Consider the following 115,343-nt stretch of genomic DNA (forward strand, 5'->3'; position numbering starts at 1 on the left):
AACCACACTTTCTGCCATTGATCCTTAATGTCCTTTTGTCTTCTGATGCACTCTGCAATCTTGTAATACTTCTTGATCCCTGGATTGACGGTGTAAAGGCCATCTAGAAAAACCTCATGCAATTTATAATTACCTTGAGCTATGCCCTTTACAGTATTATAACCACGACTCAATATGACATACCCTTTGTACATATTTTCCAGTATTTTCTTAAACTGCTGAAGCTTTTTGATATTTAGTACCAGCTGAGCAGCTTCTTGTTCCTGTGCTTGGATATGCATGTTACAACTAAGGCATACAATTGCTATTAATATTACTTTTCTCATCAGCTAATCTTTAAAAATGTTTATTTTTTCATGCTCACGTGCGCGTTGTTTCATTATCCATAGCACAGTGTCATATATTTTCATGATATCCAGTTGAATCTGGTAGGCTTGAATATGAAGTCTCTCAAGGTTATTTAGCCTTTCATCAGGCTTCATCTTCCAATAATAATTCTGCAATAAGGTGTTCAAATCATTCTTACAGTTTGTTAGTTTGGAGCCAAGCACTTCCGCCGTAGTTTTTAGAGTTACTCTTTCGGTTTCTGTTAAGAATGTATTTGACAGTATTATTTCAATTTGAAGCAATTGTCGTTTGGCACCTTTAATTCTTGTATTTATAAGGCTTATTCTAGGGTCATTTTTCAAAATTACAGGTACAATATCGTATGTATCCAAATAGTCTTGATCTAGGCTAAAAGTCCCATTTTTTATATTGCTAACTGTATTCCAACCCGTCTTTACGATGTCATAACCTTTCTTCACATACCCTATGTAAAGCTGTAATAGCCCAACCTGCTTGATCAGGTATTTGATTTGCGTTTTCTTTTGATTAGTCCACTCCTCCTTATTAGGTACTTGTCCATTAACCTGTGTAACACATATTATTATAAGAGAGATAAATGCTATTTTTTTCATGGATATAATTTCTTTATACCTAATATTTCATGCTTCGATATAGTGCGTGCGCGAATCACCTGATAGACACTAAAATTCAATTTTCTTAAAGCCTCAGCGTGTGATTCCAATGATGTGGCCACCTCGCTAATGATTTCCAAACGTCGACTATCAGTAAATTGACCTTCCATTGCAAGGACTACCTGGCCTAGGCGTTCCAGGTCATTTGCACTTTGGGCGATAAGGTTAGCATATGCATGTTCTAAATAATTTATCTCAGCTATTGATAATGCAGGATGGTCATTGATAATAGCCCAAGCTTGTTGATACTCATTTACGAGGTCCTTTTGATGCCTAATTATTTTTTCAATCTGCTTAAAAGACGCAATAGCTTTTTTCACTTCCCATAGTTCGTGGTAGTACTTTTCAAACAATTTCCTATGTTTCTCAGTCCACTCAGCAATTTGATCTAGCTTAAGTTTTGATAACTTGTTCTCAAGAATTTTCTGAGCATTTTGCAACTCAACTTTCTTATTTTGTAAACGCTGAACCATCAGATCAATAGCTTTGATAATTTTTTTAATTATCTTCTTAATGATAACTACGATGGGATTACCAGCATGCACTTGACTTATAGGCGCACACGTGATGGTGACCACCTGAAAAATCAGGAGCCATATTATTTTATTTACCTTCATAGATCTTTTGTTTTAGATGTCTAAATCTGAGATTGCTTTTCTTTCACTAATTGTGAAATACCCTCTTTAAGCCCTCCGAAACGTCGGGCATAATCGGCGACTTCCATTTTTTCAGACTCTTCGGTGGTATAGGTAAAGTATTCTTCGAGAGATACTTCAGTAGCATATACTTTTGATCTGACACCACCCAGGCTTATAAATACCTCCTTATATTTCCGTGTTGGATCATTGGACTTATTAATTGAGAATACCTGATATTTTTCCTGATCAGTTAGACCTAGTAACTCTTGAATCTGGTGGAACTTATTCTGATACTTGCTTTGATCTAATAATATTTTACAGTCCGCATTATTAATAATGGCCTGCTTTACTACAGGTGAACTAATAATATCTTCTACTTCCTGAGTGACTACCACAGCTTCACCATAAAATTTTCTGACGGTTTTAAAGAGATATTTGATGTACTCCGCCATCCCTTCTTTTGCGATCGCTTTCCAAGCTTCCTCAATCAGGATCATTTTCCGTATTCCCTTCAACTTTCTCATTTTTTGAATGAAGACCTCCATTATGATCAAAGTGACTATAGGAAATAAGATGGGATGATCTTTAATATTATCCAGTTCAAACACTATTAAAGGTTGATCCAAAAGATCAAGGTTCTCCCTGCCATTAAGAAGATAATCGAATTCACCACCCCGATAGTAAGGACGCAGTACATACAGAAATGCCTCTATATCGAATCCTTTAGCTCTTATCGAATCATCAATAAGTCGCTTCTGGTAAACATTTATTAGAAATTCATAGTAAGAATTGAAACAGGGAAAAACTTCTTCATGCCTTTGGAGATATTCATAGTATTGTTGTAAGGATGTGGATAAGGCCACATATTCAGAGCGACTAAAAGGTTCATCATCCCTTTTCCATAATGCTAATAATAGTGTTTTTAGACTTTCCTTCTTCTCAGTATCTAACTTACCATTAACCACAAATGGATTGAATTCAAGAGGGTGATCTTCATCATAGGTGAAATAATAACCGTTTACAAGTTCACATAGGCCTTGATAACTATGTCCTACATCTACCAATACAACATGTGTACCCTGTTCATAATAAGCACGAACCATGTGATTGGTAAAAAAAGATTTCCCTGACCCACTAGGTCCTAAAATGAACTTGTTTCGATTGGTGATCCACCCCCTTTTCATAGGCTCATCACTCAAGTCTACATCCAAGGGCTCTCCACTTAAACGATCTCCAAGTCTTACTCCGACAGGTGAGTTTGATGTCTTATAACTACTTTCCATATTCAGAAAGCATACTGCCTGTTCTGCGAACGTATCAAACCATTCATAATGCGGCAGGGAACTCATGTTTCCTGGTATTCCCGACCAAAACATAGCAGCAGCCCCATCAGTCTCTGCCTTTGCAGTTGCGTCCATTTGAGCAAATGCAGAGGATAAGGCTGTCATTTGCCGCTCAAACTCATGCTCTTGTTTAGACCAGGTAATAACATGGAAATGAGCTTTGACTGGCTGTCTTTGCTGACCAATTATCTCATTTAAGTAGTCATTAGTAGCTTCCTGACTCATAGCATTGTCTCTGGAATAAGCAGAAAGAGATTGTAATCTTAAACGCTTGCTTTCCAGACGTTTGATAGTTTGAGCGGTATCTTCTAATTCAATCACTTGATTGTAAATGTGATTATAAGGAATTAGCATGCCCAAGGGTGATGCAAAACCTATACTGTAAGGGGCTTTATCTGTAGTATACTTATCATAATTGATTCTGGGACCACACCAGGAAGGAAGACTATCTCTATGTGACATGGCACAGATACCAAGCCGATCGTGCCCCACTTTTAACTGCTCCTTAAGATGTATATCTTTAATAAGTGGTTGATCATGCTCAGAAAGAAGAAATAGGTATTGTTCAATAATACCTGGCTTGTTTTTGGTCCCCAACATATGAGTTGCTTTAAGTTGGGTTACTTTAACACGTCCACTGTCATTCAAAAGTCCACTCCACTGAGTACAACTCTCTGAAAGTTTACGATAAAGGTCTCCACTTCTCCACTCTTCCCCTACTAAATGTGCTTTTGTCAAGGCCTTCAGTGGATAGGCTGGTCGAAGATTCCTTTTAGGTTTAACACTGATGTACACAAAACATCGGTGATGTAAATATGGCCGTTCATTAAAGAATCGATCACTAGCCCCAGACAACCAGGAAGTTGAATCCATATGTTGGGGGTCAAAAGCGTGACGCAGAAACCAATCCTGTTTATGAAAGACACAGCCAGCTCCTAAACCACGTAACGATTTCACCCATAATAAGTGTAACTCCTCAAAATCCTTTTCAGATAAAGTAAATATCTCTGGTAGCTCTACTTGATAAGCAAAAGATAAGGCCCCTTGATGGGACAAGATACATTCATTCTCGATTTGGTAAATAGGCCATACAGTGTCGATATTGATAGAATTAGTCTTCATTTTTTCTCAGCTTAACTAAAAAAAATCTTGATCTACAACGCAAAATTAGAGGGTGCTGCCTGGCTCTCCTTCTTCTTATTAAACCATACTGTCCATACCGCTTACTGACATGATAAAGTATGGAAATAAAGGTTACTCCTAGCACTATAATTATAATGAGACATATATACATATGTATTCCAGCCCAATAAATAAGGGCAAATAGGAATAAGAGGAAAATCACACCCAGAGCTAAATAGGTGATATACTGCGACTCAAGCCCTTTAAACATTATAGGCTTGTTAATCCCTTTGTTAATGACGTATATAGTAGCCATAACTATAACCCGAAAAAGGATTTTAATACAGTTGCTACTACCACCAAGAAGATACAACTTCCAAACCAGGCAGCTGCTACTCGTCCTGTGTCTTGATCTCCTCCATTCCACTTTTGATACACTTTTACTGCTCCTATTAATCCAACGACAGCCCCTATGGCATACATCAAATTGGTGCCTGTATCAAAATAACTGCGTACCTGTTGATTAGCTTCATTGATTCCTGCATTACCGTCTTGAGCAAAAACATATGCATAGCTAAGGCAGTATGTTACTAGAGCAAGCATACACGCTCTAGCACGGTAAAGAATGTTTCTGTTTTTCATAGTAATTTTATTTTAGTGAGAAGATTTCCACCAACTGTCAAGTGAGTTCTGCTGCCATTCAGGTTGAAGACGTTCTTGCAACTTATACCAGATAAATGCATTGACCTGGGACTGATATGGGGTACCGATGAGAGAGGATGATTGGCTTAATACCGACTGTATGCAAGCAACCAATTCTTTCAATGGACTGTCATAATCTTGTTCTAATTCTATAAGTCCATTTAAATCACTTACCAGGGAGGCCATTGTTGGAAGAAGTTCAAAATAAGTATGATCCTCAGAAGAAACTTCTGGAGCAAATGCAATGGCATCTGATTCAACAACCTCAGTATCTAAATGGGCATCCCCCATAATTTTTCTCGGTGACTTAGTTTGCTTTAAAATCGATGAACAGATTTTGTCACGATAAAACAGGAGGCCAATAATCAAATAATAGACTATTATTAGAATTAAAATGATTTGTAAGAATTGAGGCCACGTGAAGGGTAACATAACTCTATAGTTTGGTGATTACTAAGAGCAAGTTGAGAAGATTGACAACCTCTTATTCACAACATGGTATTATATGGGGTATTTTTATTTAAAATCCAGTTCGTCCATTTTCCGAATTAATTGAGATTTCATACTATCAATGTACTGCGTTTGTCCCTTTTTTCTGAGTCTTATATCTTGATAAACTCTATAGTAATTGCCCAAATTCACATTAAACAATTGCTCTAACCCCTTGGCCAATTGCATAATATCTGCCCTACCTCCTTCTACTACTGAGGTGGCATGTAGGCCATAGAGCAACTCAATCAAAGCAACTTTTGAACCGGTCCATTTCAATTGCACCTGCTCTGGTCCTCCGGAATATTTTAATTTTAACCATTTTTTAAAATGCTGTAAAAATTGCTCTTGACCCAACCAATAAGAAGCATGATGACGAGCATGATCTCCAGTAAAATACATTTTATCTTTATACTTCAGACCAGCATAACAATATTGATAAAAATCTTTGTGAAGGGTGATGAGACTACAGTATTCTGACCACTTCTTCATATAAAAGCTTTTAATATCCTCTTTATCTGGTGGACATAAGATTAATATTGCTAAGCGCTCCTTATAATAGTAGCGCCAACCTAAAAGTTGAGGGTAAAAGTGTTTGTAAAAAGCTATTTCTTGCGATACACCATTAAATCTGTAACTCTCTAAAACAGATTCGATAGCATTGTAACGTACTTCAATAAAGCCAAGTATTCGACCGGTGGTTAAGATTTCATCATTAGATATTTCTTCTTGCTTGATATAATTATGGATTTCACATAAAACGGTGCGGAGGTGAGAGATGATGTTCATAAAATTATCATTTAGGGTATAACTTGTCTTGAATTAAGGCTTGAATATCCTGCCTTATCATAAGGTAATTATGCTCCAGTTCATCCCAGGTAGGTTGTGGTAAAGTGGGAATACTGCGAAAACGTCGCTCTTGACGCTGAATGGATATATGATCATTAATGATTTTTGCGTGAAATAACTTAAGTTCAATTTCTTGATCTGGCTGATCGGCTACCATACCAACAAATTCACCGGACGATAAACTGGAAATACGCGCTGCAGGAATGGCTGAATTTAATTGCTCACTGATGGATATATCGCCAGACCCGGAATTATAGCTGTATCGCTCTTGAACCACTTTTCCGAATCTTTCAGAAAGTACCTTGGCTGTATCTCCCAGCACCTGTCCGCTTATTACATTTCCTGCTAAGTTCATAATCACCTCTGCCTGGTCTCTTCCATATTCCTTTTTTAGCTGACTGTAATCCTGAACAGCTAATGTTGTAGCCACACGATTACTTCGTGCTGTCGCCATTAAATTGTCTATATGGTTAAAGTAGATAGTAGGAAACTCATCAAAAATAAGACTACAGGGTAGTTGATTCTTCTTATTAATCAACTTGATAGCTCTTGAAATATACAGTGATAAGACTGGCCCATACACTTCCTGCTTTTGAGGGTTATTGGCTAAACATAGGACTTTAGGCGATGAGGGATTATTCAAGTCTAAATGGAAATCATTTCCCGATAACACATAATACATTTTGGGAGATACCAGCCTGGCCATGGCCATCTTGGCGCTAGCCATCTGTCCTTCCAACTGTTCCCAGGCTTCGTGCACATAGGCTGATTCAAATGGATTAATCAGGGCGCTTACTTCTGGTTCCGTATGTAACAAGGGAAATAATGTTTTATACTCCACTTGCATCAATTCTATTACATGAGGTAATGTACAATAGGATCCATTTTGATATTTACGAAGAAACCAAATTAAAGCGGTAACGAAATTGATGGGAGACTCGACAAAGAAATCGCCCTGTTTCTTTATCCAATCTTTATTTAAACCAAGCATTATAGTGCGGCTCGACTCCGCCGCATCCGCAATGTCATCTAATAATGCCAACGGATTACAGCGGTATTGCAATTCATCAAAATCAATCACATAGAACCGCGATTGATTTCGTGATCTCCTTAAAACGTTATAAGCCAGTCTGGATAAGTCATCATACTTGAAATCATAGAGTAACATCGTAAATCCTTTCTGCAATTGTTGAATTATAATATTTCTTACTACAAAGTATGATTTTCCTGCACCAGGGGTTCCTACTACAAGCAACCCTCTAAAAGGATTGATAATATTGATCCAGCTATTTCTAAACCTTCCCTTGTAATAATAACTAGCCTTAAAATGTATTGCATACTGATTATTCAAGTACCTTTCCTCTTGTGGAAAGGTCTCATTCTCTATATTAAAAACATCCACTCTTAGGGAGCGCTTCAAATATCTGGACCACCATGTCCCACCTGTTAATATCATGAGCATAGCGCCCCACATGGCTAAAGCATAATACCACGCAGGGCCAAATGTATCCGGTGAAACCAAACACCAAATCGCAATACCGATAACGAATAATAATGTTGCCAAAGCCTTTCGAGTTTTTACTTGCTTCTTTGATTTTAATCCTATTAAAAAGACCATCAGTAATGTAAATGAGCCAATTTTATAGTGTAATGTGTGATTGATAATTAAAATCAGAATTGGGTTAAACCATTCAATCTTTGGAAACATCTGTCGTAAAGTTTGATGAATGGCACACCCTAGATGAAGCAATAAAAGTAATATGCTCAGAGATAGTGTCCAGTCCATTAACTTCGATAAAGATGATGAAGACTGATTCATGATTTTTTCTTTTTTTTCTTCTGTCTATGTCGAAAATATTGTAGCTGATCCTCGCCTGCATACTGCCCTCCTTCTGATCTCAATAAGGGTCCGAGGATTTGATGTAGATCAATTACTTTTAGTGGCTTTACAAAATCAATCTGTATGGTCTCTTTATCATCTTTAATAACCTTATTAAGCAGGGATGAGGCACTATACATTTTGCCAAGATCACTACCCTTAAAAACTACTCTTTGTTCGTGATCTATAAATGACACACCGTAAATTTGCCCTTCACTACTTTTATGCCATACTACTAAAACTTTGCTGTCTTCAAGTGATTTGGCCCAACCTTGCTTGAAATGTAAACGAGCAGCTTCAATCTTATTTATTAGATTACTTTTGTAAACATCTTGCTTGCTAATATTTCGATTGCACAATTGTCTTATCTTTTTAAAAGTTGCATGACACTTTAAGGCGCTAGCCTTAATTGGAACTCCTCTTGGCTTCCCATCTGAATCACATAGGCTATAGAGTAGCCCTAGATTTTGATGTACGGGCATAGCCACTACTCCATATATTTTTAATAATATTTGAAAAGAATTAAAAGAATTATAGAGATAGGTATTCATAATTATGCCTACCGTTTCATCAATCATATGCTTCGTTGGAGACGCACCATAGCCGGGCATCAAAATGCCTTTAAGCTGTCTTTTTCCATGACTAGCTGCCACCAGATGAAATTTTCTCTCAATATCTTTTCGAACAGGCTCGGATATTTTTTTAGCCAACTGATGGGTTGCAATACGCGTACCATCAGCTTTAATTATAGTGCTCACAAGATGGACATGTGGATGAGCCGCATCAATATGTTTATAAAGCAAATAGGGCTGCTCTTCAAATCCGATTCCTTTCATATATTCCTTAGAAATACTTACTAGCTGGTGATCTGTAAAGCTTTCAGAAGGATCAAAATTCAATGAAATATGCATGGTATTAGTTTTAGCTCTACGATTTAATAAATTTCTATTCTCCAATCTCTTGATCTTATCTTCTGTAGTAAGCAGAGCCACATCACGCAAAAAGCCAGAAGCTTCTATGCAGACCGCACTACCCGAGGAGATCTTACTTTCATGATAATGAATAACGCCTTTCACATTTTTACCTGTAACTATCCTCACGACCACCTAATAGATAGTTTGGAAATTATCATCATGCATTTCTGAACTATATCAGTAATACTTTTGATATCCTGGACTACCCTGGATGCATGCTGTAACTTTTCAGAAGGAAAACGAACTTGATGAAAATATCTGGTTAATTGATTGAGATTAACCCCAATGGACTTAAGCTCCATTCGTATAGCGATAAGCTCTTCTAAAATATCCTGCATTTCACCATTTCGGTAATAAAAATCAATCTTTTCCTTAATCAATATCGCTCGTGCAAATTCGCTCAAGGTGGTACAATTTGTTCGACTCATTAATGATTTCAATCGCTCAATCGACTTGTAACTTAATCTGATGGTGAGAACATGTTTTAATCTTTTATCTTTCTGGCTCATATCAAAATAGGTTTAAATTTTCGTAGGGTAAATGGGATGAATTATTACACCCTTTTCCATTTTTTGAGTGATGGAATAGCAATTAAATAGATTAAAGTATAAGCCACCAGTGGCTACCGGTGGCTACCACCCCTGTGAGAAATTGATGATAACAAGATAATTTTATAAGCGATCTAAATGCTCTAGCAAGTTAAGTAAGATGGATTTCACAGCTTGTCTAGTGCCTTCTTCATTGAGATAGTATTTATTATAAAAACTTCTAAATGAAAGAACATCGGCCTCTCTCGTAGCACATACTTGAGTGACCAACTTTATTATACTTCTAACACTCTGTCCGTTAATAATTTGCGCTTCCATGAATAGACGAAGTAAAAGTGCTAATTGAGCCACAGATAGGGAAAATCGAATAAATTGAGAGGTTGAGTTGGGTGGTGTGTGAACGTAATTTCCTTTAAGAGATTTCAATTTATATTTTAACCAGGCTGTAAATTGATCGCGAAGATTGAAATAACCTGGATATAAAACCCATTTGTTTTGTACGGGTATGGCTGTCAATTTAAGCTTCCATAACTGCACTAATTTTTGTCCTGTGGTGTTAGACGGGGGATCCTCCACCAGTAATTCCACCTTATTAACGAGGTAAACATAGAATGCTTCATCGTTGAAATTTAAATAGAAAAGTATTTTTTCTATTAAATCATCAGAATTTTCAACTTCTATTTGACTCAATTCCTGAGTTAATTTTCTGAGGTATCGCCACTGATGAAAAGTAATAAATCCTTCCTCAGATGTTTGAAAAGATTTTAAAATAACCTCATTTAAGATTGATATAAGCTGCGGAGAAAGTTTAGACTTTCTCAATGTATTATCAATCTGTAGCCACCTATTGTGCATATCAGATAACACTAGTATGTATACTCTTGAAGGTAAAGCCATTAAAGCATCTAAATGATTAAAACAATAATGTTCCAAATATTTAAGTAATCCTTCAATATGCTTATAAACAATGTGACACAAATGATTGCTGCCATTACTCGGGGTGAGTATGACTTCAGGAGGTTTAACCATTAAAAGAGAATCTATTAAGAATATTAATTTTCTCTGATAAAATCCTACATATTTCCTTTTAGCTTTATTGCTTTTTTGACTAAAGGTATAATGGAAATGGGCTAAAAACACATCTGCCTCATCCTTTAATAAATCTTTTAGCCCTGAGTTCCAAACAGGAGAATGTGGATAATCATTAATATAAAAATCTGGTAAATCTTCACACACGACTCTCTCCAGGCGGGGTAAATGATGGTATTGATAAGCCATCTCTTCCTCATTTACAGTTACATCTTACAACCTCTCCATCATGAGTTAAACAGTAGTAGTATAGTAATATCCAATATCACTCACCGACTTCAGAAAAAATATAACAATTTTAACAGAAAAAATCAATCTGTTATTTAATGTACAACGAGTCATTGCCGAGTATCCATGTATCTGTTTGTGATAATGTAGTGAGGAGGTATGATTATAGCTTGATGAGATTATCGATTATATCCCACATTTTTATATTGAATTAGCTCACTTAATTTTATCTAAAAGTTATAATTGCTGAAATTTTGATATCAATGTATAAAGGGCTCCTTACTATAATCTTGCTAGTAATATCTAATAGCTTTATGATTTTGGCATGGTATGGTCATCTGAAATTTAAAGAAATGCCAGCCTTTTCCAAATTAGGATTAATTGCAATCATTTTTATCAGCTGGGGCATTGCGCTATTCGAATATGTTTTTCAGGTTCCTGCCAATAAAATAGGATTTAGCGAAAATGGTGGCCCATTCAATCTATGGCAATTAAAAGTAATCCAGGAGGTTATTACTCTATTAATCTTTACCATTTTTACTTTGATATTTTTTAAAAATGAAAGTTTTAGAATCAACCATGTGATTGGATTTATCTTCATGACTTTGGCTGTATACTTTATTTTTAAAAAGTAACTAAGGAGTAATATTAGCTCTTCTTCTCATGAAATGCACCAATCTACTTATGATCATAACAGCGCTTTCTATCTCTATCAGCAGGCCTGGGAGGATATAAAAGAATGTTTTCTAAATATTTAAAAAGATAAAGAAATGAACAACTATGAATAAATGCTTAGTGTTGAATTGATTTTTGAAATAATTATTCTTTTATATTAATAGCAAACCTTTTAAAAATAAAAAGGTTTGAACTAATTAATTACCACTATTTGCAATTATGACGTTCGGGATATTATCTAAGGATTCTACTACATGAGCAGCAGAGAGTTTAATAGCCTCTTTAGGCATTCCAAATACTACAGAAGTAGCTTGATCTTGAGCTATTGTGAATGCTCCCACATCCTTTAAAGATAATAAGCCGATAGCACCATCTTTTCCCATTCCTGTAAGTAATACCCCTACACAGTTCTTACCCACAAATTTCACTGCAGAATTAAACAATACATCTACGCTTGGGCGATGCCTATTTACCCTTTCTCCCATTTTTACTTGTACAAAGTATTTAGCTCCACTGCGACAGATAGAGGTGTGATAATTTCCAGGTGCTATTAAAGCTTGACCTCTTGTTAATGAATCTCCATCTCTCGCTTCCCTTACATTAATCTCGCATAGTTGATTAAGCCTTTCCGCAAACGCCTTAGTATAAGCTTCTGGCATATGCTGAACTATAACAATAGCTGGAGAGTCATAAGGTAGTCGTGTTAATATTTCTTTAATGGCCTCAGTGCCACCAGTAGAGGCCCCTATTACAACCACCTTTTCAGTGGTTTTAATCATGCTTCCAGTTTGTTTTAAAATCCCTGCAAATTTCTTTGGGTGCTCCTTTTGAAAAGAATATTCTCTTTTATTGAAGGCAGCAGTATTTACGTTGGTCTTAATCAAATCGATAAGATAATTTCTGAGGTGATCATCAACGTTACGGAGAGCGGTCATTGTAGGTTTTTGGACCACATCTAAAGCTCCAAGTTCCAATGCTTTCAAAGCCGTCAAACTTCCTTTTTCCGTTAGACTGGATAAAATTATGACCGGAATTGGCTTCTGAGCCATTATCGCTTTCAAAAATGTAAGTCCATCCATTCTAGGCATTTCTACATCCAAAGTAATGACATCCGGAATTTGAGTCTTTATCTTTTGTGCAGCAAGATAAGGGTCGCTTGCGGTTCCAATTACTTCTATTTCTGGATCAGAGCTAAATATATCTGTAAGAAGCTTCCTGACTAATGCAGAATCATCCACGATAAGTACACTAATTTTCTTAACCAAAACAGTTCATTTTAAATCTATCAACAAGTATACTTTGATTAAATGTGTCGAAATTCAGCTTTCGGCCAAATTCTCCCCCCGTATTTTGACTCACTATCTTTATATTAGAAGCCTTCAAAATTTCCAGTGCAACTAAAGCATTTTGATGACCTATCTTAAAAACAGACGTGTGAGTCTCGAAACCACCGAAAATTGCTGCCACAATACTTTCCTTCCGGGCTCCTTTACTAATCATCTTATCAATAAGCACTTGGATAGCAGAATTTCCATAGTTTAATTTATTAAAAGATTTGCCATTCCATCTTGGCAACATGTAGTGATTCATCCCTCCTATTTTCATAACAGGGTCCATCAAACAAACTGCAACACATGTGCCTAAGATCGTAATAATTTTAGTATTACATGTAGAAATGTGTAATTGTCCTGGTTGTAAAAAAACACTTTTAATCATATAGAATACACTAATACATGGAAATCTTCTGATACGCAGTATGAATTCTTTGCTTTAAGGGCAGATCAATACCCATGAGGGACTCCGAATGTCCTAGGAATAAATAACCTCCTAATTTTAGGCATTTTGTAAGATTTCTAATGACATTCACCTGAGTTTCCCTATCAAAATAAATTAATACATTCCTGCAAAAAATTATATCAAAACTCTCAGCTGCAGGATATCTATCTTGTATAAGATTAAAACGTTTAAATGAAACCCTATCTCTAAGTTTTTTATTGATTCTCACCTTTTTTACATTCGAATCTTTACTTTTTAAGAAAAATTTTCTTCTTTCTTCAATCGGTAAATCCTTAATTGAGACTTCATTGTAAATTGCAGTTCTTGCCACGTTCAGGACATCGGTTGATATATCTGATCCCACAAGCGTATAGGCAAGATTTACTTCGTTCTTTTCAATAAATTGCTCAATGGCCATAGCTGCACTATACACCTCTTCACCCGTTGAAGATGCTGAACTCCAAATTTTAATATTTTTAGTTTTGTCCTTAGAAAGCTGTGGCAGAACAATGTTTTGAATAAATGAAAAATGTTCCGCCTCTCTAAAGAAATGTGTCTTGTTGGTAGACACAAGATTTACCATTTTTATTACATCAGGGCTTTCCTCTTCGATACAGATATGTTGAATATATTGCTTGAAGGAAGTCATACCTAAACTTAGAAGATGTTTCTGAAGTCTACTCTCTAATAAAGTTTTTTTTGATAATGGTAAGTTTATACCATAGCGCTCATATATATAATTACTAAGCTTTTGAAAGTCTAAATCTCTGAGCGCTATTGTATTTCCTAGTTTCATAATTCCATCTCATCCTGCAAAAAACTAATATCAAAGCTTCAATATTTTTCGAAATCTTTATCCAGATCATCATTAGAATCTTCAAGTACTAAGTCATAACCTCGAGATGTTTCGGTTTTTGTTTTAATATCATCAGAACTTTTTTTGACATGAACAATTCGGCCGTTGTTCGGCTGAATTTTATTGATAGTATTTTTCGGAAGCACGTTCCTGTTTTCATCGTTCTCCAATTTGAAAAACGAAATAGCACTTCTTAGTGTATACGACTGATTATTTAATTCTTCTGAATTTGAAGCTAATTGCTCTGCACTGGCCGCATTCTGCTGTACCACAGAATTTAGCTGTTGAATCGCTTCATTGATTTGGTTTGCACCATCATTCTGTTCCAGGCTAGCAGCACTAATTTCAGCTACTAGATTACTCGTTTTTTCAATCTCTGGCACCAACTTACTCAACATGTCCCCAGCAGTTCGAGCTACTTTTTCACTACTATTAGAAATGTCGTCGATTTCCTTGGCTGCATTCTGACAACCTTCCGCCAGTTTTCTAATTTCAGCGGCCACTACTGCAAAACCTTTTCCATGATCACCGGCCCGCGCGGCTTCGACTGCTGCATTGAGAGCTAATAAATTTGTTTGTCTTGCAATCTCACCTATAATAGAATTCTTCCTAACAATGGTATTCATAGACTCTACTGTCGCTAGAACAGCTTCATTGGATTGACCCACCTGTTTATTAGAACTTAAAGCAATTTGTTCAGTCTCTTTAGCATTGTCAGTGTTTTGCATAATATTAGATGCCATTTGCTCCATGGAAGCTGAAACTTCCTCCACCGAACTAGCTTGCAAAGATGCACCTTGAGAAAGCTGACCAGCCGACTCTCTTAATTCCACACTGGCTTTGTTTATATATTCTGCACCTTCAATCACCACCTGAATTACATTACGCTGACTCATGATCATATCATCCATTTTCAGTAATAAAAATCCTATTGGGTCCTTTTTATTGTATTTTTCCCTGTCAATTTTCATTCTTAAGTCACCTTCCGCTATTTTATCAACTATTGCCATGGCTTCATTTAAAGGCTTCGATATGCTATTTTTAAGATAAAATCCTCCCGCTATTATGAAAACGATGATCAACACTACCACTATCATAGAGTTTCTAAATATCCCCTCACTTAAATGTATACTGGCTTGATAAGCTTCTTCTGCTGAAGCTAAACTCAATTCGGTATATTTATCCATAGCAGATCGCATCGGCTCAAACGTTTTCATATATTCATCATAATAAATTGACTTAGCTTCTTCTATATTTCCAGTTTTAAGTAGGCTAAGAATTTTATCTGTAATAACCCCTAATTTGCTATGATTTTCTCTAAAAGATTTATCATAACTATCATATTTATTGAATTTTTCAAGTTTGGTAAATGCAGAAACTTCAAAGAAATTCGTATACCTCTCATGTACCTGATCAAGATTTTCCTTAATCTCAATTTGAGTTGAATTATATTGTTCAGATTCTCCATCTATAGCTAGAGATAGAGCATGTGCCATAGCTATACTCGATTGGTATGCATCTCTATCCGCCTCAATTAAATAATCAATACTAAGCAGGTTGTCATTATAAATTTTGTCTATTTCCAATTTCAATTTTTGTGTTTGCAGAGAATTATACACAGCCCCTGCAACGGATATTATTAATACAAAGGCAAATATTCCTACTATTCGCTGATTTGTCGTAAGTTTTGTAATTTTCATATACGAAGTATTTTAATCTTTTTTAACTGATGAGAATAATTTTGGCTTAGCAATAAGCATTACTGCTATCCATTGCTGATATCTATTATGATCACCACCTTTTATCAATTCCATAGATGAGGTTGCAAACATGGTGGCATAGGAAAATCTGGCACTTAGATATTCATTAATTGTATGTTTTAATTGAAAGTCTATTTCATTTCCTAGCTGGGCATCAGCTTCCTGCAGAGTTTCCGGATCTAGAAAGCTGCCTCCGAAGGCAAAATTATGATATGAAAATTCCGCCTCTGTTTTTGTAGATAACTTGTAGAAGATACTACCGAATGTATTTCTTACTCCACCTCCTTGGGTATTGCTTTCGATATTGAGAAAATAGTCCATATACCCATAGTATCTATGTCCATCTCCAAAGAGCTTATTAAAAGAACGGTTGACTTGCTCGCCACTGAGTTGATCATTGCCGCTAAAAAAATTCACTCCGGCAGCTAGCTTAACTTTTTTAGACACTTGATAGGTAGGAATAATGGAGAACATATATGCTCGGGTATCCAAGCCGGACGGAGCTTTACCATATTGATAATAGAAGGAGGCCTGTGTCTTCAGATCAGATTCTTTATTCCCTTGATTAATGTATACCCCAGAGGTATACCTTGGATACAAGCTTTCAAAGTTGTCTGGATCTTCATTACCATCTACAGCATTCAATACAGATAATGAAATCTGCTTATTTAACGTCTTATTAACCCATAATATAGCTAGGTATTTATAATAGTTAACATTATAAGCGCTCTCCTGATACTTGTTAGCATCATTATTATAACCAGCAGCTAGTTGAATGTCCCACCCCTTTTTATTCCACTGTAGAAGCGCCAAATCATGCGAAACTGCTATATCGTTCCAATTTCTCATTCCGAAGATCCTTCCATCATCTAAAACGAGGTGTTGCCTACCAATTTTCATAGCAAAACCTTCTTGATTTTCGCTGAAATAGTATTTTACCCAACCTTCAGAGAGATTTATATTTGGAACGTTAGCTCGTTCATCATCAGCCCCCCAAATTCTGGCATTCTGAAATGAAACCTGAATTTCAAATTGAGCATCTTTATAACTTGTGATAAGACGTGTTCTTTGAGAAGAAACTAAGGCAGGGTTGGTATTATCATCCAATAAAATACGAGCCCCATCCCTATATTCCGACCTAGCCCTAAAGTTTGCATTAACAGTAAATTGCGAATACCCTATCGAGACAAAACCTAAAAGGATAAAACATGACAATAAAAATAGCTTCATAAGCATTGGGTTATAGTTAAAAAATATCAAGATTAATCTCCCATGTTTTTCAATAAGCGCACTTCATCAGTAGAAAAGGTTTTATGTATGTCAAGGACAACAATAAAATCCTCATCACTTTTGATGATACCCTTTACAAATTCAAGGTTATAATTTGCTTCCAGGGAAGGTGATTCATGAATATCTTCCTCACTCTTCTCCAAGACATCAAGAACTTGGTTCACCATGGCCCCAAATTTGATAGTTTTATCTAATGATGGGATTTCCATAACTACAATGCAGGTATTGATATCCGTTTTGATAGCTGGTAATCCAAATTTGATAGACGTATCGATAAGTGGTAGGACCTGCCCTCTAAGATTGACTACACCTCTCATGTGCTCCGGGGCCTTGGGAATAATAGTAATCTGAGGTACTTCTATAATTTCAATAACATTTTCAATTTCCAGAGCAAATGTCTTATCCGAAAGTTTAAAGGTTAAATACGATTTTTTCATTCTTTCAATTTCAGAGTTCATACTATTTGTTTTTCGCCTTTTGTGCTACGAGCTTGTTGACATCTAAAACCAGAGCTACGGCTCCATCTCCCAATATCGTAGCGCCAGAAACAAATTCTTGCTCTTTATAATAGCTACTTATGGGCTTGATAACTGCTTGGACCTTGTCTAATATTTCATCAGCAATTATTGCTACCTTTTTATTTCTACATTTGACTGTGATAATATTGCTACAATATGGAATTTGCATGGTGTATAGCGAAAGCTCTGATCGCAAGTCTACAAATGGAATGGCCTCTCCATCCAGCATTAATAAATTGTCAAAATTATCCAGCAATGATTCTGATTTAACTTCATAGCACTTATCAATATCCGCGATTGGGATTACAAAGGATAAATGATCCGCCTTAATTAAAAGGCCATCTATAATTGACAGCGTCAGAGGTACCTTTATAGTAAACTTAGTACCTTTACCAGCTTCCGATTGAACGATAACTTCACCATGGATGGACTCAATATTCTTTTTTACTACATCCATACCAACACCTCTTCCAGAGACATGCGTTACCACTTGAGCCGTCGAAAATCCAGGTTCAAAAATCAGAGATAAAAGCATTTCTCTGGATAAAATGCTATCATCATTTACCAGTCCAGAATGAATTGCTTTTTGCCTTACCTGCTCTTCATCTATACCTCTTCCGTCGTCGCTAATTTCTATATGTACATTGGCCCCAGAGTAAAATGTATCTAATAAAATTCGTCCCTTTTCGTCTTTCCCTTTAGCACGTCGCTCATCTGCTGATTCTATACCATGATCTACACAATTGCGTAAAATATGAACTATTGGATCGGAAAGCTTATCTATAAATATTTTATCCAATTCGGTATTTTCACCACTGACGTGGAAATCTATATCTTTGCCCACAGACAATGAACAATCTCTAACGAGCCTTCTAAATTTTCCAGTTAGTCTATCAATGGGTACTAAAGTCATATCGAAAGCAACATCCCTCAACTGACGTATGTGACGTTCAATATTTTCCACCACCCCTTCAAAATATGGGTCTTCAAATTGTTTTGAAAGCCTTTTAAGACTGCCTTGATCTGTCACTAATTCACTGACCAAGTTCATCAAAGCATCTATTTTGTCTGTAGACACTCGAATGGTACTATTTGACTGACCGTTATTCCCTGAATTAGTATTATCCTCAGTGGTCACTAAAGATTCTTTTAGGGACAGCACGTAAGCTGACAATTCGTTAAGTTTTTCTTCGGCAGGAATTTTATTAAGTGCATTTAACAATTCGTCAAATCCCAATTCTTTAAAAAGATTGAAATTGGCAACTTTATGGATATTAAGAGCAAGCTCATCTTCAATAAACATGAACTGGGCCTCTAAATCTTCTTTTGTGGACTGGCAGGCTAGATAAAGGTCCCAATGCTGAATTACATGATTATCACCATCTGCATAATCAACCTGTAATTTTTCTTGTCCCAATTCCTGCATATCTTCTATGATGTTTATTACAGGATGTCCTGAAGACAAGTCAATTTCCGACACAGGAGTAATTGACAAATAATAGGTACTTACGTTCTCTTGATTCTCCTCTTCAATAAAAGCCTCCAACATGGCTCTCTCTTTGCTTTGATCAGTATTTTTAATAGAATCAGATACCTTCGCTGATATACTTTCAATTTCTCTTAATAACACCTGATTTTTTGCCAGCAGATCTTTTTTGTTAAGTTCCGGATCATCCATCATTTTCTTTAAATGATCAATGTAGGTAAGCAATTTATCTGCGATCTTTAACTCTCTATCGAAAAGGTTTTGCCTCATACCATCCAGTACTGATTCAATCATATGAGCAAAATCTCCAAGATGGGTTAAGTTAAATATATGTGCTCCACCCTTGAAGGTATGTAAAGCCCTAAATGCCTCTTCGATAAAATTGACATCAGGGTTGGCTTCGTAGGATAATAAGGCTTGTTCAGCGATTTCTAGCTGTTCATGACCTTCCTCCTTAAACATCTGATCATATTCCAACATCCTTATTGTTTTTCTCAATAGTGTATTTAATAATATTGATAAAGCTGTCGATTTTGTAAGGCTTTTCAATCCAGGCATTTAACCCTGCCTCTTTTGCCAACAACTTTTTATCGTTCGCCTTTTCGGAGGTGAGTAGTACCACCGGATACTTTTGTAGGTTCTCATCACCCTTAATAGCCTTTAAAAGACCAAAACCGTCCATATATGGCATATTATAGTCAGTTAAGACCAAGTCAATTTTGGTATGAGTTTCTCTTAGTATTTCAAGTGCTTCCTCTCCATCACCAGCCTCAAGTGTTTCAAAACCATATTTCTTTAAAGTATCGGCTATTACCTTCCTGATACTTGCAAAATCATCGACTACTAAAATGGTGTGCATACTTGTATTGATTTGAATATATTGATAACTTAAACAATACAAGTGATAGACCTAAATTATAAAATACTGAATATCAATGTCTTACGATTCAACTAAGCATTAACCTATTCCCATATAGGGAAAATTTTACTTATTTAAGAATAACCGTAAATATGATACTTAATTCTTAAAATGAGACAATTTGAATATTGAATTGTAATTGATTAAATAATTTATGCTACATCTAATTTTTTTAAAATAAGTCTTTTTAGTTCTAGCTAAAATGAAAATTTGTAAGTCAAAGCAGAATACTGAGCATTCAATAATTAAGAGTATCTCTATCACGTTACTATCTACCAAATTCCCATAGAGACAGAAATATATTGTAAACAATAAAATCAATTATGGAATTACCCATGCTGTAGAGGGTAATTGCTATACCTGTAGACTTCCTTAGGTTATCACCGCCATAGAGCGTGATTAAAGGAATGGTTATAAATTACTAATGAGGGCCACAAAAACAGATTAATGAGCTGGTAAATATTAATGATTTGAGGTAAGAATGTTTGGTGAGTTATATGAATAGCTTAACGAGACTTAAATAACTATATGAGAACCAATAAAATGGAATAAAGCTAAAATTACACATTTTCATCAACTGTTAATAGATTATTTTGTTTAGACTTTGTAGAAATATATTAAACAGTCTCATGGAATGTATATTTATAAGTGATCGACTGGAGGAGCTAGAGCTTTTCCATTATTGTTATTATAGATTCTACAGAAACGAGTCTAATCTCAGCCTCTTCAATAATAGTGAGGACCTTTTTTATCATTTAAGTACTAAGAATAGCGACAAACTATTTGTTATTTTTATTAAGTCAGATATGGATATTGGTCCGAATGGTTTTCAAATAATAGCTCGATTAAGGACCTTAGGAATTAATTATAAATGCATTTTATTAGGCTACTTGTTTAGTTATGAAATGCATGAATCCAACTATGATGATAATAGCATATTCTATATACAACCGCAGTCTTGGGAAGGGTTTAAAATAATGTTTAATAAATACCTTAGTTTAACCAAAAACTCAAACCAATAAAAAAATATACATATAAAAAAATTATTATTTTCTCTTTTAATTTGATTCTGAGACTACATAATTGCGTTTTATCTCACTTTGTAAAATAAGAGCCTACTAGCGTGAGCTTTTTGTTATGTATACTTTTCTTGATGTTTCTAGTCATGAAAAACTCTTTAAAACATTCGCATACAATCATTAGAATCGAAACCAATAATACAGCAATCATATTGAAAATCACATCCCATTAGACCCAGCCTTACCCATTCGGGAAAGATGTTATCTGGAGGAATAGGAATGCATGAGACGATTCCAAGATTAGGGATATATTCACAAAGTTCATCCGCGGTTATGATAGCCCTATTGAAAAGGTTTTGATAGCACCTGTTACGTTGATCAGAACAATATTCTTCTCGGTCCGGACTTAAAATCTTACCAGAGTTGTTAATTTTAATTTCTAAAATCAGCTCCGAAAAGATTTGGCTTGCAAGTTCCCTTTCCTGGGTTATCAGTCCAAATCTCTGAACAATGTTAATCCAGCTATCCCATAATTTTTGCTCAGCTTCATTCATTGTTTCTATAGAACCATAGCCTAAAGCAAGTGCCAATTCAAGTTTCTCATCTTCCGAAAGAGATGATTCTCTTTCAGAAAGCTCGTAGGCTACAATATAATCATTGATATTTTCAGCATTAGTGACCAATTGATTAACAAATTTCAGGAACAATGTATCTGTTTCTAAATTATTCAAGCTTTCAAATGAGATGTCAATATCGTTGGAATCTTCATGATTGCGCTCCGAACAATGATTAAAAAGTAAGAACAGCATGCAGCAATAAATGAGCAATAAGGAGATCTTGGTTGAATTTAGGTGACTCATCATAATCATCTTTGTTTGAGGACTAACTTAAGTACATGAAGGATGTAAAGGGTGTCAAATTATAAAGTGATACTCCAAAAAATAAAAGACTTGAATGTCAAGATGATGTCAGTCGTCGCCATATTGTAATCTACCCAGATGTATCGAACTTCTAATACTATACAAAGGTTGCAAATTTGCACTCTAATTATAATTCAATAAAACGATCCGTTAACTGTTAAGAAGGCCTACATTCTGTGAGGCCTTCTTTCGTAATTAGGTAATAGATGTATCTAACAGATGCAAATGGAAGATGAAGCTGTGTGTTAAATCCTTTATTAAGAATAAAGTACTGCCGTTTACTCACAATCCAAACACTGCCATTCTACTATACCACTACCTGAACCAAACCTCTCCATGGTGTATTTTTCTATATCTATTAAAAACCCTGTTTCACTGGAGTTTTGCGTACAGCAGCCATCGCAATCTGAATCTGCACACATATCATATACCATAGCGTCTATCTGATGATTTCCCTGCCTTAGTCTAAAAGTCTTTAACTTATACTGGTCAGCATCTTTGGAATGAATAGCTATAATGTTATGATTCATTACCCATGCTTCAGTCATTTTACCATCAATAAAGGCAAAATACCCAGCCCATTGACATCCATTATAATAAATACATTCATCACTTCCTGGATCAGGATAAGAAGTGTAATTAGTTAGGTTAGCCAGATTCCAACCATCATTATCATCTGGATTGCCGTTGTGATTAACAACAGTAAATTTTTCCCAAGCCTGTATAATGTCTCGATCACACATCATTGGGTTTTCTCCATTGCCAGACGATACATATTTGCCATTACTACCTTGAATAGAAATAGTACCATCTGCATTTTCAATGATAGTAAACAGTTCCCACCCTTGAATACTATTGCGATCGCACTTCATGGATTGCTGGCCATTTTCAGAAGATAGATATTTGCCCATGCTTTTCAGTGCTACCCGACCATTCCCCTGATCAATTACGGTAAATTTCTCCCAGTTATTGGCAGCCTCGCGGTCACAATACATGGCCCCAGTCCCATTTTCGCTACTTACAAATAACCCATTGCTACCTTTCAAGCTAATGATATCGTTAGCTGCTACTCTAAAATGACTTGGGCTTATCTTTGAGGCCTGTATACCGCCTTCCCCCGGATATTCGGGTTGTAGATCTGAATGGTTAGTATTACAACTGCATAATAATGCTAACCAACACACACAGATTGTGTGATTTAAAAAGTTTTTAATCATACTAAATAGGTTTATGTTGAACAGGGTCACTCTTTAGTCACCCAATTGCAAAACGCTTTTAGCTAATGATTATTTCAATAATTAACGTAGATTACCATTTTATTAGGACGTAAAATCCAACTCAGGATAAATTTTAGCTTCTAAAATTTCAGGTTTATTCCCCAAATAAACTTTCCCTCTCAACTTGCTCACATTATACCATGTAAGTTGCTCTTGATCAAAGGGCATAATTAATTCCAGCAATTGTTTTTTATCTAAATCGTCTTCAATAGGCTTTAACCATTCTTTGTGAAACTCTTTAGGTATTATGGCTGGCATACGGTGTGTCTCTGAAGCCTTTGGATTATTGTGAATTTTAGCCATTATGGGATTGGCTTCAGTAGTAATGATGGAACAGGTGTTTTTGCCGTTCCAATTTTCCCAAAGCCCTGCTAATGCTATTGGCTCATCATTTTTCATTCTAATATGAAAAGGATAGGTATTCTCTTGATAATGATGGTGTTCAAAAAATCCGTCGACAATAACCAAACATCTCTTGGATTTAGCTGAATTTCTGAAACTGGGTTTATCAAAAATTGTTTCCCCTCGAGCATTTAGGGTCGTATTACTTATCTTAACAGAAGTAGCAGCATCCTTCACCCAAGGAGGTATTAAACCCCATTCAAATAATTGAAAGACATCCGGGTCTTTATCGGTAACTACTGGTAAATCTGGGTGACTAAAGCCGCTAGAGTGATATATAGGAGGAGTCTTTTTTAGAATTTCATCAATTGACTCTGTAGGCAAACCCAAATGATTTGCATATTTCTTACTTTTAAATGTTAAGGCAGTAACATCGTAACACATACCATTATGTTCATTTATAATTTATTTGAATGTGATCCTGATGGAATAGGAAACCTTTTAGGTACATATTCCAAACCAGAATACGCAGTTGAAGCTGCAAAATTATTTTTAGATTCCCCAATCCTTTATCATAATACTTTACTTGCTACATACGACGATGTAATAAATGAATTAGATGATTGGCAAAGTACTGCATTTCTAACCTCTGAATCAGGGGAATTTGGAGGATGTCTTATCATTAAAACTTATATAGACTTAAACTATTTTGAGTTATGATCGGAGAGAACTTTAGGCTTTCGTCTATTCGCTCCACAAGTCTCCCCTAGTTCAGGAAATAACTCAAATAATGATCTAAACATCTGGATATCTCTAAAATTGATATGAAATTCATCTCCAGCGCTATCGGTCCACTCAATATGAAGCATTACCTTGGCGATATTCAAGGGTCTTTTTAATCTTGTGATATGCTCAATATCATCAAATGGCAATGACCCTCTATCACACTTCATCTCTGGTAAATTGTCAATTCTGAAAAATTTTTCTTTACCTCTATAAAAGATTGTCAGATAATGAAATTTCCCTCCAAAACCTTTTTTCTTAACCTTATAAAACCCTACCTCCAATTTCATGATTTATTATATTAAGTATTTTGCTAATTTAATTAGCAATTGCTAATTATAAAATCACTTGATGAAAAATAAGATCATATTGCGTTAAATATCTACCAATTTGCGTCAACAATTTTTAGAGTTATGGGTTAGGTGTATTTGAACATTGACTATTCAAACCTTGGAGAAAGATGAGTAAAATTGATGATCTAAAGCAAATTACTGAGTACACAAAAAAATTGCAGCAAGCCTCTTTGGAATTAAGATCCAAACTGACAGCTATCATTCTTTATAATGAACAAAGTACAGCTCTCAACTCCGATGAGAAAGAATGTATTGATAACATTACCAAGGTCATTAAAATGAAAGGTGATGAACTGGTATACTGTGAAAATAAGCTACTGGAAGTAATTGAACATTTAGTTCTTGAGAAGGAGATGACCGCTGAACTTAAGGAATTTGGATGATAAATAAAGGTAGATGATAAAATAATCTACCTTTATTTTTTAAGGAGTCATTACCACCTTAATGCATTTATCCTTCTTATCTCTGAATGTTTTATATGCCTCAGGAGCATCATCCAGTTTCAATCTATGTGTGATAATAGCCGATGGATCAATTTCTTCACTCTTGATTTTGTTTAATAATGGCTCAAGAAATGCTTGCACATGGGTCTGTCCCATTTTAAAAGTGAGCCCTTTATTCATAGCCGCTCCAAAAGGTATTTCCACTTTATCGATGTACACGCCTGGAATTGAAACATTACCACCCTTCTTACAACATTTGATGATTTGCTCTAAAACATATGGGTGATCACCATCAATTCTTGCCAAATCTTTAATATCATCCTTAATCACTTCTAATCTACCTGTCCCGTGAGCTTCCGCTCCTACCGAGTCAATACAACAGTCAGGACCTTTACCAGATGTCATTTCCATAAGCAAATCATATACTTCCGTTGCATCGGTAGTATTAATAGTTTCAGCCTTTCCGAAAGACCTAGCTAACTCTAGTCGCTCAGGTACGGAATCAATAGCTATTACCCTAGAGGCTCCCATCATCCAAGCGCTTTTAATGGTGAATTGCCCCACTGGACCACAGCCCCAAACGGCAACTACATCACCATTTTTAATACCTGCATTAAGTGCAGCCATATAACCTGTAGGAAATATATCTGAAAGGAATAGTACTTTCTCGTCGCCTAACTCCTCAGGTACTTTAATAGGACCTACACTGCTATAAGGAACTCTTACATATTCGGCCTGACCTCCAGAAAAACCACCCGTCATATGTGAATAGCCAAATATACCGGCAATAGCGTGTCCCATGTTCTCTTTTCCAAGCTCTGGTTTAGGATTACTGTTATCACATAACGAGTATTCATCCTGCTCACAGTAAGTACAATGACCACAGGAGATGGTAAAGGGCACCACTACGCGATCACCTTTCTTAAATTTGGTCACATTTTTCCCTAACTCAACAATCTCACCCATAAACTCATGGCCTAGAATGTCTCCCTCCTGCATGGTAGGAACCAAACCTCCCAATAAGTGAAGATCTGAGCCGCAAATGGCGGTGGAAGTAACCTTAATTATTACATCATCCGGATCTTCAATAATTGGATCAGGAACTGTATCAATACGCACGTCATTTTTACCGTGCCAACATAGTGCTTTCATACTTCGAATATTTTAAGTTTAGATTCAACGTATGAATACTAATATCATACCACTACGTTGGACTATTTATTGTCTGCTTTTTGATTTTAACAAGAGTAAAAAAGCCCCATTACAGGGGCAATATTGACTCATTAATATCTCTAATAATTAAACTCATTGCCTTAAGGAGGTTAATTGAGTTGGTTTAGCACTTCAAAGTGAATAGGCTTAAAACTTCCGTTATTACTATCCTCGGCTGAGCAAGCTGTTAAACCTACGATCAAATTCATTTCCGCCTTAAATATCACATAGTCTCCCGATTTACTAGTTGGTGGACATACTTCAATTTTTCCATCTGATGCAAATTTTACGTTCATAAAAATATTAAACGCAGTGGGTATATCATCTGGACTTATGTCATACTTCGCTAGGTTAGTATAAAGGTTTTCGAAGCAACTGGGGTGATAGCCTTCATGCTTATACATGATCTCAAAAGTTTCAGGACTACAGGGTGCAAGTAGGAAGTCATTTCTCCCGTTAGTATCTTCAATGATACTAGCCATTACGTTCGATCTGTTACTCCACAGCTTATGTCCTTTAGTTAATAAAAGTGTCTCCTCAAAATCCAGAGATTTGCCTGATGATATTTTCTCCCTTATATCATCAGCGTTGAAAAGTACCATATCACTCACCTGTTCCCCATTTGGATCAATTACCTTAAGGTATTGACCCTTTTTAATAGTGAATGCTTCTCCACTCTGCTTTTTAATAATATGTAACATTAAACTCTATTTTGATTTAGAAATGGGCACTTCCATCGATTATCTACGGCTCTACCACTATACTGCCTGGCCTCACTACTCTGGCCAAAATCCTCCAACATGGGATTTAAGTTTCCTTGAACTGTGGCATCATTGTCACGGATTTTTTTCTTCATTACTTGGTATTTCCCCGATGCTTTTAGGTTTTCAAATTGATAATGCAGATTAAAAACCATAGCTGGAATAGGGCATTGTCTGGAAAGTCTGGAACTTTTAGGATGCATACCTACAATATAAAATGCTTTCCCTCCTACGCTGAAACTAAAACTGTTATCTTCAGGATTATCACTCACCGTACCATCCCAAGAGTAATTATCAACACTATTTAAGAGTTGAAGCTGCTGCCACATTACAGTTTCGAACTGCTTTTCTGATCTTATTTTTTCTAAAGAAAAAGAGGCAATAAAACTGTAAAACTTTTTGGAATTACCCTCTACACTTTTGGTGAAGGTAAGAAGGTCTTGATATAGTTTCCTGGTGGATTCTACATTGTTGAAATATTGATAATCTACGATTTTAAGCGTATCCGATTTTAGTGTCGATTTTCCCATTAAACAAGGAAAGTTATCATCTGCTATATGTTTTTCTATTATTGCTTGAGCGTTCATTGTTTTAGGTTTTAAATTTGAAACGCTAATACAAAATTCACTCCGGTACATAAAACCATAGAAAACAGCCTTTTATCTCGATAGCTAAGGAATTAGAGCAACATAATTGACCAAGCGTTTCTACAATTCTTTAAATATCGTCAGGTGGCGATTTTGAAATGTGACGAGCGATGGTAACCTACGCTAGTGGACCATCGTGTCTCATTAGATGATACTGCCCAATTAACTTCCGATTTAATTCATACTGTTCATATAGCACTTATATTGGGAGCCAGCTTCATTCCTTTCCATTTATAATTATCTATCAGGCTTTAAGTAGGATTATCCCTCAACCTAGAACCAACGCTAACCAGCCATTTTTAATACTACTTTTTTTATTATTCTCTACAGGACTATAGCACTGTCCACATAGAAATTTGACGTTTAAATCTAGTTGATTTTAATCGATACTGCAGTATCTTTATATTCGCGTTATAGTCCAATACAACGCAATCTATCCATTGAAGGCCCGAAATTTTGTGTGGCCTTCTCATATTGTACGCCTTTTTCAAATAAGTAAAAATTAAATTTACATAAGTTAAAGTATATGCCACTACGCACACACCCTATATACATTGAAACTGAAAACAAGGAATTTTTAAAAATTGATAAATTCTATGAGGGAAGGTTTTTCATTAGTTCTCCAGCAGTTATTTATGATATTCAAACAGCAACATTCTACGATATATCTACAAATGAGTTGAAACCTATGGCTTTAAAGGCACGGCATCCGAAATTTTGGCGCGAGTGGCTATCTCAGCGCAAAAACTCAGATAGATTCTGATAACAATAAAGAAAGTGTTAGCGCATATAAACTAAAAAATTCCAATGAATTTATATTTTAGTTTTATAGATTTATACCTAGTGTTAGAGAATGTAAGTTAATAGAGGCCATTCCGTTCTTATAGGAATGGCTTTTTTTGATTGCATTTCAGCGTTTGCAACAAGACGATTACCTTGCACTATAATTATACTTAAAGATACTTCTGTCTTTTTCAGTGCGCCCTATTAAAATCTGGATTGGTCATTAAATACCATACAGCTCCAAGCATAATGGCTAATACGTCTAATGCATCAGCTACAAAGCGATCTGATAAATAAGGGAATAGCACCTCTGAAACTATGGCTAAAAAGATGGTGGTTATAATAACATCAACCGTCTGCAAATTTTGATCAAAAATCAAATAACGCTCTGCAGCTTGTAAGTGAAGCGCAAGTGCGCTCATGCAAAAGGGATCAAGGTAGTAATCAATGAATGGTATGCTTATTTTAAAAATAATCTCCAGCAACTGATGCCCCAAGAAGATTACAAGTGGTACAAGAAAGCTGTAATTGATGATGCGGTCAATCATAATGCGATTAAGAAGGCTACAATTAGTGAAAATAATAAAAAAGGACTTAATGCTATTAGCAAAAAGATGCCAATAATATGTAGAATTGTCTTACCAATTTTAACTAAAATGCTATCACCTGGCTTCCAAGTAGTCTGCTCTCTAAAGGATTGAAAGAATCCCTTAGCAGCTTTTTTAAAGCCTGATGCATTTGATTCAACTTTGCTCATTTAGGTATTTTATTAAAGATGTATTTCATCCTTCTAAGTACCAACGGATTTAGAATACCCATGTCAATTCCTAATCCCTCCTTTGATGCTGCTTTAACTATAGCATATTAAATGATTATAAATCTAATATGTTTAAGAAAGATAGTATAAATATATCCTCTGGGACGGCAAGACTACACCATAGGTCCATATTTGCAGGTGGCTCTTTGCATGAAAAGTACTTGGGATTATATCTGGCAGATTTGACAAGTCACCACAAAGAGTTGAGCTCGTAGTGTACCGCCAATGTTATGGGCTGCAGCATGGTCTTCGCTTCCTTGACAATGCAAGATAGCAATTAGCAGCTGAAAGGATATGATTTATCATCCCAAGCCTCTATTTGTATTAAAATACTCTCGTCCCCGGAATATAATACATTGAAGGGTTCTTCAACAGTGTGTTTTATACAGTTCATCACCGGCAATAGACAACTGAGTAGGAAATTTAATTTTTTTCAGATATCTAACAATTTATACTCCCGCGTAATTATCGGACAAATTAAGGTCTACAAAAACAAAATCTGGATATGTATTTATCTCACTCTGTACAGCGGCCATAAAATCAAGCACATAACTCCATTTTCTTAATTGGTACGCAGGACTAATCTTTTTCAAAACATACTCAAATAGATGTAGTTCATCCAAAGAATCATCTAATAAATACAATTCCATATTAATTTAGTTTATTAATTAATATAGCCATTATATTGCTAACAATTGTGCTTTTAACCGATACCGGGTTATTTTACTGATATTTACGTAGGTATTAATTCTTATAAGTGAATAACAGCTGCATATTTGAATCAATGGCGTAATAAAGGCGGGAGCGTTATCTATTCTGGCCGGTTTATATAGTTATAGATTATATGCACTAAAACCCTCGCCCCGACCATTAATCTATTAATCAAATTTGTAGTTGCATTTTCAAAAAAAGTAGACGAATTTAATATCCACCTACTTTTTGTTTAATTCCTGACGTTTTACCAATCCCATGTTCCTGTATGATTTCAATCAGCAGATTAAATTCCTTAATATCCCTAATGCCTTCAACTGAAGCAGGAACATCGATATGTAAAAACATCCAAACGTGTTTTTGCCCTTCAAATCTTTCAATTTAGCTTTGACTTGTATCGGTTAATGGAGTGGTAGAAATTTTTAGAATCGTCATTTAGCACCTCATCCATACCAACCAAAAGGAATACCGGAAGAAATTTTCGAACCTAAGTTCACTGGGGTCTGCCTGAGCGATATTGTTTGAAGCATAAATTAACGCATGACTGTATAGAAACTCCTTACTCAGAATCGGATCCACTTCTTCTTTTTTATAACGTACGTCTCATCATCACTCTTTAAATCAATGCAGGGAGAAAGTAAAACCAATTTTGACGGTGCTTTTTTTTAATTATTTAGAATATTTATTTACTTAAGAATGGGTAATCAATATATCCCTGTTCACCACCACCGAACATTGTAGCTCTGTCTGGCTCATTTAACTCTGCATCTAATTCAAATCGCTTTGGCAAATCCGGATTGGCTAAGAATAGGGTGCCGAAGGAGACTAATTGGGCGATTCCTTTCTCTATCTCCGCTTCGGCTGAATTTTTGTTGTATCCTGTATTTGCGATCACAGGTTTGTTTATTCTACTGCCATACATTTCTACTTCATCCGCGGTTGGGTATTGAGCTGGTGGAGGGAAGAATGGATTTTTTTTCATTATTTCGACAAAAGCAAAGTCCAATTTATTGAGTTCGTCAATTAGATAGTTGTAAGTTCCAACCGGGTCGTCATAAAATATATCTCCGTATGGGTGGTATGCTGAAATTTTAATTCCCACTTTCTCACTCCCTACTGCAGCGATTAATTCCTGCATGATTTCTAAAACGAACCTTGCCTTGTTTTCAAAACTTCCACCATACGCATCGGTTCTTTGGTTAGCACTCTCTGCCAGGAACTGATTCGGCAAATACCCGTTGGCAGCATGCAGTTCTACACCGTCAAACCCAGCTTCCATTGCGTTTTTAGCTGCTTGTCCGTAATCCTTTACGGTTTGTTTTATTTCGGCAACCGTGATTTCCTGAGGCGTTTCATAATCTTTTAAGCCTTGTGAGGTAAAGTGCTGCATCCCTTTAATGCCCACTGCAGAAGGAGCCAATGGCAATTTTCCATTTCTATCAATTGAATGTCCGGCACGACCAGTATGCCATAGTTGGGCAATGATCTTACCTCCGTTATCATGCACTGATTTGGTCACTTTTGTCCAAGCCTCTATCTGCTTATTTGTATATATACCAGGTGTGAGTGGACTACCTGTAGCTTCTTCACTTATTCTGATAGCTTCGGTAAAGATTAAGCCTGCACTCACTCTTTGGGTATAGTATTGAACGGTCATATTACCTACTACACCGTTCATATCAGCACGGCTTCTGGTCATGGCAGACATAGCCATTTTATTTTTTAGCGTTAGGCTTCCTAATTGTGTTTGCTCTAATAGTTTCATTTCAAATGGATTTTTCTTTTGAATTAATAATAATGATGTAAAGTTGATCTAATGGATCGCCTTAAACTTGTACCAGATCACTAAGCTGGTTACTGATTAAAAATTGGGAGATAGACTTCATTTACAAATTGCTCTGCGGTGGTGGTTGTAGTAGTGGAATCATCTCTTTTTTGGTAATTAAATATTCCATCTTTAATGGCCACTGCCATTCCCAATAGGTTATCTACAAAGTCTTCAGAAAACCCATTACCTAAAAAGATCTGTTTGGCCTGTTCTACCGGAATTTGCACATAGGGTAATTCAGGTTTACCAATGGCTTGACCGATAATGTTGGTAAATTCCTTGTAGGTATAATCCCTTGGGCCCATCACGGCATGAATACTCTTGCCTGTAAAGTCCAGTTTGGACAAATGACCTGCCGCAATTTTGGCAACATCCTGAGTGGCCACCATCGGAATGGCAGTATCTCCATCAGCTGCTGTACCCGCAATTCCCTTCGCTTTAACCAAACCAATGATTCTTAGCCAGTTTTCCATAAAATAGGCTGAGCGAATGTGCAGTACGTTTACATTTTCTATTTGATTTAATCGCACTTCTTGCTCTCCCGTACCACCCATCATGCCGTTGCCTTCGTGCATGTGAGAACCCAGGCTACTCATATTGACGATGTATTTGATACCTGATTTCTCGATGGCCTGAATGTAGTTGCTGGTTACCTGACGTTGGTACGCCCTGGTGTTTTCTGCTTTTGGATTGTCGGGCAAAATGAGGAATGCACTATCTGCATTTTTGAAAGCATTGGTAAGGGTTTTTACATCAGTGACATCACTACTAATTACCTCTGCACCCATACTTTTAAATTTTTCCAGTTTTTCTGTATGTCGAGCCATTACAGTTACCTGATGTCCTTCATTCAAAAGGATTTCTGAAATTTTGCTACCTACTGTTCCTGTAGCTCCGAGTATTACTATCTTCTTTTTCATTTGGTATTCTTTAAATTGTTATTGATTAATTATAAGACAAAGGTGCATAGTGGTGGATCCATAAACTTGTATCAGATCACTGACCTTTGATTTATTAATTGTTTTTGATTGCCACTGTACATCCCTTCTTCAAAGTAAGTTGCGTCCGTTTGTGTGGTGAAAAGTACCATATCGCTTGTCTCTAATGCCATGAAAACTGGACTTTCATTTTCAACCAAAACACTTTCCCCTGATGTAATAATCGTATCTTCATTTACCTGTATTTTCCCCTTCATTAGATAGAATAAGGAAGCGATGTTGTAAGAATTGTCATTCGGTAGTTCGATTTCATTGCCTTGCTCCAGACGTGTATCCATCAGCCAGGTATTGCTTCTGATTTGGAGCGGATAATCATCGCCTTTGCCAGCAATTTTCCGCCACTGATTGAGGCTGTAAACTTCCTGTAAGTCATGAAATTGTACCTGTGGTTTTAATCCACCCGTTTCCGGTCTGATGAATATTTGCAAGCCTTCCAGTGTGCCTCCTTCTATCAGGGTTTTCTCTTCATGATAGAAGCGTGCTCCAGCATTCATCATCATGAGTTTCTGATTGGAGATGATGTCCGTAAACCCTTCTGAGTCCAGGTGCTTTACTTTCCCACTTCGTAGGTAGGTGAGTATCTCATCATCCTGATGAGGGTGCATCGGTATCAATGTGCCTGGGGTAATGATGGCCTGATCTATCCTGCCAATGGTGGCAAAACCTGTATCGTTTAACTGAGGGCGGATAAGACCGGGGTACAAAACCTGTATCCCAAATCCACCTCTTTGCTTCCCATATTTGATGTTATTATCAATCTTCGTTATCATTTTCTTTGAATCTTATTGTGATGTAAAGGTGGCTTTCCGCAAGGCTGAAAACTTGTGTCAAATCACTGTTCTATTGGAGATTTTAGTTGATTTCGATAGCCACCTTGCTCACAAAACCGCCCTTTTCTGCATATTGGTACGCCTCCACGGCTTGCTCAAAGGGAAACACTTTATTCACTTCTATTTGCAGGCCATTGTCGATTGCTGAAAGGAGTAAGTCCATGATTTTTGAGGATGGACTGGAAAGAATCACTACGTGTTTTTTACCTCTAAATAAGTTTTTGATCAGTGAGACAGGGATATCAATAGGTTGTGGTACCGGGTTTAAGAATAATGATTTGGGCTTCATTATTCGTTTGGCATTGGCATAACCCATCTTACCCGATAGGTCAATGATGATGTCATAAGTGGTAGCTTGAGTAAGCACATTTACTTTGGTGTAATCTATTACGCTATTAGCTCCCCATTTTTGCGCATACTCCAATCCTTTGGTACTGGTAACGGCTGTGATATGAGCATCTTTCTGCTTTAGAAGCTGTAGTAAAAACATCCCAAAACCACCTGTTGCACCATTGACAAGAATTTTGGTTTGTGGGTTGATTTCACCCATTTTGTGTAAGGCTGTAACTGCAGCTATCCCTACAATAGGAATAGAAGCGGCTTCTGAAAAACTCAGCGGTGCAGGTTTTTTCCAAACTAAAGATGATGGAACAGCCACATATTCGGCTAAAGCACCTTCTTTCATGTTGTTTTTGACTACACCAAAAACTGCATCGCCTTTTTTAAAGTGAGATGTTCCCGGATCTTCAATGATCCCTGAAAAATCAACACCTATGTGTTTGGGGAATTTGGAGCCAGACATCAGTTTCATTTCACCCTTTCTGATTTTCCAATCCATGGGATTGATAGAAACGGCTTTGACCTTTACTAAAACTTGATTTGATTGGATAGAAGGCTTAATTTCTTCTACCGTTTGTAATACCTCTGTATTGCCAAACTTTTGATATGCTATTGCTTTCATGATATTTTGTTTATTATTTCAAAATGATATCACAAAGCTGCATATCAGGGCATCCGAAAAATTGTATCAAATCACTGTTATGCTTATAGGTCCGATTTTGTTGGACTCAAAGTCTGGCAGGTGAAATCATTAAAGAAGAAAACTTTTTACCATATGGTAAATGATGATAAATGGCTATTAATAAATTTGTGATAATGAATGAATTTATAGAATACATATTGCAATTCGGAGACTTGAACCGCCAGCAGCTTGACTTGATCAGCAGTAAGGCGAAAGAAGTAGAGCTGAAGAAAGATGATTATTTTTCGGAAGCTGGAAAGGTGCTGAAGCAGGTGGGGTTTATACGGGAAGGCATACTTCGGACATGTTACTATAACAACAAGGGCGAGGAAATCACTAAGATTTTCTTGGAAGAAAATCATTTGCTTTATAATCTGAAGAATGCACCTTCTACAGAATATATTCAGGCCGCCACAGATTGCAGGCTGCTCGTGTTTTCTAATAAAGATTGGCAGGAAATTTCTGATACCATTATTGCCTGGGATAGTATCATTCAAAAACTCACTAATAAAGCGCTGGTTAAAAAGCTGCAAAGGGTAAGCCCTCTTGTTTCTCAGGACGCTACTACCCGCTATCTGGAGTTTATGGAAAAATACCCTACACTGGCTAACCGTATTCCCTTATCGTACATTGCATCCTACCTGGGTATCACCCAGCAATCACTGAGCAGAATAAGGAAAAATATACGCTAAGTTGCTATTTACCATTTGGTAAACAGGTTCATATTTTCATTTGGGAGCTTTGCAGCCTAATCATTTAAATAATTAGAGATATGAACAAGACCATTTTTATCACCGGAGCATCATCAGGATTAGGAAAAGCAACTGCCAAATTATTTGCTGCACAAGGGTGGACAGTAATTGCTGCTATGAGGCAGCCAGAAAAAGAAACAGAACTATCGGAGCTGGAGAATGTGCATCTTTTGAAATTAGACCTTATTGATAGTGCGAAAATTTCTGAAATTGCCGCCAAGGCCGAAGCAATCAGTCCTGTAGACGTGGTATTGAATAATGCTGGCTATGGGTTAATGGGGCCTTTTGAAGGAACCACTGACGAACAGATAACGCAGCAGATCAATACTAACTTTCTGGGAACCATGCTAGTTACCAAAGCTTTTCTTCCTTATCTAAGAGGCAGGAAAGCAGGTGAGATTATTACCGTGACCTCTTCTACGGCTAACATTCCTTATCCATTTGTAGCGGTTTATGCGGCCACAAAAGCGGCCTTAGAAACCTGGACAGAAGGCATGAGTTATGAATTAAAAAACTTAGGTATAGCTATCAAAACCATAGTACCTGCTTATATGCAAACCAGTTTCGGAAGTAATGCGCAAGTGGCTTCTCATCCTGATTATAAGGAAATGTTTGAGCACTATATCACCGCTATGAGGGCTGACTCCTCTACCAAGCGTGATACGCCAGAAAGCATTGCTAAGGTGATTTATGGAGCCACTTTGAATAACTCTGCTCAGCTGCATTACACCGCTGGCGACCTTTCTACTGAAGAATATCAATGGCTGAAAAAGGTAGGAATAGAAGAAGTAATCGAAACAATGAATCATCACTTCTTTGAAAAAGAAATGTAAAAATCATTTTCAATAAGAAATAAACCCCAAAATAGCCTGAAAAAGCAGCTTTGGGGTTTTATATTTTATGCTCATTAGTAAATTTCTATCAAATCGCTATTAATTTTTAATGCTTTGGGAGGCATACCAAACATCTCATACATGTACTTATTGAATTGGGATTGATCGTAGAATCCAGTGGCGTAAGCAATATCGGTTAAATTTCTTTCTTTATCTGAAAGGGTTAGAAGTATTGCATGTCGTAGCCTTGTCCACAACAAATATTTGGATAGACTGCTCCCAGTCTGTTCTTTAAACAGAGCTGCTAATCTGGAAGGGGAAAGAAAAACAATCTCAGCAAATGTTTGGGGTGTGATGCCTTGGTTTGCATAGTTGGCATGAATGTATTCAATGATTTGGGAAACCCTTTCATCGTAATCCAAAGTAGGTATTTTGGATAAGAGAGCATTGATGATAGTGTATATATCAAAGGTTTCTCTTTCTAATTGAAAGAAAGAACTGGTTTCGGATGGCGAGTTGAAGACCAAGAAATCCTGATTAGACTGAAGCCTGTTTGCTAGCTCTAATCCAACAGTAGAATAAGGTTCAACATTCACCACATTTAAGGTTCCTTTTTCTGCAACACAATGGTGTTTTACCTGCGGTTTGATGATGAAACCGTGTATTTGTTCACATAGCTTGCCATTAATGGTAGAAGTAAATGGCACATCATTTGATAACACCATTTGATAGGCAGAATGATGATGAATCTCTACCGTGAGATTACGTGCCTTTAGGGCCAGCATAAAGGGAGTTGATAATTGTTTAATCATATTGAATGCCAATGTAGAGTTTACTTAGATATAAATATTCTACGACATAGGCTTGATAAGGGTGTCGTTTTGCTAGTAACGTCTGAATAATTGAAATAAACATTCCCTTATTCAATTACGGGGTCAATTTAATAAATTTAATATTAAAATAAATATAAGCGTTGTGAGACTTCCCAGTCACAAACAAATACTCATACTTACCAGTATTACGTGAGTTAATATATCAGCGTTTTGTGAGACTTTTAATGTTTGATGTAATTGATAGGCCAGGCTATGCAAAACAGCGATGGGGATATTACCACCATGCCGAGCGTTGTGGCAACAGAGGATAAATACATTATACCTATCACCAAGATAAGCTTCTGGCACTCTTTTTTGAATAAATGAGTCATTCAGACTTATATTCCAAAATATCTCCTGGTTGACATTCTAAAGCCTCACAAATAGATTCAAGGGTGGAAAAGCGAATGGCTTTTGCTTTTCCTGTTTTTAATATGGATAAGTTGGCAGGAGTAATTTTAAGAATTTCTACCAATTCCTTCGATTGCATTTTTCTCTTTGCAAGCATCACATCTAAATTAACTACAATAGGCATAATTAAATCGTAAGTTCGTTTTCTTCCTGCAGCGTTATTCCTTCTTTAAAAATGTCCGCTAAAAATAACATCAAATAACCTAAAATAAGAAAGACTATTAATTCAGTTGACAATAAGTCTATCACTCTGTTAGAAGTCTGCGCCCATAACAGTACCGAGATATCGATTATTAGGGTACCAAAGGCAAAAGCCAGAAATGATCTACCTGCCTTTTTAAAGGCTGAACCTACCTCCTTTTGAAAAATAATATTCTCTGAAATCAATTTCGTGGTATTATTTAATTGGTAAAGGCCTAGAAATATGAATCCAAATACAACGATGTATAAAATGCCAAAAACTAAATAAGCTGATATGGGCATATCTGCATCAATACCATTCAAATTTACTTTAGAGAAAAATGGCTCTTCTGGTAAACGCCATTTTTTTATCAACTGAAATGTCCATTGCAAATATTCGATTAACTTCATTACGGCGAATATAATCCCGACCAGATAAATAGCCTTAAAGGCCTTAATCCCCTTATTAGTGTTGTGTGACATATTGATTTTATTTACTTATTGTAAATATATAATAATTTATCGCAAAACAATAATTAAAAATTATTAATCAATATATTTTACCCACACCCGTGATTTTTTATAGTCACTTCTTTTATAATATTCCACTGAAACTGCTAAAACCCCACCCCCAACCTTATTGGAATAAAAACTGAACGCTGAGTAAATAAAACACCAGAATGCATGTAGAGCTTCATTTTGTGGTTCATCCTTCGTTTTAAGCCTAGATTGAGTTCCAAAATAGATGTTCCGCGTTCTTTACTCTGCCTGGACCAGCGTTGACTGTAGCCCAGGTTTGATCTCAAATAAAACTTTGTCTTTTTATAAGTAGGTGGTATAAACTCAAAAGTAGAAAAGGCTGTTATGCCGTGGATGCCGCTATTGCTGAGGTCAAAATTCAGATAGCCCAGACCTAAGCCTACAAAAGCTTTCTCGCTAGGCTGAAGACCACAGATGGCATTTAGATTCAAACCATATGATTCATCAGCCAGTCTTGAGTTATTAAATTTTTGACTATTGATGTGATTGAATAATATGTAACCTGCTTCAAATTTTCCTTCAATCTTGCTTTGAGCATAGCCAGATGAAACTATAGAAAAGAGTATGAAAATAGTGATGATAACCTTGTTTATTTTCACCCTGTAGCAAGTTAATATAAAATATTAACCAAGGTCATCACTATAATAGTCCCAAGACTCAAGAGTATTATCTTCCTAGAATTCATTAGCAAGTCGATAGTTTAAATTATAAACCTGAAATTTAAAAACTGGCTTCTTACTCAACAATACCAAACGTTAGACATTTTTAACTTAGTATATGCACAACAGGTAACGACTCTCAATAACTATATAGAAAATTCATTCCAATACAGTGTCGACATGGCACGTGTTAGAAACAGAGGACCTGTAACTATAGAGATATTCGCACGTACAGGTCCATCGCATCAGTTAGAAAAGACAAATCGACTTTTATACCACGACTTGCAGAACCTAAAGGCCGAGCTAGAACCTCGAACTAGCCATCACTTAAATGCTTGAACCAGCTTGGGGTATGCAGCCGATAAATTGCTTCCGATCTTAACCTAGTCCGAATTTGATCATCTCGCTCAGCTTTTTCTTCCTTTTTGTTTTGAAGATCAACGTTATTTCTTCATTCCTTATAACCAAAAGATAGCCCTCCGATGAGCACTGAGGAGAGTATGAATATTCCAAAACTAGAATTTAGAAACACCCAAAACTTAGAATTCTTTTTTCCTTGCTCAAGTTCTTTACGAACTTCATTTCTGAAGATCTCTTCTGCTTTGATTCTTTCTTTATCTGATTGGTTTAACATTGATTTATAATTTTGCAGGCATCCGTATAAGGACTCGAATTAGCCTATTTCATTAATGTGAGACAATCTAATAAATTTAACAATAAAGATCATATAGAATGAATAGCAGTGATAAGTGAGAATGTTCTTAATAGGTTTGAACTCACTCTGTTCTTCAAACCTATTCATATATCATAAAATAAAACTATATTTTTTAATGAACTTACAACGACCTCCTGCTCTATACTTATAGAACCTAAAGCAATATCCAAATATAGATTTTAATAATTTAAACTGACATATCTAGAAAATAAGCTCAAAAATATTATTTTAACAGATACCTTTGTGCATATGGCAAATCTTACATTTTCCGGGCACGACACCTTTCATTGTAGGCATTTTTGGCTCAAAAAGGGATACGACTTAACGGCTCAAAACAAACCATTTAATGATGACGCAGTACTCAACTTAGGTGTCGGTAGAAATATGGTTACTGCTATCCGTTACTGGCTTCGTGCTTTTGATATTTTAAATGAAAGTGATGAGCTCAATGACTTAGCCAAGAAAATATTTGATGATAAAGGCTGGGACCCATTTTTAGAAGATGAAGGAACGCTTTGGTTACTTCATTATCAGCTGGCTAAGAAGCAACACGCGTCAATCTACAACATCATATTTTCTGAATTGAGAAAATTCCGACCAGAATTTACACTCAAACACTTTTTAGATTTTATTGATCGTGAAAAAGGAGAGTTTAATCAGAATACATTAAAGAAAGATTTTCAGGTTTTCCAAAGAACCTATTTGGCAACGAAGGATGAAAAAGACCTCGAGGAAAGTCTCTCTGGACTATTAACTGAACTAGGGCTTGTAAGAGAAATAAAAAGAGAAAAGAAATCATATCTGAATATTGAAAATAAGAAAAGACCTGAACTCCCTTATCAAATCGTGCTCTTTGCCATCCTAGACAATGAAGATTATGGCAACTCTATTAGTTTCAGGAGCTTTTACAATGAAAAAAATGGCATAGGAAACATCTTCGCGCTATCTGAAGATGGACTTTTTGAAAAAATCTCTCAAATCACAGAAAATTATAAAGACATAACCTTTGTCAATGAAGCAGGGGTAAGAGAATTGCAATTTAAAAGCAATAAACCAGCGGCTATAAAAATATTGGAGGATTACTATGCTAAAAACTAAATTTTCTCCATCTGTAAACATTATTCGGGATTCTGAGAAAAACCTGAAGTACACCCCTACTCCTAACGCTCAAAAAATTGCAAAACAGGTTTTTAGTGATTTTGAACATGGAATTCACTCGTTCACATTAATTGGCTCTTATGGTACGGGAAAATCATCATTTTTATGGGCTCTCGAACAAACACTCAAAAAAAATCATGACTTTTTCAAAATAGGAACAGTATATAATCAATTCCAATTCTTGCATTGGGTAGGAGAATACCAATCATTGATTAATTACTCAGCGGACCAATTACATATTGAAAATGATTTGGCTGGAAATCAAAGAATTTTTGATGCGCTGTACCAACAATATGACAAGCTGGGTAAACATGGAATGCTCATCATTCAGATTGACGAGTTTGGTAAGTTCCTGGAGTATGCAGCCGAGCACAATCCTGATCAGGAGCTATATTTTATTCAGCAATTGGCTGAATTCGTAAATGACCCTGATAGAAACATAATTTTACTTACCACACTCCACCAAAATTTTGAATCTTATGGTTACATACTTGATGAATCTCAAAGACTCGAATGGAGAAAAGTAAAAGGCCGATTTAAAGAATTAACTTTTAATGAACCCGTTGAGCAATTAATTTATTTGGCAGCGGAACAATTTGATGGAGAAAGTGGAAATGAAAAGCTTTCCAAACAATTGGTGGAATTGATTAAGAAAAACCACCTTTTTTCTATCAATATTGAATTCATAAGTAAAGTAGCTAATAAATTATATCCATTAGACCCAATAAGTGCGATTGTCTTGACAAAAGCCTTGCAACACTACGGGCAAAACGAAAGATCATTATTTACATTTCTCCAGACATTCGAACATTCAGAGGAAAGCTATTTCCATCTCGCAGAGCTTTGCCAGTATTTACATCACAATTTCTATTGGTTTATTAATTCAAAATATAACCCAGACTTTAAGCAATGGTCAGAAATTAGGTCATCTATAGAAAGAGCGGAAGCACTATTCCCCAATAGATCAATAGAAGCAACAGCAATACTTCAAACAATTGGCTTGTTGCAAATATTCACAAGTGAGGCAGCTAACATCAATGAGGAATTGCTCAACACTTATGGAAACTCAGTTTTAGGAATTGAAGACACTGATCAAATCCTTGAAAAACTGGAGCGCAATAAAGTGGTGCGTTATTCCAAACTAAAAGATTCCTATAAACTCTTTGAAGGAACAGATTTAGACATCGAAGAAGCGTTATTGAATGCTGAAAAAAATGTAGGAGAGCAAATTGACATTGCAGCTAAACTTCGTAATCATTTTGATTTTCCAATAATTACAGCAAAATCAATTTCTTATACAAAAGGAACGCCGAGACTGTTTGAATTTGTCATTAGTGAAGAACCTATTCATCAAAAACCAATTGAACAAATTGATGGATTTATCAATCTATTATTTAGTGAATCCCTTATTTCTAAAGACATTATTGGTGAGTCAAAGAAAGAGGAAGAAGCCATCTTGTATGGTCATTTCAAGAATTATGTAGGAATAAAAAGTACGCTACTTGATATTGAGCGAACAAAGAAAGTAATTGAAGAAAATACGGAGGATCGCGTTGCAAAAAAAGAACTTGAAAGCATCCTTCAAAGTCATGAACAACTATTAAGTCATTATGTAGTCAATGCTTTATATAGTGACAAAATAGATTGGTATTTCAAAGGGGAGAAAACAATTATCAAAAGCAAATCCAGCTTTAATAGATTACTTTCCAATATATGTAAAAAGGTATATCCCTTTTGCCCTGATTTCAATAATGAATTGGTTAATAAACACAAAATATCAACATCAATACATACTGCCAGGAAGAACTATTTTGCCCAATTGGTCAATCATTGGAATGTGCCGGATTTAGGATTTGCCCAAGATAAGTTCCCACCAGAGAAAACAATATACCAAAGTTTATTAAGAGAAACTCATTTGCATATAGCCAATGGAAATTCTGCGGAATTAGTCGCTCCACATCAAAAATCCAGTTTTTTCGAGGTTTGGAATGCCTGTGAGCACTTTTTGGATGAAGCAAAAGAAGGAAGGAAAAAACTTACCGACTTAGTAGACATACTCAGCAGCAGACCCTATAAACTGAAACAAGGTTTAATTGATTTTTGGGTGCCTACTTATCTCTTTATGAAAAGAGGTGATTATGCCCTTTATGGTGATAGTGGTTATATACCCAATATCAATGACTCACTTTTATATCTGATAACCAGGAACACAAAAGAATATCAGATAAAAGCATTTGAAATTAGTGGATTAAGACTAAAGCTTTTTAATAAATACCGTGACTTTCTTCAACTTAAAAATCATGAAAGATTAAGTAATGAAGGATTTATAGAAAGTATTAAGCCATTTTTAATTTTTTACAGAGGTCTACCCGAATATACCAAGCGTACCGAACGGCTTTCATCGGAAGCCATAAAATTCAGAGATGCTCTAGTTAGTGCAGAAGATCCCGAGGCAACATTCTTTGAGCATATCCCTAAAGCACTTAAAGTAGACATAAAAAAATTAACCGATTCTGACGATTATCTCTCTGAATATGCACTCTTACTTCAGGGAAAAGTAGAGGAACTTAAAAATGCATACAAGAACCTTTTAAACAGAATAGAAATATACCTGGCTAAGGATATTTTAGGGAATGATAACATAGATTTTGAAGTCTATAAAAGACAATTACAAGAACGGTTTAAGCATTTGAAAGAACATCAACTGATCCAAGATGAAGTTATATTCTTAAACCGGATTAATTCACCTTTAGAAGACAGAGACAGTTGGATTGCTTCAATTTCTCAGGCACTTTTGAAGAAGCAATTAGAATCAATTACCGATAAGGATGAATTGCTTTTAAAAGATAGATTGCAATTCATGATCCGGTCATTGGATAATCAAGTGAAACTTGAAAAGGAAGATAACAAGGAAAATGAAGAACTTTTAAAAGTTGATATTACAGCAAAAAGACAAGGATTAAAAGAGCATACGGTTAGAATACAACAGAAGAAACTAAAAGACAAGCAAACTACGATAAATACCATAAATGATTTATTAAATGAAGATAAATCTTCGAAAATTGCTATATTAACAAAACTATTGAAGGACGAACTGGACAATGAGTAAGACAAAGCATGTAATAGGGATTTCAGGAGGAAAAGATAGTGCAGCGTTGGCTATCTATTTACATGACAAATATCCAAATATCGATTTAACTTATTATTTCTGTGACACGGGGAAAGAACTAGATGATACATACCAGCTTATTGATAATCTTGAGCTTTATTTAGGGTCAAAAATATTAAAACTGGAGAATGAAGAGGTTACTAAAAGTCCGGACGACCCATTTGATCACTTTTTCAAAGCCTACAGGGGTTACATTCCTTCAGCACAAGCCAGATGGTGTACAAAAAAATTGAAATTAGAACCCTTTGAAAAGTTTGTAGGAGATGCCCCCACTATTTCCTACGTAGGCATTCGTGGAGATGAAGATCGTGAGGGATATATTTCAACCAAACCGAATATACAATCCATTTTTCCTTTCAGAAGAAATATTTGGAGCGAGGACATTATCAACAAAGTGCTTTATAACAAGAATATCCAAATGGTGGCTGATTTATATGGCAATCATGTAAATGGCCGAACCTTAGATAAGGTACTTGAAACCGTATATGAACCTTTCGATGTTCATCCTAAAGAAAAGACGATTACCCGAAGGAATCGGATGGCCAAACTTGAGAGAATATTGGACACGGGAGTTGTTCCTTTTAATAAAGTAGTATTTGATTTTCTTAAAACCACAGCATATCCTTTAGCTCAAGAAAGTGATTTTCTCCTATTGGAAAATGAAGACATCTTAATTCGGGATGATATATTTAAAATACTAGAAGATAGTGGTGTTGGTGTGCCTGGCTACTACCAAAAGAAAGAGTACGTAGTCAATGAAGAAAAAGGTGAATATGCCCGTAGTCGATCTGGTTGTTTCTTCTGTTTCTTCCAACAAAAGATCGAGTGGGTTTGGCTCTATGAGCAACATCCTGATTTGTTTGAAAAAGCCAAAAAATACGAAAACGAAGACGAAGGCTTTACGTGGAACCAATATGAAACTTTGGAAGACCTCATAAAGCCTAGACGTATGGAACAAATTAAAGAAGAACACCTCAACCGCACCAAAAAAGAAAAATCAAAAGATTCTAAATTTTTAATTGACATCCTTGACGATACTGAAAGTGAAGGATGTGCGGCTTGTTTTATTTAGTTTATAATAGGTCTAATATGATTATGATATTCTTCATTGTTTAATTCATATATCCTCTTCATTTCATCATGTATTTCTTCTTGATTGTAGAACTTACCTAACAAAAACATGAGGAGATTTTTTTTAAGCCTATCTTCTCCTGTTATCATTTTTTCATTCCAATATAGATATTTCCAAGTATTCCCAGACAAGGAAAAGTCCACCTGTCTCAGTTTGTCTATAAATGTCTGCCTCTCATTATCATCAAATCTAGAATAAGCATAGGCAATTAATTTTTGACCAACGGGTCTTAATAATAAGCTACCTCCACTTTCCGAGTCTCTCTCAATTGATTTATTGTCTATTCTTACATCCACTCCTCCATTTACGTACCTCACTATTTCTGGAAAAACCTGAAAAAAAACATCCCAAAACTCTGCGGCTTTTTCGTAAAATTGATTAAGTTCATTATCACTCGGACGCATAGTATAAAACATATTATCCTTTCTAAATAATATTTTATTTATTGCATTAATGGTAACAAGAGTTGTCAGGGAAGTATTATCGCTACTAGGTATGTTTCCACTTTTTGATGTTGACAAGGCTCTTTGTTTTGATAAAATTGTGTGATCAGAAACAAGTCTTCTTGTAACTATTGCAGCGGCATCATCTTCATCTAAAATAATTAGCTCTGCACCTTTAGGTTTTTCAGCATACTTATTTAATACGGTAAAAAGTCTTCTTGTTCTTTCCAGATTATCGTGTTTGTGAATAACGAATATTAGAGGTATTTCAAGATCACCTAAACCTGGATCATTTTCTAATGATTTCCTTATTCCTAATAACCTATGCTGTCCATCAAGAGCAAAAATTTGCTCGGTACCTGTTAAGGATAAAACACCAAATTTGCTGCTAAGAAAGTCAACGGAAGAATCATCAATATCTGAACCTTCAACTTGAAAATTTCTTCCAATACTAATTTCCGTCCATTTAGGATTACCACGATGAATAGCAACTACTATACAACCTAGGAATCTCTCGTCCTTATCAGTAATATAACTAGTTATTGCCCTTATCCTAGTTTTTTTTATTTCTCTTTGTAGTATTTCATTTATGTTAGTTGTATAAAGTTCCTCAGATTCAGAAACTGTTATAATTCTGTGATTATCGACAATATCTGAAGCTTTCATTACTGTAGAGTAATAGTCCCAAAGTCCCAAATTGCCTCTTGTACAAGCTAAATGTATCATTCTAATATAGTCGTCTTGTTTGTCTAGCCTCTCCGTGTAATTCCTCATTCAAAGGAGGTACAATATTGTTAAATATATTTTTCTCTATGTCTACAATATCTTGATCAGATCTTTCAGATAACTCAAAATAATAAACATAGGTATGATGTGGCCAAAGGTTAGTTAATCTCATTATATTTTTTGCTATTGCTTTGTTTCCAATGGACTTAACGTATTTAAGAAACCTCCTAAAAAAGTTAAAGTTAGTAGTACCTGCCTGTACTCTACCAACGTATAATAAATGCTTTGAAATCATTACATCAGATAACGGGTAGTTAGGCTCAAGGCAGAACATATAGATCCCCTTTCCCGTGTGAATGTTATCAGGCATTACTTCTCTTATATTTTCATCAAATTTTAATCTGATTGGATCCCCAAGTCCGTGATCTAATATCTGGTTCCACCAATTCGGGTTATGATGTACTAACATTGTGTAAGGGTTTCCAAATGGATAGGATTCAATAACTTCTGCAAACGTCAAATATGCCATGTATTAAACAGTATTATAAATTATAAGATAAATCAAAATTAATCTACTACCCCCATCATCATCTCCTCCATTCCACCAAAATTTAACAAGAATGTGGAGTAGTAATGATCAAAGACATCCCTAAGATACTCACCGATATCTATTACTTCCTTAGAATTCATTCCATCAACTGGTTTACTTATCTCAAATCCCCGTTTTTTTGTAATTGCATACAAAAATAAAGTATGAAAATATACTGCTGATTTGTACTTGTTTTCCGAATAAGTGAACTGATGCTCGTTAGGATTTTTATACTTGGATAAAAAAGATTTAAATACGTTACTTTCCATATTGATAAAAACCTTTTCAAGCTCCGACTCCCCCTTAGCCTGTGGATACATTACTGTGTAATAATTGAAGTCATCGCTTATAAAATCGGCTACTTCTTCCCATGATAAAGAACCATCTCTCTTATTTTCGTAAACTGTAATTAGTTCTGGGATCCCTAAATCCTCATTATCTATTTGTTTTTTCTTTAACGGTTGTTTTGGCTTTTCTGGTTCAGTGATTTTTGCCCAGAATATTTCCTCAAAGTCTTTACCTGGACCTGTCAGTGTAACTTTTAACGGTATGTTATCACCAACATTAACCATTCTATTAGGTGTCAAGCTAATTCGAATTTTACCATCTTTTGGACTCGAAGTTACTATATTGAAAACCTCCTCTACTTCATTCGGCTCGGGTTTGGGGTTAGGAGGTCCATCTTTCTTGCTTCCCTGTTGAGCTAATGCAATCTTAAGTTCCCCAGGTTCATCCACGCGATCAAAATAGTTGTTTTCAACATCAGTATCAAACAAGATTCTCTTTTCAGATCCCCTAGGGATATTAACCGCTTTTATACCACCCTTCTCTGGAAGTTTGAGTTTAAAGTTTGTGGGAAACCTATTAGGATTAAATGATTCTTTTTCCTTTTTATCTTTTTTGTCTCCCGTTTTATGTTTTGGTTTATTATTATCTTTTATTTTATCAAGTTTAAGAGTATCACTTATCAGTTTTCTCAATTCATCATTTAACGGCAAATCTTTAGTTATCGATCTTAATAATTCTTTTGTATCAGTCTGATCTAACGAACCTATTTGTTTTCTCCTTTTAAATATTTCCTTTAGTCTTTCATTGGCTTTCAATTTTTTAGACAAAAATTCTCTAAGTGATCTGGTCTCTTCCCCATCCTTCAGTCGATCCCGAGAGGCCATAAATAATTTGTTTCGAAAATCAATATCCATGTTAGTGCAATCTACATGAATAATTAAATGGTGCCTCAGCATATTCATTTGAAGAGACCTGACTATAAATTCAGAAGTGTAATGCCCGTGAACCTGACCATTAACAGAAAACAACACAGACATGTTATTTTTAAAAAACTCTCTTCTTATCGTATCTTTTGTTTCCTTAGCGGACTTATCGTCAATTTTGTTTTTAAATATATAACAAGTGACTTTGGCTACTCCCTTGTCTCCAAACAACTCATCAGAATATGTCTCTGAAAAATAATCTTCAATATATTTACTATCATCTTGCTCCAGCCTTCTTTTTAACCCATATAAAGGTCTCTCCAAGTTTCTATCGTCTGGATAACGTTCCTTTGTATCAACGGTTAAAATAGGAAGAGCTGGTTGAAATAAATATTCATTAATACTTTGATTAAGATCTCTAGATATTACTGAGCGACTTCCAGATGGCAAATCATAAGAGTATAACTTGATAACCGTTCCCGTTTCAAACCACCTATTATGCAACCCCAAATCTAACTTTTCAATTTCAAATGACGGTATCACTCCATTTATTTGAAAATACTCATACCATGTATTTTTTTTGGTTATTTTTTCTTCTTTGGTCAAGGGATGTTCTCTTATAAGCGTGAAACCAAACTCTCCTGTTTTATCAAATTTCCTAGACCCGATCAATTGATAACCTTTTTTACCACAAAAGACTATAGCTCCACTGCCTCCCATATTATACTTACCTTGAACAAAATGTATCTCATTCTTATTTCCCTTGAGCAAAGACAGAAATGTATCTTTGAAATCCTTAGGATGCTGCCCTTCTCCATCATCATATATAATCAATGAAGATTTTTTGCGTGGTCCATCGGCTATAATTTGCAGAGATTCTGACTGCGCTTTTCTAAAAGAGGATAAATCCCAATGGCTCGCATCTGGAAAAAATTGATCTAAGGCTTCCTCCATTGATCTTGGAGCCTCTTCATCTTTTGGGTTTATATCCGCTTCCAAACATTTTTTAGTCAGAATTGCATCAATTGAGTTAGTAAGCTTTTCAATAAGAGCTGCAATGGGGTTTGACTGTTGATTTTCTATAACTCCATAATTACTGGGGTTGTTACCCAAAGGATGCCAGTTTTCGTTTTTGAAGGCTTCGGGATGCTTGTCAATGACCTGCTGTAATTCATCTTCTGTCCCAGACGAGTAAATGGCTTGAAAGAGTTTTCTGAGGCTTACTTCCTGATTAAAGATATCCATAGACATTAGAGTTTCTCTAAAATACAACAATCATTCAATAATTAATCATAATTACAGACTTAGTTATTCGTATGACCACGGAGAATATTCATAAGCCTTGTCACCAACACCATCAAAAATATCAAGACCTTTTCTTAATTTGAAAATTTAAATAAGCCTCTAATTACTGATTTTTCTGCATTGCTCAATGCAGTTTGTTTCCACTCTTCATATTTTATGAAAAAAGAATATTCATCGTATTGTTGAAACAAATTGGATTGTTGAAGTAAAATAGGAGCATTAATTTTAATTGACCTTTCTATTGCTTTTAGTGCATTAATCCTTCGTTCCGGTTGACTTAAATCCTTCCTTAAATGATCCTTAATATATAAATCTTTCGCCTCACTATATGTTTTCATCAATCTGTATAATCTTAGTGATGTCGTATTTATGGGAGTTTATTCATTGTCACGCTAGAATACTAACCTAATCCCATCAGAAATCAAATTTATAGTCAATAAGCTCTTTAGGATGGACACCCAAGCCACGCGCTAATTCGAAAAGTGTAGTTAAACTTAAATTGCTATCTGGATTACTCTCAAGTCGACTTATTTTCGAATGAGTCACATCACATATATAAGACAAACCTCTTTGGCTTAATTGTCTTTCTTCTCTTAAACGAATTAAATTTTCTCTAAACTGCTCTAGCCTTTTCTTATCCCTTTCTTTCATTCTTGCGCCCATAAAGGCAAGCTGAAAGAAAATATTATAAAAAATGTTATCAGAACTAGTAACATTCAATGAATTTAAGTAGATTGGTCAAAGTAAAATAAACACTCTTTGTAATTAAAAAGTGTTAGATATTATATTTGTGAATCCTTCTTAAAGAATTCGAAGCATTCGCACTTAAATGTCTCGTCTTAGAAAACTGGTAACTTTCAATTGGACATGGGGCAATAAGTGAGGTGCTCACGCCATTGGCGTGGGCCTACTTATTCGTGTCCAGGTATACCAGTGCCTCTAAGACGATAGGTCAGGTTCCACGCCATCTTTTTCTATTCTCAAAAGGCTAAACTTCCTGACTTATTGCAGAGACAGTAACATTTATAAATACTGTTGCTTATGGTTTTGTCGTACTACATTTGGATACACCGCCACCGTCCGCCTTCATGAGCTAAGCTCTGGGAAGAGTTTCCTTTGTTTTGTTTAAGGTAGCCGGGAGGCTGGTCTTTTGGTCATGCTTCCCGGCATGTGCTCTTCTACCCTACTTTTTCATATCCATTTCTTACTAAACCTTATCGCATGAAAAACATATACTTATGCGGCCTGGCGGAGCTTTGTCTAAAATCTAGCCCCTTTCACTACTTACGGAGCTTACTATGGCGGCGCATCACGGCGTTGTTTTATCGGCCTCAAACTGAGCTACCTCCTATGTCTATTTACCAGCTGGTTCGTACCTCAGAAACTGATAAAATGGGTTCGCTGGGTGGCAAGCCTCATAACTCGTGGGGTCCCTATATTTTGTTGTTACGCAATGTGCCCATCAGCACCCTGATAGACTACCTCAACCAGCACTACTACCCTGATCGCATCCACATAGAAGATGCTACCGGCTTTACCGAGCCTGTAGATATCATCCTCCACACCCGGCTGGAAACCATGGCCCATGCCCGCAAAGCACTACAGGTCTATGACCTGGATCTGGTGCCGCAACCTGCCACTAAGGAGGATGACTCTATGCTACATGATCATCAAAAACCATGTCTCACATAAACCAAAAATCACTTATGAAAACATTTTTACCCCTAATTATACTCATATGGTGTAGTCATTGGCTATACGCCCAATCACCGTCATCCATTACCTTTGCAGGTAGAGTAATCGCAGCCGCAGACAGCCTCCCTTTACCTGGGGCGTCGGTCACAATAAAAGGAAGCATCCGCGGTACTATCACCGACAGTGAAGGTACTTTTACCCTATCGGTACCCGTCGGCAGTACCGTGGTGTTTTCCTACATCGGCTACCAAAGTCGTGAACACCTGATTAGCAACCCCACTTCCAATTTTACCATAGCCCTGACAGAAGATTATATGACCCTGGGTGAAGTAGAGATCTACTCAACCGGCTATGAAGAAATACCGGTAGAGCTGGCCACCGGCTCCTATGAGCAAATCAACCAGCAGCTGCTGAACCGCGGGGTGGGCACTGATGTGGTAAGCAGGCTAGAAGGCATAACCAGCGGCCTTTTGTTCGATCGCAGGCTTGTAGGTGCAGGCAGCGCCTATGGCAATGATTATCGTAACCTCCGCATCCGTGGTGTCAGCAGCATCAGTAGTGAAACCCAGCCACTAATAGTGGTAGATAACTTCCCCTATGAAGGAGACATCAACAGCATCAATCCTAATGATATAGAAAGCATCACTGTGCTGAAAGATGCGGCCGCGGCCTCCATCTGGGGTGCCCAGGCTGCTAACGGCGTCATAGTGATTACCACCAACAAAGGTGGTTATGAACAACCACTACAAGTGCAATTTAGCGCCCAGGCCAGGATGTCTCCTGCCCCTGATCTGTACGCCAACCCAAATTACTTGCCTTCAGAGGCTTTTATCTCTGTAGAGCAAAGCCTTTTCGATCAGGGCTATTATGATAGTGATGCCGCCAGCAGCTACCAGCCGTTATTGTCGCCGGCGGTAGAAATTAGGCTGGCCCAGCGAGAAGGATCAATATCAAGTCAGGAAGCGGAGGGGCAACTCAACCAGCTTCGCCAACAGGATGTAAGACAAGATATGAAAGAACTGTTCTACCAGAATAGTCTCTCACAACAATATGCCATCAACTTGCAAGGCGGTCATGCCAAGGCCAGCTATTATCTATCCGGTGGCTATGATGCGGTACAAGCCAACACTATCGGCAATGATATGGAGCGCTTTACCTTGACGGCGCGTAATACTTTCCGCCCTATCAAGCCATTGCAAATTCAAACCGGCATCTATCTTTCCAGGCAATCACAAGAAAACAACGCCATGCCCTGGGGCACTTACGCTTCTCGCTACCCCTATAACCAGCTCATTAATGCGGCAGGAGAACCGTTGCCAGTAGGTAAGGATTATCGGCTACCATATGTAGCCAGCGCAGAAGATAGCAGCCTGCTGAACTGGCAGTATTATCCGGTAGAAGAACAGCGGCTGATGGACAACAGCTCACACCAGCTACAGCAGCGCCTTAATCTGTCCGTACAATATGAGTTTCTGCCAGAAACACGTCTCACCCTCTCCTACCAATACCAACAGCAGCAAGGTGGTGATACCAGAGAACTGATCAGCGAGGATAGCTATTACGTGCGCAACCTCATCAACCGGTTTACTGATGAAAGCGGTAGCCATTTTCCTGCCGGAGACATTTTACAGCTGAGCCACCAGCAGTTACAATCTCAAGTAGGTAGATTACAGATGAACACCCACCGTGGTTTTGGAGATGGCCATGAGATCACCGCCCTGGCGGGAGCCGAGGTGCGTGAGGTACACGGTCAGGGCAGCAGCTATGAGTATTTGGGCTATGATGATGATGTACTCACCACCACCAGCAATATCGACTACCTCACTTACTTCAATACCTTGCCAGCTGGCAGGGCCAGAATATCGCCTCCCAGTACTTCCCTTTCTGATGAAACTGACCGCTATATCTCTTACTATGGTAACGCTGCCTATACTTTGCGTCAGCGCTACACGGTATCTGGCAGTGCACGGTGGGATGCTTCTAACTTGTTTGGTGTGAAGACCAATCAAAAAGGGGTGCCGTTATGGTCTGCTGGCCTGGCCTGGACCATGAGCAAGGAAAACTTTTATCAATTGCCCTGGCTCTCTTACCTCAGGCTGAGAGCCACCTACGGTTACAACGGCAATATCAACAAACAGGCGACGGCCTTCGTCACCTCACAATACCTTTCGCCTTACCTGACCAACTTTCAGGTGGCAGAAGTGCAGAGCCCCGGCAATCCGCAGCTGCGCTGGGAGAAAGTGGGTGTAGTCAATGTTGGTTTGGATTTTAAAGCTTTTGAAAATCGCCTTTCTGGTGGTTTTGAATATTATCACAAGAAAGGAGAAGATCTATTGGGCCGTCAGGCGCTGGACCCTACCACAGGCTTTTCATTGCAGCAAGATGCCGGCTACCTGGCCAACTACGCTAACACCGGTACCAATGGTTGGGATCTCAACCTGAATAGCTTAAATATCAATAGGCAGATCAGCTGGCAAACCAACATTATTTTAAGCCACGCGGTAACACGCTTAACCTCTTTTGATGATGAAGCCAATAATGCGTCTATCTATGCCTATTTTAACAACAGCACTTTAAAGCTCAAAGAGGACAGCAACATAGATGCGCTCTATGCTTTACCCTGGCATGGTCTTGATCCCAACACCGGCGCCCCCATCGTAATGGTTGATGGTCAGGAAAGCACTGATTATGCCACCTACTTTCAAGACCTCACTTTTGAAGACCTTAAAGAAGTAGGACTCACCGTACCCTCCTACTTTGGGGCGGTTCGCAATACTTTGCGCTGGAAGAATCTGAGCCTGAGTGCTAACATTACTTTCAAACTGAATTATGTATTCAGACGGAACAGCATAGATTACCAAAGTTTGTTCAGCCAAAGTCAAGGCCACATCGACTATCTGGAGCGCTGGCAGCAACCTGGTGATGAGCAACATACCAATGTGCCTTCTATGCCTTCAGTAGCTGAAAGCTCCAGCTACCGTGACTACGCCTATCTCTACTCTGAAAAACTGGTAGAAAAAGGAGATCATATACGCCTGCAAGATATCCGAGCAGCCTACACCTTTCAGTCGGGAAACAAGTCATGGTTTAAAAGTCTGGAATGTTACCTCTATGCCAGTAACCTCGGCTTTATCTGGCGGGCAAATAATCTTGGATTAGACCCAGACTATCCGTCGGCACAGATATTACCTACCCCGGTATATGCTATTGGCACCTCTATCACATTTTAAAACTATCGATATGAAAACTTTATCCTATATATTTTTACTCGCCATAACGATTATGGTATGCGCCTGCGATCAGGAAGAATGGCTAGACATACGCAGTAACAAAAAGCAGGTGGTGCCCACCACCTTGCAGGATCACCAGGCCCTGCTAGACCATGTAAAAAAGATGAATGCCGTTTTCCCATCATTAGGGGAAGTGGGTACTGATGACTATTATGTAAGTCAGGAAGATTGGGAGGCCATGACCAGTGGCGTGGCCTTAATCCAGCATCAAGCATATGTATGGGCGGAGCAGGTATTTCAACCGGAAGATCAGGTGCCCAGCTGGAACTATCCCTACACCACCATATACTATGCTAATGTGGTGTTAGATGGCATGAAGGATTTCTCACCCACCGCAGCAGAGACTGAGACTTATCATCAGGTGGTGGGCTCGGCTTATTTCTACCGGGCCTGGACCTTCTACCAGCTGGCACAGATCTTTTGTCCACCCTATGAAGCCGCCACGGCTGCTGAAAAGCCCGGCCTGCCCCTACGTCTGGAAGCAGACATCAACATCCCTTCTAAAAGAGCCAGCCTACAGCGTACTTATGATCAAATTTTAGAAGACCTTAACGCTGCACTACCGCTGTTACCTGATACTCCCTTGGAGGCCACCCGCCCTTCCAAAGCATCAGTATATGCCCTGATCGCTAAACTGTTTTTGCAGACTGGTGAGTATGACTTAGCGCTGACAGCAGCCGATAATAGCCTACAGCTTTTCTCTACGTTAATGGATTATAATACCATAGATGCCAGTGCGGCCTATCCTTTTCAACCACTCAATCCTGAAACGCTATTTTATAACAGGATGAGCTATGTCTCTACCGGCACCTTATCGAGCAGGCGTCTGAAAATAGCACCCGACCTGATCAACAGCTATGAGGAGCATGACTTACGGAAAACTCTGTTCTACAAACAGTCAGGTGATGAATATCAATATCGAGGCTCCTATGATGGTGGCAATTTTTTCGCTATGTATTTCTTCAGTGGTATGGCGGCTGATGAATTGTACCTGATCCGCAGTGAGTGCCATGCCCGTGCGGGCCATAGCAGCCAGGCACTGGATGACCTTAATACGTTATTGAGCGCTCGTTATGAAACCGGCCACTTCGAGCCAGTGGCTATCACTGACGAAGACGAGTTGCTGAACAGAATCCTTCTGGAAAGGCGCAAGGAGTTGGTGTTTCGAGGTATTCGATGGGCAGATCTGAGGCGTTATCAGGCTATTGACCAGCAGGACATCTCTATCACCCGCCAAATCGGTGATCAAGAATACCAATTGCCTTCTGGTGATCCACGCTGGACACTGCCTCTTCCCTACAATGTCATTTCACTAACTAATATGGAACAGAATGAAAGGTAGGTATTTAATGATAGCGTCGGTATGCTTCATCATATGCTTTATACCATGGGAGGGATCTCCTGCTTATGGTCAGGAAATGCATATTGGTGATGTCATGCCGGAGATCAAGCTAAACCGATATATGAGTTCAGGAGAGCCCATCGAGATCAAGTCCTTCAAAGATAAATGGATCATCATTGATTTTTGGAGCGCGTTGTGCAGTGGCTGCATGAATTCATTAGCACAAATGGATGTCTTACAAAAGGCTTACCCTGAGCAACTACAGGTAATATTGGTAAATAACAAAGACCGCCCTGACCTCACCAGACAGGTATTTGAAAAGAAAGGTTGGGAGCTACCGTCACTACTTAGCACCACCCAGCCACTGCTTGATGATATGTTTCCGCACCACACTTACCCTCATCAGGTTTGGATTAATCCTGAAGGCATCATCCAAGCCATCACTCATGAGACTTATGCTTTGCCTCAGGTGGTGAAAGAAGTGTTGGGTGGTCAACCGCTAGCCATGAAGCTAAAGCAAGATGTTGCCGGTGATATTCAGAAACCTTTGCTCTCTATGCAAGACGGTAGATTGCCCTATTACTATTCTGCTATTACACCGTATATGGATAAAGTCAGCTCTGGGATATTGAACGATCGTGGTAATTTGGTATACAGTAACCAGAGTGCACTACACCTTCTGCAGGCTGCCTATGGCCTATCATCTTATACCGCCATGCTTCACACCCGCCTGGAAGTATCTGACAACAAACGCTCTCAACTGGTAGCACCTCCACAAGGCAGTACGATGGATAGCATCAATGCTTTCTTTCAATGGTTTAGGGATAATACCTATTGCTATAATCTCTATATGCCTGAAAACGATCTGAAAGATTCAAAGGAAATAATGAAAAGAGATATGAATCTGTTTTTTGAGCAGCATTTAGATTTAGCAATAAGCTGGGAAACAAGGCCTACAACATGTTTGGTTTTAAAGAAAACCAATGAACCAGTAACACCTGCTGATCTGAAAGGTCTCAACGCTCTTAAGCTTGAGAACAAACCTATCAGAAAAATCGTGACCTTTTTACAAGTTCACCTCAAGGATAGTGGTTATCTGATCATTGATGAAACGGGAATGATGGACAATGTCTCGCTATCTTTCTCTGGTGATCTGAATGATCTTGACAACATCCAGAAAGAATTGCAGGCTCAAGGATTTAACTTGGAGAAAGCCACGCGGAATCTACCCATGCTGGTAGTGACTGAGAAGCTCAATCATTAAAAAAGTCACGCTGAATTGTCCATGGTATATTCAGCGTGACTTCAATTTTTAACTCTATTTTAGAGTGACTAGTTCACTTAATCGAACTTGGTCACCTTCCTATAATGTGAAGCAGCACCAGCATCTTCTACATTAGATATAGGAGGTTGTCCGTTGTTAAGTTCACTGTTATCAAACTGTACGGCACAATAAATACTGCCCATGTCACACCCTGGATCTGATGACAACGCGGGGGTAACAATATCGCCGTCCGCCTCCAAAGCAAACCAAGTGGTATCCTCTTCTGAGGACATTGTGGGCTTGAAAGCAAAAGCACTGATCACAGTTAATATTAAAGCCATTATAGACATTGTTTTAATTAGATTTTTCATAATTTTAATTTTAGATTTATAATGAGTTGTAAGTCAAAATAGAGCGACTATCTCCTGGAGATGGTCGCTTTTTTCTTTCTTGTCAGGACCGGTCAGTTAAGAAAGTATTTAACCTAAATACTCACTAAATCATCCATACCCTACCCCTTCTTTTATAAATACTACTTCTAGCATAATTAGTAGTTTAAATGATTTTTTTTCTTTTATCTGTGTAAGAAATGGAAGCACTCTTCTCGACTATATACATATTACTTGACTAATTTTAATAGTGCTCTTTTCACTATTAACCTGCTCTCACATGGTATCATTTTCAAAAGATCACTTGATTTTACTCTTGTTATCGCAAGATGATGGTAAAGCTTTAAGCTTGTTGCAGGAAATCTATGGGTCAGAGCTATTGGCATTAGCCTATGGCATGGTAGAAATAAAGGAGGAAGCAGAAGATATATTGCAGGAAGTATATCTTACAATTTGGGAGAAGAGGCACCGCCTCAAATTAACTCCCCCCATTAGAAATTATTTAACAAAAATGGTCATTAATGCTTGTATAGACTATTTTAGAAACGCTCATACACGTAAAGCTTCCCAAACAGACCAGTCACTAGAATTACAACCTGCGATCACTAACACTAATAACAGTAATTTCATATTGCTTAAAGATATGCTCAAAAAAACCAAAGCAGAGCTTCCCCCAAGAACCAGAATTGCCTTTATATTAAGTAGGAGCTTAAATATGTCTTACAAGGAGATAGCCTATACATGGGCATATCCCAGAAAGGAGTAGAAAAGCACCTAACTAAGGCAGTTAAAGCCTTTAGACTTACCTGGCAAGAATACCTTAAAATCACTAATCTGCTCATTTTGCCAATGTATGATAAACTGATAGATCGCATCATAAATGAGGTAGGGTCATACTTTTTATGAGCGTAAAGACCATAAAATAAACATCATGGAATCAACTTACTACATAGAATTAATTTACAAATCATTAATGGGCGACATCAGTCCAGAGGAAAAAGCTCAGTTAAACGGCTGGCGTAAGAAGGATGTAAAGCACGAAAAAGAATACCTTGAATTAAAACAGGTATGGAATAATGCCCTAGAGCTCCCAAATTATAGCAATCAGCAAATACAGAAAATTTCGCTGGATATTAGAAGGCAAGAAAGAGAAAGGCACACGCTAAAGACTAAGTCAATCGCTGAAAAACTAAAATGGTCATGGTTTACAGCATTATTTCTTGCACTGCTATGCTGTAGCCTTACCATATTATATTTGGCCAAACCATTTCCAAATACCATGGGCGGCATGTCTGACTTTTCACTGGATAAGGCTATTTTGTGGATGCCTGATAGTAGCTATGTTACGTTGAGGAAAGGGTCAACCTTTCAATTTGAGTATTCAGAAAAGAAACGCAAAGTATTCTTGAAAGGAGAAGGTTTTTTTGTAGTAGATCAGGATGATCAAAGGCCATTTATCATTTATTCCGGTAATAGTATCATAGAGGCACAAGCTAGTCGGTTTTTTATACGTCATATCGATGATATGCCATTTAGAGTAGTTCTAGTTGACTCAGGAAATTTAGAAGTAGCACATAATGGTAAAGAAGTACTATTAAATGAACATTACGATATGGCTATTATAAGAAGTGGATTAAAAAAAGAGAGGCTCGTGAAAGACAACAGCCACAGGTGGTACTATGATTGACGAATCGCTAGCCCTCCTCATTTAGCCTTTCTAAATCTTCCTTGAAGGACCTTTGCTTCATCACCAAATCATTAGTGATTTCTGTAAATTGGTTGACTTTTTCTAAAATGAATGATTGTTCTTTTTCAGTGATATGATCAAAACAATCAGTAGCCAAAACGATAGTGGTCAGTTTATTTTTTACCTCTTGTGAAGACCTGATAAGATTATCAACATAATTTTGCATTTGTAAAAGTTCAGATTCTCTACCCATCTCATCTCCTTTAATTAGTCTTCCTCCTAATTTTTTACAAAAATCTGTTTTTACAATCTCTAAAACAAGGTTTAGATAGTCAGCTGATAGTAGCTTACTGTGATCTATGAATTTCATTTAATAAGTTGGCCCAGTAAAATCTAACTGAACTCATGAGAGCTATGAAGAACGATCATTATTTCGAGAATAATCTAAATCTTTCCCTATCTATTTTATCAAAAAATATTCTGTATTGTAAATAAATATGGCTCAAACAACACGTTCAAGAAAAAAATATGATCATTCTTTAATCTGCAGCATCTCATAATTAACTGAAGGCAATACAAATACTGACCAGATGAAGGCACGAAATCTCCGAAAATTCCAACTCCACTCATTCGGCCATATTCCTTCAGCAGGTTCATTACCTTCGTTCATTCTCCAGCTTTGGAATCGCACCCTGATAGCCTCTCCTTGACACCAACCCAATCCCCGTACCTGTCAAGCAAATGCAATCAGGTTTTCCTACATACTGAAATACATTAACACCAATTGATGGAAGATCAATAAAAATCAGCTATCCAGTCGATAAGCCACATTCCTCAGCAGGCTCATTACCTTCGTTCAATCTCCAGCCTTGGAATCGCACCCTAATAGCCTCTCCTTGACACCAACCCACCTCCGTGCTAGTCAAGCAAATGCAATTAGGTTTTCCTACTTACTGAAATAAATTAATACCAACTGAGGGAAAATCTATAAAAATCAGCTATTCAGGCGATAAGCCACATTCCTCAGCAGGCTCATTACCTTCGTTCAATCTCCAGCCTTGGAATCGAACCCTAATAGCATATCCTTGACGCCAAACCCACCTCCGTGCTAGTCAAACAAATGCAATTAGGTTATCCCTTCGCTAGAACATATTATAATTTTCACTGTTTTAATTAAGTTAAATAGGCATATTATGCTGTTGATAAACTTTGATTATTACTGTCAGGTTTAAGTGACTATGTTAAAAGGGGTACTAACACTGCCCCTTTTTTTAATCAGAGATGATGATTAATTCATCCTTTTGTTGTGGTGAGTCGGACTATGATCATAATTATGTCTTGGAAGCTTTATGGTGAACTCTGTATACTTCCCTATTTCACTCTTCACTTGTATTGATCCCTGCAGTTTATCTATTATCTCACGGGTTATATATAATCCCAGGCCAGCTCCATTGGAGATAGTATGCCCTCTATAAAACATCTCAAAAATTTTATTAGTTTGAGAGGTAGGTATGCCTAAACCATTATCAGTAAATATAATTTCAACTTGTGTTTTTGAGAAACTCACTTGGATGGTCAAGCATTGCTCATCCTTTTCAGGGTCTCTAAACTTTACTGCATTGGCAATCATGTTATTAAATATGACCTGCAATCGATCTGGATCCGAATTAAATTTCCCATACTTCTCCACCTCAAAGCGAATATTTAGTGAAGAAAGACCTTCCATAAACTTGAGACGATCTTTAGTTTTAATCAGAATGCGATTAAAGTCTATCACCCTGGATTGTACAATATCATGTGAATTATGAGAATAGTCTATCAGTTCATCTATAAAAACATAAAGTTTGCTTATACACTCATGAATGAGCTTGAAATATTTTAAGGAGGACTCATGAGGAACATCGCGCTCTGCAACATTAATTAATCCGGAAATTGTAGCTAAAGGTCCTTTAAGATCATGAGAAACTTTGTAGACAAATTGATCTAACTCTTTATTTAATTTCTTTAATGACAGATTGGTTTGTTGTAATGCACTTTGTGTGTTTTTAATAATATTAATGTTGGTGGCATGAATAATTCCGCCAAACACTTCACCAGACTTTGTAAATGCTGGTCCAAAAGTAAAAAGCCACCATCCTTTCTTATCATGGTCACCATCTAAATAAACTTCACGTTTATTCACCTCGCCCATCAAAGCCTGATTTAGTAGTACCTCGACTTCAGGAATTCCCCAATCTTCATTCAACCAATCATAAATGGAACGTTGATTTTCAAGGGGTTTCCAGTTAAGCCCTACCATTAAATCTGAAGCCACCATGTTGTATTTTATAATATGAAGGTTATCGTCAAGTAATATATTTACGTCTGAGCTACTCTGAAAAAAGGCTTTTAAGGTTGCCTCTGAAGTCTGGAGATTTTTTTCAGCTTTTTTAATTCGTTCGATATTTATTCCCACACCTATCAGACATTCTTCGCCCTCGTAGTTTATTCGCCAACCATTAAAAAAGAACTCTAATTCCTGACCATTCTTTAGTAAAAATGGAGCTTCTACTTCCTCATATCCTTGCTCAAAAACTGTAGCAATTTTTGATTGTAATAGATCTCTCACTGGGCCCTCAGCGAACAATTCTATTGGGTGTAATGTCTCCATTTCTTCCGAACTATATCCTGTAACCTTCTCGAAATTATCATTCCATCTTAGAAACTTGCCATCTTTATTATAGAGATAAAAAATACCTGGCATACTGTTTATTATAGTATCCGCCAGTTGTTTTTCTTTCAACAGTTGTTCATAGGCTCTTTTCTCAGAGGTAATGTCTCTAACATTTCCTTCTAAAAGAATAAGTTTTTCATCTTTATATATGCCGTAAATGTTGGCTTGTAGCCAGATTTTTTCACCACTTTTTTTCTTCCCCTCTGCTATGTAGTCTTTCACACTTTTGTGCTTCTGCAATAATTGCATAAGCTCAATTCGCTTTTGAGGATCGGTATAAATTTCAGCACCAATATTTTTAACTTCTTTCAGCATTTCATCAGCAGAATTATAGCCAAAAATGTTAGCCATCATTGGATTTACCGTCAAGATTTTACCTTCAGGTGATGACTGAAAAATTCCTTCCATAGCATTTTCAAACAATCGCATATATAGGCTTTCGGCTCTCTGGACAGACTTTCGCTGCTCCATATCCTCCGTTACATCCTCCAAAGTGCCTTCAACTCTATATAATTGTCCTTTCGAGTTACGCAATAGCTCAATGGATGGCAAGAAATATCTTTCCCCGAGGATTTCCGGATTGGATCGGATCATAAATAGCTTAGGTTCTTCGCCACTAAGTACCTGATCAATAGCTTCGCGAACATAGTTTTTATCATCAGAATGTATGCGAGTCAATAGTTTATCCATCGATGGAACCAGAATTCCATCCTCAAAACCAAGCATTTTCAACAATTGCTTAGACCAGTGACTCTTACCACCAAATTCATAGTACCAGCTACCCATCTGTGCACGAAACTCCACCTTTTCAGAATGAACTCTGGCCGCTTCTGCTTCAATGATTGCACGATCTAACATTGAATAATTCTTTATTATCCAACACGAGGATAAACTCTTATTTATATTAAGCCTTTCAATTTTTAAATCAATGACAAGGTGTTGCTGATTCTTAGTCTTTATTTCTGCAGTCCGAAAGGATGTATAGGTATTAGATAGTTCAGAATGATTATTTCGATCCTGAAATGGAAATAAGATTTCTATAATGGATTTGCTTAATACTTCATCAGCCAGCCATCCCAAAATATTAGTGGCTTGACTGTTCCAATGGCTGATATCTCCTTGATCATCGATACAAATAACAATATCAGATGTTGAATCGATCACTTTTAACCATGAAGAATCAGGATGGATATCTTTGCCAGAATATATTTCGTCCAGTTCCTTCTCAATCAGAATTCTTGCCGTTTTAAAACACCCTTTTTGCTGGCGGGTTAGTTTTATCCCATCTTGCTCCGACATTAAGCACACCCCACCTATTACATCATTGTCTAATCTAAGAGGTATGCCAATGAGATATTTAATCTTTGGATGAATATTTTTCCACGAACCAGACTGCTCAGAAAAGATATTTGAAATATTAAGCTCTATTACTTTCTTACCATGAGATATCATTGTAAGCGGAGAACCAGCTTGTAAACTGCCTTTAGCTACAACTCCATGCGTAACCAGGTAATGGAAATAATCACCATCCGCTATGTAAATAACGCCTACCTGCAAGTTACTACTTGCACATAGCATAGCCAATATATTATTCATATGCTCTAAATTGCCAGCATCAGGTGTAGATTTTACTATAGTTCCAATTTTGCCCATATTCACCATACTATCCAACAATTATTGAAGAGCTGTTATATTTATTACATAAAGCTTATAAAATAAGCTTTTTATGAATAGTAAAAATGAATTTTCAGTAAATTATATTCAATCTAATGTAAGAATAAATTGCTAGATATAATTTTCATAGATGACATTGCAGAACTTAAAAGTTGGGAGCTATCTTCTAAGTATCATATAAAGGTAATTGACTTTGATGATTCGGATATGGCCATGCTTTTCATTCGAAGCAATCTTGAAGTGAGTAAAATTCTTTGTGGGGAAACGGAGAAAAGTATTGAAGCTCTATTTAAAATTCACGAGAAAAATAGGAAGTATCTACATTTTGGTGTACATCCTGCTCTTTATATAAGTCCCAGTTTAAAACAGTCAACTTGGCCGCACTCTATGAACCATAGAGGAAATAAATATCTATTCCAGTGTAAAAGTCGGCAAAAATTTATTGATTTTTTAGATAAGCTAGTTTGTTACTGGCTGATACTAAAGATTTCTGTTAACTAATAACTAACTCCTACTATAAAAGAAATTTTTATAGCCCATTTTATAACACAAATTCCTTTTAAGTAATCTACGTGTCAAATGACAAGAGGGCAAAATTAATTTATTCTCCCTCCGCGCCTTTATGGTCACAAGACACAAAAGCTCATCCGACAAACCTCTTCCTGCAATGCTCGGATGTATACTAATGTCTTTTATTATCACATCATGAAGGCTCTCTTTATACTCAACCTTGGCAAGTATTTTTTCGCCCATTATCATAATAATGCTCCCACCTTCCCTATTGATTTCATTTATTATCTTGTACTGCATAATCAAAATGGTATAAAATAATAAGGCTATGCATAATTTACGATGGTAGGTTATTCGAGGTTTTCCTGGTGTAATTTTTTTCAATAAATGTAATTTCACCGCTGGATAATATGATCCCTAATATCACTTCAATGGGTTGCTTAGCAAGATGTACAAATGTATACATTTGGCTGCTTGACACCCTCTTATTCTCGGAACTCGACAGGTGTTCTAATTGTTAGATAGGTGATTTAATATTTAAGATTTAATTATTTTAACCCCACGAAGTGAGCTGTCAATAATCATAATAGGAATTATAAGTATGCTTTAGAGTGAAGCTTATCTTAAGGCTAAAGATCTTTTTATGTTGAAATGATTCTGTGAGTATTGATCAATGAATTTGTATGGTCAGAGGGTTATCCTACCTTTTTGATTCAATGCTAAAAAGTGTGATTGATAATAACACTTCAACTTATACCTACTCTCCAGATATATTTCGAAGAGGCTTCATAATACATGTACTTAAATTACATTAATCATCAATTTCCTACATCAATTATCATAATTATCATCTCAGCTTCTTCAAATAAAATCTATTATCTTCCTAGTTTAATAGCTGCTATTCTTTTTATAATTATACTAACCTGATATTAATATTAAATAAATCTCATATAATTACATAAGTAATATTTAAAAGTAATAATTACGCTTTATCCTATTTATGAACATACCGTCCACATTTAGGAATTTTTTAAGGCTTTTAACTTGCCTCAATCCACTTTTTAGTGTCAAATTCAAATTGGCACAATTTTGATTTAAGTATTTAAAATGAGCAAAAAACACCAATTCAATGTTCTGTCTATTACCGCATTACTTACCTCAATAGTATACAGCGTCACCTTCCTGCATACCAGAACTTACGTTAATATCGATGATAATATAAAGGTTGACTTAACCTCAATTTCTCAATCAATATTCAGATTACAGCAAACTCAAATTGGAATTGCAAATAATGAGAAAGAAAATAAGGAGGTGATGGATGACCTTCAATTTGTTCGTGATAGATTGGAACCGTTACTAAGAATCGATCTGGAGGGAATCAATACAAGATGGAATAATTTAGTAAAAGAGAGCCTTAAAATCATCAAAAATGCAGAGCTCAACAGATACCAGGAAAACTTTGATGAAGAAGCAATAAATGAATCATTATTTACGCTAGTAGAATATCTTAAACAATCTGAAGAAATTATTCAAAAGCAAGAAGAATTGAATGATTCACAATTTCAAACATGGTCAACCATTGCATTTATATCTGGCCTGGTTTTTCTCTTAGTATCCTGCTATTTAGGTTATAAACTATATGCCTCATTAGATAAAAAGATCAGTCTTTATCTTAAAAAAGAAAAAAATGAGTCAAATAGAATTAAAGAACTTACAGCATACGTTGAAACCATATCTCAGGGAAATTACGACACTGAAATTGAAACCTCTTCTCAAAATGATCAACTCACGGCTTCCTTATTAAGAATGAAGGAGCAGTTGGCCATTAATCATGAAGAAAGTGAAAAAAGAAATTGGCTAAATACTGGGCTTGCTTCCTTTGGCCAACTTTTAAGATCAGAGAATAATCTTAATGAATTAACCCAGACTATCATCAATGAAATATCTAAATATTTAAATGTAAATCAAGGCTTTCTATTTATTAAGGAAGGTAATGAGAATGATACTTATCTAGAATTAAAAGCAGCTTATGCTTATGAACGTAAAAAGTTTCTGAACAAAAGAATTGAGAAAGGTCAGGGACTGGCCGGCCAAAGTTGGATAGAAGGACGATCGATATATATGATAGATGTCCCATCTGACTATGTAAATATAACATCAGGGCTGGGACAAGCTACCCCTAATTGTATTTTTATCGTTCCCCTCAAGTTAAAGGATGAAGTTTATGGAGTAATTGAATTAGCTTCATTTCACAAGTTACAAAATCATGAACTGGAACTCTTAGAAAAATTAGCTGAAAGCATTGCTGGCACTATTGCATCCGCACAGATAAATGAAACGACTAAAGCACTTTTAAATTCAACACAGAAGCAAACTGAATTGCTTAGTTCACAAGAAGAAGAGCTTCGCCAAAATATGGAAGAACTCCAAGCCACTCAGGAAGAAATGGAGCGTAAAGCAAGTGAAATAGAGAGCCGTATGATAGCAGTAGACGAAAGTGGAATTGCCTCTATAGAGTTTGATCTTTCAGGAAACATCATAACTGCTAATCAAAACTTCTTATCTCTCATGGGATATAATCTGCAGGAAATACAGGGTAGACATCATAGATTATTCGTTTCTGACAACTATAGACAAACTGATGAGTATAAGCAGTTCTGGAAAGACTTAAGATCAGGAATAACAAAGGCTGGGGAATATGAAAGATACAGTAAAACAGGTCAAAAAGTATTTATACAAGGTAGTTATTCCATATTAAGAGATAATTCAGGGGCACCGAAAAGTATTCTCAAATTAGCCACTGATATTACTGCATTTAAACTTATGAATGAGGAGCTACAACATCAGGCTGAAGAAATGAAAGCTCAGGAAGAAGAGTTAAGACAGAATATGGAAGAACTATCAGCAACTCAAGAGGAGATCTCAAGACGAAGTAGCGAAATTGAGAGTAGAATGATTGCTGTAAATGAAAGTGGAGTTGCCTCTATCGAATTTGATTTAAGAGGAAATATCATTACTGCTAATGAAAACTTCCTTCAGTTGATGGGGTACACGCTAAATGAAGTACAACTTAGACATCACGAAATATTTGTGTCAGAAACTTACGCTAAATCAACTGAATATAAAATATTTTGGAAGGAATTAGGGGAAGGTAAAAATAAAGCTGGTGAATATGAAAGATATACTAAAAGCGGCAAAAGAGTCTATATTCAAGGTAGTTATTCTATCATTAGGAATAGCGCAGGAGAGCCACAAAGCATACTTAAACTAGCTACAGACATCACTGCTTTTAAGCTAGCCAATGAAGACTTACAACAGAATATGGAGGAACTTTCAGCCACACAAGATGAGGTGGAAAGAATACTGCAAGAGGTTCAAGGAAATGAGCTTTATTTAAAGGAAGTTCTCAATGTAATTCCAGAACCTTTTTACACCATGGATACCGAGGGCATCATCAAACTATTCAACCAGCCTTTCAAAGAAGGACTTGCTCAACACAACATTCATGTAGAATCTGGAATGAGTTATTTTGACCTTCAATCAAATGATGAGTTCAAGGAAAAAATAAAAGCGGTCATAGATAAAGTAAAAGGAGGCGAAAAATTTCAATATCAATTACGCTATGAAAAAAAGGGGGGTGATATTTATATCCAAAATTACTACACGCCTATAAAAAATATGAAGGGAGATATCCAGGGCATAGCTGTCTATTCAAAGGATATTACTCAAATAAGACGTTTGAATGAGAACTGAATAAGTTTATCATAAGCAGATATATGAAAGCCAGAATTCACCATATAAAACAATAGGAAACATTTTTTTCTCATCGAGGTTTTAGCAATTGAGAGTTAATGATCTAAAAGGTAAATATAAAAAAGTCCGCTCGACAAATTTCAGGCGGACTTGATGAAAATCAGAATATGACAAACTGCCATAAAAGTTTAGTTGCTCACACCCTTTATTAATTAGAAACCTGGCTGCAGATAGCTTTTATCTTATGGAAAATCTCATTATTCTCGTAAATACCTTGAAAAATTTCAGCTCCTGTACCCATAGCAAAAACAGGTATGAGTTCACCACTATGCTGATTTGAATTGAAATATATTTTCACTTTTTCTGGATTTTCAATTTTATTACCATTTTCATCTGTATCATAAAATTTCCCTATACTCACGCCTCCAGTTTCATGGTCTGCTGTGACAACTAATAGCGTATTAGGATTTTCTCTGACAAACTTTTGAATAACCCCCAACGTATTATCCATATCTTCTACCTCGGCAATAAGCATTTCTTCATTCTCATCATGTCCAGCCCAGTCGATATAGGATTCCTCGACCATCATAAAGAAAGGTTGCTTAGAACTTTTAAAGTAGTTAAGAGCTTTTTCGGTTGCTTTAGGAAGAAAATCACCTCTACCTTGAACCTTTGAAGGCATGCTTTCATCGGACAGCAAATAAATATTTGGCTTACCCATTACAGGCTCTGATAACTTCATCGTATCAATATGATAATCCATATCTATAAAATGCTGGTATAAATTTACACTATCCTTACGCTTTCCAAAGAAGTTGCGCCCTCCACCAGCAATGAAGTCTATTTTAGCCTTTGGCAATTGAGCAGCTATTTCTTCATGCATATCTCTATCAGGTACGTGAGCATAAAAGCTCGCTGGCGTAGCATGTGTAACTGTGGTAAGGCTTATTAGCCCGGTCTTATAACCCTGCTTTTGCAAATACTCCAAGATGGTTTCCCTTGAAGTAGTATCAACGCCAACTCCGATAGCTCTCTTATAAGTTTTTTCTCCTGTAGAAAAAGCGGTGGCTCCCGCAGCAGAATCAGTGATTTTGTATTCTTTATCTGATGTTTTGTGAAAACCTATATGCTTAAACTGAGAAAAGTTCGATTTCTCATCACCAAAATAATAAGCAGTTGAAATTTGAGGAACTCCCATACCATCCCCTATGAGTAGGATGATATTTGGTGGCATTACCACTTGCGCTTGATTCACATCAATACCATCTGCCATTTTTTGATTACATGCTGACATCATTAGCACCACACAGATGCACAAAAACGTCTTTAATTTATTTTGAATAGACATAAGTTGAATTAGAGAAAGAGGCGACATACTTAAGCCATGTCGCCTCCGGGTTAATATAATTTTTATATTCAATTAATACCCATCATTCTGAATAAGGAATTCAGGAATGTTAGACGATCCATCTATAGCATCCTGAGGTATAGGGAATAGCCTATGACGAACATCAGTATCAGTTTTCTCTGTCCATATGTCTTCATATTTGCCAAATCTAATTTGATCACCCCTTCTAAAGCCTTCCCAATAAAGCTCGAATCCACGCTCGCGGAACATTATATCTAAATTGATAGAAGACAAAGCGGGAGGAGTCTGGTTTGGTCTGGCCGTTCTTGAGGCACGTACTGTGTTCACATCTGCTAGTGCAGCCGCGGCATCACCACTTCTTAATTTAGCCTCAGCTCTCATCAGGTATATTTCGGCGAGTCTCATAAGCACCAAATCCACGCTACTGTAATTATTACCATTAGGAGATGTATGGCTAAACTGATATTTAGATACACGATAACCAGAATGGTGCGCTCTTCCTTCATCTGAGAAGTCTACCTGTAAAGTAAGATCTACATAAGCAACATCCTTATCAGGACCATTCCCTTTGACCTGCTTTAAAGGATAAATTCTTACACCATCATCACAAGTAAAAAACTCCCCGTTAGAATCCTTCCTTGGCCCCCAAAGAATACCCCTAAGAATACCTCTGTCTATTTCAAATTCCTCAGGAACCACGCAGTAATAATGATCTTGATCATTTAGAGGGGTTAATCCTGTTAAGTCCTCCAGCTCTTCCGGCACCATTGCATTTTTCTTGTAGAATCTGGCGTCAGCATCAGCAGGATCTTCAGCACCATAAGCCTCTACCCATGTCTGATAAAAATCTGACGTAATAGCAGGTCCATCGGTACCATCTGAGCTGGGATATTCGGGCCTGGCTATCAATGACCCTGGAATAGACCAATACGCCCATCTGCTATGTTCATTTTGCATAACTCCACGTTGATCAGCTGCAAAAATTACTTCAGTATTACTGTTATTATTATCATTAAATAGATCAAAGTATTCTGCAGAAAGTGAGAAACCACCGGAATTGATAATCTGGTCGCAATAATCTATCACTTTATTCATATCTTCTGTAGTGAAGCTTGGAGTTCCGTAAGGATCACGGTAAACTGCGGCATTCAGATATAACCTGGCTAATAAACCTTGCACAGCAGACTTTGTCATTCTTCCAGGCCCTTTGTCATCATTGATTACATCTACTACAGAAAGTAGTTCTTCCTCTATATAATCGATAGCATCTTGCCCCCTGAGAACTTGCGAGAATTCACTTTGTTTATCCTTCTGGAATACTACTCCCCAGCTATCTAAGAGAAGCATATTCAAATAACCTTTAAGTGCCTTCATTTCAAAAAGTGCTCCCGCAGCGGTAGTATTACCTTCATTCGCCAATGGTTGTAACACCTCGATGGCCGCCAATGATCTTGCAATATTGATAGTAAGCTCATTCCAAGCACTTCCTACCAAATCATTACTAGGTGTAATTAAGTGTTGCTGAGCTGCCATAAATTTACCTCCATCAAACCAATCTACACCACCACGGTATGGTAAAATTGCTTCATCAGAGGGTATTAACTGCAAACCATAATAGTTAGTATGTCGCCAGGTCCATGCAACCTGTCCATACGCCGGAGATATAGCCCCGCTTATTGCTTCAGCCTGACCACTGCCCGTTAAAGATTCGTCTAGCACATCCTCTTCCAGATCTGTACAGCTCCAGTGAAGCAAGTTCATTGAGAGAAATAAAATTAATATTTTACTTTTCATGTCTATAATATTTATTAGAATCGGGATAAACTTATACCTCAATTTCATGATTAAAGAATATACCAATCCGCTTTATTAAGTAATTAAAATGTTACATTAAGACCAAAAACAAAGGTTCTTGGTGTTGGGTAAGTAAAGTAATCAATGCCAAACGTCTGGACACCACTGGTAGAGCTACCTGTATTTACTTCAGGATTGAAGCCTGAATAATTCGTAATTACAAATAGATTCTGACCTGTTACTGTAAATCTGATTTTCTTAACCCATTGAGATTGTAAAGCGATGTTATAACCTAGGGTAGCATTGTTTAACCTTAAAAATCCACCATCATCCAGATACCTGGTAGAAACTTCATTAGAGTTAGTAATAGATTCGTTTTCATATTCAATAGCCAAATCAGTAGTATTGAAAGAAGAAGTTAGCCTTCCTTTATTGAATAATGACATGGCAGTATGATTGAATATTTTATTACCAGATACTCCATTGAAATTAGCGGTGAAATCGAATCGTTTATAATTAACACCTAAATGAAATCCATATAATAAATCAGGAAGAGCGCTGCCCACTACTGTACGATCATCATCTAAAATTTCACCGTCGCCCGTCACATCCCTGTACTTATTCAATCCGTCTTCACCAATACCTAAAAATTCTTTCATATAGAAAGCACCAATAGGCTCTCCGTTGATGTAACCATTAATAGTAGCACCAGTTTGCCCTGCTCCTTGTGCAGCACCCGTGGTCACTACCGTGAAAGGAGATCCTTCTACTTTATTTTTAATATAAGAAAGGTTACCCCCTAGGCTAATTGATAAATCGCTAGAGATATCTGTGTTATAATTCAAAGTCAATTCCATACCTGAATTCTTTATTTTTAGGCCGTCTACATTGGTCCAATAATCTTTGGCTATAGAAATAGGGTCAGGACTGGTTACATTGAGTAAAATATTATCAGATACCTTTTGAAATACATCAAAAGTACCAGTAAGTCTGCTCCCAAGTAATCCAAAATCTAAACCGACATTGGTCTGGGTGGTTACTTCCCACTGAATATCAGGATTGGCTAAACGGGTATAGATAGTTCCGTACGGATAATCATCTAAAGTGCTGGCATTCGGATCTAATGGGTAGGTATCATTACCTTGTTTACTATCCCTATAACTTGCTTTAGTGATTTTAGCAGGTATTTCCTGATTACCGGTCTGTCCCCAGCTTGCTCTTAATTTCAGGCTGTTCACAACACCACCGCTCATAAAGTTCTCCTCTGAAATATTCCATCCTAAGGCTACTGATGGGAAATAACCATATCGGTTATTCTTACCAAACTTTGAAGATCCATCTGCACGCATAGTAGCAGTGATCAGGTATTTGTCCAGATAATTATAATTTACTCGACCTAAAAATGATTGAAGCTCATTCTTAACAGCAGCTGAATTTAAACTGGTCTGCAAGTCCTCACTACTTAACTGATTTTGATATCTTGGCTCTATACCGTTATCAGCAAAGCCTTCCATATAGATACTCTTCTGAGTAAACATTGTTTTTTGATAAGTATGCCCTGCTAACACGGTGAACTTATGATTATCGAACCCGAAGTTATAAGTCAATGTATTCTCAACCAATGTATTTTGATTAGCGGTAGAGATAGTGTTAAGGTATCCATTTTCATACCCCTCCAATAAACTATAAGGAGACCTTTGTACATCTCTGTTAGTAGTGGAATAATCCACCCCAAGATTAAGCCTATAAGTTAAACCTTCTATTATTTCCAGCGAAGGGGCTATATTGGCCAATATTCTATTGTTGATGGATTCATCCAAATAAAGCTTCTCTCTTATTAGGGGATTTAACATCTCACCCAAAATTGTAGGCTCACCATCTGTATAGGCAGGTAGGGTAGGGTTTAACTGAAGCATATCAGTAACAATAGTTGTGGCATCTGGTCGATTATTTTCCATCCTTGTACCAGTAAGGTTAGCGTCCACATTTAGTCGGCCATCCAGCGTTTTTTGATTCAAATTCACCCTTCCGGTGTATATTTTTAGATCGCTATTCTTTAAAACACCTTCCTGATCATCAACTCCAAAAGATCCATAATATGAAAACTTATTAGCATTGGCTCCGCTTAAAGACATGTTAAATCTATTGGTAATGGCCGTTCTTGTTAGCTCATCCTGCCAATCTGTACTGGCGCCTCCATCTTCAAGTGAACCTCCTTGCGCCGCTACCTGTTTTCTAAACTCATCTGGAGAGAAGACAGTAATGGTACCATTTGAGGTTCCTTTTTCACGTACTGTTGCTCCAGGTAATGGCATACCTTCTTCATCCAGAACCGTCCCTGTAATTCATAGTAAGTGTTGAACTCATAATTTCACATGATGTTGTTTGGTTGCAAATAGTATTAAGTGATTAGTAGTAAGATGTTTACCAGACACCCTTGCGCAGTAAATAAGGTTCGATCCGATTAAATTAATTTTCATTTTAAAATTGTTTAGATTCATTATTCATTGCATACTCCTGATAAAATGAGATAATCACCCGTTAGACTGTATTCCACCCCTTTTTTAGTATGCCTTATGCTTTTGAGAATATTAGTGAGTGACACATCCTGGTAGGTAGCTGTAAGGTGGCATGACTTGAGTTCCTCGCCTTCTATGCTTATATCTACCCCATACCAGCGCTCTAATTCATGTGCCACCTCCTCTAGAGGCAGGTCATGAAAAAAGAGAATGCCTTCTTTCCAATAAAGGACCTTTTCAATGTCTACATTTCCTTTGCTGATCTGCGATATCTCCTTATTATAAATGCCCTGCTCTTGTGGTACTAATGAAATTTGATGCGAGGCTGCGGATACCATTACCTTTCCCGTAAGTACAGAAATAATAACTTCCTTCTGTTCCTGATATGCCTGAATGTTAAATGAAGTCCCTACAACCCGGGTTTCTACTTCTCCGGATTTAATAATGAAAGGCTTAGCTTTATTCTTCACCACATCAAAAAAGGCCTCTCCTTGCATTTCTACTAGTCGCTCGTTCCCAGCAAATACCTCTGGAAATCTTAAGCTGCTCCCGGCGTTTAGCTTTACCCTAGTACCATCTGGCAATGTAACACTGAGTTTAGCACCCATGGGGGTTGTTTTCTCTATCCAGGCTATCTCTTGATGTTTTACATTTGTTTTATCTCGTGTTAGAAAAAATATAAATCCTACCACAGAAAGTATGAGTAAACTAGCTGCAATTTTTACGCTTGATGAGAATAGCTTTCTCGTGCTTCTTCCTTTTTGAATGGCATTAGAAAGCTTGTGATTAATTTTTTGTTTGGCTTCTTCGTTCTGGTTCAGTTGGTCCAGATTATTCAGAATCAGCCTACTTTCAAATAGTTCAAGCCTCCGCTCATCCCCCGGACTGATGGTTCCGTCAATGTAATCTTGGAGCAGTTGCTTTAATTCTTTTTCGTTCATTTTATGATGGTCTTTCAAAAAGAAATACCATCTGACTACTACTACTCACATGCTAAATATTAAGATTAACATTTTCTTAATCTTAGTGCCTAGAAGGTAATTTTGCTATAAAGAAAGGTTAAAGACAGAATAACATGCGCACTATTTCAAGTTCTTTCCTAAGATGTTTAAGGGCATATGATATTTGATTTTCCACGGTTCGTTGTGAAATATTGAGCCCCTTTGAAATCTCCATATTATTAAGCTCATTAATTCTGCTCAGGATAAAAATCTCCTGACAGCGAGGGGGTAGTTTTGAAAGTATACTCTTTACTTTTAATGACAGCTCCAGCACATTTTCTTCTTCTATCACTGTAGGTTCTATGGCTATAGCATTAGCTATTTCTAATTGAATAAAGGAAAGCTTCGTGTTTCTCAGATGATTGAAACATTTATAGCGAATAGCTTTATATAGGTAGCCCTTTATATTATCAGTATGAATATCTCTCCTTCGTTTCCAGTAGTCAATCCACACCTCCTGAAGAAGATCCTGAGCAATGGCATCATCCTGAATAAGTGAATAAGCATATGACTGCATCGGTTCCCAGAATAAATCGAAGAGGGAGTTGAATGCATGTTGATCCGAGTCTTTAACCAGATTAGCTAATTCGTGTATCCTATCCATTTTATTAAGTTCTTCCTCTCTACAAAGAAGAGAAAAAAGAAATGGTAAAAGAAACGATAATATTACGTGTATATTATACTATTATGAATACGAACCATCTCAGATATATTCAATTAAGACATTAACACCTATTAGTCGCGAAGCGAATGATTAACATGGAAGTTGTATCAATACTTTTCTTTACAACTTATGAGTATCGATTTACCTGGCAGGCTAGATATCAATCAACTTAGGTTTCCTATTTTAGGATTGGATATTTAATTAACCTTCAGGTTATCGATCCAAAAGACGGCTTCTTTAGTACGTTCATCAACGCCTTCCAGAGCATCCGTCCTATTTTGATTTGGTGTTTTTCTTGTTGGGTAGTTGCGATAGTCACCTGTGCGCAAGGAAAGACGCTCTACCGATTTAACGGCTTCACAAAGTGTCGCCTCATGTAATACCTCTTTGCCATTTACCTTCAGTGAATAGTTACCATAGTTCTTTACATCAATGTCAATTTCCAAGTTATACCATTTCCCAGCTTCATAGTCTATTAAAGAAACTTTTTGTCCACCATCATAGGCTACCATTTTTCCATCTTCTGCGAAATATATTCTTACCGGCCTGTTACCAAACTGATCCGCAACTTCTAGTTGGAGTTTTCCTTCAGCATTCTGGTGTGGTTTTACTCTCAATGAAATCTTTGCCTTTTCAGATTCTTTAAATACCCGAATAGCCCGAGCGTAATCATAAGGATCAGTATCGGTTAATGCCAGCACTTGGTTTTTCTTTTCCGAAACAACTTTTACAGGTGCCCAAACAGGATAGTAAATATTCCAATCTGGAATAACACCGCCGGCTATTACATTTTCAAAATCATCTGACACTGCCTCTTCCACCTTGTATTTCACAGATAAGGGAACTCTGCTTATCCAAATGTCCTCCTTGTTCATACTATAAGTAAGCCACATATCATGGCCTGGAGGATTTCCATTTCCTTCTACAATGCCTCGTGTATAGCAAGGACCAAAATCCTTCCATAGACCAAAAAATCTTCTTGGAGGCACCTCGGCCTGTACCAGTAAGAGGTGATCAAAGATGATCCCATCATCGCTGGTAACTACAGACAGAGGAAATCTATATTCTTGCATTTCGATAGGGTTATATACCAAAGCATATCTGTCATCATTAGTTTTTTGACCCCATATTTTCCCTCCAGCCATTAACAAAGATTTTGCTTTAACCGGTGAAGAGAAGGTTAGACCCTCATCATCAGATAGTGCCGTAGCCGAAAATTTCCATAGGCCAACCACCTTGCCATCAGGCCGGTGGTAATAGGAAAAAGCTTCCAGGGAATCTGCCACTTTATAGCTTCCATAGAAATTATCCATGCCATAGTCCTCATCTAACCACTGCATAGTTTTAAGCCTGTCTTTTAGCAAGCCCTCACAGGCAAAAATAAACTCATTATCATCTGATTGAGTGTATAAAGGATAGCTGGTATTAGATTCATCAAAGGAATTAAAGCTACTATATCTTAGAAAATAGATTGGACCAAAAGAACCATCCTTTCTTATTTCTCTCACTACTCGCCCAATGCCTCCTTTATCAAAGGGATGAGGGGTAAATCCATAAAAGCCTATAACCAGCAACTTATCATTCGGAGCTACATAGAAGCCCATTCTCTGGTGCATCATATAGCCATCAGATCCCTCGGGAAGTGTAGAGCCTACAGGAGCATGATATTCAGGGAATATTACTTCTGGTTTTCCCCAGCTTCTTCCATCTTTTGAAGCAACCAGAAGTGTATGACCTGGGTGCTGATGCTCACCAACAGGGTTGCTCAAATACTGTAAGAAAAAATTATTATTCCAATAGGCAAGATTTGGTGCATGGTTGTAGGTATAACCGTAGTCCTCTGATAACTCTGGATGCGATCTGTTTGCGCGCACCACCTGTATATTTTCTGTTCCAATAGCATATCTTAATCTGCCCTCATGCAAACTGGGATCGATAGTATTACCGCCAATGTACCTTACCGGCTCATATACAGATCCGGTCTGAGCATGTGCAAAAAGACTGTAAAGGCTTAGTATAATTCCCAAGAATAAGCTTAGAGAGGTTCGTTTCTTAACTAAATTCATTTTATGCATTAAATTTCCTGGGGATTACACTGCCTTAATTTATTATTTTTTATTCTGTTCTGGTTTGGCTATAATCAAGCTGGTAACTTTGGATAGCTGTTTGCCATCTTGAATAACCACGGCTTTGATTTTCGCACCTTCATCGAGGTACAAAGCACCTTCGTATAACGGAGATTTTTCCGTTGGTTCACTTCCATCTAGTGTATAATGAATACCAGGCATATCAAATTGATTTTTAAGTGTAACCAAAAGTTTATCCGATCCATCCTTTTCTTTTATATCATAGGTAACGTAGTAAATACTCTTTGAATAGTTGATTCCACGGTATCTGTAACGCTCCAATTCAAAAGGTATTTTCAGTTTAAATGCCTCCCAATTTTTATTTTCTGGCGCAGTCCAAAGCACTTCTGAAAGAGCCGCTAATCTTGGAAATACGACATACTCAATTTTTTCTGATGTAGGTAAATACTCTGACCATACATTGGCCTGTGCCCCAAGGATAAATTTTTGCTCTTCGGCACTTAATGATTTCGGGGTAGGATCATAAGAATACACCTTTTCTAAGGTGGTGTAACCTGAAATTTGTAATGGCTCAAATTGCGGATCTCCCTGATAATGATCAAAATACATATGCGAACCTGGTGTCATCACCACGTAGTGAGATTCTTTAGCAGCAGCTATTCCTCCTTCAGTTCCTCTCCATGACATCACCGCAGCATTAGGTGCTAATCCACCTTCGAGGATCTCATCCCAACCTATAATTTGTCGACCTTTTGAATTGATGAATTTCTCAATACGGGTAATAAACCAGCTTTGTAGTTCATGCTCATTTTTCAATCCAAGTTCCTTTATTTTGGCTTGAACCTGAGGAGAAGCCTCCCACTGGTCCTTCCAAGCTTCATCTCCTCCTATGTGAATGTATTTACCAGGAAACAGCTCTATCACCTCAGTAAGTACATCTTCCAAGAAATCAAAAGTTTGATCCTGAATACCATAAATATCTAAAAACACTCCCCATTCTGTTATTACTTTTGGCCTTTTTCCTGTAACGCCCAATTCAGGATAAGATGCTACGGCAGCGGTAGCGTGTCCAGGCATTTCTATTTCCGGCACTACGGTAATATATCGCTCCCTTGCATAAGCTACAACTTCTTTAATCTCCTCTTGGGTATAGAATCCGCCATATCTCTTACCATCATATTCCGTAGATCCTGCATGCCCAACCAATGTTTCATCCCTATATGCACCAATCTCCGTAAGTTTCGGATACTTCTTAATCTCTATTCTCCAACCCTGATCATCAGTTAAATGCCAGTGAAAGGTATTTAATTTGTGCATGGCCATATTATCAATATATTCCTTGACAAATTCTACGGGGCTAAAATGTCTGGCCACATCCAGATGTAGACCTCGCCATTTGTAGCGAGGATAATCCCGGATAGATACTATGGGTAAAAGCCACTTTTTATTCTCAATAACCTGCTCACTTTCAATGGCTGTAGGCAAAAGCTGATTTAACGTTTGCATGCCATAAAAAAGTCCTGCGTGATCCTTACCTATTATTTCTGCCCCTGTATTTTCCACCTTAAGGGTATATCCCTCTTCTGGAACATCAAGAGTTTCATCTACCATAAAGAGTATACCTCCTTCAGCTTGGGTACCCTTTTCAATAGTTAATGTTACGCCAGAAGCTTTCTTAAACTTTTTCTGAAACTCTTCTGCTATCTTTTTAGATTCCTCATCACCTTCCTTAAAAAAGAGTTTGGTTTGCTCATTAACTAGGATGGCTCCCTTACCTTGCTCTATTTTTACTGGCCCAGGTATAATACTTACTGGCGCATTATATTCCTCTTCCTGAGGAATTGATATACTACAACTGGCTCCTAATAGTAAAATTGACCAGATGTAGAATCTAAAAAAGTGAGTTTTCATATCATTTTCGTTAAAAAGGTTGACTTAAGTTTTTGATAGAATGACTGATTTGGGTTATTCTATATTGACAAAACGTGAATTAACAAGATGCCAATTTACAAATGTTTGCGCACACATCTTCCAATTTTAAAGATTTTTATTTAAGATTGTATATCTGCAATTCTATTTAGCAAATCATTTAAAGGGAATATATATGTTTAAGAATCTGTTGTTATCAGCTATTTTAATGCTAGTAAGTATCCCCTCCTTGGTATCAGCACAGGAGAATAACCTTCACGGAATGTCATCAGAGTACGACTGGCCCAAAGACCCTAAAGTATTGAGTAAGCTGAATGAATGGCAAAACCTAAAGTTCGGAATGATTATCCACTGGGGGTTATACGCCCAGGCTGGAATAGTGGAATCATGGGAGCTCACCTCCGAAGACTGGATCAATAGAAAAGATTCTATGAGCTATTGCGAGTATAAAGAATGGTACTGGGGACTTAGCAAAGAATTTAACCCGGTAAATTTCGCACCTGACCAATGGGCTCAAGCCGCAAAAGCTGCAGGAATGAAATATGTAGTTTTCACCACCAAGCATCATGATGGCTTTAACATGTTCGATACAAAAGAAACAGACTTTAAAATAACCAACGGTCCATTTGCCAACCATCCCAAAGCTAACGTGGCTAAATATGTATTTGAAGCCTTTAGAAATCAAGATATGATGATAGGGGCTTATTACTCTAAGCCAGATTGGCACTCACAATATTTCTGGTGGGACAAATATGGCTCTTGGGATAGAAATGTGAACTATAACCTGGGTGAGCATCCGGATAGATGGAACAAATACAAAGCCTTTACTTATAACCAGATAAATGAGCTCACCTCAGACTATGGTAACATTGATATTTTATGGCTTGATGGTGGATGGGTAAGGGAAGGACGTAAGGTAAGAAACGGTGAACAAAGCATTGATATTCCTAAAATAGCAGCCAGGGCCCGTGAAAATCAGCCCGGGTTATTAGTAGTAGACCGCACCGTACACGGCCCTTACGAAAACTACCAGACTCCAGAAAGAAGTATTCCTGATCGCCAGATCAACAATCCTTGGGAGAGCTGTATTCCACTGGCCAATAACTGGGGCTATGTCCCTAATGACAAATTAAAATCATCAACAAAAATTATACATTCATTAGTAGAAATTGTAGCAAAGGGTGGCAGTCTTTTGCTGGGAATAGGCCCTAAACCAGATGGAACATTGAGAGATGGAGATCTGAAAAGAATGGGGGAAATTGGCATATGGTTAGACAGTAATGGAAAAGCCATTTATAACACCAGAATTACTCCAGAATACAATGATGGAAACGTGTTTTTCACCAAAGGTCAGGCTGGAGAAACCTTTGCTATAGCTATTATAACCGAAGGAGAAGATACTCCCGCTACAATTAGCTGGAAGGGTAATTTACCTAAAAAGGGCAGCAGTGTAAAACTCCTCAGCTCAGGCAAAAAAGTAAAATGGACAGAGAAGAATGGGGAAGTGACTGTTACAATACCTAAGAGCTTCATTTCTAAAAATGCAAAATATCCTGCATTGGCCTTTGAATACAATGCCAAAAACTAATGCTATTATCTATGCAAAGATTTTATAGACTTATGGCTGTGCTTTGCCTACTGGGCGGTTTAGCTTGTGAAAACAAAAAAACTGTATCACCTCCTACGTCAATAGGTCCAGTACCAGATGCAAAACAAATGGAATGGCATAAAATGGAAAAAAATGCCTTTATTCATTTCACAATCAATACTTTTACGGATAAAGAATGGGGATATGGAGATGAATCTCCCGAGCTTTTTAATCCTACTGATCTTAATGTAGACCAATGGGTGAAGGTACTTAAAGAAACCGGTTTTAAAGGCGTGATTCTCACCTGCAAACACCATGATGGCTTTTGTTTATGGCCCTCCAAATATACTGAGCATACAGTAGCTAAAAGTCCTTATAAAAATGGTAAGGGTGACATTGCAAAAGAAGTCTCAGAAGCTTGTGAAAAGTATGGGCTGAAGTTTGGAGTTTATCTGTCCCCTTGGGATCGAAACCGAGCAGACTACGGAGATTCTACTTACGTCACCTACTACAGAAACCAGCTAAAAGAGCTATTTACCTCATACGGAGATGTTTTCGAAATGTGGTTTGATGGAGCCAATGGTGGTGATGGGTTCTATGGTGGCGCTGACGAAGTACGTAGGATAGAGCGTGAATCCTACTATCACTGGCCACAAACTCTTGATCTAGTCCGAAGTATACAGCCACAGGTGTTGTTTTTTAGTGACGGTGGACCAGACCTTAGATGGGGCGGTAATGAGGAGGCCAGAGCAGGTTTAACTAATTGGAACACCATCAGCACCGATACGCTTTACGCGGGCAAATCTGGTATTATGGACTTGCTTAATTCAGGATCTGAAAATGGAGTCAATTGGGTACCCTTGGAAGCCAACACCTCTATCAGACCAGGATGGTTTTATCATGCTAAAGAAGATTCACTGGTTAAAACTCCAGAGCAGTTGATGGATATTTACCTGACTTCTGTAGGCCGTGGATCTACCCTATTACTTAATATCCCTCCAGATAAGCGAGGTCATTTTCATGAGAATGACATTGATGCTCTTAAAGGCTGGCATGCACTTCAGGAAAAAGAGTTCGCAAATAACCTCATCAAAAACACCAAAGTAACTGCATCATCTGTAAGAGGAAATGCTGAACAGTATGATGCTAGAAATGCGGTAGATGAAAACTATGATACTTACTGGGCTACGGATGATAATATCCAAACTGGATCATTGGAGGTAGAATTTAGCGGCGAACGAACCATTAAATATGTTCTGTTGCAGGAATATATTCCTTTGGGGCAGAGAATAAAAGATTTCAGTATAGACGCTTGGATCAATGGTGGTTGGAAAGAAATAGCAAAAGGTACAACTATCGGTTATAAAAGAATATTGAAGTTAGATGCTCCGGTAAAAACTGATAAGTTGAAAATTAATATTCTGGATAGCAAAGCTTGTCCGGTTATCAATAATCTTGAGGTATACTAAGCTCTCAGGCACGAAAATACGGCTAGCGTAGCGGCCAAATGAATTAATAGAACAATTAAAATTTACCGATGCAAAAATTACTTTATTTACTTGCCACAGTATTAGTTCTTTGGGGATGTAATGCCCCTTCCGAGAAATCAGAAAAGAAACTTCCAAGGGTAGCTATTGCCGGGTTAGCCATAGAATCCAGCACCTTCTCCCCTGCTTTTACCCACGCAGAAGCATTTCATGCCAAAACTGGTGAAGATATACTTTCGCAATATCCGTTTATGGCTGCTGATTCTGCTGACCGTAAAAGAGCGGAATGGATACCAACCCTTCAGGGACATGCTTTACCCGGAGGTGTAGTTACTAAAGAGGCTTATGATTCGCTGGTCAATGAAACCTTAAAAATGTTAAGCGAAAACGGTCCTTATGATGGTCTATTCTTCGATATTCATGGCGCCATGAGTGTGGAGGGCCTGGATGATCCTGAAGGAGATTTTATCATTAAAATAAGAGAAGTAACTGGTCCTGAAACCATTATATCCACTTCTATGGATCTACATGGTAATGTATCCTGGAGACTGGCTGAAAATTCTGACCTGATCACTTGCTATAGAATGGCCCCGCATGAAGATGCGTTGGAGTCTAAGCAAAGAGCATTAGAAAATTTATTAGACCGCCTTGAAAGCGGCAAAGGCAAGCCTGCTTACAAGGCATGGATACCCGTGCCCATTTTATTACCCGGGGAAAAAACAAGTACCCGCATAGAGCCTGGCAAAAGTCTTTATGCTCAAGTAGCCCCGGCTGCTAATCAGGAAGGTATTGTAGACGCCGCTATCTGGATTGGTTATGCATGGGCAGATGCTCCCAGAAATCATGCTGTAGTAATGGTGACAGGCGACGACCAGAAAAAAGTAAGTAAAACTGCAGAAGAGCTTGCAAAAAGTTTCTGGGAAGTGCGTGGCGCATTTGACTTTGTAGCCCCCACTGCCACGCTAAAAGAAAGCTTAGACATGGCTATTGCCAGCCAAAAACATCCATTCATTATCAGTGATACCGGAGATAACCCTACCGCTGGTGGCGCAGGAGATGTGACCTGGACTTTACAGGAAATCCTGAAACGTCCTGAGTTTAAATCTGTAAATGGTCCGTCATTAATTTACGCCTCAATACCTGGCCCAGAATTCGTAAAAAAAGCAAAAGAAATAGGTGTTGGAGGTGAAATTAGTGCAACTGCTGGGGCGGCCATTGATTCAAGGTTCGCCCCGCCTGTATTGCTAGAAGGTACCATAGAAACTATTGAAGATGGTGATATTCATGCTGAAACAGAAGTAGTGGTAAAAGTGGGCAGCATACATGTTATAGTTACTAAAAAAAGAAAGCCCTATCACCATGAAAGCGATTTTACTAACCTAGGTCTCAAGCCAAAAGAAACCGATATCGTGGTAGTAAAGATCGGATATCTGGTACCAGAGTTGTATGACATGAGAGCAGACTGGATCATGGCACTAACTCCAGGAGGTGTAGATCAAGATCTTGAGCGCTTAGGACATAAAAACATCAAAAGGCCTATGTATCCTTTGGATGCAGATATGGAGACCCCTGACCTTTCAGCCCAAATGGTCCCTTTATCTGGTAAGTAATCATTTAGAATAAACCTAATGAACATCAGAAATAATATTTTAATTATACTCTTTTGCCTGCTGGCAATAACACAAGGAAAAGCTCAGACGCAGTTTGACATTGGCAATGGCAGCTATTTAGCCGATGGTAAGCCTATTCATATTTACTCTGGCGAAATGCACTATTCGAGAATACCGAAAGAATATTGGCGCCATAGAATGAAAATGGTTAAAGCCATGGGCCTTAACACTATTGCCACTTACGTATTTTGGAACTACCATGAAGTGGCGCCCGGCGTTTGGGATTTTACTTCAGAAAATAAAAATCTGGCAGAATACATTAAAATAGCACAAGAAGAAGGACTTTATGTAATACTGAGACCTGGACCTTATGTATGTGCAGAATGGGAGTTTGGTGGTTATCCTTATTGGCTTCAAAACAATCCAGACCTACAAATAAGAACAAATAATCAGGCCTTCCTGGATTCCTGTAGGGTATATCTCACCAAACTTGCTGAGCAGGTAGCAGACCTACAGTTGAGCAAAGGAGGCAATATAATTATGACCCAGGTGGAGAATGAATTTGGCTCCTATGTATCTCAAAGGGAGGATATTAGCGCCAATGATCATCTCATATACAGGACCAAAATTTACAAGATGCTTCAGGAAGTAGGTTTTGAAGGACCTTTCTTCACCTCTGATGGCAGTTGGCTCTTTGAAGGTGGGGCCATAGATGGTGTGTTACCTACTGCTAACGGTGAGGGCAATGTTAATAATCTAAAAAAAGCAGTTAATAAATATCATAATGACCAAGGACCATACATGGTGGCAGAATTTTACTCCGGCTGGTTAGACCACTGGGCAGAAGAATTCATTACCATAGGCTCGCAAAGCCTGGTAGATCAGACTAAAACATATCTGGAAAATGGCGTAGATTTCAATTTTTATATGGTTCACGGCGGCACCAACTTTGGCTTTACCAGTGGCGCTAATTATAACGAGGAGCATGATATACAACCAGACTTGACTAGCTATGACTATAATGCTCCTATTAGCGAAGCCGGTTGGCCAACAGAGAAGTACATGGCACTACGTGAGCTTATGACAGCGCATGTATCTTACAAAATACCTGATTTACCTGATATGATACCGGTGTTAGAGATTCCGGAAATAAAAATTTCACAAGCTTACGACGCTCTTTCCTATATAAAAAAGCAGGTTGCAATTAAGAATGATACGCCCCTGACCTTTGAAAAACTAGGTCAGGCAAGTGGGTATGTGCTTTATAAAAAGCGTTTCACCCAGCCCATTAGTGGTAAGCTACAAATTAAAGGTCTTAGGGATTTTGCCACGGTTTATGTAAATGGAAAAATGAAAGGTCAACTTAACCGAGTATTTAATAACTATGAAATGGACATAAACATTCCTTTCAATGGAACGCTGGAAATTTTGGTAGAAAACCTAGGTAGAATTAACTATGGCGCTAAAATTACAGAAAATAACAAAGGTATTATTAGCCCTGTACTGATCAATGATTATGAGATAACAGGAAATTGGGAAATGTACCAAGCTCCATTTGATCAAGTACCTTCTTTCATTGACAACACATCACCGAAAAAGGGTAATCCGGTAATCTATGAAGCCAGCTTCAAGCTGAAGAAAACCGGAGACACCTTTCTGGACATGAGCAACTGGGGCAAAGGAATTGTCTATGTAAACGGACATCATATAGGAAGATATTGGCATGTAGGTCCACAGCAAACCTTGTACATTCCAGGGTGTTGGCTAAATAAGGGAGAAAATGAGATAGTCATATTCGAACAATTGAATGAGACACAACAGACCTCACTAAAAACAGTACGTAAACCAATTTTAACCGTTTTAAAATAATATAGTCCACCGACTATTAGGCTCATCTCTTACCTGAGATGGGCCTTTTTTTTACCTATTTTAAAAAGTGTAATAGAAATTATAGGTGCTGGAGTCTCCCCGTACGAACGTGCTTATTTCTAAAGAATATATCGAGGGTTATACCTACACAGAATTCTTGAATTATTACCACTATTTCAGCATCGAAAATATCAATTAGGATCTCTGACGCTCATTTATTAATTCACCATTAATAAATAGCTGACTGATTTCTCATTCGTTGGCATCAGATATACTTTAATCATAAATGCATTAAAGATAAGGATTCGGGTTTATGACTTGGATACTTATGACTAGTGAAAAATTGCTTGACGCAGACTACTGTAAGCAATAGATTTAAATCTTAAACCTAATATTCAATATAAAACATTGTGGATTGGTGAAATTGCTTTGCTACAACTAACCGCCAAGGAAGGCAAAATAGCATGAACAGTAAGTTGAAATAGAAAGAATAGGCTGGTTAAAATAAAAAGAGGCCATATCAAAAACTTTTGATACGGCTACTCTTTACTTAACTAATATCAATTATTACTGTACATCCCAAAACACTTTAGTATCTCTTGTATCTTTTGCAGCCACAGCAGCATAGTTTGTACCATTATTACTTCTCTCAGTAGGAGGATATAATAATCTGGCAGGTGGTAATTCACCTGTTGTAGGATCCTCTGGTAAATTCAATTGCGGATATCCAGTTCTTCTAATCTCCGACCATGCCTGACCTGGTTGAAGAATGAAATAATGAATCCATTTCTGGGTAGCTATTTTCTCAATCTTTTCAGCTGTAGATCCTGTATACGCTATATCCGGATCTGAAAGATAATCATTAATGGTGCTCTCAGCAGGTGAGTCCATTGATACCCTAGAAAAAGTAAATGAATTACTTTCAACTGCACTCTGATTTAACCAATAGTAAAAATCAATTGATTCTTTAATGCCTTCCTGATAAGCACCTTCAGCATCACCTCCACCCCATTTCTCAAAGGTTTCGGCTTTTATAAAATTCATTTCAGCAGCAGTGAACAGCACACCTGGTATATTCCAATTATATAAGAAGGTAAGGGTATCAAACGTAGCTAATACTCCATCATTAGCCAGGTTTTGCTGCTCATTAGTGGTCGCATCCGTAGGCACTCCTACAAAGCCACCAGAGCCTGCATCCCAAAAAACGTCTGTCCTAGGGTCATTGTTAGCTACCATGACGTCATCTAGCATAAAGTCACCAGCATATGGTCCAAAACCTAGTTCAAGAAGAGCATTGGTGATTTCAGAATAGAAGTTCCCCCCTTCTGGATACATGTCTAACAAGATATTTTCTTCATTGGTACTTACCATAGGATATGTTGATTCATCATTAAACATCTTAGTTAGTTCCGCCTGCGCTCTGGCCTCGTCATAATCACTAATTCTTAACAATAATCTCGCCCTCAATGAGTTTGCATACCTTCTCCAACTGGCAACATCACCACCATTCAATATGTCCGGTGATGCTAGTTGTCCCTCTATGGATGAAGGCACTTCTACAGTAGAGAGGTAGGTATTTATAATATCCAACCCATCTATAATGGTTGAATATACTTCAGAGGCGTCATCAAACTTGGCTTTACCCATGGCATTGGTTAAGTTCAGAGCACCTGCCTCAGAAAAAGGTATATCGCCCCAAAGGTCCACCATCTGCGCTGCTTCATCATATAACACAATCTTCCCCAGCTGCATGAAAATTTCATTATTCTGTTGATCGTCTTCGTTCATACCCTGATAAGTCTGCTCCATAGATTTATAGGTATTCATAATTCCACCACTGTAAAATGACTCCCATCTATCCTCCATATAGCCTGTGCTCGGCTGATACATTTTATTAGTCTCAGAGAAGCCATAATACAAAGAAAACTTAGCAGTTGCGGCCATTCTAAAGGTTCTATAATCCCAGTAAGTGGGTCTTATTCTATCATTATACAGCATATAGGTGAATAGTTTACTTATGCTGGCATCAGTTGTTTCATTGGGATCTACATAGTAATCCTCCAGCTTATCGCTACAACCGATAGCCATGAGAATTAACATCCCAAATACACATGTATTTATTAATATTCTTTTCATTTCTGTTCTTTTTTAAGATTAGAATTTAGCTCTTAAGACTACACCATAGCTTCTTGTTGGGGCGGCAGCAGCATTATCAACAGCCTGTGCTTGCCAGCTATCTCCAATAGCAGCCTCAGGATCCCAATTATCAGGCGTATTTTTCCATATGTAGAAAAGATTTCTTCCTACAAGACTTACCTGAATATCTCTCAATCCCACTTTTTCACTAATTTTAATAGGAAGGTTATAAGTAAGACTAGCCTGGCGAAGTTTCACATAACTATTATCCATTACAGACTCTCTGTACTGACCCTCAGCTCCACCACCATATCCACCCCAAGTGTATGAGTTAATATAATAGGTACCTGCATCTATAATCTGGGTATTTTCACTTCCATCAGAAGTAACTCCATCCAGAATTAAACCATCATTATATTGACCGTTATCAGCCAGTACTTTTTCACCATCTACTATATTGTAAGAAAGTCCTCCATGTTCTGTATCTCTATACTGCATGGTACTTTCAAACATACCAGCTCCTTTCATATATAGATAGGGAGTAGAAACCATTTTACCCCCAAAACGGTAATCTGCGACAATATTTAAAGAGAAGTTTTTGTAGGTAAATGTGTTATTAAAACCACCAACAGCTTTTGGCATAACATTACCAACTTTCTCGTAACCCGCTGAAGCATCTAACGTGTAAAGACCATTCTCATCAACTATTTTATTTCCGTTTTCATCTTTCAAAAATGGCAATACATAGATATTTCCTATGGACTCACCTTCTTCTGCTCTTATATATAAAGACCCACCATCTTTATCTACAAAATTGATGTATTCCACACCATCCATTAATTTCTTAACTGTGTTTTTGTTATAAGCATAGTTCACGAAAATATCCCAACGAAAATCTTCTGAACGGAAAGGGGTCGCATTTAACCCTATCTCTATTCCCTGGTTGGCAAGGTCACCGACGTTAGCAAGCATTCCTGTGGCACCAGAAGAAGAAGGAGTAGCAATATTTAATATCTGATCTCTAATGATATTATTATAATAAGTAATGTCTAGGCCAATTTTATTTTGGAACAAACTGGTTTCAAGTCCAAATTCTAAAGCATATTTCTTTTCAACTCTTATGTCACTATTACCATACTGGCTTGACTCAGGAGATTGATAAAGCACTGACTCACCATTATTAAAAGAGCCTAAATTATAAGTAACAGCCGCTTTATATGGTTCAGGGCTATTAGCTACCACCCCCCATGAGGCTCTTAACTTACCATAATCCATAAAGGAAGGCATAGTCAGTGCCTCAGAAAATACAAAACTGGCATTGGCAGATGGATAAAAATAAGTATTTACATTAGAAGGTAAAGTTGAGCGTCCTTCATACCTTCCGGTTCCTTGAATAAACAAATAATCTTTATAAGAGAATTCAGCTATACCAAAGGCAGCCGACTGATATTGATTTCTAACATAAGTATCTGCCTGTGCTCCTCCAGATAAAGTTTGAGCTGAATTCACAAGGTTAAAATAGTTTTCTAAAATAAGACCTCCATTAGTACCTACATTGGATTCTATATATTTCTCATCTCTGTATGTAGCTCCTAATGATAAATTCATTTTTAGATCTTTGCTCAAGGTTTCTTTGTAAGTACCTAGGACATCTCCATATATGAGATTATATGTACCTGTTTGCAACCTATATGCACCTGAATAACCTATTGATGAAGCATACTGAGAATACTCTTTTGTTTCGTGCCTAGCACTGGTATAATCATTACCGATTCTACCTCTTAGGAAAAATTTATCATTTATTTGGTAACGAAGCGTCGCATTGTTCATGTAACGGTTTGAAAATTCATCCTTGCTATTCTTATTCTGATTCCAGAAATAATCTAACAGGTTGGTGGCCCTAATTCTATAAGCCAGTTGTTCATCCTGACTATAGCTCTGACCAGCCGTAACATACTTATAACCTTCACTAGTTTGGTACATAGTTTTATAAGCTTCCATATCATCCATTCTGTTGAAAAAACCAGCATAAGAAGCAAATAATTGATTCATCATATACGGTCTGTTGTGCACCTGACTATTGATATATGATGATATTAGGTCAACTGAAACTTTATCACTCAACTTCAGCGTTCCGTTGAAATTGAAGTTGTTCTTTTTCATATCGAAACCGGGCATAATACCTTCATAGTCTTGTCTGGAATATGAAATTCTAAAATTTCCCTGATCACCTGAATTAGCGATGGCTATGTTGGCATTTTTGTTATACCCTGTGTTGAAGAATTCTTTATAATTATCTTCATTAGCATTATAGGTTCTGGTTGTTCCATCCCAATACGATACTTGCCTGCCATCGAACTTAGGACCAAACTGTGCGTAAGCACCATAATATGGGTGGATTGAACCATCATCTTCTGTAATCCAGCCCTCTCTATTACCAGTAATGGCCTCATTATTGTCTCCATCATATCCAGGACCATAAGAATTTTGCCAATCTGGCTGAAAAGCTAACTGTTCTACATCATATTGTAGTTTAACATCCACACCAAGTCCCTTATTCCTACTTCCTTTTTTGGTGGTGATTACCACTACACCGTTAGTTCCATCAGATCCATATAAGGCCGTTGCACTTGCTCCTTTAAGCACAGAAATACTAGCTATATCTTCTGGATTGATGTCTATAAGGCCATTCTCTCTTATTCTTTGTTCTCCCCAGAAGTTATCATTAGCCCCTGCCTCCTGCATATTAATCAATGCCTCTCTACGCATAGGCACACCATCCACTACGTATAAAGGTTGTGTGTTTCCTGTGATAGAACTGGTTCCTCTCACCTGAATATTGACTGCACTGGAAGCTCCTCCATTACTTGCGCTAACTCTTACTCCAGGCAATTTTCCGATCATTCCAGTACCAACATTCATATTACCCGCAGATGTAATGTCCTTTGACTCGACCGTGGCTATGGAATAGCCTAGACTTTTCTCCTCCTTTTCTATACCTAAAGCAGTTACCACCACTTCCGTTAACTGAGTGATGTCTTCTGATAAAGAAATTTGAAAATTGGTTTGATTACCAACAGTCAATTCCTCACTCACGTAGCCTACAAAGGAGAAAACCAACACGTCTTCAGGTTGTGCTGAAATTGTAAATGTACCATCACTGCCAGTAATAGTGCCTTTTGGTGTTCCTTTAATAATTACCGTTACACCAGGTAGTGGTTCGCCTGTTGCCAACTCTTGCACTGTACCGGTAATATTAGTCTGAGCATATACCGAAGTACCTCCAAATGCCATCACCAGACATAAACACTGGAATAATCTTTTAACACCCAAAGGGCTACCCCAGATGTTAACACTAAAGCAGGAATCTATTAAAGACTTCCTTAGGTTACTGTAATGTTTCTTCATAGTAAATTAGTTAATGTATAAATCCACCTGTGCACCTCTTCATATAAATAGCACAGTAATAATAATGCGCTTACCCAAGACAATAACTCTGATTTTAGCTGATTGAATCATTGAAAAATGTATAATTCTAATACCAAAAATGGATGTTGATATACTTGTGATGTCGCAGAATTTGAACCCAAATTAAACACACATTTTAGAAAAACAAAATAATTTATCAAAAATGTGTACGCACACATTATATTTGTTTGCGCAAACACTTAAGGTCGAAATAATTACCTATATTAAATGTCAAGATGACTAACTATATAACCATGAGCATCTGATCTTTAATAATTATTTAATTTTGGCTAGCGTAAAGAATCAATTCATGAACAATCAAAAAAATATCAGAATCAAAGACATTGCTAAAATGGCTGGGGTATCTGTAGGAACGGTTGACCGGGTTATCCATAAAAGGGGTAAAGTGTCCGAAAATGCTCGAAAAAAAGTAGAGAAAATACTTAATCAAACGAGTTATCAACCGAATATATTGGCTCGAACCTTAGGGTCGAATAAAAATCTAAGACTGGCAGTACTCACCCCTAATCCTAAACAGGACGAATACTGGGCACTATCCCATTCTGGTGTAGAACATGCTATAGATGAGTGGGCCCAATATAGTGTTGAAATTATACCTAAACACTTTGACTTATACCAAAGTAATGATTTTTCTAAAATGGTGGGTGAGGTTATCGCTATGGAACCTGATGGGTTATTAGTAGCACCAATCTTCTATAGGGAATCAGGAAATTTATTCCAATTATTAAGAAATGCCAGTATACCATTTGTTCTTTGTAACACAAATATCACAGATTCTTCATCTATAAGTTTCATCGGCCAAGACAACTATCAGAGTGGGAAGGTAGCCGCAGAACTACTGGATCTTTCTACAAGTGGGAAAAATAAAATCGTAGTAGTTCACTTATATGAAGATATAGAAAATGCGGTTCACCTTAAAGCTAAGGAAGATGGTCTTAGAGATTATTTCAAAGAAAAAAAGGACAACCCTTATGAGGTGATCAGGTTTGGACTCAGTAGTCCTGGAGGAATTTCTTTTGAGGATGAGATAGATGCACTCTTAAAGACCGATGACATCCATGGCATGTTAATTACTACCTCTAAAGGGGCCAGTATTACCGCCTCCCTGTTAAATAAGAAATACCAGAATAATATAAGAATAGTTGGCTACGATTTAATAGAGAAGAACATCGAATGTTTGAAAGAAGGATCAATTGATTTCCTTATCAATCAAAACCCAAACAAGCAGGCAGCTGTTGGAATTTCTTTTCTTGCTAATCATCTACTTTTCAAAAAACAACCACCTCAGGAAGAACTCTTTCCCCTGGAAATCATAACCCGGCAAAATGTAGATTCATATATGAGATCTAAAATTCTATAATTTTCAAAAAATGATTAAAATCAAATTCTCTTTAATTTCTTTAATGTTAGTTTCATGCATTTATATATGTAACGCACAAGAAAACTTTAGAAACCCACATCTTACGGTGCAAACCCGAGTGGCACAACTACTTTCGGAACTCACACTTGAAGAAAAAATTTCATTAATGGGATTCAATAATAATGGGGTTCCTAGATTAGATATCCCTAAATATAATTGGTGGAATGAGGCCTTGCATGGTGTGGCTCGTGCTGGTAATGCTACTGTTTTCCCACAAGCCATAGGTCTTGCGGCTACTTTTGATGACCAGCTTATTCATGAAATAGCAGATATCATATCTACTGAAGCCCGTGCAAAATATAATCTTGCAATAAATAAAAATAGACACCTTCAGTACATGGGGCTATCCTTTTGGTCCCCCAATATTAATTTGTTTAGAGATCCACGTTGGGGCCGAGGCCAGGAAACTTATGGGGAAGATCCTTTCCTTACATCAAAAATGGGAGTCGCCTTCATGCAGGGGTTGCAAGGTGATGATGATCATTATTTAAAAGTATCGGCTACTGCTAAGCATCTAGCCGTTCATAGTGGGCCTGAAGCAGATCGCCATAAATTTAATGCTGTGGTCGATGAAAAAGATCTTCGAGAAACCTATCTATATGCCTTTGAAAAGATGGTAGATGCAGGGGTAGAATCTGTGATGTGTGCCTATAACCGGGTAAACAATGAACCATGCTGTACTAGCGAAACACTTCTGGAGGGTATTTTAAAAGGTGAGTGGAATTTTCAGGGACACATTGTAACTGATTGCTGGGCATTAGAAGATATTTATGCCCGTCATAAAGTAATGGGTTCGGCTACAGAAGTTGCAGCGGCAGCAGTTAAAGCTGGAGTTAACCTGGACTGTTCCAATCTCATGCAGGCAGAATTACTCCCAGCTATGGAAAAAGGCTTACTCACGGAAGAAGATATTGACATAGCTTTGGCTCCTAACTTAAGAACATTATTTAAACTAGGTTTCTTTGACTCTTCGGAATTAGTTCCCTATTCTACCCTTGGGGCAACACAAATCCATTCCGACCGAAACATTGCGCTGGCCAGACGAGCTGCAGCCGAAAGCATGGTCCTATTAAAAAATGAAAACCAGCTATTACCACTGAATGCTGATAAATATAGTAGTATGGTAATTGTAGGAAGTAATTCAGGAGCTTTAGACGCCATGCTTGGTAACTACCATGGAATCTCCGGAAATATAGTGACCTACGCTGAAGGTATAGCCGAAGCCGCCGGCCCAGAAACTGCTGTTCAGTATGATATGGGATCAAATTATACGGATTCTACCCATTTTGGAGGGGTATGGGCATCAGAAACCAGTGATCTTACCATAGCTGTCATAGGTCTTACCCCTGTATTAGAGGGTGAGGAAGGCGATGCTTTTCTTGCTGACAATGGTGGTGATAAGAAAGACCTCAGCATTCCTCAAGCGCACATAGCGTTTTTAAGAAAACTAAGAAGTAAACATAATAAGCCAATTATTACTGTAATTACTGCCGGAAGTGCTGTTGATGTCTCAGCCATTGAACCCTATTCAGATGCCATAATTATGGCTTGGTATTCTGGTGAACAAGGAGGTAACGCACTTGCTGACATCATTTTTGGTAAAACTTCACCTTCGGGCAAACTTCCTATTACATTTTATAAATCCTTTGATGACCTCCCATCCTATTCCAATTACGAAATGCAGGGACGAACCTATCGATACTATCAAGGACAGGTACAATATCCTTTTGGTTTTGGTCTTTCCTACGGTAATTTTACTTACCAATGGACCACGGAACCTAAAGAAAAATATAAAAAAGATGAATTAGTGGAGATTTCCGTCACAGTAAAAAATGCCAGCAACTATACCGCAAAGGAAGTAGTTCAGGCATATATTAAATATCCACAGATCGAAAGAATGCCTATAAAGGAACTAAAGGCCTATAGTAAAGTAGAGGTCCAGGCCAATGGGCAACAGACTGTCTCACTAAAAATACCAGTTTCAGAATTACGGAAATGGGACTTAAAGAAAAAACAATGGAAGATATACCCCGGTATCTATACAATTATTTTGGGTAGCGACTCCAAAGATGATAAGCTAATGGCTAGCTTCCGAATTCACTAATCAGCTTGATTTAAAAAAAAATGTGCGCGCACACAACTTTAAATTTTTAATTTGTGTGCGCACACATTATATTTGTAATATATCAAGTATAGAACTTAAAGTCTTCGCAATGCCAGCACTTAATTATTCTGAAACTAGTTTAGAAAAAATTCCCGTAACTGTATTCAATGATAATCTTGAAGGTTCTCGCATAGTAGCCAGTGAAATTGCCAGATTAATCGAAAAGAAAAATCAAATGGGCAAACCCGCTGTATTAGGTTTGGCTACAGGATCATCACCGGTAAATATCTATAAGGAGCTAATCCGGCTTCATAAAGAAGAAGGACTCAGTTTCCAAAATGTAGTTACCTTCAATTTAGACGAATATTATCCGATGGACCCCGAATCGCTTCAAAGCTATGTTCGTTTTATGAATGAAAACCTTTTTAATCATATTGATATTCCCAAGCAAAATATTCATATTCCGGATGGCTCTATTACTTTAGAAGAGGTGAAGAGATATTGCGTAGAATACGAAGAGAAAATAGACACTTTAGGTGGTATTGATATTCAATTATTGGGAATAGGCCGAACAGGACATATTGGTTTTAACGAACCAGGTTCATCTTTTTCCTCCTCTACCAGGATGGTCAAGTTAGACCCTCTTACCATATCTGATGCTGCTAAAGATTTTATCAAGGAAGAGTTTGTACCGTTACGTGCAATTACTATGGGTGTTGGAACAATAATGCAGGCTAAAAAAATCATTTTAGTCGCTTGGGGATCAGGAAAAGCGCCTATTGTTCAGAAAATGGTTGAAGGTCAAATTACTGATGATGTGCCCGCCTCATTCTTACAGACTCATAGCAAAGTACAGGTAGTGTTAGACGAAAGTGCTGCTGCTAACCTGGCGCGGTATAAAACACCATGGGTTGTGGGTCTCGCCAACTGGGATCAAAAGCTAACCAGAAGAGCCGTAACATGGCTTAGCAAGAAAATGGAAAAGCCTATATTAAAGCTTACTGATGAGGATTACAAAGAAGCAGGATTAATGGACCTGCTGGTTCAGTCTGGTAGCGCTTACGACCTTAACATAAAAGTATTTGACCAAATACAAAAAACTATTACAGGTTGGCCTGGTGGCAAGCCTAATTCTGACGACAAAAAAAGACCTGAAAGAAGTGAACCGGCCATAAAGAGATCAATTATATTTAGTCCACACCCTGATGATGATGTTATATCTATGGGAGGAACATTACTAAGATTGGTCGATCAAGGGCATGATGTTCATGTTGCCTACCAGACTTCCGGAAACATTGCAGTATTTGATGATGATGCTTTAAGGTTTGCATCATTTACAGAGGAGATTCTTAAATCATTAGGTATTTCGTCTGACTTCCCAGAGCAATTATCTGATTTAAAGAGCTTCTTAGACACAAAGAAATTAGGTGAAGAGGACACTCCATTAGTAAAGACCATTAAGGGGCTCATTAGAAAAGGAGAAGCCGAGGCCGGATGTAGGTTTTGCGGTGTGAAGGAGGAGAATGTTCATTTTTTAAACTTGCCATTTTATGAAACGGGACAGGTAAAAAAGAGGCCCATAGGTGAAGAAGATATTCAAATCATAGTAAATATTTTACAGGAAGTAAGGCCACACCAAATCTTCGCTGCCGGCGATCTCCAAGATCCACATGGCACCCATGCAGTATGCCTACAGGCTATTTATAAGGCATTGGAAATACTTAAAGAACAAGGGGAAGAGTGGCTTGAAGACTGTTATGTTTGGCTATATCGGGGAGCTTGGCAGGAATGGGATATCGAAGATATAGAGATGGCCATCCCAATTAGTCCAGGAGAATTAATGAGAAAAAGAAAAGCCATATTCAAGCATCAGTCACAAAAGGATTCTCCCGTATTTCCTGGAGATGACAAGCGTGAGTTTTGGCAACGTGCGGAAGACAGAAATAGAACAACCGCACGTTTATACGATAAACTAGGACTAACCGAATACGAGGCTATAGAAGCTTTTGTTCGGCACCATTTCTAGTGTTTAGGTAAGTAGTTTGATTAGGACAGAAAGTGGCTGCCTTATGGTGAGACAGAGGCGGCCCTTTCTAATTTCAATAATATTAAGGATTCACTGAAGTTTAACTATATGAATACCTTACAAGGAAAAGTATATAAGGAAAAGTATATATAGTACTGAGAGCTTTAAGATTACTAAAACAGCTACTTTTACAAAGTAAATTAATGTAAAATACCTTGGTGATTAGAAAGATTTTCCTTGATCTGAATATTCATTTCACACACTGCAGCAGCACCCATAATAGCCACTTCATTCATTTCAGATTTCTCAACAACGAGATTATCAATAACTCTTTTATAAGGAAAGGTGTGTAAGACATCCCACATTGATTCCTCAAAAAGAGGATATGCATCTTTAATTGAGCCTCCGATAAAAATTGCCTCCGGTGCCACTACATGAAGTAAATATTTTAACAAATGTCCAAGATGTAAACCATACTGTTTAAAAATACCGCGGCTAATCTCATGACCTTCCATCGCTTTTTGAAAGACAGTTTTCCCATCCAAACCAAATTCTTTTTTGAAGAATTTGCCACTACAATAATGTTCATAATTATGAAGCATATAAGGGATTGCTCCTACCTCTCCTGCTGCTGACATAATCCCAGTATGCAGCTGACCATTAAATACGAACCCCACACCAAGACCTGTTCCCAATGCTAATCCTGCTATACTTTTATATCGGGCGCCACCACCATATATTTTTTCACCTACGGCAAAACAATTAGCATCATTTGCTAAATAAACATCCACTTTGAATCGCGCCTGCACTGCATCGGACAAATAAACCTCATTCCAAGAGGGTATATTTATTAAGTCATATATAATACCGTTACCAGCATCTAAAAGCCCAGGAACACCTATGCCTACACCTTCAATAGTATAGCCTTCTGATATTTCTTCTATACCGTCAAGTAAAACATTGATGATGACTTGCTTCGATTCCATGGCTGGCGTGTCCAATTGCATTTTCTTAACCAATTGTCCTTCTTGGATCACCCCTATACTGATAGTTGTGCCTCCAATATCGACACCAATGACGGCCTTATTTGACATATTATTATTTTCTTATGTTAGTATTAATATGATATATATACCACAGCATTCACTAAATACTCTTTTGCAATTACAATAATAATTAATTTTTATTGTGTGCGCACACAGAACAAATCTTAATTAGAATTTATTACCTGTATTCCAATTATTTCAATCCTATTTTATGTCCTCTGATTGCAAAATAGCAAATGTAGGCATAACAAGGTAAGAGCATGAGGTAAGCCGATCGGCCATCCCAAACATGAGCTAGCCTACCATATATTAACGGCAATATGGCTCCACCTGAAATAGCCATTATCAGTAATGCGGAACCTTTAGGTGCGTACTTTCCCAAGTTGAAAATAGATAACGGAAAAATTGCCGGCCACATTAATGAGTTAGCTAATCCCAAAAGAGCAATAAAGGCTACCGATACAAACCCATTGGTCAAAATTGCTCCTATTGTAAACAACATGCCCAATAGCGCACAAATAGTTAGTGCCTTAGCTTGGGAGATGAATTTAGGAATAGTGAATATGCCGACTATATACCCAATAAGCATACACACTAAAGTCAGCTGGGTAAAGTATCTTGCTACAGACAAAGAAATGCCTATTGACTTACCATAGCTTATTATTGTATCTCCAGCTATTACCTCAGCTCCCACATATAGGAATAGCGCCAAAACACCCAGAAATAGGTGTGGAAACTCAAATATACTCTCTCTGCTATTCGCAACACCAGTTTTAATAGTTACCTCATCTGATTTCTCTCCATCGATTTCGGGTAATGATGAAAGTCCAATTGCAAATGCTAAAATAGCCAAGACTACAGCAATAATACTATAGGGTATAATAACCCGAGATGCCAGTTCGTCGAGTGCTATAGTCTTTTCCGTAGCATCCATAGTAACTAGAGAAGTCTCCAAGGCATCTACATCACTGAGCGCAATATAGCCAAAGATCAAGCCAGCAAGGATCCCTGCCACCTTATTCGAAATACCCATGATGCTAATTCTCGTAGCCGCACTCTGAGGTGAACCAATAGCTGAAACATACGGATTAACCGCTGTTTGTAAAAGGGCCAACCCGGAACCAATTATAAAAAGACCGAATAAGAAGAAAGAATAACTTCTTATCATGGCGGCCGGAACAAATATAATAGAACCTATAGCCATGACTATTAGCCCCATGGACATCCCCAATTTGTACCCAACCTTGTCTAATACGTAAGATGATGGTAACGCCATCAGTGTATAAGCGATATAAAAGGCAGTAGCTACCAAATAAGCTTGTGTTTCTGTCTCTAGCTGACATGCTATTTGCAAATACGGAATTAAAGTACCGTTAACCCAAGTAGCAAAACCTATGATGAAAAACAGTATGCCAATGATTGTCATAGAAATGACGAAACTTTTTTTCTTTTGGGGCATAAACGTGGTATTTAAAACTATTTGATAAAGTGCTTTGGAATAGAAGCTGGTCTATTTTTATCTAAAACTCCAAATTCAGAAGAAGGCTTGTCACCCATTTCTATGATTAATACACCGCCTTTTGAAAGCATAGAATAGGGTATTGCAGAGCTCATATACTGCTGGCCATTCCATGCTACCTGCTGAATATACTTATTAGTGGAGCTATTGTTATTTACTATTATATCTAACTTATTGCCCCCGATGTATAAAGTGGCATTTTCAATGATCGGGCTACCAAATAGAAAATCGCCATTCGCCGGACTGAGCTGATAAAAACCAAGTGCGGACAGCACATACCAAGCTGACATTTGGCCAACGTCTTCATTACCGCAAATACCAGCTGGAATATCCTGATAGAGGCTGTCCATGATATATCGAACCTTATCTGCGGTCTTCCACGGCTTACCTACATAATTATATAAGTATGGTATATGATGACTAGGCTCATTACCTTGAGCGTATTGACCTATAAGACCTGAAATATCAGGTGAGGCTTCTTTACCAAGATCCCCTTCAACTATGAATAAGCTATCTAACTTCTTTTCAAAAGATTCCTCACTGCCAAATAAAGAAATAAGGCCCTCCACATCGTGAGGAACCAGCCATGTATATTGCCAGGCATTTCCTTCAGTGTAATCACCCCAAATATGTGTAGATGTGAAAGGATTAAGAGGTGAGCGGAAACTGCCATCATCCAATTTGGCTCTCATGAATTGAGAATCTTTATCAAAATACTGCTCATAAGCATGAGCTCTTTTATTGAAATATAGATAATCCTCAGTTTTACCCAGCGACTTGGCCATATAGGCTATACTCCAATCTGCCAGGCAATATTCCAACGCCTTCGATACAGATTCCTTCTCAAGATCTGCCGGTATATACCCTTTCTCTTTAATATACTTCATTCCATAATCATCACGCATGGAGGAAGCTTTCATAGCTTTAAAGGCCAATTCTCCATCAACATCAAACCCTTTAAAATAAGCATCCGCTATCACTGGTATAGAAGGATAACCTACCATGCAATCAGTCTCATTACCCACCAAATGCCAAATCGGAAGCTTGCCTTGTTGATTATATATGTTCAAAAAACTTTTCACAAAATCCTTGACCCTCTCTGCTTGCACTAGGGTATATAATGGATGTGCCGCTCTGTAGGTATCCCATAGCGAATAAGTTGTATAGTTATGGAAGCTAGTGTCTGTATATACTTTTCCATCAGCACCACGATATTGACCATTTATATCCTGAAAAATTGATGGAGCTATCATGGTGTGGTACAATGAAGTATAAAAAACTTTCATTTGTTTCTCAGTGGGCATAGAAACCTGCACTTTGCTTAGCTCCTGATTCCATTCTCTATTCGCAACCGAAGCCACCTCCTGAAAATCCCAATTGGGAATCTCTTTCGAAAGATTGTCACGAGCATTTTCTATACTTACAGGAGATATTCCGGTTTTAATCATTAAATCTCCATTAGCAAGCTTATCGAAAACTAGTGCTACTTTTAACTTTTGCCCTTCCAGCATAGCTCCACCTGTAAACACTTCATTTTTATCCGTCACCAATTTGCTTAATGGCGAAGATAATTTCATATAGAAATATATTCTTTGATTTACCGCCCACCCTTTAGAATATCTAAAGCCCTGAATAGTGCTGTCATTAATCCATTCAATCTGTGTATCAGTGGGCGAATCCCAGCCAATACCTCTTTCTAGGTCCAGTATAACATTGTATGAACCGGAACTCTTATAATTATAATGCTGAAAACCGGCGCGCTTAGTAGCTGTAAGTTCTACTGCCACTTGATATTTATCTATCCATACCCCATAATATCCTGGACGCACTTCCTCATCTTTATGACTATAATAGGCCACATACCCTTCGTCCATAGTTGAATCTTTTATAGACCCTCTATTTAAATTAACTTCACCCGTAGTAGGCATAAGTAAAACATCTCCAAGATCACCTATACCCGTACCACTAAGATGGGTATGAGAAAAGCCGATAACAGTGGTGTCGCTATAATGATACCCTGAGCACCAGTCCCAACCTTCAGTAAGGTTGGTAGGGCCTAACTGAACTGCTCCGAACGGAACGTTGGCGCCTAAGAAGACATGTCCGTGAAAACCTGTACCTATATATGGATCTACAAAATCACTATAGCTAATAAAATTATTAGTTTCTGAAGCATCACGTTCAACGGTGCAACCGCTCAATATCATTAAGATTGCTATTGGTAAGAAAAACCTGATCATTTAAATACTATTTTTTAAATCTATAAGAGGGATAGACCATTAACATTTGTGAATTCAATAATTTCCAGTGCTCCCGTTTGAGGGGCTAAAGATATATTATAAATTTCACATCATAATATTAAAATCATTATTTTTGAGCAATGTGTACGCAAACACAAAGAAATATAATAAAGTTTATATGTTGAAATATTTTCTTTTTGTAGAGAAAAAATAGTTCAAAAGGAAATGAGCCAACTTTTGGTACGCCAAGCTCTGTCTGAAAACCACACCAAATTTTTTTTAACAAAAAAAATTATAAATTTGAATAATGTGTGCGCACACAAATCTTTATCAACTAATTTTCAAGGTATGACTTCAAATCTAATCTCACTTTTCATCATTGGCAGTTTTTTCGCTATAATATCAACTCATACACAAGCACAGGATGTCAGAGAATTAAATTCCGGCTGGAAATGTGCTCCAATAGGAGAAGTAGGCCACAACGGAAAAGCCCTGTCACAACAAGATTATGATATTAATAGCTGGCTTCCAGCCACTGTACCTGGAACGGTTCTCACTACCTTATTAAACAACCAAAAGGTACCTGACCCCTTTTATGGTATGAATAATCTCGAGATACCAGATATATACGAAACCGGCCGGGATCACTATACTTATTGGTTTGTAAAAGATTTTGAAATGAGCATCAAAAAAGGTGAAGAAGCCTGGTTAAATTTCAGAGGAATAAATTATAGCTGCGATGTATTCTTAAACGGAAAACAGGTAAACGAGCAACGTCATAAAGGAATGTTTTTAAGGCAATCATACAATATCACCTCTTTTTTAACTTCTAATGGTAGCAACAGACTAGCGGTAATTGTATACCCTCCAGATCCGGTGGGCAACCCTAACGGAGGCCAGGGTGGAGATGGTACAATTGCTAAAAACGTAAGTCATCAATATGTGGCAGGCTGGGATTGGATTCAACCCATCAGAGACAGAAATACCGGTATATGGGATAAAGTTACATTGGAAAAAACAGGCGCTATTAATATCAAAAACCCTCAAGTGATAACCAAGGTGCCCGGCTTAAGAAAGAGTAATGCTAACCAACAAAATGATGCTATCCTTATAGTTTCGACTGAATTAGAAAACCCAACCAATCAAGCGGCGGAAGGCACAATCAGTTACGAACTTAACGGCAATACTATAAGTCAGTCAGTTACTATTCCTGCAAATCAAACCATCAAAGCTAACCTGCCTAACTTCAGCATCAAAAACCCAAAACTATGGTGGCCAAACGGATATGGAGCACAAAACTTATACGATATTACGCTCACCTTTAAAGAGAAAAAGAAAGTATCCGATGAGCAAAAGATTTATTTTGGGATTCGTGAAATCAGCAGAGAATGGAATGATCACACACAAAGTATGCAGGTCATGGTTAATGGACAAAAAATCTTTATTAAGGGAGGCAACTGGATCATTTCTGATGCCATGTTAAGATTCACTCCAGAAAGATACGATGCAGAGATTAGATTTCACCGTGATATGAACCTCAACCTTATCAGAATTTGGGGCGGGGCATTGGCAGAGAGACCAGAATTTTATGAAGCATGTGATAAATATGGCCTATTAGTGATACAAGATTTCTGGATGTCAGGTGACTGTAACGGCAAATGGGTAGATCCGATGAAACTAGAAGATCAGTGGACTCGCCGAAAGTACCCTGATGATCATAGTCTCTTTATTGAATCTGCTCGTGACATGGTTAAAATGATAAGAAATCACCCCTCATTGGCCATATATTGTGGTGGAAATGAGATCACACCTCCAGAGGATATACTGGAAGCACTTCAAAATGATGTGTTGAGTAAAGAAGACGGCACACGTTGGTTCATCACATATTCGAACTCTGATAGCATGTCGTTAAATACCATCGGGGGAAACGGAGATGGCCCATATACTATACAGTCTACCGATGTATTTTGGAATCACAAGACTTGGCCATTTAATTCTGAAGTAGGCTCAGTAGGCGTGGGAGATATTGAGTCATTAAAAAGATTTATTCCCAAGGAGCATCTCACTCCCCCAACCTTTAATGACTCCACTGTAGACAAGGTTTGGGATTACCATAAATACATCGGTTACGAGCATCACATACGCCCTTATGGAGATGCTACTGATGCCCGGGATTTTGGCAGAAAGGCTCAGCTGGTTAACTATAATCAATATAGGGCACTCATGGAAGGATTTAGTTCTCACATGTGGGAATGGTACACGGGCACCATTATATGGAAGACTCAAAACCCCTGGACAGCCATGCGCGGACAAATGTATGACTATTATCTAGACCCCAACGCCTGTCTGTATGGTTTACGCAAAGGTGGTGAATCCGTGCACGTAATGTATAACCACACCAATGGTATGATAATGGGGGTAAACAATTCGTTTGACACTTACCATAACCTGATGCTCAAGGTAGAAACCATTGATATGGCAGGTAACAAAAAACTATTTACGCAAGTAGTAGTGGGTTTAGAACCTACTTCTGCTAAAAAGTATTTATCAATGAAAAGCTATGTAGATAAAGTAGCGAAGGATGATGGCCTGTTTTTGAAGCTTCAGTTGTTGAATATGGATCAAAATATGATCTCTGAAAATTTCTATTGGATTCCTGATAAAAATGGTACGTACAGTGGACTAAAACAATTACCTTCTGTAGCCATTACCTGTAATGCATATTTAGTTGAAGAAGGTAAAATAAACGTAAGCCTTAAGGCTAATGAAAGCGGACCGGTAGCTTTTTTCAATAGAATATCATTGGTAGATGAGAGTAACCAAGAACGTATTTTACCTGTTTTTTATGATGACAATTATATATCGCTAACAGCAGGAGAAACTAAAACTGTGACCCTGGAATATGACTCTTCAAAGTTAGATATTGCAACAGCTAAAATTTCAATTGAAGGCTGGAATGTTAAAGAGCAACTTCTACCTATAGAGTAATTAATATCAAATACCTATCTTTTAGTAAGTGAGGTACAATTATATTTTGCCTACTAAATGTTTCTTTTTTATTTTTATATTAATATAAACAGTTCTTTGATTCTATATGACCCGGGCATCAACAAACTTAAACAACAGATGCCTTACAAAATGAGCCCTATTAGGTGCCCCATAAGTTGATATAATATATAAATAATTGAAAATCAATACATTAGAGATGTAGGTTCAAATCCTGCCGCCCCGACTACTAAGAACCGTTTAACTTTATAAGTTAAGCGGTTTTTTGTTTTTAAGGGTTTTTAAATTTCCTGCCTACCCTTATTTAAAAGCTAGTGTAAGTGTCTAATTGTGCATTAACCTGATTTGATCACGGAATTATAATTAGTAGATTGGCGGTATAGACCATGAAACTTCTAGCTTACTTCATTTTATTATTTTTAACCAGCGCATGCCTGGCTCAGAATCCAAAAATGATTTACAGACCTAATCCTAAACTTATTTCAAAGGAACATTTTGTAGATTGTATAGAGAATTTAAACTACTCAGTGCTAATAGACCCAAAAAGCAGGCGTGAACAAGCATACTTCGAATATTTTCCTGCAGTAAAAAAAGAGTCGAGCTGCGAGGGCATATACTACTATAACTACGTCTCAAGAAAACACCCTAAACCCAAGTATAGGGACACGTCTGGAGACACCTACTCCAAATACTTTTTATTTATAATTTTAGATTATAAAATAATCTCCTTGACCAATAAATCTCAAAAATGGAGACAACACTTTTTCAATAGGCATCAAAAAGAACTTATAGAGAAATTTGGCGGAAATGAGATTCAAGAATTAAAAACTCATATAATAAGTGGGTATAAGAATTTTTATTAATTGAGTTATTGATATAGAAGATATAAGCAATCAATTGTAAATAGCTAATTACGTTTAACGAAGATTTTCATATGAATAATAAATCACTTTCTTTGATCTTTGTATACGGATTTATTCTTTTAGCATTAACTCCAATTGCTCAGCATGCTTTTTCAATAGGTATGTATGACCCAAATAGGCATGGTAAGCCTTCTTATTTTTTGATGAGTATATTCTCATGTGGTCCAGCATTATTAATTCTTGGTCTAATTCTTTTATTCTCATTTAAGGACTTAAAACATAAATTATCTGGTAGCTTAAGTATCTTAATTGGGATATGACATTGGCAGCCGAACAAGGATAATAATGCTAAGCTACCGTATTAAATTTAAAGGGATCTATTTTTGTATTTACACTGCTTCAGACTCAATTGAAGAGGCCTCTTGAAAACTCTCATCTACATTCTATAACAGAACCTTAACTCAATAGTCCACCTCAACTTTAATCACCAAATTCACCTTTTAAAATAAAATGATAATCAAACCCTAAAAAAGTCAACCCTCACATAACTCACCCTCAGTTTGTCTGAAAAATAAGTTTATCCAATTTGTTGCCAACCTAAAAACTAAAAAATGGAAAGACTTAAAGGAAAGATAGCCATCATTACTGGTGGCGCCAGTGGCATAGGAAGGGCAACGGCTGAAAAGTTTATTAAAGAAGGCGCTCAGGTAGCCATTTGGGATATCACCGAAGACATTGGCAAACAAACCGCAGCAGAACTTGGCCATGGCACCCGCTTTTATAAAGTGGACACCGCATCAAAAAATTCCGTAGAGCAAGCCACGCAAAAAACGATTCAAGACTTTGGTAAAGTACATATCCTCATTAATAACGCCGGCATCACTAGGGATTCCACTTTAGGAAAAATGACTGATGACCAATGGCAGCAGGTCATCAACGTTAACCTAAATGGTGTTTACTACTGCACCAAAGCAGTATCTCCCTATATGATTGAGCAGCAGTATGGCCGCATTATTAATGCTTCTTCTGTGGTAGGATTATATGGCAATTTCGGTCAAACCAACTATGTAGCCACCAAAGCTGGAGTCATTGGAATGACAAAGGTTTGGGCCAAGGAGCTGGGACGAAAAGGCATAACAGTAAATGCCGTGGCGCCTGGGTTTATTGCTACCGAAATGGTGAAAAAGATGCCTGAAAAGGTGATCAAAATGATGGAAGACAAAACCCCTCTTTCAAGATTGGGCCAACCGGAAGAAATTGCCAATGCCTATGCGTTTTTGGCCTCTGACGAAGCATCATTCATTAGCGGCACTACACTTAGCGTAGATGGCGCGGTAACTATTTAAGCATTCAACCCTACGTGGCACTCGCCTCATGAAACTATCTACTATGAGAAAAGCAGTTATTACTGGCACAGGATCCTATGCACCTGAGCAGGTACTGAAAAATGAATATTTCAACGAATTACTAGGTGAAGATGTAGACACATGGCTGCGCGAAAACCTAACCATAGAGCAGCGCCATTGGTGCGCTGACGATGAATCTACCGTAGATCTGTGTGAAAAGGCCGCACTAAAAGCACTGGAAAGTGCAGGAATAGCCGCCAAGGAACTAGACCAGATCATCATTTCTACTGACACCCCAGAATACATTTCTCCAGCCACGGCTTCTGTGCTCCAGCATCGTCTGGGAGCAGAAGGTGCCGGCACTTTTGATCTCAATACTGCATGCGCTGGCTTTGTGTCGGCTATTGATACGGCTTCTAAATACATCCTGGCAGATGAGCAGTACAAACATATTTTGGTCATCGGGGTATATGCCATGAGCAAATACCTGAACAAGTCCGACAAGAAAACGGTAACGCTGTTTGCCGATGGTGCCGGTGCCGTGGTGCTAAGCGCCAAGGATAATACAGACAGTGGCTTTCTAAACGCGCACCAGTTCACCCAGGGCCAGTACCACGACTGGATGGGAATTTATGCCGGTGGGACACACTGCCCCATTACCGAAACGGCCGTTCAGAATGGAAAGCATCAACTGCAGTTTGTGAAGAAATTCCCTAAAGAACTGAACCCTGAAATGTGGACCAAAATGAGTTTGCGCATGGCCAGAGAAGCAGGTATTGAAGTATGTCAGGTTAGTAAATTTTTCCTTACTCAGATTAACATCAATAGCATTTATGAAATGCTGGAAAATCTGAACCTGGCGAAGGACAAAGCCAAATACATCATGCATAAATATGGGTACACTGGTTCTGCAGCCATTCCTATGGCGTTGGATGAGGCAGTAAGAAAGGGAGAGATCCAGAAAGGGGATTACATTTTCCTTATCGGTTCTGGCGGAGGGCTTTCATTTGCCGGAGCAGCTTTTAAATTTTAACTTACCTGATAATATGGATAAATATCCCATTATACTTGGTCAAATTTCGGTAGTAACAGCCACCTACTCATTACTGGGGGTTTATGCTATGGCTGTTTTATATTTTGTGGTTAATGGCATGCGAAAAACTACAAATATGAGCGATTATGCTTTAGGCAGCGTGCAGTTTTCACCTGCCTTTGTAGGCTTGTCATTAGCGGCCTCCATGACCAGCGCAGCTACGTTTATTATTAACCCTGGCCTTATTGGCACCTATGGCATCAGCGGTTTCATTTCATATGGATTAGCATTGCCTGTAGCGGCCATTTTTTCTTTGGTTTTACTCACCAAGGGCTTTCGCAAATTCGGCAATAAAGTATCTGCCTTAACCATGGCCCAATGGATGGGAAACCGATATAAAAACGAGAAATTCGCCCTGTTTTTCGCATTTCTATCTCTCTTACTCATCACTTTCATCGTCCTTATCTGTGTAGGGATAACTCAGGTTTTATCAAAGGCCTTAGGATTGGACCCAGCTTATGCGCTGGCCGGAGTAATCGTTTTTGTGTTTGGCTACATGATGTTCGGAGGAGCCAACTCTATGGTCTACACCAATACCATTCAGGCAGTATCTATGGTCATAGTAGCTATCATATTAATCAGCTCAGGTTATGAGTATTTTGAAAAGGGAGTCAATGATTTTTTTAACAAACTCACTGCAATCGATCCCAATTTAACAAAGCCGCTTAATCCTGAAAGTCCGCTCTTTAGAGATTATTTTGAAATCATATTTTGTCAGATAGTTGTAGGTATAGCAGTGGTTTGTCAACCGCATATACTTACTAAGTCACTTTTACTAAAAAAGTCTACCGATGTAAACCGCTATTTATTGGTTGGAGCCACGGTGCAATTCCTGTTTTTTCTGGTTGTCATTGCCGGGCTTTATGCTCGTATTGAATTTCCAGATATGAAAATTGGAGACACACCGATCGCTCCCGATGGATTGATCTCCACCTATGTAGTCACTAAGTTTCCGGTTTATCTCAGCATTATTATCATTTTCGGACTTATTTCGGCAGGCATGTCTACGCTGGAAGGACTAATTCAAAGCCTTTCATCCACCATTACTTCTGACATCATCATGAAAGTTAGCCCCGAGGCCTTCCGAAAGAAGCTTGAAGATGGGAAAGCCGGGATAATGGTGAATAAAATAGTCATCATTCTATTGGCCATTGTATCTTTTTTGTTTTCATATCAGCAGCTGATTAATCCTAATATGAGTGTAGCCATATTTGCTCAAAATGGCGTTTATGCATATTTCTCTTGCGCTTTCATTCCGGTTCTATTCGGCATGTTTTTGCCAAGAGCCAATACCAATGCGGTAATCATTGCTGCGCTTAGCGCTTTAATTATTCACTTTGGCATGTACTATGGCGGCATTACTGCTTACATGCAGACTACAGTGAAAAACCCTGCCATTGCTTCTACAGCTGCCATTCTGGGATCCAGCATCATCGGAATTTTATTGTATTTTGTACTACCTAAAAAGCAATACCATGATATGTGATTGGCTGACAAAATGGAGCCTCTACTGTCCGGATAAAGTGGCAGTGAAAGAGGTAAATAGGCAAGATACTTTGAATTATAGCCAGCTGAATCAGGCCGCTAATAGCCTCAGTGCGTGGCTGGAAGAGCAACATAACATCCGCAAAGGCGATCGCATATTGGTGTTAGCCAATTTTCACATGGAGTATGTGAGTCTTTTAGGGGTGACACAAAAAACAGGAGCTATTTTAGTCCCTATAAACTATCGGCTTTCGCCATCAGAAATAGCTTTTTTGGTAAAGAATTCAGATCCAAGCCTCATTATAGTAGCGGATGAATATCGACCTCTGTTAGATGAGGTGCCCGCGCTGCTTTATGAGAAAATTATTAGCTTTCAGTTCTTTTCTGACTTTGTTCAGAAAAACAAGGACAGCAACATCACCTACAAAGCGAAGACCCTGGAAGAAACGCATCCCGCTTTCATTCTGTATACTTCTGGCACTACCGGGCAGCCAAAAGGTGCTGTTTACACCCATGGCATGATGCTTTGGAACAGTTTGAATACAGCCCTTCGACTACAGATTACCTTTAATGACATCAACCTCAATGTTATGCCGCCATTTCATACTGGCGGCTGGAATGTACTCACCACCCCTATTTTGCATGCTGGGGGTACCATGATTATGATGCCAAAATTTGATGCTAAAAACATTCTTCATCTGCTGGAAAGTGAAAAGGTAAGCATATTTATGGCAGTACCTACCATGGTACGCATGATGAGCGACTGCCCGCTATTTGAAAAAGCAAATTTTGAAGCTTTACGCTATATGATTGTAGGAGGCGAGGCGCTTCCGGTACCGCTCATAGAACAGTGGGCAGATCAGGGAGTGCCTATCCGTCAGGGGTTTGGGTTAACGGAATGCGGACCTAATATTTTCTCATTAGAAGCCAGAGATGCAATACGCAAAAGAGGTTCCATTGGCTTTCCTAACTTTTATGTGGAGTGCAAGCTAATGAATGAGGACGGAGTGGAAGCTAGTGCCAATGAAAATGGAGAGCTCTGGATAAAAGGCCCGATTGTTACACCTGGCTATTGGCGAAATATCTCGGCCACCGAAAAGTCCATTCAGGATGGTTGGTTTAAAACGGGAGACATTCTCATGAAAGATTCGGAAGGTTATTTTTACGTGGTGGATAGAATTAAAAATATGTTTATATCTGGCGGCGAAAATGTATATCCCGCTGAAATCGAGAAGTGCTTATTGCAGCATGAAGCTATAAAAGAGGTTTGTGTAGTGGGTGTGCCCGATGATAAATGGGGTGAAGTAGGCAAAGCTTTTCTTATTATGCATGAAAATGTACCAATGAGCATGATTAAAGACTACTGCTGTGAAAAGCTGGCTAAATACAAAGTGCCAAAATTTTTTGAAGTGATTTCTGAGTTGCCAAAAAATGATACTGGTAAAATCAATAGAAAAGCACTGTCAGCATTGCCACATCAGGTGTGACGATCATTTTTATAATATCATAAAAATCAATTAAATTGATAGCTACTGAACCTCTTTTAGGATAGCGCACTTTGAAAAAACAAAAGCTTAAGAAATTTAATGAGTTTATAGATAGTCTCTTACCTCATGAGACTACCTTCCTTCTGAACAAACAGCAGTTTGAAGATCCCGACAACCTCACCATACTGAAGCAAACACACGAATTGGTAGCCGGGGTTAATGATACTGCAGGCTTTTCTACCCATATTGATAAGCGCAAATATAGCCGCATGATGCGGTGGATATCGGATAACTTGTCGCAAAGTGATGTCGATATTGAATTTGATTATCTGATCAATCTGGAGCAGAAGCTCATGAAGGATGCTATTAATTTTGACAATGAGCTGGAGCTTCTGAAGCTCATAAAAAGCACAGATACAGGCCATTATTACTTCATGAAGCGGTTTGAACTGGCTATGCATTTGCTCAACTATCTGCTCATTCGAATGCGCCACAAGGAGTATAATGAGGTGGTCAGTTTTGTGAATAAATATAAAAACAGCTACGATCATTGCCGGCTGGTATATGGCCGTATACAAGAAGCCACTTCGGACATCACCAGTCAGTATACTTTCAATGATAAGGAGTCTAAACAATGGGAAAGTTGGCTATTGACCATTTTCAGAGATCCCATGATGGATGGCATGAATCGCTATTATGCGCTAGTTAGACTAATATTTCTTTATTACAACTATAACCAGCAAGAGAAAATGGAGAACCTCTTCGAAGAGGTGGAGCCACTGCTGGAGTCAGGTAATTTTTATAGTAAACGCATTCTGATCAACTATTATGGCAACCGGCTGCTTTACCATAGCAAAGCCAATCAGCTGGACCTGGCGGAAAAGTATGGCTACCTTTCTATAAGAACTGAAAACAGCGACTACCTGCACTACATTAATAATCTCAACACTGTTCTTCTTAAAAAAGGAAAAATCAAGGAAGCATTGGCTTTAATGAGGCAGGCCTTTCCTCAGGCTAAAAAAACTTCAAACTTTCATCATAGAGTGAGCTTTGTAGCTTCCTATGTGCGTTGTCTCACAGATTCAGGAGAGATTTCCAATGCCATTACGCATGCCGAAATATTTCTGAATGCCTATAAAAAAGAGCTATTGCAGCACAGATGGCATTTCTATTTTACAGTATACTTCAGAGCCTTACTGCTACATGGTCATTATAGGAAAATTATTCAGATAATAAACAAATTCCGACTCATCGATCGCGAGACTAAATACCTGGAAAAAATTAAATCCGTGGCCACGCTGGAATGGTACTACTATGCTGCTTCATACAAGAGTGAAAAAATAGAATTACCAGAATTAAAGCAGTATACAAAGGCATTTCTTTCTGTCTATGACAAAATCAGTAACAGAAGTAAAGCAGTAAATGAACTTCTGGCCGACACCCGAAAAGTTATTCCTGAACTCTTCACTTAAAAGTCGCACCCTTTCACAAAATTACAAATGGCCTTAAAATACTCAATGAGAATAATAATATAATTCTAAGCGTAATAGTCAATCCCTCTTTTATACAACTCTGGAATTACAATGCCATTAGCTTTCATAGCTTAGCCTATATAATCAACCGAAAGCAATGACAGCTATATATTTTAATAGAGTATCCCAATTATCCTTATTGATCTTTCTTATGATGACAACCAATACCCCACATACCAAAGCGCAAGATAAGTTTAGTGAACTGGTATACCCTTTTGAAATGCATATTATGCAATCGATTGAAGGTATTGAAGTAGCATACGCTGATGAAGGATCAGCAAATGAAGAAACTATTCTTTTTGTGCACGGACTGGGAAGCTATGCACCCAGTTGGAAATATACTGTTCAAGAGCTTTCAAAGACTTACCGTTGCATTGTTGTGGATTTGGCAGGATATGGTAAATCATCTAAAGGCAAATATCCCGCAAGCATGGCTTTTCATAGCAAGCACCTGTTTCAGCTCATGGAAAAACTGGGCATCGAGTCCTATCATTTGGTAGGCCATTCTATGGGTGGGCAAATCGGACTTACTATGGCACTGGATCGACCAGATCAGATAAAATCGCTAGTACTGATAGCACCTGCCGGCATTGAAACTTTCACAGAAGAGGAAGCGGCCTTTTTGAAAAAAGTGAGTACCCCTGAGTTAATCGCATCAGTAAGCGATGAGCAGTACAGAGCTAACCTCAATATGAACTTCTACAGCATGGATGAGAGAGCCGAGTTTATGTATAACGATAGAATGCTCATTAAAACAGATCCGCTTTTCAAAGATTACTGCTTTGTAGTATCTGAAGGTATAAAAGGGATGCTAAATGGGCCGGTTTATGATCAGCTGTCAAATATTCAGTGCCCCAGCTTGATCATATTTGGCAAGCAAGATCAGCTTATTCCTAATCGGTATTTGCATAAAGATCTAACCACAGAGTTCATAGCCAACAGAGCAAAAGAAGCTATCCCACATGCTGAGATGCATATGATAGACAAAGCCGGTCACTTTGCACATTTCGACCAACCAGAAAAAATCAATACCCTTATTAATAAATTTCTACGTACTAATAACCATTAACTCACTATGAAAATCTTATATACCATTTTGTGTGGCATATGCCTGCTCTATTCAGGCTTTGCCTTTGGGCAGGAAGCCGTTGTTACTGGGCGCTTGTTAGATGGAGACAGCCAGCAGCCGCTACCAGGCGTAAGCGTCAGAGTTAAAGGAACCCAGCAAGGTGTTTCTTCTGATGTAGATGGCTCATTCCGATTAAGTTTAAAATCTACTCCGGCTACTATCATTTTTAGCTATATAGGATTTGAAAGCCAGGAGAAGGAAATTCAGGGCTCTGGGTCTTTAGGAGATTTCATTATGAAACCTTCATTGATCTTTATGGCTGATCAGGTGGTTATTTCAGGGACTCGCCAAGCCGAAAAGATCACAAAAACGCCAGCAACTATTCAACTAATCAATTCTAAATCCATCGAAGAGCTACCCTCTTTCAACCCAGGAGAATTACTTTCTCGTGTAAAAGGTGTTGAATTTGTACGATCAGGGGTAATCGGCACCGGAATAAATATACGAGGCTTCAACAGTAACTTCAATTCTAAAAACCTACAAGTGAATGATGGCAGATTCGCCACCTTAATTGCTACAGGCCTTCCATTGGGGCCTTTATCAACATTTATTAAAGAAGATATTGATCGAGTAGAAGTTATTTTAGGACCTAATGCTGCACTTTATGGACCTAATGCCCACAATGGATTGGTAAATACTATTATGAAAGATCCACGTGCTTCACAAGGTACAACCATAGCCTTAGGCGCTGGTAACCAAAATATGCTTACGGCCAGAGTAAGACATGCTCAGGTACTGAATGATAAATTTGCCTTCAGAGTATCTGGGGAATATACCAAAGGCACCGAATTTGATTTTGTAGACTCCGTGTACATGATCAGAGGCGGCTCATTAGGCGCATATGAAGAATTGGAATTAGACAATGACTTCAGTTTTTTAAAGGGCAACGCTTCCCTGGTTTATAATATCACCGAGCGCGCCGAGCTTGTAGCCACCTGGGGAGGAAGTAATACCACTTACCTCGCTCCTACCAATGTGGGAAGAAATCAAATTAAAGACTGGAAAATCAACCACTATGGATTGAAACTCATCTCAGAACACTGGTTTGCACAAGCATACTACACCACCAGCAAAACAGACTCTACCTATTCAATAGACGAGCGCACTAAGCAATATTATCGAGGCATTGATTCAGGCCTAACAGATAACCAGGCAAGAGGAGCATTTTCTTACCAAAGTGGTGCCTTATTTATAGATGATTCCCGTCGTTTAAATGGTGAAATTCAGTACAACAACAGCCTGGGCAAGCTTAACATAGTGGTAGGAGCCCAAGGGCAAAGAGATATGGCCAATAGCCATGGCACATATCTGCTAGATAAAGATGAAGATGACTACATTACTATCAACCAATTTGGTGTATATGGCCAGTTTGACTACGATCTCGGCAATGGGTTCAAACTAACTGCAGTCGCCAGAGGAGACTATCACGAGGTGTATGAGTTTAACTTCGTACCAAAAGCAGGCTTGGTAAAATCAGTGGGTAAAGATGGTGCTATTCGCCTGACCTACAGTAAAGGAATAGCTGCGCCTACCATATTAAATATGTATGGAAACTTATTCAACGGACTTATTCTAGGCAATGCTGAAG

General features: G+C 37.7%; 92 protein-coding genes (2 of these 92 running past the window's edge). 31 read left to right on the forward strand and 61 right to left on the reverse strand.

What is annotated here, in order from left to right; translation table 11 throughout:
* The 12 genes from LVD16_RS23460 to LVD16_RS23515 form a co-directional block, all read right to left on the reverse strand.
* Window positions 1–326, reverse strand: the 5' portion of a protein-coding gene (locus tag LVD16_RS23460) for a TerB family tellurite resistance protein (protein WP_233770734.1). It extends 298 nt beyond the left edge of the window; only the first 326 of its 624 coding nucleotides appear in the window; the start codon lies at window positions 324–326; its stop codon lies beyond the left edge, outside the window.
* A 3-nt stretch (window positions 327–329) separates the two neighbouring features.
* Complete coding sequence (locus LVD16_RS23465) at window positions 330–959, reverse strand: hypothetical protein (protein ID WP_233770735.1); 630 nt, start codon at window positions 957–959, stop codon at window positions 330–332.
* Window positions 956–1,636, reverse strand: a complete 681-nt coding sequence (locus LVD16_RS23470; protein WP_233770736.1) for a hypothetical protein — start codon at window positions 1,634–1,636, stop codon at window positions 956–958. Before LVD16_RS23470 ends, LVD16_RS23465 begins: the two co-directional genes overlap by 4 nt.
* Window positions 1,637–1,656: 20 nt before the next feature.
* On the reverse strand, window positions 1,657–4,122 hold the full coding sequence (locus tag LVD16_RS23475) for a TraG family conjugative transposon ATPase (protein WP_233770737.1): 2,466 nt from the start codon (window positions 4,120–4,122) through the stop codon (window positions 1,657–1,659).
* Window positions 4,112–4,438, reverse strand: coding sequence for a DUF4133 domain-containing protein (locus LVD16_RS23480; protein ID WP_255697700.1), 327 nt, complete (start codon window positions 4,436–4,438; stop codon window positions 4,112–4,114). The genes LVD16_RS23475 and LVD16_RS23480 overlap by 11 nt, the downstream gene beginning before the upstream one ends.
* A gap of 2 nt (window positions 4,439–4,440) precedes the next feature.
* On the reverse strand, window positions 4,441–4,725 hold the full coding sequence (locus tag LVD16_RS23485) for a DUF4134 domain-containing protein (RefSeq protein ID WP_233770739.1): 285 nt from the start codon (window positions 4,723–4,725) through the stop codon (window positions 4,441–4,443).
* Between the two features lie 51 nt (window positions 4,726–4,776).
* A complete protein-coding gene (locus LVD16_RS23490) occupies window positions 4,777–5,256 on the reverse strand; it encodes a hypothetical protein (protein ID WP_233770740.1) in 480 nt (159 codons plus the stop codon).
* 84 nt (window positions 5,257–5,340) lie between these two features.
* Window positions 5,341–6,102, reverse strand: a complete 762-nt coding sequence (locus LVD16_RS23495) for an RteC domain-containing protein (RefSeq protein WP_233770741.1) — start codon at window positions 6,100–6,102, stop codon at window positions 5,341–5,343.
* A 7-nt stretch (window positions 6,103–6,109) separates the two neighbouring features.
* Entirely contained in the window at window positions 6,110–7,981 is a 1,872-nt protein-coding gene (locus LVD16_RS23500; protein WP_233770742.1) for a type IV secretory system conjugative DNA transfer family protein, read from the reverse strand.
* Window positions 7,978–9,141: a relaxase/mobilization nuclease domain-containing protein gene (locus LVD16_RS23505; RefSeq protein ID WP_233770743.1), complete on the reverse strand. Its 1,164-nt coding sequence runs from the start codon at window positions 9,139–9,141 to the stop codon at window positions 7,978–7,980. The genes LVD16_RS23500 and LVD16_RS23505 overlap by 4 nt, the downstream gene beginning before the upstream one ends.
* On the reverse strand, window positions 9,138–9,524 hold the full coding sequence (locus tag LVD16_RS23510; RefSeq protein WP_233770744.1) for a plasmid mobilization protein: 387 nt from the start codon (window positions 9,522–9,524) through the stop codon (window positions 9,138–9,140). The genes LVD16_RS23505 and LVD16_RS23510 overlap by 4 nt, the downstream gene beginning before the upstream one ends.
* Before the next feature lie 162 nt (window positions 9,525–9,686).
* A complete protein-coding gene (locus LVD16_RS23515) occupies window positions 9,687–10,841 on the reverse strand; it encodes a hypothetical protein (protein ID WP_233770745.1) in 1,155 nt (384 codons plus the stop codon).
* Window positions 10,842–11,143: 302 nt separating this feature from the next.
* Here LVD16_RS23515 and LVD16_RS23520 point away from each other — a divergent pair, with 302 nt between their 5' ends.
* The gene (locus LVD16_RS23520; protein WP_233770746.1) at window positions 11,144–11,515 is read left to right on the forward strand and encodes a DMT family protein; all 372 of its coding nucleotides are present in this window, start codon (window positions 11,144–11,146) and stop codon (window positions 11,513–11,515) included.
* A gap of 237 nt (window positions 11,516–11,752) precedes the next feature.
* On the opposite strand, the gene LVD16_RS23525 is transcribed toward LVD16_RS23520, so the two are convergent.
* From LVD16_RS23525 to LVD16_RS23575, 11 genes are all read right to left on the reverse strand, one after another.
* Window positions 11,753–12,820 carry a protein-glutamate methylesterase/protein-glutamine glutaminase gene (locus tag LVD16_RS23525; protein WP_233770747.1) on the reverse strand — a complete coding sequence of 356 codons (1,068 nt, stop codon included), beginning with the start codon at window positions 12,818–12,820 and terminating at the stop codon, window positions 11,753–11,755.
* On the reverse strand, window positions 12,813–13,271 hold the full coding sequence (locus LVD16_RS23530; protein ID WP_233770748.1) for a chemotaxis protein CheD: 459 nt from the start codon (window positions 13,269–13,271) through the stop codon (window positions 12,813–12,815). The genes LVD16_RS23525 and LVD16_RS23530 overlap by 8 nt, the downstream gene beginning before the upstream one ends.
* Window positions 13,272–13,281: 10 nt before the next feature.
* A complete protein-coding gene (locus LVD16_RS23535; protein WP_233770749.1) occupies window positions 13,282–14,127 on the reverse strand; it encodes a CheR family methyltransferase in 846 nt (281 codons plus the stop codon).
* A gap of 38 nt (window positions 14,128–14,165) precedes the next feature.
* The gene (locus LVD16_RS23540; protein WP_233770750.1) at window positions 14,166–15,887 is read right to left on the reverse strand and encodes a methyl-accepting chemotaxis protein; all 1,722 of its coding nucleotides are present in this window, start codon (window positions 15,885–15,887) and stop codon (window positions 14,166–14,168) included.
* Window positions 15,888–15,899: 12 nt separating this feature from the next.
* Window positions 15,900–17,177: an alginate export family protein gene (locus tag LVD16_RS23545; RefSeq protein ID WP_233770751.1), complete on the reverse strand. Its 1,278-nt coding sequence runs from the start codon at window positions 17,175–17,177 to the stop codon at window positions 15,900–15,902.
* 32 nt (window positions 17,178–17,209) lie between these two features.
* Window positions 17,210–17,674, reverse strand: coding sequence for a chemotaxis protein CheW (locus LVD16_RS23550; RefSeq protein ID WP_233770752.1), 465 nt, complete (start codon window positions 17,672–17,674; stop codon window positions 17,210–17,212).
* Window positions 17,675–17,696: 22 nt separating this feature from the next.
* Window positions 17,697–19,739 carry a chemotaxis protein CheA gene (locus LVD16_RS23555; RefSeq protein WP_233770753.1) on the reverse strand — a complete coding sequence of 681 codons (2,043 nt, stop codon included), beginning with the start codon at window positions 19,737–19,739 and terminating at the stop codon, window positions 17,697–17,699.
* Window positions 19,708–20,100: a response regulator gene (locus tag LVD16_RS23560; protein WP_233770754.1), complete on the reverse strand. Its 393-nt coding sequence runs from the start codon at window positions 20,098–20,100 to the stop codon at window positions 19,708–19,710. The genes LVD16_RS23555 and LVD16_RS23560 overlap by 32 nt, the downstream gene beginning before the upstream one ends.
* Before the next feature lie 1,237 nt (window positions 20,101–21,337).
* Entirely contained in the window at window positions 21,338–22,042 is a 705-nt protein-coding gene (locus LVD16_RS23565) for a hypothetical protein (RefSeq protein WP_233770755.1), read from the reverse strand.
* 335 nt (window positions 22,043–22,377) lie between these two features.
* Window positions 22,378–23,316, reverse strand: a complete 939-nt coding sequence (locus LVD16_RS23570) for a fascin domain-containing protein (protein ID WP_233770756.1) — start codon at window positions 23,314–23,316, stop codon at window positions 22,378–22,380.
* A gap of 102 nt (window positions 23,317–23,418) precedes the next feature.
* On the reverse strand, window positions 23,419–24,162 hold the full coding sequence (locus tag LVD16_RS23575; RefSeq protein WP_233770757.1) for an SOS response-associated peptidase: 744 nt from the start codon (window positions 24,160–24,162) through the stop codon (window positions 23,419–23,421).
* 6 nt (window positions 24,163–24,168) lie between these two features.
* On the opposite strand from LVD16_RS23575, the gene LVD16_RS23580 reads away from it, so the two are divergent.
* Window positions 24,169–24,438 carry a hypothetical protein gene (locus tag LVD16_RS23580; protein ID WP_233770758.1) on the forward strand — a complete coding sequence of 90 codons (270 nt, stop codon included), beginning with the start codon at window positions 24,169–24,171 and terminating at the stop codon, window positions 24,436–24,438.
* On the opposite strand, the gene LVD16_RS23585 is transcribed toward LVD16_RS23580, so the two are convergent.
* Window positions 24,423–24,791 (reverse strand): hypothetical protein, encoded by a 369-nt coding sequence (locus LVD16_RS23585; protein WP_233770759.1) that lies wholly within the window; start codon window positions 24,789–24,791, stop codon window positions 24,423–24,425. The two genes, LVD16_RS23580 and LVD16_RS23585, sit on opposite strands and share 16 nt — an antisense overlap.
* Before the next feature lie 170 nt (window positions 24,792–24,961).
* Here LVD16_RS23585 and LVD16_RS23590 point away from each other — a divergent pair, with 170 nt between their 5' ends.
* Complete coding sequence (locus LVD16_RS23590) at window positions 24,962–25,237, forward strand: hypothetical protein (protein ID WP_233768951.1); 276 nt, start codon at window positions 24,962–24,964, stop codon at window positions 25,235–25,237.
* Window positions 25,238–25,276: 39 nt separating this feature from the next.
* On the opposite strand, the gene LVD16_RS23595 is transcribed toward LVD16_RS23590, so the two are convergent.
* The 11 genes from LVD16_RS23595 to LVD16_RS23645 form a co-directional block, all read right to left on the reverse strand.
* Window positions 25,277–26,449, reverse strand: a complete 1,173-nt coding sequence (locus tag LVD16_RS23595; RefSeq protein ID WP_233770760.1) for a zinc-dependent alcohol dehydrogenase — start codon at window positions 26,447–26,449, stop codon at window positions 25,277–25,279.
* 170 nt (window positions 26,450–26,619) lie between these two features.
* The gene (locus tag LVD16_RS23600) at window positions 26,620–27,210 is read right to left on the reverse strand and encodes a DUF1989 domain-containing protein (protein WP_233770761.1); all 591 of its coding nucleotides are present in this window, start codon (window positions 27,208–27,210) and stop codon (window positions 26,620–26,622) included.
* A complete protein-coding gene (gene gntA / locus LVD16_RS23605; protein ID WP_305038991.1) occupies window positions 27,210–27,908 on the reverse strand; it encodes a guanitoxin biosynthesis heme-dependent pre-guanitoxin N-hydroxylase GntA in 699 nt (232 codons plus the stop codon). Before gntA ends, LVD16_RS23600 begins: the two co-directional genes overlap by 1 nt.
* Window positions 27,909–28,891: 983 nt before the next feature.
* Entirely contained in the window at window positions 28,892–29,248 is a 357-nt protein-coding gene (locus tag LVD16_RS23610) for a hypothetical protein (RefSeq protein WP_233770763.1), read from the reverse strand.
* A complete protein-coding gene (locus tag LVD16_RS23615) occupies window positions 29,245–29,457 on the reverse strand; it encodes a hypothetical protein (RefSeq protein WP_233770764.1) in 213 nt (70 codons plus the stop codon). Before LVD16_RS23615 ends, LVD16_RS23610 begins: the two co-directional genes overlap by 4 nt.
* 509 nt (window positions 29,458–29,966) lie before the next feature.
* Window positions 29,967–30,167, reverse strand: coding sequence for a hypothetical protein (locus LVD16_RS23620; protein WP_233770765.1), 201 nt, complete (start codon window positions 30,165–30,167; stop codon window positions 29,967–29,969).
* 271 nt (window positions 30,168–30,438) lie between these two features.
* Window positions 30,439–30,576 (reverse strand): hypothetical protein, encoded by a 138-nt coding sequence (locus LVD16_RS23625; RefSeq protein ID WP_233770766.1) that lies wholly within the window; start codon window positions 30,574–30,576, stop codon window positions 30,439–30,441.
* A gap of 334 nt (window positions 30,577–30,910) precedes the next feature.
* Window positions 30,911–31,993 carry an alkene reductase gene (locus LVD16_RS23630; RefSeq protein ID WP_233770767.1) on the reverse strand — a complete coding sequence of 361 codons (1,083 nt, stop codon included), beginning with the start codon at window positions 31,991–31,993 and terminating at the stop codon, window positions 30,911–30,913.
* An 89-nt stretch (window positions 31,994–32,082) separates the two neighbouring features.
* Window positions 32,083–32,976, reverse strand: a complete 894-nt coding sequence (locus tag LVD16_RS23635; protein ID WP_233770768.1) for an NmrA family NAD(P)-binding protein — start codon at window positions 32,974–32,976, stop codon at window positions 32,083–32,085.
* A 71-nt stretch (window positions 32,977–33,047) separates the two neighbouring features.
* Window positions 33,048–33,824 (reverse strand): pirin family protein, encoded by a 777-nt coding sequence (locus LVD16_RS23640; protein WP_233770769.1) that lies wholly within the window; start codon window positions 33,822–33,824, stop codon window positions 33,048–33,050.
* 82 nt (window positions 33,825–33,906) lie between these two features.
* Window positions 33,907–34,845: an NADP-dependent oxidoreductase gene (locus LVD16_RS23645; RefSeq protein ID WP_233770770.1), complete on the reverse strand. Its 939-nt coding sequence runs from the start codon at window positions 34,843–34,845 to the stop codon at window positions 33,907–33,909.
* Between the two features lie 194 nt (window positions 34,846–35,039).
* Between LVD16_RS23645 and LVD16_RS23650 the strand changes: the two genes are divergently transcribed.
* Together LVD16_RS23650 and LVD16_RS23655 are read left to right on the forward strand one after the other, a co-directional pair.
* Entirely contained in the window at window positions 35,040–35,597 is a 558-nt protein-coding gene (locus tag LVD16_RS23650; RefSeq protein ID WP_233770771.1) for a Crp/Fnr family transcriptional regulator, read from the forward strand.
* 80 nt (window positions 35,598–35,677) lie between these two features.
* Complete coding sequence (locus LVD16_RS23655) at window positions 35,678–36,490, forward strand: SDR family oxidoreductase (protein WP_233770772.1); 813 nt, start codon at window positions 35,678–35,680, stop codon at window positions 36,488–36,490.
* Window positions 36,491–36,564: 74 nt separating this feature from the next.
* Here the strand turns inward: LVD16_RS23655 and LVD16_RS23660 are convergent, their stop codons facing one another.
* The 5 genes from LVD16_RS23660 to LVD16_RS23680 form a co-directional block, all read right to left on the reverse strand.
* The gene (locus LVD16_RS23660; protein ID WP_233770773.1) at window positions 36,565–37,302 is read right to left on the reverse strand and encodes an AraC family transcriptional regulator; all 738 of its coding nucleotides are present in this window, start codon (window positions 37,300–37,302) and stop codon (window positions 36,565–36,567) included.
* A gap of 388 nt (window positions 37,303–37,690) precedes the next feature.
* Complete coding sequence (locus LVD16_RS23665) at window positions 37,691–37,897, reverse strand: helix-turn-helix domain-containing protein (RefSeq protein WP_233770774.1); 207 nt, start codon at window positions 37,895–37,897, stop codon at window positions 37,691–37,693.
* 2 nt (window positions 37,898–37,899) lie between these two features.
* Window positions 37,900–38,436, reverse strand: coding sequence for a DUF2975 domain-containing protein (locus LVD16_RS23670; RefSeq protein WP_233770775.1), 537 nt, complete (start codon window positions 38,434–38,436; stop codon window positions 37,900–37,902).
* A 134-nt stretch (window positions 38,437–38,570) separates the two neighbouring features.
* Entirely contained in the window at window positions 38,571–39,092 is a 522-nt protein-coding gene (locus tag LVD16_RS23675) for a hypothetical protein (RefSeq protein ID WP_233770776.1), read from the reverse strand.
* A 511-nt stretch (window positions 39,093–39,603) separates the two neighbouring features.
* Entirely contained in the window at window positions 39,604–39,786 is a 183-nt protein-coding gene (locus tag LVD16_RS23680) for a hypothetical protein (protein WP_233770777.1), read from the reverse strand.
* Window positions 39,787–40,116: 330 nt separating this feature from the next.
* On the opposite strand from LVD16_RS23680, the gene LVD16_RS23685 reads away from it, so the two are divergent.
* The 3 genes from LVD16_RS23685 to LVD16_RS23695 are packed head-to-tail and all read left to right on the forward strand — an operon-like array spanning window position 40,117 to window position 45,266.
* A complete protein-coding gene (locus tag LVD16_RS23685) occupies window positions 40,117–40,965 on the forward strand; it encodes a DUF4007 family protein (protein ID WP_233770778.1) in 849 nt (282 codons plus the stop codon).
* A complete protein-coding gene (locus LVD16_RS23690; protein ID WP_233770779.1) occupies window positions 40,952–44,134 on the forward strand; it encodes a hypothetical protein in 3,183 nt (1,060 codons plus the stop codon). Before LVD16_RS23685 ends, LVD16_RS23690 begins: the two co-directional genes overlap by 14 nt.
* Window positions 44,127–45,266 (forward strand): phosphoadenosine phosphosulfate reductase family protein, encoded by a 1,140-nt coding sequence (locus LVD16_RS23695; RefSeq protein ID WP_233770780.1) that lies wholly within the window; start codon window positions 44,127–44,129, stop codon window positions 45,264–45,266. Before LVD16_RS23690 ends, LVD16_RS23695 begins: the two co-directional genes overlap by 8 nt.
* Here the strand turns inward: LVD16_RS23695 and LVD16_RS23700 are convergent.
* The 5 genes from LVD16_RS23700 to LVD16_RS23720 form a co-directional block, all read right to left on the reverse strand.
* Window positions 45,263–46,543 (reverse strand): DNA sulfur modification protein DndB, encoded by a 1,281-nt coding sequence (locus LVD16_RS23700; RefSeq protein WP_306309367.1) that lies wholly within the window; start codon window positions 46,541–46,543, stop codon window positions 45,263–45,265. The genes LVD16_RS23695 and LVD16_RS23700 overlap by 4 nt on opposite strands.
* Window positions 46,497–47,024, reverse strand: a complete 528-nt coding sequence (locus LVD16_RS23705) for a hypothetical protein (protein ID WP_233770782.1) — start codon at window positions 47,022–47,024, stop codon at window positions 46,497–46,499. The genes LVD16_RS23700 and LVD16_RS23705 overlap by 47 nt, the downstream gene beginning before the upstream one ends.
* A gap of 38 nt (window positions 47,025–47,062) precedes the next feature.
* Complete coding sequence (locus tag LVD16_RS23710) at window positions 47,063–49,540, reverse strand: hypothetical protein (RefSeq protein ID WP_233770783.1); 2,478 nt, start codon at window positions 49,538–49,540, stop codon at window positions 47,063–47,065.
* A 134-nt stretch (window positions 49,541–49,674) separates the two neighbouring features.
* A complete protein-coding gene (locus LVD16_RS23715; RefSeq protein ID WP_233770784.1) occupies window positions 49,675–49,938 on the reverse strand; it encodes a hypothetical protein in 264 nt (87 codons plus the stop codon).
* Window positions 49,939–50,014: 76 nt separating this feature from the next.
* Window positions 50,015–50,320 carry a helix-turn-helix domain-containing protein gene (locus tag LVD16_RS23720; protein ID WP_233770785.1) on the reverse strand — a complete coding sequence of 102 codons (306 nt, stop codon included), beginning with the start codon at window positions 50,318–50,320 and terminating at the stop codon, window positions 50,015–50,017.
* A gap of 597 nt (window positions 50,321–50,917) precedes the next feature.
* On the opposite strand from LVD16_RS23720, the gene LVD16_RS23725 reads away from it, so the two are divergent.
* The 4 genes from LVD16_RS23725 to LVD16_RS23740 are packed head-to-tail and all read left to right on the forward strand — an operon-like array spanning window position 50,918 to window position 57,191.
* Window positions 50,918–51,292 (forward strand): hypothetical protein, encoded by a 375-nt coding sequence (locus LVD16_RS23725; protein WP_233770786.1) that lies wholly within the window; start codon window positions 50,918–50,920, stop codon window positions 51,290–51,292.
* 14 nt (window positions 51,293–51,306) lie between these two features.
* A complete protein-coding gene (locus LVD16_RS23730; protein ID WP_233770787.1) occupies window positions 51,307–54,525 on the forward strand; it encodes a SusC/RagA family TonB-linked outer membrane protein in 3,219 nt (1,072 codons plus the stop codon).
* 10 nt (window positions 54,526–54,535) lie between these two features.
* Window positions 54,536–55,927: a RagB/SusD family nutrient uptake outer membrane protein gene (locus tag LVD16_RS23735; RefSeq protein WP_233770788.1), complete on the forward strand. Its 1,392-nt coding sequence runs from the start codon at window positions 54,536–54,538 to the stop codon at window positions 55,925–55,927.
* Window positions 55,917–57,191 carry a TlpA family protein disulfide reductase gene (locus tag LVD16_RS23740; RefSeq protein ID WP_233770789.1) on the forward strand — a complete coding sequence of 425 codons (1,275 nt, stop codon included), beginning with the start codon at window positions 55,917–55,919 and terminating at the stop codon, window positions 57,189–57,191. Before LVD16_RS23735 ends, LVD16_RS23740 begins: the two co-directional genes overlap by 11 nt.
* A 77-nt stretch (window positions 57,192–57,268) precedes the next feature.
* Here the strand turns inward: LVD16_RS23740 and LVD16_RS23745 are convergent, their stop codons facing one another.
* A complete protein-coding gene (locus tag LVD16_RS23745; RefSeq protein WP_255697703.1) occupies window positions 57,269–57,562 on the reverse strand; it encodes a DUF6520 family protein in 294 nt (97 codons plus the stop codon).
* Window positions 57,563–57,860: 298 nt separating this feature from the next.
* Here LVD16_RS23745 and LVD16_RS23750 point away from each other — a divergent pair, with 298 nt between their 5' ends.
* Both LVD16_RS23750 and LVD16_RS23755 read left to right on the forward strand, forming a co-directional pair.
* Window positions 57,861–58,346 carry a sigma-70 family RNA polymerase sigma factor gene (locus tag LVD16_RS23750; protein WP_233770791.1) on the forward strand — a complete coding sequence of 162 codons (486 nt, stop codon included), beginning with the start codon at window positions 57,861–57,863 and terminating at the stop codon, window positions 58,344–58,346.
* 165 nt (window positions 58,347–58,511) lie between these two features.
* Window positions 58,512–59,267, forward strand: coding sequence for a FecR domain-containing protein (locus tag LVD16_RS23755; RefSeq protein WP_233770792.1), 756 nt, complete (start codon window positions 58,512–58,514; stop codon window positions 59,265–59,267).
* A 7-nt stretch (window positions 59,268–59,274) separates the two neighbouring features.
* Here the strand turns inward: LVD16_RS23755 and LVD16_RS23760 are convergent, their stop codons facing one another.
* The 3 genes from LVD16_RS23760 to LVD16_RS27905 form a co-directional block, all read right to left on the reverse strand.
* Entirely contained in the window at window positions 59,275–59,637 is a 363-nt protein-coding gene (locus tag LVD16_RS23760) for a hypothetical protein (RefSeq protein ID WP_233770793.1), read from the reverse strand.
* Window positions 59,638–60,555: 918 nt separating this feature from the next.
* Window positions 60,556–63,633 (reverse strand): PAS domain S-box protein, encoded by a 3,078-nt coding sequence (locus LVD16_RS23765; protein WP_233770794.1) that lies wholly within the window; start codon window positions 63,631–63,633, stop codon window positions 60,556–60,558.
* Between the two features lie 525 nt (window positions 63,634–64,158).
* Window positions 64,159–64,464 (reverse strand): N-acetyltransferase, encoded by a 306-nt coding sequence (locus LVD16_RS27905; protein ID WP_370687623.1) that lies wholly within the window; start codon window positions 64,462–64,464, stop codon window positions 64,159–64,161.
* Between the two features lie 807 nt (window positions 64,465–65,271).
* Between LVD16_RS27905 and LVD16_RS23770 the strand changes: the two genes are divergently transcribed.
* Window positions 65,272–67,917: a GAF and PAS domain-containing protein gene (locus LVD16_RS23770; RefSeq protein ID WP_233770795.1), complete on the forward strand. Its 2,646-nt coding sequence runs from the start codon at window positions 65,272–65,274 to the stop codon at window positions 67,915–67,917.
* A gap of 208 nt (window positions 67,918–68,125) precedes the next feature.
* Here LVD16_RS23770 and LVD16_RS23775 read toward each other — a convergent pair whose 3' ends face one another.
* The 7 genes from LVD16_RS23775 to LVD16_RS23805 form a co-directional block, all read right to left on the reverse strand.
* Window positions 68,126–69,265 (reverse strand): alkaline phosphatase, encoded by a 1,140-nt coding sequence (locus LVD16_RS23775; protein WP_233770796.1) that lies wholly within the window; start codon window positions 69,263–69,265, stop codon window positions 68,126–68,128.
* A 72-nt stretch (window positions 69,266–69,337) separates the two neighbouring features.
* On the reverse strand, window positions 69,338–71,080 hold the full coding sequence (locus LVD16_RS23780; RefSeq protein WP_233770797.1) for a RagB/SusD family nutrient uptake outer membrane protein: 1,743 nt from the start codon (window positions 71,078–71,080) through the stop codon (window positions 69,338–69,340).
* A gap of 83 nt (window positions 71,081–71,163) precedes the next feature.
* Window positions 71,164–73,395, reverse strand: coding sequence for a SusC/RagA family TonB-linked outer membrane protein (locus LVD16_RS23785; RefSeq protein WP_233770798.1), 2,232 nt, complete (start codon window positions 73,393–73,395; stop codon window positions 71,164–71,166).
* Window positions 73,396–73,580: 185 nt separating this feature from the next.
* Entirely contained in the window at window positions 73,581–74,540 is a 960-nt protein-coding gene (locus LVD16_RS23790) for a FecR family protein (protein ID WP_233770799.1), read from the reverse strand.
* A gap of 118 nt (window positions 74,541–74,658) precedes the next feature.
* Window positions 74,659–75,204, reverse strand: a complete 546-nt coding sequence (locus LVD16_RS23795) for an RNA polymerase sigma factor (RefSeq protein ID WP_233770800.1) — start codon at window positions 75,202–75,204, stop codon at window positions 74,659–74,661.
* 257 nt (window positions 75,205–75,461) lie between these two features.
* The gene (locus tag LVD16_RS23800) at window positions 75,462–77,330 is read right to left on the reverse strand and encodes a sialidase/neuraminidase family protein (protein ID WP_233770801.1); all 1,869 of its coding nucleotides are present in this window, start codon (window positions 77,328–77,330) and stop codon (window positions 75,462–75,464) included.
* A gap of 42 nt (window positions 77,331–77,372) precedes the next feature.
* Entirely contained in the window at window positions 77,373–79,262 is a 1,890-nt protein-coding gene (locus LVD16_RS23805) for a beta-N-acetylhexosaminidase (protein WP_233770802.1), read from the reverse strand.
* 193 nt (window positions 79,263–79,455) lie between these two features.
* Here LVD16_RS23805 and LVD16_RS23810 point away from each other — a divergent pair, with 193 nt between their 5' ends.
* The 4 genes from LVD16_RS23810 to LVD16_RS23825 all read left to right on the forward strand — a co-directional run bounded on the left by LVD16_RS23810 (window position 79,456) and on the right by LVD16_RS23825 (window position 85,834).
* Window positions 79,456–80,868: an alpha-L-fucosidase gene (locus LVD16_RS23810; RefSeq protein ID WP_233770803.1), complete on the forward strand. Its 1,413-nt coding sequence runs from the start codon at window positions 79,456–79,458 to the stop codon at window positions 80,866–80,868.
* Window positions 80,869–80,879: 11 nt separating this feature from the next.
* Complete coding sequence (locus LVD16_RS23815) at window positions 80,880–82,337, forward strand: alpha-L-fucosidase (protein WP_233770804.1); 1,458 nt, start codon at window positions 80,880–80,882, stop codon at window positions 82,335–82,337.
* Window positions 82,338–82,405: 68 nt separating this feature from the next.
* A complete protein-coding gene (locus LVD16_RS23820; RefSeq protein WP_233770805.1) occupies window positions 82,406–83,965 on the forward strand; it encodes a M81 family metallopeptidase in 1,560 nt (519 codons plus the stop codon).
* A gap of 18 nt (window positions 83,966–83,983) precedes the next feature.
* Complete coding sequence (locus LVD16_RS23825) at window positions 83,984–85,834, forward strand: beta-galactosidase (protein ID WP_233770806.1); 1,851 nt, start codon at window positions 83,984–83,986, stop codon at window positions 85,832–85,834.
* Window positions 85,835–86,401: 567 nt separating this feature from the next.
* Here the strand turns inward: LVD16_RS23825 and LVD16_RS23830 are convergent.
* The gene (locus LVD16_RS23830; protein ID WP_233770807.1) at window positions 86,402–87,970 is read right to left on the reverse strand and encodes a SusD/RagB family nutrient-binding outer membrane lipoprotein; all 1,569 of its coding nucleotides are present in this window, start codon (window positions 87,968–87,970) and stop codon (window positions 86,402–86,404) included.
* Window positions 87,971–87,988: 18 nt separating this feature from the next.
* The gene (locus LVD16_RS23835) at window positions 87,989–91,378 is read right to left on the reverse strand and encodes a SusC/RagA family TonB-linked outer membrane protein (protein WP_233770808.1); all 3,390 of its coding nucleotides are present in this window, start codon (window positions 91,376–91,378) and stop codon (window positions 87,989–87,991) included.
* Between the two features lie 370 nt (window positions 91,379–91,748).
* On the opposite strand from LVD16_RS23835, the gene LVD16_RS23840 reads away from it, so the two are divergent.
* The 3 genes from LVD16_RS23840 to nagB all read left to right on the forward strand — a co-directional run bounded on the left by LVD16_RS23840 (window position 91,749) and on the right by nagB (window position 97,009).
* Complete coding sequence (locus tag LVD16_RS23840) at window positions 91,749–92,819, forward strand: substrate-binding domain-containing protein (protein ID WP_233770809.1); 1,071 nt, start codon at window positions 91,749–91,751, stop codon at window positions 92,817–92,819.
* Window positions 92,820–92,829: 10 nt separating this feature from the next.
* Complete coding sequence (locus LVD16_RS23845; protein ID WP_233770810.1) at window positions 92,830–94,983, forward strand: glycoside hydrolase family 3 N-terminal domain-containing protein; 2,154 nt, start codon at window positions 92,830–92,832, stop codon at window positions 94,981–94,983.
* 109 nt (window positions 94,984–95,092) lie between these two features.
* Window positions 95,093–97,009, forward strand: coding sequence for a glucosamine-6-phosphate deaminase (gene nagB, locus LVD16_RS23850; RefSeq protein WP_233770811.1), 1,917 nt, complete (start codon window positions 95,093–95,095; stop codon window positions 97,007–97,009).
* A 200-nt stretch (window positions 97,010–97,209) separates the two neighbouring features.
* Here nagB and LVD16_RS23855 read toward each other — a convergent pair whose 3' ends face one another.
* The 3 genes from LVD16_RS23855 to LVD16_RS23865 form a co-directional block, all read right to left on the reverse strand.
* Window positions 97,210–98,103, reverse strand: coding sequence for an ROK family protein (locus LVD16_RS23855; protein WP_233770812.1), 894 nt, complete (start codon window positions 98,101–98,103; stop codon window positions 97,210–97,212).
* A gap of 145 nt (window positions 98,104–98,248) precedes the next feature.
* On the reverse strand, window positions 98,249–99,514 hold the full coding sequence (locus tag LVD16_RS23860) for a sugar MFS transporter (protein ID WP_233770813.1): 1,266 nt from the start codon (window positions 99,512–99,514) through the stop codon (window positions 98,249–98,251).
* A gap of 17 nt (window positions 99,515–99,531) precedes the next feature.
* Window positions 99,532–101,814, reverse strand: a complete 2,283-nt coding sequence (locus tag LVD16_RS23865; protein WP_233770814.1) for a GH92 family glycosyl hydrolase — start codon at window positions 101,812–101,814, stop codon at window positions 99,532–99,534.
* Window positions 101,815–102,162: 348 nt separating this feature from the next.
* Here LVD16_RS23865 and LVD16_RS23870 point away from each other — a divergent pair, with 348 nt between their 5' ends.
* The 9 genes from LVD16_RS23870 to LVD16_RS23910 all read left to right on the forward strand — a co-directional run.
* Window positions 102,163–104,802 (forward strand): glycoside hydrolase family 2 protein, encoded by a 2,640-nt coding sequence (locus LVD16_RS23870; protein WP_233770815.1) that lies wholly within the window; start codon window positions 102,163–102,165, stop codon window positions 104,800–104,802.
* A 404-nt stretch (window positions 104,803–105,206) separates the two neighbouring features.
* On the forward strand, window positions 105,207–105,683 hold the full coding sequence (locus tag LVD16_RS23875) for a hypothetical protein (RefSeq protein WP_233770816.1): 477 nt from the start codon (window positions 105,207–105,209) through the stop codon (window positions 105,681–105,683).
* A gap of 611 nt (window positions 105,684–106,294) precedes the next feature.
* Window positions 106,295–107,029, forward strand: coding sequence for a 3-oxoacyl-ACP reductase FabG (fabG, locus tag LVD16_RS23880; protein WP_233770817.1), 735 nt, complete (start codon window positions 106,295–106,297; stop codon window positions 107,027–107,029).
* A gap of 43 nt (window positions 107,030–107,072) precedes the next feature.
* Window positions 107,073–108,062 (forward strand): 3-oxoacyl-ACP synthase III family protein, encoded by a 990-nt coding sequence (locus LVD16_RS23885; RefSeq protein ID WP_233770818.1) that lies wholly within the window; start codon window positions 107,073–107,075, stop codon window positions 108,060–108,062.
* A gap of 13 nt (window positions 108,063–108,075) precedes the next feature.
* On the forward strand, window positions 108,076–109,608 hold the full coding sequence (locus LVD16_RS23890) for a sodium/pantothenate symporter (RefSeq protein ID WP_233770819.1): 1,533 nt from the start codon (window positions 108,076–108,078) through the stop codon (window positions 109,606–109,608).
* Window positions 109,598–111,094 carry a class I adenylate-forming enzyme family protein gene (locus tag LVD16_RS23895; RefSeq protein WP_233770820.1) on the forward strand — a complete coding sequence of 499 codons (1,497 nt, stop codon included), beginning with the start codon at window positions 109,598–109,600 and terminating at the stop codon, window positions 111,092–111,094. The genes LVD16_RS23890 and LVD16_RS23895 overlap by 11 nt, the downstream gene beginning before the upstream one ends.
* Before the next feature lie 71 nt (window positions 111,095–111,165).
* A complete protein-coding gene (locus LVD16_RS23900; RefSeq protein WP_233770821.1) occupies window positions 111,166–112,566 on the forward strand; it encodes a tetratricopeptide repeat protein in 1,401 nt (466 codons plus the stop codon).
* Window positions 112,567–112,723: 157 nt separating this feature from the next.
* Window positions 112,724–113,695 (forward strand): alpha/beta fold hydrolase, encoded by a 972-nt coding sequence (locus LVD16_RS23905; RefSeq protein WP_233770822.1) that lies wholly within the window; start codon window positions 112,724–112,726, stop codon window positions 113,693–113,695.
* Between the two features lie 6 nt (window positions 113,696–113,701).
* Window positions 113,702–115,343: the 5' portion of a TonB-dependent receptor gene (locus LVD16_RS23910; RefSeq protein WP_233770823.1), read on the forward strand. It continues 815 nt past the right edge of the window; only the first 1,642 of its 2,457 coding nucleotides appear in the window; the start codon lies at window positions 113,702–113,704; its stop codon lies beyond the right edge, outside the window.

This window comes from Fulvivirga ligni, assembly GCF_021389935.1.
GTDB classification, from domain to species: domain Bacteria; phylum Bacteroidota; class Bacteroidia; order Cytophagales; family Cyclobacteriaceae; genus Fulvivirga; species Fulvivirga ligni.

Excerpts from the sequence above, each read along its gene's own strand:
- LVD16_RS23750 (WP_233770791.1), top strand. The coding sequence starts at position 57,861 with ATGGTATCATTTTCAAAAGATCACTTGATTTTACTCTTGTTATCGCAA.
- fabG (WP_233770817.1), top strand. The coding sequence starts at position 106,295 with ATGGAAAGACTTAAAGGAAAGATAGCCATCATTACTGGTGGCGCCAGT.
- LVD16_RS23500 (WP_233770742.1), bottom strand. The coding sequence starts at position 7,981 with ATGAATCAGTCTTCATCATCTTTATCGAAGTTAATGGACTGGACACTA.
- LVD16_RS23685 (WP_233770778.1), top strand. The coding sequence starts at position 40,117 with ATGGCAAATCTTACATTTTCCGGGCACGACACCTTTCATTGTAGGCAT.
- LVD16_RS23575 (WP_233770757.1), bottom strand. The coding sequence starts at position 24,162 with ATGTGTTACGATGTTACTGCCTTAACATTTAAAAGTAAGAAATATGCA.
- LVD16_RS23635 (WP_233770768.1), bottom strand. The coding sequence starts at position 32,976 with ATGAAAAAGAAGATAGTAATACTCGGAGCTACAGGAACAGTAGGTAGC.
- LVD16_RS23585 (WP_233770759.1), bottom strand. The coding sequence starts at position 24,791 with ATGAAATTGGAGGTAGGGTTTTATAAGGTTAAGAAAAAAGGTTTTGGA.
- LVD16_RS23815 (WP_233770804.1), top strand. The coding sequence starts at position 80,880 with ATGCAAAGATTTTATAGACTTATGGCTGTGCTTTGCCTACTGGGCGGT.
- LVD16_RS23730 (WP_233770787.1), top strand. The coding sequence starts at position 51,307 with ATGAAAACATTTTTACCCCTAATTATACTCATATGGTGTAGTCATTGG.
- LVD16_RS23705 (WP_233770782.1), bottom strand. The coding sequence starts at position 47,024 with ATGGCATATTTGACGTTTGCAGAAGTTATTGAATCCTATCCATTTGGA.
- LVD16_RS23570 (WP_233770756.1), bottom strand. The coding sequence starts at position 23,316 with ATGATTAAAAACTTTTTAAATCACACAATCTGTGTGTGTTGGTTAGCA.
- LVD16_RS23485 (WP_233770739.1), bottom strand. The coding sequence starts at position 4,725 with ATGCTTGCTCTAGTAACATACTGCCTTAGCTATGCATATGTTTTTGCT.
- LVD16_RS23595 (WP_233770760.1), bottom strand. The coding sequence starts at position 26,449 with ATGAAAGCACTATGTTGGCACGGTAAAAATGACGTGCGTATTGATACA.
- LVD16_RS23580 (WP_233770758.1), top strand. The coding sequence starts at position 24,169 with ATGTTCATTTATAATTTATTTGAATGTGATCCTGATGGAATAGGAAAC.
- LVD16_RS23490 (WP_233770740.1), bottom strand. The coding sequence starts at position 5,256 with ATGTTACCCTTCACGTGGCCTCAATTCTTACAAATCATTTTAATTCTA.
- LVD16_RS23610 (WP_233770763.1), bottom strand. The coding sequence starts at position 29,248 with ATGATTGACCGCATCATCAATTACAGCTTTCTTGTACCACTTGTAATC.
- LVD16_RS23710 (WP_233770783.1), bottom strand. The coding sequence starts at position 49,540 with ATGGATATCTTTAATCAGGAAGTAAGCCTCAGAAAACTCTTTCAAGCC.
- LVD16_RS23765 (WP_233770794.1), bottom strand. The coding sequence starts at position 63,633 with ATGGGCAAAATTGGAACTATAGTAAAATCTACACCTGATGCTGGCAAT.
- LVD16_RS23755 (WP_233770792.1), top strand. The coding sequence starts at position 58,512 with ATGGAATCAACTTACTACATAGAATTAATTTACAAATCATTAATGGGC.
- LVD16_RS23625 (WP_233770766.1), bottom strand. The coding sequence starts at position 30,576 with ATGTTTTTACATATCGATGTTCCTGCTTCAGTTGAAGGCATTAGGGAT.
- LVD16_RS23775 (WP_233770796.1), bottom strand. The coding sequence starts at position 69,265 with ATGTCTATTCAAAATAAATTAAAGACGTTTTTGTGCATCTGTGTGGTG.
- LVD16_RS23805 (WP_233770802.1), bottom strand. The coding sequence starts at position 79,262 with ATGAAAACTCACTTTTTTAGATTCTACATCTGGTCAATTTTACTATTA.
- LVD16_RS23760 (WP_233770793.1), bottom strand. The coding sequence starts at position 59,637 with ATGAAATTCATAGATCACAGTAAGCTACTATCAGCTGACTATCTAAAC.
- gntA (WP_305038991.1), bottom strand. The coding sequence starts at position 27,908 with ATGTACCGGAGTGAATTTTGTATTAGCGTTTCAAATTTAAAACCTAAA.
- LVD16_RS23735 (WP_233770788.1), top strand. The coding sequence starts at position 54,536 with ATGAAAACTTTATCCTATATATTTTTACTCGCCATAACGATTATGGTA.
- LVD16_RS23655 (WP_233770772.1), top strand. The coding sequence starts at position 35,678 with ATGAACAAGACCATTTTTATCACCGGAGCATCATCAGGATTAGGAAAA.
- LVD16_RS23620 (WP_233770765.1), bottom strand. The coding sequence starts at position 30,167 with ATGGAATTGTATTTATTAGATGATTCTTTGGATGAACTACATCTATTT.
- LVD16_RS23780 (WP_233770797.1), bottom strand. The coding sequence starts at position 71,080 with ATGAAAAGTAAAATATTAATTTTATTTCTCTCAATGAACTTGCTTCAC.
- LVD16_RS23870 (WP_233770815.1), top strand. The coding sequence starts at position 102,163 with ATGACTTCAAATCTAATCTCACTTTTCATCATTGGCAGTTTTTTCGCT.
- LVD16_RS23615 (WP_233770764.1), bottom strand. The coding sequence starts at position 29,457 with ATGAGCAAAGTTGAATCAAATGCATCAGGCTTTAAAAAAGCTGCTAAG.
- LVD16_RS23550 (WP_233770752.1), bottom strand. The coding sequence starts at position 17,674 with ATGAAAAAATCGTATTTAACCTTTAAACTTTCGGATAAGACATTTGCT.
- LVD16_RS23600 (WP_233770761.1), bottom strand. The coding sequence starts at position 27,210 with ATGTTACATATTATTAAAAAGCAGAGTGGAGAAGCATTCACTATTAAA.
- LVD16_RS23650 (WP_233770771.1), top strand. The coding sequence starts at position 35,040 with ATGAATGAATTTATAGAATACATATTGCAATTCGGAGACTTGAACCGC.
- LVD16_RS23560 (WP_233770754.1), bottom strand. The coding sequence starts at position 20,100 with ATGCACACCATTTTAGTAGTCGATGATTTTGCAAGTATCAGGAAGGTA.
- LVD16_RS23565 (WP_233770755.1), bottom strand. The coding sequence starts at position 22,042 with ATGATGAGTCACCTAAATTCAACCAAGATCTCCTTATTGCTCATTTAT.
- LVD16_RS23590 (WP_233768951.1), top strand. The coding sequence starts at position 24,962 with ATGAGTAAAATTGATGATCTAAAGCAAATTACTGAGTACACAAAAAAA.
- LVD16_RS23860 (WP_233770813.1), bottom strand. The coding sequence starts at position 99,514 with ATGCCCCAAAAGAAAAAAAGTTTCGTCATTTCTATGACAATCATTGGC.
- LVD16_RS23865 (WP_233770814.1), bottom strand. The coding sequence starts at position 101,814 with ATGATCAGGTTTTTCTTACCAATAGCAATCTTAATGATATTGAGCGGT.
- LVD16_RS23795 (WP_233770800.1), bottom strand. The coding sequence starts at position 75,204 with ATGGATAGGATACACGAATTAGCTAATCTGGTTAAAGACTCGGATCAA.
- LVD16_RS23825 (WP_233770806.1), top strand. The coding sequence starts at position 83,984 with ATGAACATCAGAAATAATATTTTAATTATACTCTTTTGCCTGCTGGCA.
- LVD16_RS23800 (WP_233770801.1), bottom strand. The coding sequence starts at position 77,330 with ATGAATTTAGTTAAGAAACGAACCTCTCTAAGCTTATTCTTGGGAATT.
- LVD16_RS23465 (WP_233770735.1), bottom strand. The coding sequence starts at position 959 with ATGAAAAAAATAGCATTTATCTCTCTTATAATAATATGTGTTACACAG.
- LVD16_RS23690 (WP_233770779.1), top strand. The coding sequence starts at position 40,952 with ATGCTAAAAACTAAATTTTCTCCATCTGTAAACATTATTCGGGATTCT.
- LVD16_RS23515 (WP_233770745.1), bottom strand. The coding sequence starts at position 10,841 with ATGGCTTATCAATACCATCATTTACCCCGCCTGGAGAGAGTCGTGTGT.
- LVD16_RS23700 (WP_306309367.1), bottom strand. The coding sequence starts at position 46,543 with ATGAGGAATTACACGGAGAGGCTAGACAAACAAGACGACTATATTAGA.
- LVD16_RS23660 (WP_233770773.1), bottom strand. The coding sequence starts at position 37,302 with ATGATTAAACAATTATCAACTCCCTTTATGCTGGCCCTAAAGGCACGT.
- LVD16_RS23830 (WP_233770807.1), bottom strand. The coding sequence starts at position 87,970 with ATGAAAAGAATATTAATAAATACATGTGTATTTGGGATGTTAATTCTC.
- nagB (WP_233770811.1), top strand. The coding sequence starts at position 95,093 with ATGCCAGCACTTAATTATTCTGAAACTAGTTTAGAAAAAATTCCCGTA.
- LVD16_RS23855 (WP_233770812.1), bottom strand. The coding sequence starts at position 98,103 with ATGTCAAATAAGGCCGTCATTGGTGTCGATATTGGAGGCACAACTATC.
- LVD16_RS23740 (WP_233770789.1), top strand. The coding sequence starts at position 55,917 with ATGAAAGGTAGGTATTTAATGATAGCGTCGGTATGCTTCATCATATGC.
- LVD16_RS23495 (WP_233770741.1), bottom strand. The coding sequence starts at position 6,102 with ATGAACATCATCTCTCACCTCCGCACCGTTTTATGTGAAATCCATAAT.
- LVD16_RS23885 (WP_233770818.1), top strand. The coding sequence starts at position 107,073 with ATGAGAAAAGCAGTTATTACTGGCACAGGATCCTATGCACCTGAGCAG.
- LVD16_RS23810 (WP_233770803.1), top strand. The coding sequence starts at position 79,456 with ATGTTTAAGAATCTGTTGTTATCAGCTATTTTAATGCTAGTAAGTATC.
- LVD16_RS23820 (WP_233770805.1), top strand. The coding sequence starts at position 82,406 with ATGCAAAAATTACTTTATTTACTTGCCACAGTATTAGTTCTTTGGGGA.
- LVD16_RS23905 (WP_233770822.1), top strand. The coding sequence starts at position 112,724 with ATGACAGCTATATATTTTAATAGAGTATCCCAATTATCCTTATTGATC.
- LVD16_RS27905 (WP_370687623.1), bottom strand. The coding sequence starts at position 64,464 with ATGCAGTACAAGATAATAAATGAAATCAATAGGGAAGGTGGGAGCATT.
- LVD16_RS23640 (WP_233770769.1), bottom strand. The coding sequence starts at position 33,824 with ATGATAACGAAGATTGATAATAACATCAAATATGGGAAGCAAAGAGGT.
- LVD16_RS23715 (WP_233770784.1), bottom strand. The coding sequence starts at position 49,938 with ATGAAAACATATAGTGAGGCGAAAGATTTATATATTAAGGATCATTTA.
- LVD16_RS23630 (WP_233770767.1), bottom strand. The coding sequence starts at position 31,993 with ATGAAACTATTAGAGCAAACACAATTAGGAAGCCTAACGCTAAAAAAT.
- LVD16_RS23695 (WP_233770780.1), top strand. The coding sequence starts at position 44,127 with ATGAGTAAGACAAAGCATGTAATAGGGATTTCAGGAGGAAAAGATAGT.
- LVD16_RS23680 (WP_233770777.1), bottom strand. The coding sequence starts at position 39,786 with ATGTTAAACCAATCAGATAAAGAAAGAATCAAAGCAGAAGAGATCTTC.
- LVD16_RS23540 (WP_233770750.1), bottom strand. The coding sequence starts at position 15,887 with ATGAAAATTACAAAACTTACGACAAATCAGCGAATAGTAGGAATATTT.
- LVD16_RS23845 (WP_233770810.1), top strand. The coding sequence starts at position 92,830 with ATGATTAAAATCAAATTCTCTTTAATTTCTTTAATGTTAGTTTCATGC.
- LVD16_RS23665 (WP_233770774.1), bottom strand. The coding sequence starts at position 37,897 with ATGCCTATTGTAGTTAATTTAGATGTGATGCTTGCAAAGAGAAAAATG.
- LVD16_RS23835 (WP_233770808.1), bottom strand. The coding sequence starts at position 91,378 with ATGAAGAAACATTACAGTAACCTAAGGAAGTCTTTAATAGATTCCTGC.
- LVD16_RS23535 (WP_233770749.1), bottom strand. The coding sequence starts at position 14,127 with ATGAAACTAGGAAATACAATAGCGCTCAGAGATTTAGACTTTCAAAAG.
- LVD16_RS23670 (WP_233770775.1), bottom strand. The coding sequence starts at position 38,436 with ATGTCACACAACACTAATAAGGGGATTAAGGCCTTTAAGGCTATTTAT.
- LVD16_RS23545 (WP_233770751.1), bottom strand. The coding sequence starts at position 17,177 with ATGAAGCTATTTTTATTGTCATGTTTTATCCTTTTAGGTTTTGTCTCG.
- LVD16_RS23480 (WP_255697700.1), bottom strand. The coding sequence starts at position 4,438 with ATGGCTACTATATACGTCATTAACAAAGGGATTAACAAGCCTATAATG.
- LVD16_RS23785 (WP_233770798.1), bottom strand. The coding sequence starts at position 73,395 with ATGCCATTACCTGGAGCAACAGTACGTGAAAAAGGAACCTCAAATGGT.
- LVD16_RS23510 (WP_233770744.1), bottom strand. The coding sequence starts at position 9,524 with ATGAGCCAGAAAGATAAAAGATTAAAACATGTTCTCACCATCAGATTA.
- LVD16_RS23875 (WP_233770816.1), top strand. The coding sequence starts at position 105,207 with ATGAAACTTCTAGCTTACTTCATTTTATTATTTTTAACCAGCGCATGC.
- LVD16_RS23530 (WP_233770748.1), bottom strand. The coding sequence starts at position 13,271 with ATGATTAAAAGTGTTTTTTTACAACCAGGACAATTACACATTTCTACA.
- LVD16_RS23475 (WP_233770737.1), bottom strand. The coding sequence starts at position 4,122 with ATGAAGACTAATTCTATCAATATCGACACTGTATGGCCTATTTACCAA.
- LVD16_RS23895 (WP_233770820.1), top strand. The coding sequence starts at position 109,598 with ATGATATGTGATTGGCTGACAAAATGGAGCCTCTACTGTCCGGATAAA.
- LVD16_RS23645 (WP_233770770.1), bottom strand. The coding sequence starts at position 34,845 with ATGAAAGCAATAGCATATCAAAAGTTTGGCAATACAGAGGTATTACAA.
- LVD16_RS23840 (WP_233770809.1), top strand. The coding sequence starts at position 91,749 with ATGAACAATCAAAAAAATATCAGAATCAAAGACATTGCTAAAATGGCT.
- LVD16_RS23745 (WP_255697703.1), bottom strand. The coding sequence starts at position 57,562 with ATGAAAAATCTAATTAAAACAATGTCTATAATGGCTTTAATATTAACT.
- LVD16_RS23790 (WP_233770799.1), bottom strand. The coding sequence starts at position 74,540 with ATGAACGAAAAAGAATTAAAGCAACTGCTCCAAGATTACATTGACGGA.
- LVD16_RS23520 (WP_233770746.1), top strand. The coding sequence starts at position 11,144 with ATGTATAAAGGGCTCCTTACTATAATCTTGCTAGTAATATCTAATAGC.
- LVD16_RS23770 (WP_233770795.1), top strand. The coding sequence starts at position 65,272 with ATGAGCAAAAAACACCAATTCAATGTTCTGTCTATTACCGCATTACTT.
- LVD16_RS23470 (WP_233770736.1), bottom strand. The coding sequence starts at position 1,636 with ATGAAGGTAAATAAAATAATATGGCTCCTGATTTTTCAGGTGGTCACC.
- LVD16_RS23890 (WP_233770819.1), top strand. The coding sequence starts at position 108,076 with ATGGATAAATATCCCATTATACTTGGTCAAATTTCGGTAGTAACAGCC.